The organism is Candidatus Ryanbacteria bacterium CG10_big_fil_rev_8_21_14_0_10_43_42 (assembly GCA_002793915.1).
Taxonomy (GTDB): domain Bacteria; phylum Patescibacteriota; class Minisyncoccia; order Ryanbacterales; family 2-02-FULL-48-12; genus 1-14-0-10-43-42.
Genome location: PFEF01000005.1, coordinates 78,653 through 171,092 on the forward strand (window position 1 = coordinate 78,653; position 92,440 = coordinate 171,092).

At 42.4% G+C, this 92,440-nt stretch carries 82 protein-coding genes, 1 rRNA gene and 2 pseudogenes (3 of these 85 running past the window's edge); 70 read left to right on the forward strand and 15 right to left on the reverse strand.

Going from position 1 to position 92,440, the window contains the following annotated elements; all coding sequences use genetic code 11:
• Nucleotides 1-51 (reverse strand): annotated as a pseudogene (locus tag COU90_01900) (hypothetical protein) (it extends 396 nt beyond the left edge of the window).
• Nucleotides 1-967: pseudogene (locus tag COU90_01905) on the reverse strand (hypothetical protein); it reaches 62 nt to the left of the window's first position. The pseudogenes COU90_01900 and COU90_01905 overlap by 113 nt, the downstream one beginning before the upstream one ends.
• A 1-nt stretch (nucleotide 968) precedes the next feature.
• Nucleotides 969-2,393: a hypothetical protein gene (locus COU90_01910; protein PJE64572.1), complete on the reverse strand. Its 1,425-nt coding sequence runs from the start codon at nucleotides 2,391-2,393 to the stop codon at nucleotides 969-971.
• Nucleotides 2,394-2,432: 39 nt separating this feature from the next.
• Between COU90_01910 and COU90_01915 the strand changes: the two genes are divergently transcribed.
• The 12 genes from COU90_01915 to COU90_01970 all read left to right on the forward strand — a co-directional run bounded on the left by COU90_01915 (nucleotide 2,433) and on the right by COU90_01970 (nucleotide 14,036).
• Complete coding sequence (locus COU90_01915; GenBank protein ID PJE64573.1) at nucleotides 2,433-3,476, forward strand: hypothetical protein; 1,044 nt, start codon at nucleotides 2,433-2,435, stop codon at nucleotides 3,474-3,476.
• A complete protein-coding gene (locus COU90_01920) occupies nucleotides 3,473-4,309 on the forward strand; it encodes a hypothetical protein (protein ID PJE64574.1) in 837 nt (278 codons plus the stop codon). Before COU90_01915 ends, COU90_01920 begins: the two co-directional genes overlap by 4 nt.
• Complete coding sequence (locus COU90_01925; GenBank protein ID PJE64575.1) at nucleotides 4,291-5,028, forward strand: hypothetical protein; 738 nt, start codon at nucleotides 4,291-4,293, stop codon at nucleotides 5,026-5,028. The genes COU90_01920 and COU90_01925 overlap by 19 nt, the downstream gene beginning before the upstream one ends.
• Nucleotides 5,013-5,732 carry a glycosyl transferase gene (locus COU90_01930; protein PJE64576.1) on the forward strand — a complete coding sequence of 240 codons (720 nt, stop codon included), beginning with the start codon at nucleotides 5,013-5,015 and terminating at the stop codon, nucleotides 5,730-5,732. The genes COU90_01925 and COU90_01930 overlap by 16 nt, the downstream gene beginning before the upstream one ends.
• Nucleotides 5,733-5,734: 2 nt before the next feature.
• A complete protein-coding gene (locus tag COU90_01935; GenBank protein ID PJE64577.1) occupies nucleotides 5,735-7,207 on the forward strand; it encodes a hypothetical protein in 1,473 nt (490 codons plus the stop codon).
• A complete protein-coding gene (locus tag COU90_01940) occupies nucleotides 7,207-8,595 on the forward strand; it encodes a hypothetical protein (protein ID PJE64578.1) in 1,389 nt (462 codons plus the stop codon). The genes COU90_01935 and COU90_01940 overlap by 1 nt, the downstream gene beginning before the upstream one ends.
• Nucleotides 8,595-9,680 (forward strand): hypothetical protein, encoded by a 1,086-nt coding sequence (locus COU90_01945; protein ID PJE64579.1) that lies wholly within the window; start codon nucleotides 8,595-8,597, stop codon nucleotides 9,678-9,680. The genes COU90_01940 and COU90_01945 overlap by 1 nt, the downstream gene beginning before the upstream one ends.
• Before the next feature lie 9 nt (nucleotides 9,681-9,689).
• The gene (locus COU90_01950) at nucleotides 9,690-10,772 is read left to right on the forward strand and encodes a hypothetical protein (protein PJE64580.1); all 1,083 of its coding nucleotides are present in this window, start codon (nucleotides 9,690-9,692) and stop codon (nucleotides 10,770-10,772) included.
• Nucleotide 10,773: 1 nt separating this feature from the next.
• Nucleotides 10,774-11,526 carry a hypothetical protein gene (locus COU90_01955; GenBank protein ID PJE64581.1) on the forward strand — a complete coding sequence of 251 codons (753 nt, stop codon included), beginning with the start codon at nucleotides 10,774-10,776 and terminating at the stop codon, nucleotides 11,524-11,526.
• A gap of 68 nt (nucleotides 11,527-11,594) precedes the next feature.
• Nucleotides 11,595-12,395 carry a hypothetical protein gene (locus COU90_01960; protein PJE64582.1) on the forward strand — a complete coding sequence of 267 codons (801 nt, stop codon included), beginning with the start codon at nucleotides 11,595-11,597 and terminating at the stop codon, nucleotides 12,393-12,395.
• A 9-nt stretch (nucleotides 12,396-12,404) separates the two neighbouring features.
• Nucleotides 12,405-13,328 carry a hypothetical protein gene (locus COU90_01965; GenBank protein ID PJE64583.1) on the forward strand — a complete coding sequence of 308 codons (924 nt, stop codon included), beginning with the start codon at nucleotides 12,405-12,407 and terminating at the stop codon, nucleotides 13,326-13,328.
• A 72-nt stretch (nucleotides 13,329-13,400) separates the two neighbouring features.
• A complete protein-coding gene (locus COU90_01970; GenBank protein PJE64584.1) occupies nucleotides 13,401-14,036 on the forward strand; it encodes a hypothetical protein in 636 nt (211 codons plus the stop codon).
• A 77-nt stretch (nucleotides 14,037-14,113) separates the two neighbouring features.
• Here COU90_01970 and COU90_01975 read toward each other — a convergent pair whose 3' ends face one another.
• Genes COU90_01975 through COU90_01985 form a run of 3 tightly spaced genes read right to left on the reverse strand, consistent with a single transcriptional unit; the run spans nucleotide 14,114 to nucleotide 16,430 of the window.
• Nucleotides 14,114-15,016, reverse strand: a complete 903-nt coding sequence (locus COU90_01975; GenBank protein ID PJE64585.1) for a hypothetical protein — start codon at nucleotides 15,014-15,016, stop codon at nucleotides 14,114-14,116.
• A gap of 5 nt (nucleotides 15,017-15,021) precedes the next feature.
• Entirely contained in the window at nucleotides 15,022-15,462 is a 441-nt protein-coding gene (locus tag COU90_01980) for a hypothetical protein (GenBank protein ID PJE64586.1), read from the reverse strand.
• 8 nt (nucleotides 15,463-15,470) lie between these two features.
• The gene (locus COU90_01985; protein PJE64587.1) at nucleotides 15,471-16,430 is read right to left on the reverse strand and encodes an NAD-dependent dehydratase; all 960 of its coding nucleotides are present in this window, start codon (nucleotides 16,428-16,430) and stop codon (nucleotides 15,471-15,473) included.
• 111 nt (nucleotides 16,431-16,541) lie between these two features.
• Between COU90_01985 and COU90_01990 the strand changes: the two genes are divergently transcribed.
• From COU90_01990 to COU90_02010, 5 genes are read left to right on the forward strand one after another with little or no spacing between them, the layout of a single operon-like run.
• A complete protein-coding gene (locus COU90_01990; protein PJE64588.1) occupies nucleotides 16,542-17,261 on the forward strand; it encodes a hypothetical protein in 720 nt (239 codons plus the stop codon).
• 41 nt (nucleotides 17,262-17,302) lie between these two features.
• On the forward strand, nucleotides 17,303-18,040 hold the full coding sequence (locus COU90_01995; GenBank protein PJE64589.1) for a hypothetical protein: 738 nt from the start codon (nucleotides 17,303-17,305) through the stop codon (nucleotides 18,038-18,040).
• A 9-nt stretch (nucleotides 18,041-18,049) separates the two neighbouring features.
• Complete coding sequence (locus COU90_02000) at nucleotides 18,050-18,298, forward strand: hypothetical protein (GenBank protein ID PJE64590.1); 249 nt, start codon at nucleotides 18,050-18,052, stop codon at nucleotides 18,296-18,298.
• Nucleotides 18,273-19,673 (forward strand): SAM-dependent methyltransferase, encoded by a 1,401-nt coding sequence (locus tag COU90_02005; protein ID PJE64591.1) that lies wholly within the window; start codon nucleotides 18,273-18,275, stop codon nucleotides 19,671-19,673. Before COU90_02000 ends, COU90_02005 begins: the two co-directional genes overlap by 26 nt.
• Nucleotides 19,670-21,199, forward strand: coding sequence for a hypothetical protein (locus COU90_02010; protein ID PJE64592.1), 1,530 nt, complete (start codon nucleotides 19,670-19,672; stop codon nucleotides 21,197-21,199). Before COU90_02005 ends, COU90_02010 begins: the two co-directional genes overlap by 4 nt.
• 45 nt (nucleotides 21,200-21,244) lie before the next feature.
• Here COU90_02010 and COU90_02015 read toward each other — a convergent pair whose 3' ends face one another.
• Complete coding sequence (locus tag COU90_02015) at nucleotides 21,245-22,165, reverse strand: hypothetical protein (protein ID PJE64593.1); 921 nt, start codon at nucleotides 22,163-22,165, stop codon at nucleotides 21,245-21,247.
• A gap of 2 nt (nucleotides 22,166-22,167) precedes the next feature.
• A complete protein-coding gene (locus tag COU90_02020) occupies nucleotides 22,168-23,436 on the reverse strand; it encodes a hypothetical protein (protein PJE64594.1) in 1,269 nt (422 codons plus the stop codon).
• Between the two features lie 46 nt (nucleotides 23,437-23,482).
• Between COU90_02020 and COU90_02025 the strand changes: the two genes are divergently transcribed.
• From COU90_02025 to COU90_02080, 12 genes are all read left to right on the forward strand, one after another.
• The gene (locus COU90_02025) at nucleotides 23,483-24,238 is read left to right on the forward strand and encodes a hypothetical protein (GenBank protein PJE64595.1); all 756 of its coding nucleotides are present in this window, start codon (nucleotides 23,483-23,485) and stop codon (nucleotides 24,236-24,238) included.
• Nucleotides 24,239-24,285: 47 nt separating this feature from the next.
• Nucleotides 24,286-25,284: a GDP-mannose 4,6-dehydratase gene (gene gmd / locus COU90_02030; protein PJE64596.1), complete on the forward strand. Its 999-nt coding sequence runs from the start codon at nucleotides 24,286-24,288 to the stop codon at nucleotides 25,282-25,284.
• Nucleotides 25,259-26,206, forward strand: a complete 948-nt coding sequence (locus tag COU90_02035; GenBank protein PJE64597.1) for a GDP-fucose synthetase — start codon at nucleotides 25,259-25,261, stop codon at nucleotides 26,204-26,206. The genes gmd and COU90_02035 overlap by 26 nt, the downstream gene beginning before the upstream one ends.
• Nucleotides 26,184-27,590 carry a glycosyl transferase gene (locus tag COU90_02040; GenBank protein PJE64598.1) on the forward strand — a complete coding sequence of 469 codons (1,407 nt, stop codon included), beginning with the start codon at nucleotides 26,184-26,186 and terminating at the stop codon, nucleotides 27,588-27,590. Before COU90_02035 ends, COU90_02040 begins: the two co-directional genes overlap by 23 nt.
• A complete protein-coding gene (locus tag COU90_02045) occupies nucleotides 27,590-28,939 on the forward strand; it encodes a hypothetical protein (protein ID PJE64599.1) in 1,350 nt (449 codons plus the stop codon). The genes COU90_02040 and COU90_02045 overlap by 1 nt, the downstream gene beginning before the upstream one ends.
• Before the next feature lie 29 nt (nucleotides 28,940-28,968).
• Nucleotides 28,969-29,715, forward strand: a complete 747-nt coding sequence (locus COU90_02050; GenBank protein PJE64600.1) for a hypothetical protein — start codon at nucleotides 28,969-28,971, stop codon at nucleotides 29,713-29,715.
• The gene (locus COU90_02055) at nucleotides 29,712-31,523 is read left to right on the forward strand and encodes a hypothetical protein (GenBank protein PJE64601.1); all 1,812 of its coding nucleotides are present in this window, start codon (nucleotides 29,712-29,714) and stop codon (nucleotides 31,521-31,523) included. Before COU90_02050 ends, COU90_02055 begins: the two co-directional genes overlap by 4 nt.
• A gap of 25 nt (nucleotides 31,524-31,548) precedes the next feature.
• Nucleotides 31,549-31,941, forward strand: coding sequence for a hypothetical protein (locus COU90_02060; GenBank protein ID PJE64602.1), 393 nt, complete (start codon nucleotides 31,549-31,551; stop codon nucleotides 31,939-31,941).
• Nucleotides 31,925-33,199 (forward strand): hypothetical protein, encoded by a 1,275-nt coding sequence (locus COU90_02065; GenBank protein ID PJE64603.1) that lies wholly within the window; start codon nucleotides 31,925-31,927, stop codon nucleotides 33,197-33,199. The genes COU90_02060 and COU90_02065 overlap by 17 nt, the downstream gene beginning before the upstream one ends.
• 160 nt (nucleotides 33,200-33,359) lie before the next feature.
• Complete coding sequence (locus tag COU90_02070) at nucleotides 33,360-34,064, forward strand: glycosyl transferase (GenBank protein PJE64604.1); 705 nt, start codon at nucleotides 33,360-33,362, stop codon at nucleotides 34,062-34,064.
• A gap of 100 nt (nucleotides 34,065-34,164) precedes the next feature.
• Nucleotides 34,165-35,538 (forward strand): hypothetical protein, encoded by a 1,374-nt coding sequence (locus tag COU90_02075; GenBank protein PJE64605.1) that lies wholly within the window; start codon nucleotides 34,165-34,167, stop codon nucleotides 35,536-35,538.
• Entirely contained in the window at nucleotides 35,535-36,317 is a 783-nt protein-coding gene (locus tag COU90_02080) for a glucose-1-phosphate cytidylyltransferase (protein PJE64606.1), read from the forward strand. Before COU90_02075 ends, COU90_02080 begins: the two co-directional genes overlap by 4 nt.
• Here COU90_02080 and COU90_02085 read toward each other — a convergent pair.
• Together COU90_02085 and COU90_02090 are read right to left on the reverse strand one after the other, a co-directional pair.
• Complete coding sequence (locus COU90_02085; GenBank protein PJE64607.1) at nucleotides 36,314-37,351, reverse strand: alkene reductase; 1,038 nt, start codon at nucleotides 37,349-37,351, stop codon at nucleotides 36,314-36,316. The genes COU90_02080 and COU90_02085 overlap by 4 nt on opposite strands.
• Before the next feature lie 143 nt (nucleotides 37,352-37,494).
• Nucleotides 37,495-38,397, reverse strand: a complete 903-nt coding sequence (locus COU90_02090; protein ID PJE64608.1) for a hypothetical protein — start codon at nucleotides 38,395-38,397, stop codon at nucleotides 37,495-37,497.
• Between the two features lie 319 nt (nucleotides 38,398-38,716).
• On the opposite strand from COU90_02090, the gene COU90_02095 reads away from it, so the two are divergent.
• From COU90_02095 to COU90_02160, 14 genes are all read left to right on the forward strand, one after another.
• Nucleotides 38,717-39,448, forward strand: coding sequence for a hypothetical protein (locus tag COU90_02095; protein ID PJE64609.1), 732 nt, complete (start codon nucleotides 38,717-38,719; stop codon nucleotides 39,446-39,448).
• Between the two features lie 165 nt (nucleotides 39,449-39,613).
• Complete coding sequence (locus COU90_02100; protein PJE64610.1) at nucleotides 39,614-40,219, forward strand: hypothetical protein; 606 nt, start codon at nucleotides 39,614-39,616, stop codon at nucleotides 40,217-40,219.
• 49 nt (nucleotides 40,220-40,268) lie between these two features.
• Nucleotides 40,269-41,240: a sugar dehydratase gene (locus COU90_02105; GenBank protein ID PJE64611.1), complete on the forward strand. Its 972-nt coding sequence runs from the start codon at nucleotides 40,269-40,271 to the stop codon at nucleotides 41,238-41,240.
• Nucleotides 41,241-41,254: 14 nt separating this feature from the next.
• Complete coding sequence (locus COU90_02110; GenBank protein PJE64612.1) at nucleotides 41,255-42,220, forward strand: hypothetical protein; 966 nt, start codon at nucleotides 41,255-41,257, stop codon at nucleotides 42,218-42,220.
• 1 nt (nucleotide 42,221) lies between these two features.
• Complete coding sequence (locus COU90_02115) at nucleotides 42,222-43,181, forward strand: glycosyltransferase (protein PJE64613.1); 960 nt, start codon at nucleotides 42,222-42,224, stop codon at nucleotides 43,179-43,181.
• Between the two features lie 26 nt (nucleotides 43,182-43,207).
• Entirely contained in the window at nucleotides 43,208-44,407 is a 1,200-nt protein-coding gene (locus COU90_02120) for a NarL family transcriptional regulator (protein ID PJE64614.1), read from the forward strand.
• Nucleotides 44,400-45,341, forward strand: a complete 942-nt coding sequence (locus tag COU90_02125; protein PJE64615.1) for a glycosyltransferase — start codon at nucleotides 44,400-44,402, stop codon at nucleotides 45,339-45,341. Before COU90_02120 ends, COU90_02125 begins: the two co-directional genes overlap by 8 nt.
• Nucleotides 45,342-45,520: 179 nt before the next feature.
• Entirely contained in the window at nucleotides 45,521-46,402 is an 882-nt protein-coding gene (locus COU90_02130; GenBank protein ID PJE64616.1) for an acetaldehyde dehydrogenase (acetylating), read from the forward strand.
• Entirely contained in the window at nucleotides 46,399-47,403 is a 1,005-nt protein-coding gene (gene dmpG / locus COU90_02135; GenBank protein ID PJE64617.1) for a 4-hydroxy-2-oxovalerate aldolase, read from the forward strand. Before COU90_02130 ends, dmpG begins: the two co-directional genes overlap by 4 nt.
• Nucleotides 47,400-49,193: an acetolactate synthase gene (locus tag COU90_02140; GenBank protein PJE64618.1), complete on the forward strand. Its 1,794-nt coding sequence runs from the start codon at nucleotides 47,400-47,402 to the stop codon at nucleotides 49,191-49,193. Before dmpG ends, COU90_02140 begins: the two co-directional genes overlap by 4 nt.
• Before the next feature lie 5 nt (nucleotides 49,194-49,198).
• Entirely contained in the window at nucleotides 49,199-50,077 is an 879-nt protein-coding gene (locus COU90_02145; GenBank protein PJE64619.1) for an epimerase, read from the forward strand.
• 9 nt (nucleotides 50,078-50,086) lie between these two features.
• Nucleotides 50,087-51,163: a hypothetical protein gene (locus COU90_02150; protein ID PJE64620.1), complete on the forward strand. Its 1,077-nt coding sequence runs from the start codon at nucleotides 50,087-50,089 to the stop codon at nucleotides 51,161-51,163.
• A 2-nt stretch (nucleotides 51,164-51,165) separates the two neighbouring features.
• Nucleotides 51,166-52,074 (forward strand): succinate--CoA ligase subunit alpha, encoded by a 909-nt coding sequence (locus tag COU90_02155; GenBank protein PJE64621.1) that lies wholly within the window; start codon nucleotides 51,166-51,168, stop codon nucleotides 52,072-52,074.
• Entirely contained in the window at nucleotides 52,074-52,799 is a 726-nt protein-coding gene (locus COU90_02160) for a citryl-CoA lyase (protein PJE64622.1), read from the forward strand. Before COU90_02155 ends, COU90_02160 begins: the two co-directional genes overlap by 1 nt.
• A gap of 8 nt (nucleotides 52,800-52,807) precedes the next feature.
• On the opposite strand, the gene COU90_02165 is transcribed toward COU90_02160, so the two are convergent.
• Nucleotides 52,808-54,217: a hypothetical protein gene (locus COU90_02165; protein PJE64623.1), complete on the reverse strand. Its 1,410-nt coding sequence runs from the start codon at nucleotides 54,215-54,217 to the stop codon at nucleotides 52,808-52,810.
• A gap of 94 nt (nucleotides 54,218-54,311) precedes the next feature.
• Between COU90_02165 and COU90_02170 the strand changes: the two genes are divergently transcribed.
• The 4 genes from COU90_02170 (at nucleotide 54,312) to COU90_02185 (ending at nucleotide 60,979) form a co-directional block, all read left to right on the forward strand.
• Complete coding sequence (locus COU90_02170; GenBank protein PJE64624.1) at nucleotides 54,312-56,558, forward strand: hypothetical protein; 2,247 nt, start codon at nucleotides 54,312-54,314, stop codon at nucleotides 56,556-56,558.
• 2 nt (nucleotides 56,559-56,560) lie between these two features.
• On the forward strand, nucleotides 56,561-58,759 hold the full coding sequence (locus tag COU90_02175; protein PJE64625.1) for a hypothetical protein: 2,199 nt from the start codon (nucleotides 56,561-56,563) through the stop codon (nucleotides 58,757-58,759).
• Nucleotides 58,760-59,181: 422 nt separating this feature from the next.
• Nucleotides 59,182-60,159 (forward strand): UDP-N-acetylenolpyruvoylglucosamine reductase, encoded by a 978-nt coding sequence (locus COU90_02180; protein PJE64626.1) that lies wholly within the window; start codon nucleotides 59,182-59,184, stop codon nucleotides 60,157-60,159.
• 388 nt (nucleotides 60,160-60,547) lie between these two features.
• The gene (locus COU90_02185; GenBank protein PJE64627.1) at nucleotides 60,548-60,979 is read left to right on the forward strand and encodes a hypothetical protein; all 432 of its coding nucleotides are present in this window, start codon (nucleotides 60,548-60,550) and stop codon (nucleotides 60,977-60,979) included.
• A gap of 41 nt (nucleotides 60,980-61,020) precedes the next feature.
• Here COU90_02185 and COU90_02190 read toward each other — a convergent pair whose 3' ends face one another.
• Nucleotides 61,021-61,227 carry a hypothetical protein gene (locus COU90_02190; protein PJE64628.1) on the reverse strand — a complete coding sequence of 69 codons (207 nt, stop codon included), beginning with the start codon at nucleotides 61,225-61,227 and terminating at the stop codon, nucleotides 61,021-61,023.
• 159 nt (nucleotides 61,228-61,386) lie between these two features.
• Here COU90_02190 and COU90_02195 point away from each other — a divergent pair, with 159 nt between their 5' ends.
• From COU90_02195 to COU90_02215, 5 genes are all read left to right on the forward strand, one after another.
• Nucleotides 61,387-64,095, forward strand: a complete 2,709-nt coding sequence (locus COU90_02195; GenBank protein PJE64629.1) for a preprotein translocase subunit SecA — start codon at nucleotides 61,387-61,389, stop codon at nucleotides 64,093-64,095.
• Nucleotides 64,085-64,456: a hypothetical protein gene (locus tag COU90_02200; GenBank protein PJE64630.1), complete on the forward strand. Its 372-nt coding sequence runs from the start codon at nucleotides 64,085-64,087 to the stop codon at nucleotides 64,454-64,456. Before COU90_02195 ends, COU90_02200 begins: the two co-directional genes overlap by 11 nt.
• 82 nt (nucleotides 64,457-64,538) lie before the next feature.
• Nucleotides 64,539-65,630, forward strand: a complete 1,092-nt coding sequence (locus COU90_02205; GenBank protein PJE64631.1) for a hydroxyacid dehydrogenase — start codon at nucleotides 64,539-64,541, stop codon at nucleotides 65,628-65,630.
• Entirely contained in the window at nucleotides 65,602-66,063 is a 462-nt protein-coding gene (locus tag COU90_02210) for a hypothetical protein (protein PJE64632.1), read from the forward strand. Before COU90_02205 ends, COU90_02210 begins: the two co-directional genes overlap by 29 nt.
• Nucleotides 65,987-66,889, forward strand: coding sequence for a putative folate metabolism gamma-glutamate ligase (locus COU90_02215; GenBank protein PJE64633.1), 903 nt, complete (start codon nucleotides 65,987-65,989; stop codon nucleotides 66,887-66,889). The genes COU90_02210 and COU90_02215 overlap by 77 nt, the downstream gene beginning before the upstream one ends.
• A 2-nt stretch (nucleotides 66,890-66,891) precedes the next feature.
• Here COU90_02215 and COU90_02220 read toward each other — a convergent pair whose 3' ends face one another.
• Nucleotides 66,892-67,650, reverse strand: coding sequence for a ZIP family metal transporter (locus tag COU90_02220; protein PJE64634.1), 759 nt, complete (start codon nucleotides 67,648-67,650; stop codon nucleotides 66,892-66,894).
• A gap of 105 nt (nucleotides 67,651-67,755) precedes the next feature.
• Between COU90_02220 and rsmI the strand changes: the two genes are divergently transcribed.
• From rsmI to COU90_02240, 4 genes are read left to right on the forward strand one after another with little or no spacing between them, the layout of a single operon-like run.
• Entirely contained in the window at nucleotides 67,756-68,439 is a 684-nt protein-coding gene (gene rsmI, locus COU90_02225) for a 16S rRNA (cytidine(1402)-2'-O)-methyltransferase (GenBank protein ID PJE64635.1), read from the forward strand.
• 3 nt (nucleotides 68,440-68,442) lie between these two features.
• Complete coding sequence (locus COU90_02230) at nucleotides 68,443-69,000, forward strand: non-canonical purine NTP pyrophosphatase (GenBank protein PJE64636.1); 558 nt, start codon at nucleotides 68,443-68,445, stop codon at nucleotides 68,998-69,000.
• Nucleotides 69,001-69,004: 4 nt separating this feature from the next.
• Complete coding sequence (locus COU90_02235) at nucleotides 69,005-69,238, forward strand: hypothetical protein (protein ID PJE64637.1); 234 nt, start codon at nucleotides 69,005-69,007, stop codon at nucleotides 69,236-69,238.
• A 55-nt stretch (nucleotides 69,239-69,293) separates the two neighbouring features.
• Nucleotides 69,294-69,803, forward strand: a complete 510-nt coding sequence (locus COU90_02240) for a hypothetical protein (protein PJE64638.1) — start codon at nucleotides 69,294-69,296, stop codon at nucleotides 69,801-69,803.
• Between the two features lie 370 nt (nucleotides 69,804-70,173).
• Here COU90_02240 and COU90_02245 read toward each other — a convergent pair whose 3' ends face one another.
• Entirely contained in the window at nucleotides 70,174-71,211 is a 1,038-nt protein-coding gene (locus tag COU90_02245; protein PJE64639.1) for a hypothetical protein, read from the reverse strand.
• An 84-nt stretch (nucleotides 71,212-71,295) separates the two neighbouring features.
• On the opposite strand from COU90_02245, the gene COU90_02250 reads away from it, so the two are divergent.
• The gene (locus COU90_02250; GenBank protein PJE64640.1) at nucleotides 71,296-72,039 is read left to right on the forward strand and encodes a hypothetical protein; all 744 of its coding nucleotides are present in this window, start codon (nucleotides 71,296-71,298) and stop codon (nucleotides 72,037-72,039) included.
• A gap of 106 nt (nucleotides 72,040-72,145) precedes the next feature.
• Here COU90_02250 and COU90_02255 read toward each other — a convergent pair whose 3' ends face one another.
• Complete coding sequence (locus tag COU90_02255; protein ID PJE64641.1) at nucleotides 72,146-72,373, reverse strand: hypothetical protein; 228 nt, start codon at nucleotides 72,371-72,373, stop codon at nucleotides 72,146-72,148.
• Nucleotides 72,374-72,657: 284 nt separating this feature from the next.
• Between COU90_02255 and rplJ the strand changes: the two genes are divergently transcribed.
• The 13 genes from rplJ to COU90_02320 form a co-directional block, all read left to right on the forward strand.
• Nucleotides 72,658-73,173 (forward strand): 50S ribosomal protein L10, encoded by a 516-nt coding sequence (rplJ, locus tag COU90_02260; protein ID PJE64642.1) that lies wholly within the window; start codon nucleotides 72,658-72,660, stop codon nucleotides 73,171-73,173.
• Between the two features lie 63 nt (nucleotides 73,174-73,236).
• Nucleotides 73,237-73,644 (forward strand): 50S ribosomal protein L7/L12, encoded by a 408-nt coding sequence (locus tag COU90_02265; protein PJE64643.1) that lies wholly within the window; start codon nucleotides 73,237-73,239, stop codon nucleotides 73,642-73,644.
• A 153-nt stretch (nucleotides 73,645-73,797) separates the two neighbouring features.
• Nucleotides 73,798-74,412 carry a hypothetical protein gene (locus COU90_02270; protein PJE64644.1) on the forward strand — a complete coding sequence of 205 codons (615 nt, stop codon included), beginning with the start codon at nucleotides 73,798-73,800 and terminating at the stop codon, nucleotides 74,410-74,412.
• Nucleotides 74,413-74,452: 40 nt separating this feature from the next.
• A complete protein-coding gene (locus COU90_02275; GenBank protein ID PJE64645.1) occupies nucleotides 74,453-74,821 on the forward strand; it encodes a hypothetical protein in 369 nt (122 codons plus the stop codon).
• Nucleotides 74,822-74,895: 74 nt separating this feature from the next.
• Complete coding sequence (locus COU90_02280; protein PJE64646.1) at nucleotides 74,896-75,285, forward strand: hypothetical protein; 390 nt, start codon at nucleotides 74,896-74,898, stop codon at nucleotides 75,283-75,285.
• Between the two features lie 3 nt (nucleotides 75,286-75,288).
• Nucleotides 75,289-77,829 carry a hypothetical protein gene (locus COU90_02285; protein PJE64647.1) on the forward strand — a complete coding sequence of 847 codons (2,541 nt, stop codon included), beginning with the start codon at nucleotides 75,289-75,291 and terminating at the stop codon, nucleotides 77,827-77,829.
• 14 nt (nucleotides 77,830-77,843) lie between these two features.
• A complete protein-coding gene (locus COU90_02290; protein ID PJE64648.1) occupies nucleotides 77,844-81,908 on the forward strand; it encodes a hypothetical protein in 4,065 nt (1,354 codons plus the stop codon).
• Between the two features lie 109 nt (nucleotides 81,909-82,017).
• Nucleotides 82,018-82,371: a hypothetical protein gene (locus COU90_02295; GenBank protein ID PJE64649.1), complete on the forward strand. Its 354-nt coding sequence runs from the start codon at nucleotides 82,018-82,020 to the stop codon at nucleotides 82,369-82,371.
• A complete protein-coding gene (locus tag COU90_02300) occupies nucleotides 82,371-83,315 on the forward strand; it encodes a hypothetical protein (GenBank protein PJE64650.1) in 945 nt (314 codons plus the stop codon). The genes COU90_02295 and COU90_02300 overlap by 1 nt, the downstream gene beginning before the upstream one ends.
• Nucleotides 83,316-83,363: 48 nt before the next feature.
• The gene (locus tag COU90_02305; protein ID PJE64651.1) at nucleotides 83,364-86,426 is read left to right on the forward strand and encodes a hypothetical protein; all 3,063 of its coding nucleotides are present in this window, start codon (nucleotides 83,364-83,366) and stop codon (nucleotides 86,424-86,426) included.
• A 1-nt stretch (nucleotide 86,427) separates the two neighbouring features.
• A complete protein-coding gene (locus COU90_02310) occupies nucleotides 86,428-88,107 on the forward strand; it encodes a hypothetical protein (protein PJE64652.1) in 1,680 nt (559 codons plus the stop codon).
• A 169-nt stretch (nucleotides 88,108-88,276) separates the two neighbouring features.
• The gene (locus COU90_02315) at nucleotides 88,277-88,969 is read left to right on the forward strand and encodes a hypothetical protein (GenBank protein ID PJE64653.1); all 693 of its coding nucleotides are present in this window, start codon (nucleotides 88,277-88,279) and stop codon (nucleotides 88,967-88,969) included.
• A 453-nt stretch (nucleotides 88,970-89,422) separates the two neighbouring features.
• Nucleotides 89,423-92,440, forward strand: a 23S ribosomal RNA gene (locus COU90_02320) (it continues 1,105 nt past the right edge of the window).

Here is a 92,440-nt window from a genome sequence, read left to right on the forward strand (position 1 = left end):
GGAGTGCGTCTTGAATACGGCGCAAGAGAGCGACGCGGAATCCGTAGCCATAGTTGAGAGCAATGCCTATGGATTTCATGAGACGCACACCTTCTTTGGAAGAGGCGGATATACCGGGAAATGGTTTACGGGAAAAATACATGCGCCAACGTGCGCGTATGCCTTTAATACCGTTCCATGATAAGAAATGAAAAGGTATTTTTAATATAAAGAGAATGGCTTTTTCGGTGGAAGTATTTTTAATACGATTTCCAAAGTAGCGTCCCAGATGATATGTTGCGTGTCCGCCACCGCCATGATAGTAAAATATAAGCTGATTTTTTTTGAGATTCCATTTTTGTGCCGTACCTTCATCTATAATATCCTCTACGTAATGAATTTCCAGAAAATGGTTGCGCCCAAAATTATATCCCATTTCATGCCGTCCGTTCACATAAGCAGATTTCGGCACGAGAGAATGAAGGTCTTTTTTTGTAACGGCGGCGGTTTCAACGCCTCCATATTCCATGTGTTCCAGTTCTTTTTCAGAGAGGTTGTATTTTTTTATTGCAGCGGGAGCACCTTCCGTAAGAAATGCCTCAAATTCTTCATTTGTGAGATCATATGACGTATGGCGGTTTTTGTGGAGTCCGAAACGCGCCAAAATCATTTGCATGCGTGTTCGTCGTGGATATACGCCGGCACGAAGTTTTTCAGTAAATATTTTTAAAAACTTTTCAGAAAAATCATCTTTCGTAAGGTTAGTAATATAAACGCTCATGCCGCAATTCATGGCGGGTGCGGAAAGCCAGGGGATAATTATATTTTTTGTGGCAGTAACGCATTGGGGAGGAGATTCCAGTTCCGGTCTGAAATGGATATTCGGTAGACAAACCAATGAACGTCCCAAATTACCCACATGTTTTTGAATGAGGTTAATTTTTTTCTGAATATTTTTATCAGGTAGGTTGTCGCAAGAAAAAGGCATATTATCCTTTAAAAACGGCTATCGGCTTGGTGTACGCAACCGGCTTCATAAGACCAATTTCTTCAAGTGGTTTTACGACCGCATCTAATCCTTCACGCGTTATATGAGGGACTGTTTTTTTATAGGGTTCTTTCGTGGTATAGATATTAGTCGTTCCGGGTTGTTCTTTCGAGGCACCTTTTTCATGGAGTTTCTTTATTGTTTCTCCGGCGCCATGATCTACGGAAAAAAGCTGTTCTAGGCCGCTTTCAAGTCCGATGCCAACATATGAATTTGTGGTGTTAAACCCGGGGATAATAACGGGTTTTTCTTTAAAGATGCGTGTTGCTGTGTGGCGATGCACGATAAGATTTTCCATACCGACTTTCTCCTTACGAATGGAGTTATGTATATTATCCCAAAGAAGCGTATGTGTTACGGATGTGCCAAATGTCTTATCCAGAGAATCATAAATACGTTTAACGATAGCAAGCCGGAATGCATAACTGTAATTAAGAGATGCCGTTATAGACGTCATAGTGCGTTTTCCTTCATATGAACTAGCTGGAATTTCCCTAAATTCTTTTGGAGTAAAATAATAACTCCAGCGTTCTTGTACATGCCGCAACCCATTTACGGATAAGAAATGAAAAAAGAGTTTTGCGGTAAGTTGAAACGTGCGCGACTTCCAGCTAGTGCGATCTTTTTTTCGGTTCGCAAAATAGCGTGCGAGATAATGCGATACGGCACCTCCTCCGCCGTGGTACATAATGACAATACCATCCTTATTTAGTCCCCATTTTTTTGCCGTCTCATCGTCCATAATTTCATCGACATACTGCAGTTCCAGAAAATGATTCCCTTTAAATCCGTATCCGATATCATGCCGCCCCGTTACCCATGCGGCGCGTGGAAGAATGTCTTGCAGGCGAAAGGGGGTAAGGCCTTGTCCATCGGACGCATCTCCTCCGTATTCAACATGCGCAAGCGTATCTTCGGGAAGATGATATTTTTTTACAGCCGCTTTTCCGCCATACATTACCATGTCGGACAATTCTTTTTTTGAGAAATCATATTTATGTACAGGGCGCCGTATAACGCCAAGCCATAAGAGAATATTTTTGAACGATCCATAACGTAATCCTAAATGATCTCGCATATGCCTATAAAACAATTCCAGTTTTTCAGGCGTAATATCCCTACGCGTGAGTGATGTTACTATCATGCCCATACCGCATCCCACAGAAGGAGCGGTGAAATCAGGTATTATCGTGCTATGAGTTGTGGCTACGAAGGAGCACGGAGCTTCCGTTTTTTCTTTTAGATGGGTGTCAGGGAGACAGACGAGTGACTGAACGCTTTTAATGGCGGAAATGCGATCTAAAGTATCTCGCACGCCGGGATCATTAAGCTCGCATCCCACGCTTTGTATTTTGTCAGTAGGCATAGTATCATTATTTTACAACGTTTTTTTGACTTTTTCAACATGAAATTAAGCTATATAACGCCTCTGGTATTCCCCTCAAAACGGGCAAATAGAGTTCAGGTTATGAAGATGGCGGCGGTATTTGCTGATGAGACCGATTTTACGCTCTTCATAGCAAAAACGGCCACGCCTATGAGCGATATCCAATCATCTTATAACGTACCCAGGCCGTTTTCGGTTTCAGAGGCGGGAATACCGTTTGGATGGCCGAAAAGCATGTGGCTTGCGCGTCGATACGCACGCATAATACGCACCTCCGATAACGATACTGTGTGGTACATACGGGATGTTTTATTAGCGTTTTGGCTTACATATTTTTGTAAAAAGTTTAGAAATCGATTCTTTTTTGAATTACACACTCTTACACGGTTCCCGCCGATTATGTATGGTCGCATAATACGATATGCGAAGGGTATTATTACTACCAATGAAAAAAAGAAACAGGATTTAATTGAGAGATATCATATTCCCGGTGGGAAGATACTGGTATTCGGAAACGGTATTGATCTTGAAGAAATAAATGCATTACCTTCACAGAATGAAGCACGGAGTTTATTAGGTTTACCAAAAGATAAGAAAATTATTGTATATGCCGGCACTGACGCGGAAGAGTATGGGACGAACATTCTTCGAGAGGTTGAAAAAAAACTTTCAGAGAATATAATGATTTGTCTTGTGGTAGGGAAACAGCGCAACGAAGCACTTCATTATATGGCGGCGGCGGATATACTTATTGCCCCTTATGCATCGATGAGTGATCATTTTCGGTTGTATATGTCTCCCATGAAGGTTAAGGAGTACATGGCATTGGGAAAGCCAATTATCGTTTCCAATTTGCCATCCATAAAAACATTTCTCCCTGATGACGCGGCACTTTTTGTGCCTCCCGGAGATGTGGCGGCATTAAGAAGTGTTATCCAATATAGTATTGATAATTTTGAAAAAGCAGAAAAGAAGGGGTTACGTGCCCGAGAACTAGCACAAGCGTTTACATGGGATAAGCGCGCGCATGCCATCATCTCTTTTATGGAAAAAAATATATGAAACTAATACACAGTATATTTTGGAGCACAGTATATTATAGCGGTATTAACGCGCTTTATCAGCTTTTTTTTCGTCCCCGACTTACCGTACTGGGGTATCACAGCGTTTCCGATGCCGGTAGCGGGGAGCTTTCGCATAGGGAACTTTATCATCATTTAAGCGTGCCGAGAGAGCAGTTCGAACAACAGATGGTTTATTTACAAAAAAAGAATTATTCATTTCTATCGCTAAGTGATCTCATTGCTATACAAAAAAAAGAGCAATCCATGCCGTCTCGCGCGGTATTTATATATTTCGATGACGGATATAGGGATAACCTTTTAAATGCATATCCCATACTTAAACAATATAATATTCCCGCCACCATATTTTTAATTACCGATTGTATCAACCAAAAAAAAATACTGTGGGAAAGCGACATTGATCCGTATACTGCCGGTATATTTCTCACCTGGGATGAAGTAAATCAAATGAAAGACATATGTACATTCGGAACACATACCGTTTCGCACAGAAAACTTACGAGTCTTTCCGGAGAGGACATAAAGGAAGAATATACGGCATCAAAGAGGGAAATTGAAGAAAAAACAGACAGACCCGTTTTGGCGCTTTCTTATCCAAAGAGTCGCACTACTAAAGAAGCAAAACGCATTGCCGGAGAGTTATTTCCGGTCGTTTTAGCTCATGGGCGCGGGTTTGCGCATAGCAGGGATTTGCATTACTTATGGAAAATTCCGGTTGATCCGCAGGACAGCATGATGATATTTTATTTAAAGCTTGGCATATATTATCCGTTTATGAACGCATTACGTACATGGAAAACCCGATTGTAGAGCGTAAATATATTTTTTTCTCATCTGCCCGCGTTATTTTAAATGATAATTTGTTTTTAAGCTTGGTAAAAAAGAAAGCATACTCGTATATTGTTGGAGTTTCTCATAAAAAATTACCGGTGGGTCCTGACATAAAAATAAAGCATAAAAAAACAATTAATATTTATCTTAATGGTACGTTTGATGACATATTTAAAAAGTTTAATGATACATCGCGGAACGAAATTCGAAAAACATTCAATATGAAAGAATATTTTTTTAAGCAAGGTGATGTCGATATGGACGCCGTGTATGCTTTGTATAAACCGCATCGCATAGAGAAGAAACTTGAAGTGCGCAGGAAATCATTTTTAGCGCCTTGCCTTATATTTACGGCATATTATAACAATGAACTCATTTCCGTTATAACGTGTTATGATGCAAAACCTTATCTTCGTATTCAAAATATTTTCTCAAAGCTTTCGAATGATGATAAGGAAATACGTCGTATTACGGGATATGCATCGCGACGCTTGGTATATGAACTTTGTAAATACGGAAATCAACGAGGATATATTCTTCTTGATATGGCATCGGCTAATTTTACTGATCCCGGAAAAGCCGGTATTACCCAATTCAAAAATTCGTTTGGCGGCAGAATTGAAGATGAGTATATATATACCTATCGAAATACTATACCGCGCATATTGGGTAATCTAAAAACATGGATAAAACGATGACCGTTTCTTTTGTAATTTCGGCGTATAATGAAGAGGCGACACTCGGACAAGTTTTAGATATGGTAAGAGAGGCGGTATTACCCGTGGGTATTACGCGGGAGATAATTGCCATTGATAATGGATCGCATGATGGAACAGCTGATATTATCAAAAGTTATTCTGATGTGCGCATGATTTCTCTTTCTCCTAATCGTGGTAAGGGAGGTGCCTTGAAGGTGGGGTTTGCAGAAGCGAGGGGAGATATTGTTATGATTCAGGATGCCGATATGGAATATAACGCCGCTGATTATCCGGCATTACTGGAGCCGATTCTTTCGGGACGTACGGAGATGGTGGTGGGGCGTCGGCCGCTTTCGGTGGTACCGTTTTCTGAAGGTGTCAGAAACGTACAGCATGTGCTTCCATATATCGGCAATAAGATTGTCATGAAATATTTTATTAACTGGCTTTATGGAGATTCGGCGTCCGATTATGCATGCGCTTATAAAGTGTTTACTAAAAAACTGGTGGACAGCATTACCGTAAAGGCAAATGGATTTGATTATGAGTTTGAATTGGTTTGTAGAGCAATGCGGAAGAGAGTGCCTCTTGTGGAAGTACCTGTGCGGTATTATCCGCGCACTTATGAGGAAGGAAAAAAAATCAGAACAATGGATGGACTTAAAATTTTACGAACGGCTCTAAGAAGTAGGTTTTTTAATTGATTATGAATATATCATTTCGAGATATCGGTTATATTACCGTTACTTTTCTTGTACTTCTGGGATTTGCCATATATCATCCCGATGGTAGTTTTGCTATGAACCCTACCTATTGGGCAGATGAGGCAGTTTCCGTCGAGAAGGCGCGTAGTTTACTTACCTACGGAACGCTTGATATTGCGGTTGCGCCAGGCGTACTCTCCGATAAACCGTACGCAACAGCCGCCGCGGGACCTCTTCTTACGGTGCCACTCGCCGGTTTTTTTAGCGTGTTTGGTATTAGCGTTACGGGAGTGCGCGTGTTTATGATGATTGTTCTTGGTATTCTTACGGTCTCCGTATATTTCTTTGCTCGTTCTTTGTATGGGCAGGGAGTCGGATTCGCGGCGACTCTTCTTTTCGTTACATTTTCACCACTCTATGCAAACGGAAAAACGGCAACGGGAGATATTCCCGGATTTTTAGCGCTTCTCTTTGGTTTATGGGTTTTGTTTAAAAAACGTTGGTATGTATTCTCCGGCATATTACTCGGCGTAGCCATTACCACAAAGCCGTCGCTTTATTTGCCGGTTGCGGGTATTGCCGTGTTGGAGATTTTTTTATCCGAACATACGAAAGAACGCATCATTCATGCTCTGCGTCTTATGGGAGGGTCGCTTATAGTTTGTCTTCCCTGGCTATACTCTCTTATTCCCGACATGAAGAACCCCGCTTCATGGAAAGAGACATATTTCTTTTTTCGAAATCCCTTTCCGGACGATGCCGTATCGGTGATTTACCAATTAATGCAGGGAAATATATCAGCTCTTGTGCATACAACCATTTTTCATTTTTTTATTCTTTTCATTGTAGCGGGGACGGTATATATTTTTACGCGCCACCTGGACGAAGCCCGGTATCGGTTTATACGATTCGCCGTTCTTTATAGCGCCGTTGCATTTATCTTATACTTACGAAGTCCGTCATGGCTTCGATATCTCATTGCGGGAGAATTACTTCTTTTTATTTCGTTTCTTCCATCATTAGAAACAATATGGCATGCGCGCGCGTTTCGGTATTGGGTACCAAAATGGTTTCCTGCTTTTATCGTAGGATTTCTTATTATGTTGCAAGGTATTCATATGGGATTTTTTGCATGGCGTACCGCCTCTTGGACGGTACCGGAAAAAGCGCAGGCAATTACGGCACTTTTGAATCCTGGAGACACTATTGGTGTTATCGATGACATTTCAGTAGCGTCTCTTATTAATTCCCGTCAGAAATTTCAAATAGTGCGTATCAGCGGAAATACGATACTGGGGAAGAATCCTCTCGCATATTCATCAAATGAATTGCCTACATATATCTATATACCGAGGAGTAGGTTTGGAAATATGGCGGTGCGGGATTTTGTAGATCCGTACAAAGATATTTTAGAAACATATTATAAAAGCATTCCTGTTCCAGAGGAACGGTATATGTTATATAAAAGATTATAATGCGATCATATCTGCAAACACCATTAGCCTTGCTTATTATGGCCGTCGTTCTTGTGAGCGGCGCGTATTCATTTTATTATCATGATCGTCCGCGCGTGGATGCGCAGGCATATGATAAAATTGGATGGAATTTGGCGCGCGGATTCGGATATATTGAGGATGAATCTCATGCCGGTATGCCGGAGAAAGATGATGCTGTTGTTCGTGTAGGTCCCGGGTATGAGTTTTTTCTTGCCGGCATATATTCCATTGCGGGGCATGTCATATGGGTGGTTTGGATTTTTCATGCGCTTCTTAGGGGAGCAAGTGCCCTTTTGCTTTATTTCATAGCACGTTATGTGTTTGAGAAAAAATCTGACGTAGCAGGTGTTAACGAACAATCTTCCTATACTCATGCTATTGGTATGGTTGCTGTAATTCTTTTCGGGTTTTCACCCGATCTTATAGTTATTAACGGACTCCTTCTCACAGAGACGCTCTTTATCTTTTTACTTTTGTTATCGGTGTATGCGACGTTTTGGCTTTTCCATGAAGAAGAAGTCTGCACATTACGAAAAGCTCTTTACGTAGGTTTATTCTGGGCGCTTGCTATTCTTACGCGTCCCGTTGCGTTAGTGCCTTTTTTTGTGGTGTCTGGTATTCTTTTTTGGCGGCGTAATGGTATTAAGTCTGCCGCAATATTACTGTTTCCGATACTTCTTATAGGCTCGTGGTCTTTTGTTATGACCACAAGATATAATCATTTTATTCTTACGACAACTGCCGGGTGGTATGATATGTGGGTGGGAAATAATCCGGAAGCGGAGGGAGGGTTCATAAAAACACCGGAGATTCAGGCATTTCGTGATAAAAATTACGACAGTACCATATTAGACAAGGTGGGGCGCGAAAAATATTTCGAATTCCTTACGGAACAACCCCTATCATTTTTGGAGTTGCAGTGGCGGAAGGCATCAATGTATTTTAGTTTGATGCGTCCGGGAGGGTATTGGATACATTTATATGCGCGTCCATGGGATTTACGTGTCACGCTTGGTGCATCAGCTCTATGGACAGCTTTATTGTTTGTGGGCGGTATTGCGGGAGGTTTGCTTGCGTGGATGGCACGAAAGGATTTTCATACGCGTTTATTTCTTGTGTTTGCCATTATACAGCCGCTTACGGTAATTCCTATCATTGTTGAGACGCGGTATCGATATGCCCTATTTCCCTTTTTAGCAGTTCTGGCGGCATATTGGGGAGTCTCATATGTAAAGAAGCTTGTTCCTCAAGCGCTTTTATATAAGGTTGTGGGGGTATCTTTTACCCTCATCCTAATTTTTACAGGATATGACCTTTGGTATAACGGAGAAGATATTAATAGCAAGATTAGGAAGGTAATATCATAATGCAACGCATTCTTTACATTACTAAATCTCCGCTTTCCTTTTCTCGTGCTTATGCGCGTAATATGGTAAAGACGGCAGAGTATCTCAATAGGGAAGACGACATTTCCGTTACGCTTTTTTCTTTCGGTAAAGAACAAAAAACAAAACAGGAAATTTTTTCCGAAAAGGAGGTGCAGATTCCATTTGATATGAATATTGCTTCAAAAAAACGTTTCCTCATAAAAGAACTTTTCAGGAGACGAAATCAATTTGATATATTATATTTCCGTGATCCGTTGCTGTGGCGTGCGGCATGGCTGGTAAAAAAATGGTGGGGCAAACGAATTATTTTTGAGGTTCATGGAAGCGAAGAATGGGGTACAAAAACGCCATGGAAAAAAGCAGTATGTTTCGCTGATGGCTTAGTATTTATGACGGAAAAATTACGTAGGTATTATAATCCAATAGTACCGTACTGTGTAACGCACTGTAACGGTAACGATGAAGAGCAGAAAAAAGCGGAAGGAGCGGATGTGTTTGCCATACGGGAGGCATTGCATTTTCCAAAAGAAAAAACATTAATAGGTATTACGGGAAGTTTTCAATGGGATTCCCAGGATTTACTGTTTTCCATATTAGTACTTCTTCCTTCAGCGGTAGAGTTGGTGCTTGTGGGGGTTAAAAAGGAAGCAGTGGATACCGTAAGGAAGAAGGCGCGTATATGCGGTGTGGAAAATCGCATTCATATAATAACGCGTGTTCCTATGAAAGATGTTTTTTTCTACACGCTTTCTATGGATATATTGATAAACCCGCTTGTCATTTCATATCCGGGAAGTCTTTCTTCAAAGTTGTATGAATATCTGGCGGCCGGAAAACCAATTGTAACATCTCCGGGCGGTGCCAATGATGAAATTATAGAACATGGTAAAAATGGTGTTATGGTAGATCCTCCCACGCCAGAGAATTTTGTCCATGCCATAGAGGGTATTTTACGGGACGCCGCATTCGGAGATGCGCTTTCGCATTATGCCGCTGAATCGGCAAAACGGTATACATGGGGTAGTCGTGCGCGGTGTATAGCCGATATTATCCGGCTCATATAATAAAGACATATGCATATTTCAATCGTGGGATTTTTTGAGGAAGACCATGCCACGAACTGGCGCTTTTTGAAGGGTCTTGAAGAAAGAGATATTACGTATGCGTTTTGCCATATACCCTCTAGTATGACGCGGGCATCCTGGAAAGAGACACATCGATTTCTGAAAGCAGAAAAAAAGAAAACGGATGTTATATGGATTGGTGCATTTAGTCACCGTCTTATTCCTTTTATATATGTGCTCCGTTTTCTTGTATGGGGTTTTGTGCCGCCCCCGATAGTGTATGATAGTATTATTTCTATTTATGATACGCGTGTGTTTGACCGGGGATGGGTGGGACGGTTTAGTTGGCGAGCGGTGTATTACTATATTCTTGATTGGTTTGCGTGTCGGGTGGCAAAACGTCTTGTCGTGGACACAAACGAACACGCACGTTATTTTCAGAAAACATTTTTTGTGCGTCCAAAAAAATTAAAACGATTGTTTCCGGGAGCAAATCGTGATATTTTCTACCCACGGAAAATTACTCAAGAAGAACGAGACGAACGCTTTACCGTGAGCTTTCACGGGAAGCTTATTCCCGGCATGCTTGGCACGGAGTATATTATAGAAGCGGCACGCATATTAAAAAATGAACCTATCCTTATAAAAATATTCGGGAAAGGGTCGCTCTATGAAGAATATGAGGAAATTATTAAAAAAGAAAACCTTACGAATTTAAAATTGTGCGGCTATTTGGAATATAAAGACGTTCCGCACGAAGTTTCAAAATCGGATGTTCTTCTTGGTGCCTTTGGTACAACACCAAAAGCGCTTAAAGTTATTCCACTAAAATTATTTGAAGGCATTGCCCTTGCAAAGGCGCAAATTATTGGAGACACGCCCGCCGCCCGTGAATTATTTAAAGACAACGTGCATGTCGTATATGCGCATCTTGCGGATGGGAAGAATCTTGCTGAAAAAATACTGTTCATGAAAAATAACCCCGCATTGCGGGAATCTATCGCGAAGAATGGGTACGCACTGTACGAAGGCGTATTAAGCGATAAAGAAGTGGGAGAAAAGCTGAACAATATATTTAAAGAACTTTTGTAATATGCAAAAACCCTTTTTTCATTTCTCTGTCGACGACGTGTTGGATGCGCTTCTTCAAGTTTCAGAAACAGAGCAGGAATTATTTTCACATCCATTTTTCGCATTCTTAAAAGAACTGCATGATACGCACGGTATCACAGTAGATCTCTATTGTTTTTATCAGGAAAGTAAAGACAGGAATAAAAAAACCTTGGCAGATGTAAGTGATAACTATCAATCGATATTCAAAGCAAATCCGTGGATACGCTTTGGCCCCCATGCGCTTGATTATGAGACAGCTCCCTATGCGCAAACGCCGGAAGAACAAATAGGCGTGTTTGATGCCATCTACAAAGAGATAGATCGGTTCGCCGGCGCGGAAGCGCGGAGCTTGTGGGTGCGTCTTCATTATTTTTCGGAGTCATTCGAACTTGCTGATTATTTTCATGAAAACGGCGTCACAGCATTATTTACCACCGACAAAGATGCCATGAGTCATCGTATGCCGGAAGAGGTAAAAGTTTCTCTCCGTGCTACGGGCATGGCGGAATACAAGGGGATGCAATTTATTCGAACCCATTTCCGCGCCGAGAATTTTGCCAATGAAAACGCAGATGAAAAAGTAATAAAAAAAGATCTTTCAGAAGTTTTGAAAAAACATGGATTTGTGACAATGCTCACGCATGAATACGAACTGGTACGCCCGGAAGTACGGGAAGTAATACGAACGGTCACACCTATTGTGAAGAAAAAAGGTGTGATGAAAAATATATAAGAAGGAATACACGTACTTGCTCTCAATACTGTATTGGTATAAGGTGGAGAAATATAAAACATAATTCTATGCTTATGAGTGAAGATAAACGTACATGTGCCGAGTTTGTAGACACAATAGATAAATTAGGCACGCGGCTTAATACCAATACGCAGTATGGAGATAATGAGTTAAAAACGTGGCTTCCGCCGCATTTGGAAGTAAGGGAAGGAGAGCGGATCCTTGATGTTGGGTGCGGGGACGGAACGCAAATGCGGCTCGTTGCGGAAACAATCAAGAAGGATCATATGTGTATTGGCATAGACAACGATCCGGAAATGATCGCAAAGGCAAAGCGGCTCAGCGAAGGATTTACACCGGCCGTGGATTTCATGGTGATGGATATGGATGCGATTGGAAATGACAATTCGCCATTTAAAGACGATGAGTTCGATCTTATGTATTCGGTGTACGCATTTTATTATTCACAAAATGAATTTAAGGCGCTTGACGGCATGAAGAAGAAATTAAAGCCGGAAGGGAGGATTGCTATCACAGGACCATATAAGGATAATAATATTGATTGGTTTAATTTTCTAAATCAATATATGGATATGGCGGACTCCATTATGGCATCTACCACGACGTTTATGGAGGGCATCAAGAAGTACGCGGACGAGAACTTTTCCAATGTGCGCACAAATGAATTTGTAAATAATATTACGCTCCCGTCATATGAGGCGCTTAAAGAATATTGGGTGGCGAACATTTATTATGATCCGAAATATGATGAAGGATTTGAAAAATTCGCGCGCAAGCATTTTGAAACCAATGATAAGTTTACGTATTTCAAAAAAGCACAAATGATTATCATGGAGGGCAAGAAGTAATATCTCATTATGGCAGAAGAACCCCTTGTCAGCGTTGTTCTCCCTACCTATAACCGCGCTCGCGTATTGCCAAAATCTATCGACAGTATTTTAGCTCAAACGTTTACAGACTTCGAGCTTATTATTGTGGACGACGGCTCTACGGATAATACAAAACGTCTTGTTACTGATTATAGTGCGCGCGATAGCCGTGTGCGGTATGTGAAGCACGAAGCGAACAGAGGTCTTGCCGCGGGGCGGAATACCGGCGCGCGGGAAGCGCATGGGCGATATATTGCCAATAATGATTCGGATGATGTATGGATTTCCGATAAATTGGAAAAAGACGTTGCGGCTATACAGTCAGCATCTCCGAATGTTGGGGTGGTGTATTCCCGTCTTAAAAAGACATTAGGTAATGGAACGGAAGTATATGTTCCGGCAGATAATTGGCAGTGGTTGAATGGAAATTTACACCGATCGATTCTGGAGGGAAATTTTATAACCATGCAGGTAACACTCATAAAAAAAGAGTGTTTTCAAAATGCCGGCTGGTTTGATGAAGAGTTTCCCGCGGTGCAGGAAGGTGATTTTTTGTTGCGAGTGGCAAAGAAATATGAATTTCTCTATCGGCCGGAAGTAGGAGTGATAGCCGCGGTAAGCCCAGATAGTATTACCGCAAACCAAGGGAAGCGCTTAACGGGAAAGGAAATGCTGTTCAATAAACATCTTATAGACTTTAAAAAATATCCTCATGCATTGGCGCGCTTCAGTTATAGCTTAGGGCACGCCTTTTCGTTGCGGGGAGATATGAAAAGGGGGAGGAAATATCTATTCCTTGCTTGGCGGAACCATCTTTCCCACCCTAAATATCTTCTCGCATTTTTTCTTTCTTTGTTTGGCTCACATACGCTCTATAAAAAAACTGGTACCATATACCTCAAACTGAAATAAGAGGTAGTAGAACTTGATAATAACATATATTTGTGATATTCTTTTCAAAAGAATTTTAGAGGAGGATCGTGAATGGATCAACCGGATCAAGGACATGGAAAGATCGCAGCGTACTGCATGGCTCTTTTAACCCAACCGCTTGAAAAAGCGGACGCCATAGCGGTGTTTACGGGAGATGGTCGGACGCGTGTCACGCATGCGCACGAAATTTACCAGCGCGGACTAGCGCCACTTCTGATGATAACCGGAGCTGATGACTTGCTATCGGCGAACCCGCAGGCGAATGCCGAGGATTATGCGCACTATTTGATAGAGCAAAAAAGCATGTCGCGGGATCGTATTGTCACTGACGCCACGGATGTCAATCCTGATTTCGGAAAGACCTGCCTGGGGCAGGCAGCAAGTATCGTGTACGAAAGCCGAAAAAGAGGATGGCAGACGATCATTCTCGTGGCAAGTCACTACCACATTCCACGGGCGTATATGACGCTTCTCAAAATTTGCCTGAAGGAAACATTTGACCTTCGGATCATAGCGGCCCCGTCCCGGCTTCCTTGGTTTTCCGGAACGGAAATCAAAGTACATCCGGTGGAGCCCTGGTTGCGTTTCTGGGACGAAGAATGGCCGCGCATCACTACATATCAGGATAAAGGTGATGTCGCTACCTGGGGAGAGCTGGGAGAATACCTCCTGAGGCAGAACCTGTAAAGAAATTATGTCTTTATAAAAAGGCAAAACCCACAATCATTATGATTGTGGGTTTTTATTTTTATATGAGAGGTGGATCATAACTCCTTCACCATCTCTTCAAAAGAAGGAATGGTAAGTTTCGCGTTGAGGTCGTGCACTGTCCGAAGCCGGCGGTCGATAGCGACAGAAGCTTCCGTGGGAATTATTTTTCCTCCATAGCCATACTTTTCTTTAAACACGGTCAACATATCGTATTTTGAAACATCGTTTGAAAAAATGTGATACGTACCTTCTTTTGGATACTGATCTCGGTTCTCTATTATTTTCTTAACAATATTCCCGTATTGGTACGTTGTGATGCCATTCCAGAAATGATTGGTAAAGCCATTGAGGGACGGTTCATCTTTTTTGCTTCGGAACCATTCAATGAGGGATGAAGTGGTCCCCACCTCCGGGCCTATGATGGAGGTACGGAGCACCAGAGAATGAGCCGGCTCGCCCATTACCTTTGAAATGCCGTATAAATCTACCGGTGTTTTCACGGACACTTCCGTGTAAGGAGCTTCCGTGAGGCCGTTATAAGCACAATCGGTAGTAATATGAATGAGTTTTTCTTTGTATGCACCACTTAAGGCATGGGGAAGAGCGCCATTAATAAAAAGAGTTGCGCGGGGATTCGTTAGGCTATGGGGCTTTATAACGCCGGCGCAATTTATTACGGCATCCACATTTCCAATAACATCAACCAAACGTTGTATAGTTGGACCCATGCCGGTTTCCTGGAAGCCCTCCAAATAATCCTGCTCTATATCGGCAAGGTCAAATATAATGATTTTGTGGTTTTGAACGCCGCCGTAGGCATCGTTAAGAAGATTAAGTTTTTTCTTATCGCGCGCAACAAGCACTAAATCATGCACATCTTTAAGGGCACGGTATACGCCTGATCCGAGCATGCCGCCGGGGGCAATAATTGCTATTTTTTTCTTCGAAGTTTCCATAAATATTACCGGTGTTTTGTCTGCCAGAGATCACCCCAGGTATACGGATCATATCTATGATCATCCTTAAGAGATTCTTTTGTTGTCGAGGAGGATCCGCAAAGAAGAATGGTATTATCTTCCAAAGATACCCACCCGTTCGCATAACCCGGCGGGATTACGACAAGAAGCGGCTTTCGCTCGCCACTGGTGAATTGATACATTTCCTTCGGATTATCCGGATTGATGGCGATAAATTTAGCAGAACCTTTTACGATGACAAAATATTTCCATTCTTTCTTATGAAAATGAAACCCTCGCACTACACCGCGTACTGGGTTTACAACATAATATATTCTCTTAATAGGGCGATCGGGCCCGTCCAATACGGGCGAGAAATACCCCCGATCGTCTGCAAAGAGTGGAACCTCTATAGTATGAGGAATAATATCTTTTTTCTTTGGCATAATATATTTTACAGCGAACTGGTACCAAGATGTTTCGCGTTGCTATAGGTAATATGTTTATAATCTTTCACGCGTCCGCTCCGCACGAGTTCCGCCATTTCTTTAATGCCGTACATGACATCCTTTTTTGTGTCTTGGGAAAGCACATTATCGCGTTTCGCCTTTGCGGTGCTGGCAAAATAGTGGCGATTATCTTCAAAGCGTTTTCCGGAAGAGTGAATATGGCACTTGGTATGTTTTTTCACCATTTCGGCAATTTCCACAATATTATGATTTACGGTTGATACATTATAGATGCCGGTATTCTTGGTGAAAAGATTATGCACGAACGTGCGGGCAATATTACAAACATGAATATTGGGGCGCTGTTGGTTTCCCCCAAACACGGTTATCTCTCCATTGGCAACCGCATTGGTAGTAAGCGTGTTTACCACAAGATCGGTGCGCGGCCGTGAGTAGGTATCAGAAACACCGAATGCGGTGCCAAGCCGGAAGATAATGGCGTTGGGATGTTTTAAGAGATGCTGTTCAGCGTTTACTTTTGTAGTAGCATAGAGAGATAATGGATTTGGTTTTGATTCTTCAGTTACTTCTTCCTCATTCGATCCATAAACGGAACAGGTTGATGGAAAGAGAATGCGTCCCTTGTAATTCCGTGCGAGCCATTGGATTGCTTTTTCGTTTATATCGACGGCGGCAAGAGGTTGTAAGTAGCATGCACCGTCACCCACAATGGCCGCGAGCCAGATAATATCGGTATAGTCGTTTATTATGTTTTTTAGTTTTTTTGTGTCCCGCACATCACCATAGACAAAATCACCGCCTGGTTTCAGATAACGATCCTCGTAGAAGAGAGCATCATAGACGGTGTAAGGGATTTTTTTCTGAGCAAGAATATCAGTAACTGCACCACCAATGTATCCGGCACCGCCAACCACCAATACCCGTTTTTTTGCTTTTTGCTTCATAAAGAGAATGTTATACTAACAACTACTCATAGACGCTATAATACTGAATATATGCCAAGATGGCAAGAGGCGAAGATAAGGATATAACGCCAAAGGAATTCTTTTTGTCATATGAAAATTAAGTACCTTATACCATTTCATTATTTTTTTGGAAAAATATATTTATTTTTGCGCCAGTCATTTCATCATGCATTTGTTAAAATTATTAATGGCTACTATAAAATACGCTACGGCGTTCCAAGAATTCGCGATAAGACTACCGATTTGGCGGTTTTTAAAGATATTTTTATAAAACGAGATCTAAAGATAATGAAACGTATAGAGCCGGTATATATTGTTGATGTTGGCGCGTATGTAGGATATTCATCGTGGTGGTTTCATATACAATATCCCGGTGCTCGTATTCTTGCGTTAGAACCGCATCCGGAAACGTATGCTCTCTTGAAGAAATCTTTATCGCATATGCCAGGTAGTACGTGTTGGGAAAAAGCATTATGGTCTAAGAAAACACACATACATCTCGAAGACCGTAATACCGGCGAATGGGGGTATACGGCAAAAGAAGGAGGGACGATTCAGACAGTGATACCGCTCGAGTTATTTCAAGAGAATAAAAAAATCGATATTTTAAAAATCGATATAGAAGGTGGTGAAAAATATATTTTTGAATCGGGGCATGATTGGCTTGAACGGGTACGTATTCTTATAATAGAATTACATGACAGAATTTATCCGGATGTAAGTATAATTTTTTGGAACGCTATAGATAAAAATAATTTTCAATGTACTAAAAAGGGAGAGAAAATTATTTGTTACAATATGAGTAAATAGACTAAAAATATTTTTTACCTCTTTATAAAAATTTCTAACATATTCCCGTGGATAAAAAGAAAGAAAAACAAGATATCCAAGAAGAAGAATATCAATTTCCTTATCACTGGACACTTAGAAAGGAGTCTCGAAAAGGAGTCGTTTATTATGGGTATTATAATCTGGCTCTTGCGGCAGCTGGTCCGCTAGCAGGCAAGCGTGTTCTGGATGCGGGATGCGGGGATGGATATTTTACGAGGCTTATAAAAAAACAGGGTGCTGAGCAGGTAGTAGGCACTGACTATTCCGCGCGTGCTCTTTCATTTGCTCGCCTCCTTGCTCCCGGTATTGATTTTACCGAGGCTGACCTTATGCAGTTGCCTTATGAAGATGTATCATTTGATGTTGTATTTTTAGTAGAAGTTCTTGAGCATATTCCAAGTGATGGTCAGAAACATATAGTGCGGGAGTTGGCGCGTATACTAAAGCCGGGTGGTCTCTGCATTATAACAGTGCCATCTGTTCGTATGCCGGTAATTGAAAAACATGAAGAACATTTTACCAAAGAATCACTCGCACGTCTTTTAGAGGTGTATTTTTCAGTGAAGAATACGGAGGGGCAAGATCGGGGTGATTGGGTCGCGGATCTTTTTTGGATTTTTTGGCGGTTATGGGATAATCGTTTTTGGCGCATTAAGCCGCTTGTGGGTATTGTATTGCCGGCAATATATATGCGATTTATGAACGCGGTTTCTGCGGAGACAGGGCGGCGGCTTGTCGGTACGTTTCAAAAGAAGTAGTATGAGTATATGATTTTTTTGCTTATCAGTAGTATGGTAATCATCCCATTGTCGGCGGCAGCATATTTGGATCCGGGGACGGGAAGTTATATTTTTCAACTTCTATTAGCAACTGTACTGGGAGGTATGTTTGCCGTAAAAATATTTTGGCGGCGTATCATGGTTTTTTTCAGCGGATTATTTGGCAAGAAAAAAGAAGAAGGGGTATCGTTGGTAGATAATAATACTCATCATGAAGGAGAATCAGAGGGAGCGTAATGGGCGCATACAGGGTTCTTTTCGAGACCCGGACGGGTTTCTTTTTTTACGTGATAATGTTCTTTATCGGCAAGTGAATCAGAATGGTAAAGAAAAGTATGACCTGTTTATAAAATCAGGATTATACGATGAACTTACGAAGAGCACCATGCTTATTCCACACGATGAAGTATCGATATTACCAGAAACAGAAGAAGCATATATTATTATAAAACCGGTGCGGATTCCCCTGATTACTTATCCGTATGAATGGAGTTTTAGCCAGTTAAAAGACGCTGCACTCCTGACGCTTCGTATGCAGTACGTGGCGTTTCGACATGGTATGTCTTTAAAAGATGCAAGTGCCTACAATATACAGTTTTATAAGGGACGGCCCATCGGTATTGATACGCTTTCGTTTGAACCATATGCGGTGGGGAAACCGTGGGTTGCGTATCGACAGTTTTGTCAGCATTTTTTAGCACCCTTGCTTCTCATGAGTTATACGGATATTCGGTTACAAAGTTTACTTAGAACAAACATTGACGGCATTCCGTTGGATTTGGTAAGTCGCTTGCTTCCACGGCGCACGTGGACAAAGTTTTCCATTCTTTCGCATATTCATTTGCACGCACGTTATCAGCAAAGATACGCTGATGCGGGGGAGTTAGTAGTTCAGAAAAAATCGGAACGCGAGATACAATTAGCACCTCTTCTAGAAAACCTTTCTTCCCTGATTCAAAAACTGAAACCGCACGGGCAAAAAACGGAGTGGGCTACGTACTACAAAGAAACAAATTATACAGATACCGCGTTTGTAAAGAAGAAAAAACTGGTAGAGTCGTTTGTAAGGGCAATAGCTCCGCAAGTTGTGTGGGACATAGGAGCAAATACGGGTGTGTTTAGCCGCGTGGCGGTCAAGGCGGGTGCGGAAGTGGTGTCATTTGATATTGACCCTATTGCTGTGGATGTGAATTATCGTATGGTGCAGAAAGAGAGAGAGGGACATATTCTGCCGCTTACTCTTGATCTTACCAATCCAAGTCCATCATTAGGATGGTCGCATGAAGAACGTTTATCTCTTATAGCACGAAGTGCTAATGTTGATTGTGTATTAGCACTCGCTCTTATTCATCATTTGGCTATTTCTAATAATCTTCCGTTTGAGTACATAGCGGAATTTTTTGCCCATATAGCGCCTGTGCTTATTATTGAATTTGTGCCAAAGGAAGACTCTAATGTAAAGCGCCTTTTAGTAACACGGGAAGATATTTTCCCGCACTATACGAAGGAAGGATTTGAGAAAGCATTTTCTGCATTTTTTTCTCTTGAGGAATCAAGCTTTATAGAAGGAAGTACGCGTATTCTCTATCGCATGAAGCGAAAAGATATATGAAAATAATATCACACACAATATTATTTGCGCTTTATCCCATACTGTTTCTATTTGCCGAGAATACCGACGAGGTGGTAGTGGGAGATATTATAGTTCCCGCTATGTTGTCATTGGGGCTTACAGCATTAGTGTACGGCATCTCATGGTTATTGTATCGGGATTCTGGTAAGGCAAGTATTTTTACCTCGTTTTTTTTGCTATTGTTTTTTTCCTACGGACATATATTTGAGCCCGAAAATGGATTGTATTGGATACGGCACCGATATCTTCTTACGATATGGGTGGTATTATTTGGTGCTGGTATGTATGGATTATGGCAAACAACACGGAATACAAAATCATTTTCAGCCATACTTAATATAATTGCTGTCGTATTGGTAGCAGGTTCCCTTTTTCAAATTGGGAGTTACATGTTTAGGGTACAGAATATTTCTACAAATGGCGTGTACGCTCACCTTGATACAGCTGAACACACGAACGCTATAATTACAGCAAAAGAAAACACTGGTATACGGCCCGATATTTATTATATTATCCTTGATGCCTATGCGAGCGCTGATATACTGAAGGAAGTGGGATACGATAATACGGCATTCCTTGCGTTTCTAGAAGACAGGGAATTCTATGTGGTGCCTCATAGTTTTAGCAACTATTCGGCAACGCATCTTTCATTGGCGTCATCTCTTAATATGGATCATATTGCCACATTAAGTACTGAACCGGGTTTTGTTACAAAAGAAACAATTGACCATCGAACGCTTATAGAGGCAAATCGCGTCCGGCAATTTTTGCAGGAGCAGGGATACGAATTTATTCAGTTTAATTCTCATTGGCACGCTACGTTCAAAAACCGATTTGCAGATGAAAATGTAAGCGTAGGGTATATGCCGGAATTTTTAAATATTTTATACCAGACCACAGCGGTTTATCCTATCGGTGAAAAATTTGATGCATTTAATCCGCGCAATATTCAATATAGGCGCATCAAGAGTCACCTTGATTATTTGCCTGAAATAGCAAAGCGTGATGGCCCAACATTTGTATTTGCACATCTCATTGTGCCGCATCCGCCATATGTTTTTGATAGAAATGGCAATTTTATTCAAGATGAACAGGAAACGGAAGAAGAATTACGGATGGCGTACATTGAGCAGGTAATGTTTATAAATAAACAATTAGCAAGAGTCGTTGATGAAATTCTATCAGAATCAAAAACACCTCCTATTATTATTTTACAAGGAGACCATGGATCTCGTCTGGAAGATAAAACAGCAATCAAAAAAGAATCTGAACTCACCGACTGGTTTTTAAAAGAGCGGCTTGGCGCGCTGAATGCCTACTATCTTCCTAATGGAGGACAAAAAGCATTGTACGAAGGCATGACGCCGGTTAATACTTTTCGTGTTCTTTTTAATTACTATTTCGGCACGTCGTTTGAATTGCGGCCGGATGATAGTTATCTCGCGCCTCCATGGAGCGATGGATACGACATTATTAACGTTACAGAACAAATTCGAGAAAAATAAAAAAGCTCTGCTGTCAGAGCTTTTGTGACAGGATAACTATATTTGTCAAGATTTCCATGCGGATAAGTCTTTCCCAAGAAGGGATGCCAGTTTTTCGATATCGGCAGCATAGTAAGAGGAGAGTTGGGCGCGTATATCCGGCGTAAGTGGGGTATACGCTGTTTTTTTCTCACTTTTTGTGACAACGGCGCGGCGTATCGGATTATATAACACTCGCTTTATCGCATTATTAATATGTAGAAATTTCATAATGCGAATGATTATTCGCCCTATAGGATTACGCATGGCGTGTTCGGAGGTAATGGTAAATGAGCGTTTTAAGGTTGATGCTTTGGGTGCTGATGGATTTACTTCCAACACAAGGGAGGGAGGTATAAAGGAAGGGTTAATGTTAAGGAAGGTATAGAGATTTTTTATGAATAAAGCCGGTTTTTTTCGCATTTCTTCATAGATACCTATAAAAATTTGCTCGCGCGGGAATACTGTAAGGTATCGTTTTATATATTCGTAATATAATCCCGAGGCGAGGTACGCGTCATTTTTGATAAGCTTCTCAAATGGCGGATACGTTCTTCCTTCTGCCTTATGTAGGTACTGGGAATATGTTTGGTCTACGGGATTTCTGAGAAGAAGTACTAGCTTAATATTGGGGAAGTGTTTTTTAATGAGTTCCGGTGCCTCCGAATCGTAAATGTAATCAGTGCTCCATTCGCCTTTTATGATAGCGGACGCACAGTGAGTAAAATGGTTTTTGTACCATTCCATGCCTTTAGTGTAATTCCATAGATCAGGTCTATCTTCAAATGAAAACAGCATGAACCGCCGCCTGTTAAAAAAATGAAGTTCCTTTGGTTTCGATACACATGCTTCGGGATGTTCATCTACACATGCAGCAGCCCATGAGGTACCGCATTTGGGTGCTCCTATGCCTATGAAATCAAGAGTAAATTGATCAGATGAATTCATGGTTATTCTTTGAATTTAAAAATAATGAACCCTAATAATTGATTAATGGAGCGTCCAAGGATATGTCCTATAATAGCACCCCAGATACCAAACCAGGGAATAAGAGCGAATACGGCTACTATCTTAATAACCGGAGAGAGAATTTTGAATGCATATACATTCTTTATCGTGCCCTCTGCTTTTAAGATGACACCGAATATATTAAACGGATACAGTACTAATGAAAGGGCAAAGATTTGGGAAAGAAGAACGGATTCCGTATAGCGGGGAAACAGGATGTTAAATAATAAAGGAGCTACCAGAACATAAGTGAGTACTATAAGCGTGGTAATGGTAACAGCGCGGTATGTTCGGCGGGTTATTGTTTGTTTGAATGTATCCCATTCAGCCGGATTATCCATCTTACCGACAATTTTGGGGAACGCGATGTTGGGGATAATATCAAGAAATCCGCGAAGGCGCTGTACTGGCACGATAGCAAACGCATAAACAGCAACGGCACTCGGACCTAAGTAGGTGAACAAAAGGAAAGAATCAATATGACTTGCAATGGTAGATGGTATGTCAAGAAGACTTAAGTGAAGTCCGTAGCGGAGTGATGCCGGATCATTTTCTTCTGTTACTGGAGTAGTGCGGAGCGTAAGAAGAAAAGAAATAATATTAGGAATAGCGTAACCTATGGCATAGGCACCGATGAGAAGAAATAACCCTTCGGTATGAGAAAGTTCATGTATATAAAATGTTCCCACCGCAGATGCTATGAGTATGCCGTAGAATAGGTATCCGGCTATGTTTAAAAAAGTTTTTTTACGGAATTCTTTTCTGCCGTCTAAATATGCACGCCAAGTACCCAGTCCGTCTATAAATGGCGCAGCAAGAGCAATAACAAGGAGGCTTTCCGCAAGAGGAATATTGCCTTGGAGAAAAAAATAGAGTGCTGTACTGAATCCGCCGAGTGTTATAAGAAATGTAGAGAGAAAAATAATGCGAGCACTCTCGCGAAACGTACCCGCAAAACCGCGCGCAACGCTTCGAGTGAGTGCTAAGCTAACGCCGGGAAGTGCAAAAACACCAAGCATGCCAATGATGCTTAAAATATAGCGATAATCACCGTACAAATCTTTGGTAAGATAGCGTGCAAATATGATGGACAAGCCAAGCGCTATTATAGTTTGTACAATATTAGCAACACTTAGCCATGCGCTATTTTGAAAGATGTATGACGTATCAGTGCGCAGAAATCGTTCAATTGGTTTTGTTATTCTATCCATATAAGTATTATTACTCTAGCAAAATAAAGAGGCGTCTGCTACGTTAATGTATATGAAACCAAGTTATCGTGAATCACATAAGACAGAGCGGAAGAGTCGGATGTATGAAGAACTGGTCTATAAACAAGGATCATATGATGATATGGTCTGGCAGTATGAAAAGAAGCTTCTTGATATGGAACTTGCTCGTCTCAAGGAACGTGTGCCAAGTGTACTACGGTATCTTGATTTTGGATGCGGAACAGGGCGCATTCTTGGATATCTTGAAGAGGAAGTTGGGGAAGCTACCGGTGTTGATAATGCGGCTTCCATGTTGGCATATGCTCGTAATCAGGTAAAGAAGGCGAAACTTATAGAGGCAGATCTTACGGAACATGATGTTCTCGCGGGTGAAGAGTATGATTTTATAACGGCATTCAGGATATTTTTGAATGCAGAACCAGTATTACGGAAAGAAATGATGCGTGTACTGACACCAAAGATGCGTGATGAAAATAGTATATTTATTTTTAATATGCACGGTAATATATGGAGTCATCGTTTGTTTACAAAACTCTGGCTTACGTTGCGTGGGAGACGCCTAAATACGATTTCGTATTGGCAGGCACGGCGTTTTGCCGAAGCGCATGGTCTTTTTGTGGAACGTTGGTATGGGTTTGGGGTTTTGCCAAAAGTTTTTTATCGGTGGTTTGGCAGTACGCGTATGTATCGGTTAGATAATATGTTTGCCCGCGTACCATTTATGCGCTATATGGCATATGATCTTGTATTCGTATGCAAGAAAATAAGAAATCTTAAATGATTATTGTCAAGATGCGCATATAGTACTCATATTGTATCGTAAAGTATATGAAAAAGGCTCTTATCACCGGTATTACGGGACAGGATGGCTCATATTTGGCTGAGTTATTGCTTAATGAGGGATATGAGGTGCACGGTATCATACGCCGCGCCAGTACATTTAATACCGGACGTATTGATCATCTGTACCAGGATCCGCATGAAGACGGCGTACGTTTCTTCTTGCACTACGGGGATCTCGCCGATGGCAGTTCCATTAATCGTCTTATTCGCACTATACGTCCCGATGAAATCTATCATTTAGGAGCGCAGAGTCATGTACGAGTCAGTTTTGATATGCCGGAATACACAACGGATGTTGTGGCGGTAGGAACACTTCGCTTATTAGAGGCGATTCGTGATGCCGGACTTCCCAATACAAAATTTTATCAGGCGTCCAGCTCGGAAATGTTTGGGAAAGTAATGGAAACGCCGCAAAAAGAAACAACGCCGTTTTATCCGCGCAGTCCGTACGGAGCCGCAAAGGTATGCGCGTATTGGCTTACAAAAAATTACCGTGAATCATACAATATGTTTGCGGTAAACGGTATTTTATTTAATCATGAAAGTCCGCGACGCGGGGAGACGTTTGTGACACGCAAAATTACGCGTGCCATTGCGAATATTCTTGCCGGCACGCAGGACAAATTATATCTAGGTAACTTAGACGCTCGGCGCGATTGGGGATACGCGCCTGATTATGTGCGAGCGATGCATATGATGTTGCAACATACCGAGCCGGATGATTTTTTGGTGGCAACCGGCGAGACGCATTCTGTACGCGAATTTGTGGAAGAAGCCTTTGATCTTGTGGGACTTGATTGGAAAAAATATGTCGTTATAGACGAGCGGTATTATCGGCCGACAGAAGTTGATCTCTTGTTGGGGGATGCCACAAAAATAAAGGATACGTTAGGATGGAAGCCGTCCGTTACTTTTACGGATCTGGTTCGAAGGATGGTGGAGGCTGATACGGAAAAACATTTTCATGATCACGTTACCAGATAAACATATCGTTGTTACGGGAGGCGCCGGGTTTTTGGGGAGCTTTGTGGTGGAGGAATTGAGGCGGCAGGGTATTTCTCCAAAGCAGATTACGGTGCCACGGGCGCGGGATTACGATCTCCGGAAACGTACGCAATGTGAGCAGGTAGTGCGTAACGCGGATATTGTTATTCATTTGGCAGCAAATGTGGGCGGTATTGGTTATAATAGAGAGCATCCGGCCGAGTTGTTTTATGACAACCTTATCATGGGTACGGAGCTAATGGACGCGGCATTTCAGGCGGGCGTACAGAAATTTGTAGCGATCGGCACGATTTGTTCGTATCCTAAATTTACGCCAGTGCCGTTTAAGGAAGAGGACTTTTGGAATGGATATCCGGAGGAAACAAATGCGCCGTACGGCCTTGCGAAAAAAATGCTTTCAGTTCAAGCGGCAGCGTATCGAGCGCAGTATGGCTTTAATGTGATAAGTTTATATCCCGTTAATTTATACGGCCCACGGGATAATTTTAATCCAACATCTTCACATGTTATACCGGCACTCATAAGAAAATGCCTCGAAGCGCGTGATCAAGGAAAATCTCATATAGACGTATGGGGATCGGGTCAGGCTACGCGAGAATTTCTATACGTGGAAGACGCTGCACGTGGAATTGTTCTGGCGGCAGCGCAATATGATAAGCCGGATATCGTAAATTTGGGAGCCGGCCGGGAGATTTCTATTCGTGATCTTGTGCATATAATTGCGCATTTATGCCAATTTAAAGGAGAGATCCAGTGGGATACATCAAAACCTGATGGCCAGCCACGGCGTATACTGGATGTAAACCGTGCAAAAACAGAATTTGGGTTTACTGCAGATACATCATTTGAAGAAGGGCTTATGAAAACAATTACATGGTATGAACAAACAAGAGCATATTAATTATTTCGATACCATCGCTCCTAAACGGGATGAATGGAAGAAGCGCAACTGGTACTACCATAAAGCGTTGGTTGATTTGATGCGTTTTATTATTCCCGAAGAAAGCACGGTTCTTGATATTGGGTCCGGAACGGGGGACTTACTTGCATCGGTGAAGCCAAAACGGGGCGTTGGAGTTGATATTAGTCCGCACATGATAGAAATTGCTGGAAGAAAATATCCTACGCTTGAATGGCGGCGGGATGATGCCGAAGCACTCTCTCTTAATGAGAAATTTGATTATGTTATGCTCTCGGATACGATCGGGCACGTGGAAGATATAGAACGTGTATTTCATAATCTTCCAAACGTGACACATTCGGAAACACGCATTATTATCACACATATTAATTATTTCTGGGAGCCCATGATGTGGCTGGCGGAAGTATTACATCTGAAAGCGCGCCAGCCGTTGCAGAACTGGATATCACCACATGATGTAGAAAGTATGCTCCACCTTGCCGGGTTCGAGATAGTAAAACAGGGACGTCGCATGATTATGCCGGTATGGATCCCGCTCCTGTCAGTATTTTGTAATCGCGTACTGGCGCATCTCCCGCTATTGTCACGATTAGGGATTATTCAATATGTGGTGGCGCGTCCGGCACCAAAAGATAGAAAGGAGTATTCCGTATCAATTATAATTCCGGCGCGTAATGAGAAAGGGAATATAGAGCGCGCTCTTGTGGAAATGCCTGCTTTTGGATTATCGCAGGAAATTATTTTTGTCGAAGGAGGTTCAATAGATGGTACGCTTCTGGAAATAAAGCGCGTGGCAGACGCCTATGCCGAAAAATATACGGTGCGTTATGCGGAGCAGAACGGTACCGGAAAAGGAGATGCTGTACGGAAAGGGTTTTCTATGGCCACGGGTGAGATGCTTATGATATTGGATGCTGACCTTACGGTGCGCCCGAAAGATTTGCCAAAGTTTTATGAAGCTCTCGCTACGGGGCGGGGAGAATTTATTAACGGATCGCGTTTGGTGTATCCGTTGGAGAAAGAATCAATGCGGTTTTTGAATATTTTGGGGAATAAATTTTTTAGCATAATGTTTAGCTGGCTCTTGGGACAGCGCATTAAGGATACACTTTGCGGCACAAAGGTACTTCTTAAGAAAGATTACGAACGTATAGCCGCAAACAGATCCTACTTTGGAGACTTCGATCCGTTCGGCGATTTTGATCTCATTTTTGGATCAGCGAAACTAAATTTAAAAATGGTAGAAATCCCCATACGGTATCAGGCACGTACGTATGGGAGTACTAATATTCAGCGATGGAAACACGGTCTTATTCTTCTTAGAATGGTGGTATTTGCCATGCGTAAGATTAAGTTTCTATAATGCAAAAACTTTTTCAATCGCCGCTTCGGCTGTTCATTATTATTCTTTCCCTAAAGATTCTTTTTGTGGTGGGTGTTGTATTCTTTTTTGGAGCAGATCGCCTTCTTTGGGGAGATGCGCATCTTTATATTGATATTGGTAACAATATATTTTCCGGGAACGGATTTTCTAGTACATCATCCGATGGTACGTTTTATCCTAATATATTACGCACACCGATTTATCCGGCGATAATAGGTTTCTTTAGTACTTTTTTTACGCATGGTCTTATTATTGTTGCTCTAGTGCAAGCAGTTATTGCATCCGCCGCCGCTATCCTCATCTACCTTATTGGGCGATTCTTTTTATCACCCGGCTTTGCCTTACTACCGGCACTTTTGTTTTCCTTTGAACCTCTTCTTTCCGTTCTTCATGTTCTCATTCTTCCCGGGACGTTACATCTCTTTTTTATTCTGGCCTTTACCTATTTTTTCCTATGTTTTCTGGAAGGAAATAAATGGCAGTATATTATATTTGCATCAGTTGCACTGGGGATTTCTGTGTTAGTAAAACCTATCTCCGTGTATCTCTTTGTAGTTCCTGTTGGCATAATGCTTTTCTATAAGAAGGCTTGGAAGCAGAGTTTTATTTTTCTCGGCTTATTTTTTCTTCTTCTGTCTCCATGGATAGTGCGTTACCACGCAGTAACAGGATCTTTCGGCGTGAGCGCCAATGATAGCAATAATATCTGTGGGTGGGGATTGGGCGGAGTTCTTGCTATGGAGCATCGCATTGATTCAAGTAATTGGGCGGAAATCTGGGGAACGGAAAACTATTCCTCCGTAAGCGCGCGATGCACGAGCAATAGTGAGGCGGTGTATTTGTTTCTTACAGAATATCCGACAGCGTTCATAAAAACGATGGCACTTGCGGCGTTTTCACTTCTTACCAATGAAGGATATACTGTTTTATTTGAAAAGCCATCCGATGAGCAGATAAAAATACATCATAATTATCTTACACCGGCGGTGCTTACTAATACTGATTGGCAGCAAAAAGTGATGGCGGCATGGCAGGAGTTTTCTTGGGCGGAAAAAACGATTATTATAGCGGGAAAGATTTTTTGGATGGTAATTCTTATAGCGGCAATCCTCGGTGTATTTTTTCTTCTGAAAAATCGTACCACCCGTATGACGGGATTGCTATTTTTTCTTATGGTGGGATATTTTGTTGGAACGATTGTTGTCAGTACGGCATTCGGCGTGAGTGCGCGTTTGCGGCATCCGATTGACCCCTACCTTTTGATGCTTGCTTCTTATGGTATATATTATGGAGCAGGCAGGGAAAAGAGTCAGAACAATAGCATATGAATATAATGTCATGGCTGCAATTACCGGAAATGAAAAATGCCTCACAAATAAGTGATGCCGCGTTAACGCTCTTGCATGGGCGTATCATAAAGAAAAAACCGTTTTTAAAAAAGATATACGAAGATTTTTACAAGGAACAAAAAGAAAAAATTCCCGCTATCGGAAAACAGCCGGTTATTGTAGAACTGGGAAGTGGCAGTGGGTTTATAAAAGATATTATTCCCAATACTATTACGTCGGATGTGTTAGAGCTTCCCGGAATAGATATGCAGTTTTCGGCACTCCAGATGCCATTTGCTTCATCCTCGGTGGATGTTTTCCTTATGTTGAATACGTTTCACCACATTCCGGATGCCGAAGCATTTTTACACGAGATGGAGCGCTGTCTTAAAAAAGGGGGCCGTATCATTATGATTGAACCGGCAAATACATTGTGGGCGCGTTTTATATACAAGAATTTTCATCCGGAACCATTCGATCCCTCTGCCGGATGGCGATTTCATAGTAAGGGACCGCTTCTGTCAGCGAACGGAGCACTTCCTTGGATTGTGTTCTTACGCGACCGGGCGCGCTTTGACAAAGAGTATAAATCGTTTAGAATAGTAGCGTTGCGTATGCATACGCCATTTCGGTATTTGGTGAGTGGCGGGGTCTCTATGCGTGGATTATTGCCCTTATTTCTCTACCCTGTTGTAAAGGGTGTGGAATATCTGCTGATGCCGCTTTCCGGTTATATAGGCATGTTTATTACCATTGAAGTCGAAAAGATAGAATGAATATTTTGGGTATATCAGCGTTTTACCATGATTCTGCCGCCTGTCTCCTGAGGGACGGCGCTTTTGTTGCAGCAGCTCAAGAAGAGCGATTTACCCGTAAAAAGCACGATCAGGATTTTCCCCGACGGGCCGTTGCTTATTGCTTAGAAGAGGCTGGTATTACAATCGAAGATATTGATTACATAGCTTTTTATGATAAGCCGTTTCTCAAATTTGAGCGCATCTTGGAGACATATCTTTCTTATGTTCCGCGCGGCATCCAGTCATTTCTAAAAGCGATACCCGTTTGGATGAAGCAGAAACTTTGGATTAAGGACATTATTGCAAAAGAATTAAACTATACCGGCACGATACTATTTCCGGAACATCACGAATCTCATGCGGCATCTGCTTTTTTTCCATCTCCTTTTGCGGAAGCGGCCATTATTACGGTCGATGGCGTGGGAGAATGGGCAACGGCGAGTTATGGAATAGGGGAAGGCAACACGATACGCATTATGGCTGATATACAATTTCCCCACTCGCTCGGCCTCCTCTACTCAGCGTTTACATACTATACCGGATTTAAGGTGAACGCGGGGGAATACAAGGTTATGGGTCTTGCTCCGTACGGCGATCCTGTTTACAAAGATATTATTTATAAACATCTTATAGATGTAAAAGAAGATGGATCGTTTGCTCTTGATATGAGCTATTTTAATTTTGGCGCCGGCCTTACTATGACCAATAATAAGTTCCATGATTTATTTGGCGGTCCGCCATGCGTTCCAGAATCGAATCTCACACAACGTGAAATGGACTTGGCGCGGTCCATTCAGGAGGTTACGGAGGAAATTATGCTACGTATAGCGCGTCACGTGCACGCCGTAACGGGAAAGAAAAAATTATGTCTAGCGGGAGGTGTTGCTTTAAATTGTGTAAGTAACGGAAGACTTCTCCGTGAAAGTCCTTTTGAGGACATATGGATTCAACCGGCGGCGGGGGATGCCGGCGGTTCTGTCGGGGCTGCGTATATTGCGTGGTATCACTATGCGGGTATGAATCGCCGGAGCAATGAAGAGAACGACGCCATGAACGGATCATATCTGGGACCTCTTTTTTCGTCAAAAGCTATAGAGGAATTTTTAATTGCAAATAGCATTCCATTTCATAAATTAGGTGCGCGGGAATTGTTGGAACGTGTTAGTAAGCTTCTTTCCGATGGAAATATCGTAGGATGGTTTCAAGGCCGTATGGAGTTTGGTCCCCGTGCGCTCGGCGCGCGTTCCATTTTGGGAGATGCGCGATCTCCCAAAATGCAGTCGGTAATGAATCTCAAAATAAAATTCCGCGAATCATTCCGGCCATTTGCACCATCCGTTCTTAAAGAGAGAGCAAGAGCATATTTTTCTTTGGAAAAGGAAAGTCCGTACATGCTTTTTACGGCCGTGGTAAACACTGAACGGAGAACTGAAATGTCAGAAGAGGAGCGGCAGCTGTTTGGTATTGATAAACTTCATACGGTACGATCAGACATACCGGCCGTTACGCATGTGGATTATTCGGCGCGTATTCAGACGGTAGATCAAAAAACAAATACGCTGTATCATGCTCTTCTATCTCAATTCGAAAAAGATACAGGGCACGGCCTTTTAGTAAACACATCTTTTAATGTGCGCGGTGAGCCGATTGTTTGTACGCCGGAAGATGCCTATCGATGTTTTATGCGTACGGAAATGGATTATCTAGTATTGGGACCGTACATCCTCGACAAGAAAGAACAAAAGAGGAAGACTCATTATAAGCAAGAAGAATTCGCACTGGATTAATAGTATGATTAGGGAAGAATTAAAAATGATTGAAAGCAGTGATGCGGATGTGAAAAATTTCTGCAGGGTTATCGGCATTGTCTCTGCTGTAATAGGGGGGTGGCTATTATGGCATGGCGATGAGTACGCCCTTCTTTTGCTAGGCGTGTCTTTTATTCTTATTGTAGGAGGCATTATTGCACCATGGGCATTGCGTCCTTTACAGAAGCTTTGGATGGCAGGGGCTATCATACTGGGATGGATTATAACGAGGATTATTCTCGCCATTCTTTTTTATGGCATTGTAACCCCGATAGGTGTGGGAGCGCGTTTCTTAGGCAAAAGGTTTCTTACGGGAATAAAACGGGAGGAGCAAACGAGTTATTGGGTTATGCGTACGGAAGACGTAACAAAAGAAAAATATGAACGGCAATTCTAAGCAAGCAGTTTTCTTTTTTATTTTGGGAATAATAACAATTTCTTCAGGTCTTTTTTTCAATGAATGGCTTATCGCCCATTGGATTAGTTTTAGCGGCTCTCTTAAAATATCGGATCGTATTATTATATGGGTGATTGATATTCTCTTGGTTGTCGGCGGCGCTATTTTGTTGCGGCACAGAAACACGATTCATATTGGAAAGGCGGAATTTTTTCTCTTAACGGGGACGCTTGTATTACTGCTCGTTTTCAGTGAGGGTGCGGCGCGCATAATAGACAATGCGCACGGCGGAGATTTTGCCGCTAATAAAGCGCGGGCCGAACGCCCTATCATTCCATTTCGTATGTTCGGTCCTGTTCTTTATGAAAAAACAAACGAAGGAATGGAAATTATAGGGCGGCACGGCGAGCGGTATCCGTTTGAAAAAGGAGAAGATACCTTTCGTATTGTTGCATTGGGAGGGTCAACAACGCAAAACCGTATCAGTGGTATACACTATCCGTTGGTACTGGAACAACTTCTTCAAGAACAATTTCCGGAGAAAAAGATAGAAGTTATTAATGCGGGTAATTCCGCCTATGCAACACCGCACCTTATAACACTGTTGTCGTTAGATATTATATCGTGGAACCCCGACCTTATTATTGTAAGTGAAAACATCAATGATCTCACAGTGTCTTATTTTCCGGATTTTTCTCTTGATTATTCAAATAAATATAAGAACGAAACGTTTATTCCTTACCCGTCTCGCCTGCAGGCGTTGTTTGGATGGTCGCGCTTATACTGGATTATGCGAAGTAGAAAAGAAGCGCTAACATTCCGACTATTGGAAACAAGTAATGCCGTGTATAACAGGAAATCATATGGAGATCAGGCACCGGAAGAAGGAAAAGCAGTGTTTAAACGTAATCTTGATACTATTGTTGATGTAGCAGAAGCACATGCCATACCGGTTATTCTCGCTACCCAGCCGCTCGAGCCGTCGGAAGAATATTGGGACCGTCATATGCGGTATAAGACATACAATACGATTACGGTATATCCGCTTCATAATGAATTTGTATTGCACCACAAAGATTTTAACGCTACGATCAAAGAGGTGGCAGAAGAGAAAGAAGTATTTTTTATTGATAATGATGCGGTGTTTGGCGGGGAGAGGGAACTTTTCACCGATTTTGTGCATTATACAAAGGAGGGGGTGGAGGTTTTGGCGCATTCCTATTTTGATTTTATAACAGAACGCAATATTATACGGTAATATGTCAAAATTTTCGTTAGCAAAAGAGTTTTGGGATTTTCTGAAAGTACGCAAAAAGTGGTGGCTGGTTCCCATTGCCGTATTTCTTTTTTTGGTGGGCGCTCTTTTAGTTGTAACGCAGGGATCGGTTTTAGCACCTTTTATTTATACGCTGTTTTAAATGAAGATTTCGATTATTATCCCTACATACAATGAAGAGCGTACCATACGCGAGGTTGTTCATGCCGTAAAAGAAGCATCATTTGGTTTTGAAGCGGAGCGGGAAATAATCGTGGTGGACGACGGATCTATGGACGAAACACGTAACATTTTATCTTCCCTCGAGGATATTATTGTCATACAGATGAAGTATAATCGGGGAAAGGGAGCGGCTCTTAAGAAAGGGTTTGAAAAAGCGACGGGAGACATTATTCTTATACAAGATGCAGATTTAGAATACACGCCAAAAGATTATCCAATACTCTTAAAGCCGTTCCGGGAAGGAGGAGCCGACATTGTTTATGGATCACGGTTTCGAGGAGAGTCCCAGCGTATGCTTTATTTTTGGCATTTTATGGGGAATAAGTTTCTTACGCTTCTTTCCAATATGTTCACTAATTTGAATCTTTCGGATATGGAAACAGGATTTAAGGTATTCCGAAAAGAGGTGATAATGGACATTACACCAAAATTGATGTCAAAACGTTTTGGTATTGAGCCCGAAATTACCGCCCGCATAGCACATAGTCCTAAAAAATGGCGCCTCTATGAAGTGCCCATTAATTACTACGGACGCACATATAAAGAAGGAAAAAAAATTGGTTGGCGGGATGGCATAAAAGCCATTGGTGCGATATTTTATTTTAATCTTATAAATAGAGTGTGAACAGTTATTGCTTGCAGAGACAACATGGTATTGGTATCTAATTGGGTGATTAGAAATTTTCTATCGTGATGCAGCGTGGGAGGGTATAAAATATATTGTCATGATAAATGGTGATTGGAGAATTTTTGTAGTCTTAATGATGTTTGCTGTTGCGGGAAGCATTATTATTGGGGTTACAGGAAAAACGTTAACACTTAATTCGTTTGATGAGTTGCGTGATGATGCAGAGGTTTATAATGACCAGGCGTTTGCTTTACTGGATGAGCATACGCTAGGCGAGAGTTTAGGGAACTTTAAGAAGCCACCTGGATATTCTCTTTTCCTTACCATACCGTACGGACTTTTCGGTAGGCATCTTACGGTTGCATGGGTAGCACAAGTATTATTGTTTATTGGAGCTTTATTCATGTTGTGGCGCATGAGTAATATGCTGTTTGACAGGTGGGTAGCGGTAATGCCGCTACTGGGGATATCATTTTTTTGGGGCATTACTTTTTATGTATTTAAAATGGAATCAGAAATCCTTGCCTTGTTCCTCGTAACACTGCTTATATATACTTTGTTTTGGAAATGGAACGAAGATGTATTCTGGAGGAAGACGGTTGCGTGTGGGGCAGTTTTTGCTTTTCTTGTTCTGACGAAACCGATTTTTTTATATGTGGTCCCGATTATTGTCTATTTTCTTGTGCGGGATACATGGAGGAGAGACTATAAATGTGCAACTATTCACGCAGCAGTTTTTATAACTATTATTGCATTAGCGTCTGGTGGCTGGATGATACGCAATTATTTAACAACGGGGGATTATCAAATAGAACAAAATACCGGACATATTATATGGGGGCGCGGAGGTGTTGCTGAATTATCTACCCGTGAGGTTGTCGCATATACTACAGCTTCGTTATTCGGAAATCTCGTAGCAGACTATGTATTTCCTGGCTACGCTGAATTTCCGGTGCCGTCTGCTAATCGGCGTTATATTATTGATCGTATTCATGCCATGAGAGATGACGGAGTCGCCGATCATGAAATTAATGCCTTTTTTCTTGCCGGGGGGGTAGAGAAGATACGGCAAAATCCGATTAAGTATATTGTTACTACGGTACCGGGCATTTTTGAATTAAATGCTCTTGTTAATCATCGCGGATTTTCTCTCGTACATGTATTTATAGGAACACACGAAGAAATCCCCCGAGGTGTTAAATTTGCCATCATAGGCATGCTTCGTACCGGATGGCTCTTATTTCTTGGTGTAGCGGTATATGGCATGGTACAAGCATGGAAGTCTTATGATAGGCGGTGGCATGTTTTTATCTTTCTCGTACTGTACGTAAATATTATTTATGCACTTATTATAGCGCCTGTCGAACCACGGTTTTTAGTGCCCGTTTTGCCGTTTTATTTCCTCTTTTTTGTTATGGGAATACATGCTATTATCGAAAAATTAACAAGAAGAAAAATGGTATCCATATGAAAGTAGTAATATTATGCGGGGGTACGGGAACACGCCTCAAGGAAGAAACTGAATATAAGCCGAAGCCACTTGTTATGGTGGGGGATCAGCCTATTTTGTGGCATATTATGAAGCTCTATTCCCATTATGGCTTTAATGATTTTATTCTCTGTTTGGGATACAAGGGCGATATGATAAAAGACTACTTTCTAAAATACGACGAACTCGCTCACGATTTTACGCTAAAGCTTGGTACGGGAGAAAAGCAAATTATCCATCACGAGAAAAAAACACCGAATTGGAACATAACCTTTGCAAACACGGGACTTGATTGTATGACGGGGAGTCGTATCGCTCGTATAAAGAAGTATATTGATCCTGATGAAGAGTTTTTCCTTACGTATGGAGACGCAGTCGCGAATGTAGATATAGAGAGTCTATATCAATATCACAAAGAAAAGGGGAAAGCTGTCACGGTTACGGGCATTCAGCCGCCGAATCCATTTGGTATCATTAAGGCGGAGGAAGGCATTGTAAAAACATTTGTCGAAAAGCCGCAGTCAGTGGATTGGGCGAATGGCGGATTTTTTGTCTGTAACAAAAGTATATTTAACGAGCTTTCTCCGGAAGGGTCTATGGTTTTCGAAGAAAAACCGCTCCGTACCGTAGCGGCACGGGGAGATCTCGCAATCTATCAGCATAATAATTTCTGGCACTGCGTTGATACGTTCAAGCACTTGGAAGGACTAAATGCTCTCTACAACAAGGAAAGTCGTCCATGGATGGTATGGGAAAATTAATATAACGTACTTCTCATACTGTTATCAAACGGCACCAGCGGGTCGCCGTTTTTTATTTTATGTACAAAATCGGGGTTTGCAAGAATAAAACGCCCGTACGTTACGAGATCAACTAACCCATTTTCAAGTTCTTTATGAGCATCTTCCAATGATAAACTCGCACCCGCAAGAATAGTATGAGGCCAAAGAGGGCGCACCATACGCACGATTTTTCCGGATGTTTCGTGATAATTACTGCGGGCACAGCTAATATCCAGCATGCGAAGACCAATTGTATTAAGTTGGGGTATTAAATAGGAGATCATGCCTTCCAAATTCGGCCATTCATAAAGACCTCCCATGTCGCGGGACGGGGAAATACGAAGCATGGTACGTTCCGGCCCGGCAACATCCAAAACTGCTCTCACAACTTCAAGCCCGAAGCGACTCCTGTTTTCCATGGAATCCGCACCGTACGCATCTGTTCGCTTATTAATACGTGTATCAAAAAACTCATCAATTAAGTATCCGTGTCCTCCGTGTATTTCAACGCCGTCAAAGCCCGCACGAAGCGCATTTTTGGTGGCTGTTCGAAACATATCAATGATATCGGGAACTTCTTCTTGTAAAAGTGCGCGCGGTGTGGGGAATGGCTCTTGTAACCCCGGAGCATTACCTTCCGCTTGTACGGCGGATGGCGCCACGGGAAGTTCGCCATTTAAGTAGGTCGGATGCGATATGCGCCCACAATGCCAGAGTTGACAAAATATTTTTCCGCCTGCTGTATGTACGGCATTAGTAACTTTTTTCCATTCCTCGATTTGCTTCTCGGTATAAATATGCGGCACATTGGGATAGCCGTCTCCGCTTGGGTGAATAATGGTGCCCTCCGTTAAAATAAGCCCTACATCATTAGCGGCACGGCGCTCATAATACGCGCGCATATCATCCGTGGGACTATGATCTTTATCGGCAAAGTTTCGTGTCATGGCGGACATGACGATGCGATTTTTAAGGTCAAGGCCGTTTTTGGAATAGGGGGTAAAAATATCCATAAACAAGAATTAAGAATAAAGAACTACAAAATATTGAAGGAATAAATTTTAAAATCGTAGGTTGGGGCGGCCGAATTTGCTTTGCAAATTTGGGGTTAAGCGATTTTCAAAATTTTATTCCTGAAATGTTTTGTAGTTCTAGATTAGTTAAATAAGTCTTTAAAATAATCGTGTTTCAAGTATTCTTCCAGCGCTTCCCGCCACGGCCGCATCTTATCTAATCTTTCCTGTATAAGGCGCTTATTTTCCATCTCGGCATATTGGGGACGGCGCGCGTTTTCACGTGTTTTCCTTTCTATATCGGCGGCAGAGACTTTTATTATCTCTATCTTGTTGCTAAGCCCAAAAACATCCACCATGGTCACCGCCACGTCAAAGAATGATGCCTCGCCTTTGCTTGCCATGGTATATATGCCTTCTTTGCCTTCTTCCAACAGCAAAACGGAATTACGTGCCAAGTCTTCCGTGAATGTCGGTTGCCATACACGGTCGCCCACTTCAATGGTGCGTATTTCGTTATCGATGCATTTCCGTAGGTGCTTTGCAAACTTGCCGACAAAGTTTTTATCTTTCTCATCGCCACCGAAAAATCCGGCCATGCGGACAATGAGTGCATGTGGAGCCATTGCGTATACTATTTGTTCCGCATCCCATTTCACCTCGCCATATACCGATAACGGATGCGGTACGGTAGTTTCCGTGATGGGGGATTCGGCACCGTCAAATATTAAAAACGATTGTGGATAAAAAAGTCTGGCTCCTGTTTGCTTGGCTAATAGTACGATATTTTTAGTGCCTTCCACGTGGCTTTGAAAACACGTTTTCTGATTCTCCTCACAAAAATCGGCATTCACAATGCCGGCGGTATGAATAATCCAATCAGGCGCGTGTTCTTTCTCGGCGAGTACGGCATCTCGATTAGTAACATCAAGAGCCGCATGATCCAGTGCTCGTACGGCATAATCCTTGCCCGCAAGAATATCGACGAAAGCTGATCCGAGCATACCGCTCGCTCCCGTAATAAGCACATTTTTAGGGGAATTCATACTATAATCCTATGGGAAAAAGCACTATATGTCCATGTAATTCAGTAGTATGACGTATGCGTTTTTAGTAACCAGAGCTCTTGTATTTTATAGAATATATTGTACAATTTCTTCGAGCGATTTTTAGTAATAACCTTTAACAAAGGAGGTGAGTGGTGGTACGCCACAGAACTTAATCCAGAGCTTGGAAAACCCAAAACCGCATGACACGCATTGGTTCTCTGAATGTCCGTCCAATATGGTTGATATTCAAAAGGACTATGCGCCGTACATTAATGAGGCGATCAGAACATCGGGACTCTAAGAAAGGAAAGACGGGATGTCATACAATGATCAGCCGGCAGTAACGGAACTCACGTCAGAGGAGCTTCAAACCTATTTGGCTCTTCAGAAAAAAGTAGGATGGCAACGTACCGGAACAGAAGTGTTTGAGTCATTTTTCGGAATTTTGCCAATGGTACCATTCGAATGTGCCGTTGTTCGTTATATTGACGGCGAACCTTGTGTTCTCTTGTGGCATAGGGACGATGAACACTACACGGGATGGCATATGCCGGGGAAATATCTCTTGCGGGGCGAGACGGACGAAGAGGGTGTAAGGCGTGTTCTCAAAAATGAAGCAGATTTGGAGCTTACTTCTTTTGAATTTATACGTCACTTCAATACGCGCCCCGAGTCTGGAGACGTGCCCCAGCATCAACAAGCGCTTTTCTGGCTTTGCAGGGCAGAGGGTGAGCCGACCGTTGGAAGGTTCTTTCCGCTTACGAAACTGCCGGAGGATATTCTCGGGCATCATCGGCGGTATGTTGATCATTTGCGTGCGTATTTGATGAGAGACGAGCGCTTGAAGTCAGATCATTTTTTCCGCGACCATGATTTTAAGGCACATGAAGGAAAATGGTTTGTGGCAGTGGATCGTTTCGCTGGTGAATCAAAGGAGTGGTACGTAGATTCATCAGAATACGATACACTAGATGCGGCAATAGAAAAGTATAAGTCAAACAGAGAATACTCTTCTATTTTTGATGACCTTGGTCACCAAATCTGCTAGTTGACGTGATTTTTTTACTCTAGTCGAATACTCAAACGGAACCTCGGTTCCGTTTTTTTATTACGGCACACAAACGTGTATATACGTTCTTGTATAATATTCTTGCCGTCTTTGATATTTTTGCGTATAATGCGTTCGACAAATGTTTCATAAGAGGAGGCTGTAATGGAGCAATATGCTATTTTCTGGATAGCAAATGGATTTGATCCGGGTAATGGAACAACAACTGATTCTTTCTCTCGTATTGCATTGAATCGTGCTTCAGATAGGTTTAAGAATCTGCAAAGCGATGATAATGTGGTGAAATTTGTTATTGTGCGTTCCATAGTAATGTCAGGCGAAGGGACAATTTTATGGAATGTACTTGAAGCAGAAGCAAAGGAATACGCTGACATTCCTGAAGAAAGTATTGTTGTTACCGAAACAGAAACAACGGGTTCCACCACAGATGGTCTTGCTATTACCAAGTATGCATCAGAACACCCCGACACGTTCATTGAAGTGTTTACCGCGTCTCCACAATTTCGGGATTATGTCGATGTTATGTATCGCGCTGTAGCACGATGGGTTGAGGGAAGACGAAGTAATTTACCCATGAAGGTATTTAGTGCAGTCACGATTCCCCATTGGAAGAGCCGGTTGTTGTATCGGGTACTTTGGGGCATTACGGCGTGCGTATCAAAGAGCGGATTTCTCTTTATTATATGGTACAATTTGTTAAATACTATCTACAAAAGGCGCCTTACGCATTTCGAGAGAACAATTTCATGACGCAATATAACGGTTGAAAGACCGTTATTTTTATTGTAGAGTAACTCCCATGCAAGACGGCTATTGGGCGAGGAAGAATGTGTTTATAACCGGCGCCGCCGGCTTTTTGGGTTCGTGGCTCACGAAGTTTTTGGTGGATGCGGGTGCTGATGTGACCGTTCTTTTGCGGGATGTTGTGCCGGGCTCTAATCTCTATCGGAATGGATATGTTCATAAAGTGAATATTGTGCGTGGGCAACTGGAAGATTACTTTGTTTTGGAGCGGGCTTTGGGAGAATATGATATTGATACTGTTTTTCATCTGGGTGCACAAACACAAGTGGGTATTGCGAATCGGAATCCGTTATCCACATTCGAATCAAACATTAAAGGAACATGGAATGTACTGGAAGCGGCGCGTCGAAGTCCTTTAGTAAAAAAAGTGATCGTGGCGTCATCCGATAAGGCATATGGCATCCATAAAGAACTTCCCTATACGGAAGAAGCGCCTTTAAAAGGATCGCATCCGTATGATGTTTCAAAAAGTGCGGCGGATCTTATTGCGCGCACATATTACGAATCATACGGATTACCGGTTGTCATTACCCGGTGTGGTAATTTTTATGGCGGCGGGGATACTAATTTTAACCGCCTTATTCCGCAGACAATTCGTCATATCTTAAATAACGAATCCCCTATAATTCGATCCGACGGCACATTCATTCGCGATTATTTCTATATTGAAGACGGCGCGCACGCGTACATAGAACTTGCCGAGAAAATGGACGATGAGCGCATTCATGGACATGCTTTTAACTTTAGCAACGAATCCCAAATGACGGCACTGCAAGTGGTGGAACGTATTGCGTCCCTCATGCAAACTCCGCTTAAGCCAACCATATTGGGAGAAGCAAGCAATGAAATTCCGCATCAGTATCTTTCAGCGGCAAAAGCACGCAGTATGCTTGGCTGGCAACCGCGCTTTACGTTTGATCAGGGTCTTCAAAATACGATTGCGTGGTACAAGGAATTTTTAAATTAGAGTAGAATAGAAATATGACGAAAGGAAAAAAAGAACGTGTACTTATAACGGGGGCTACCGGTTTTGTCGGTGCGAATCTAGTGCGCCGATTGGTTTCGCGTGATGCAGACGTACATATCATTGTGCGTGACGGATCAGATCTATGGCGCATCCGTTCGATTCTTCCAAGTATTACGGTGCATCGAGCAAATCTTATCGATGGGGACGCTATAATGTCTACTGTTCAGAATGCGTGCCCTCATATCGTTTATCATGCAGCGGCCCACGGACTATTTTTAAAGCAAAAAGAAGCTGATCAGATGATAATTTCGAATATATTGGGAACGGTTAATCTTTTTGAAGCCCTTAAACATGTTGGTTCAGCAAATTGTATTGTAAATATAGGGAGTATAGCGGAATATGACCCTAATGAATCACGGGTAGGAGAGAATTCGCTTCTGCAGCCGGCTAATGTGTACGGAGTTTCCAAAGCTTCTCAGAGCTTGTTTGCCCAGTATTATGCACGATATCAAAAAATGCCTATTGTTATTGTGCGTCCGTCTTTATTATACGGGCCATATGAAGAATCACGGCGATTAGTGCCGGCATCTATTCTCGCCCATTTGTGCGAGATACCTTTGAATCTGGCATCGCCAAAATCACGGAAAGATTTTCTATTTGTGGAAGATGCACTTGATGCATTTGAGCGCGTGCCGATATGTAATATTATGCCCGGAGAAATTATTAATATTGGAGCAGGAAAGGATTATTCTATTCAGGATGTTGTGCTTGCGGTGCAGAGGATAACGGGCGTACAGGTTCCGTTTCAATGGGGCATGCTTGGGGAACGATGGTGGGACTCGGTGCAGAAACATGTCTATGATGTGTCGAATGCAAAAAAATTATTAGACTGGAAAGCATCACACACGCTTGAGGAAGGGTTGTCTCAAACAATTGAATGGTTTCGAGAAAATCATATAGAATATCCGTATAAAAAATAGGATGAGCCAGTATCTTACACATAAGCGAATATCAGTTGTTATTGCGTGTTATAATGAATCAGAGAATATTCTTGCTATGCATGAACGGCTTTGTCGTGCGTTCGAGTACATAACGCCGAATCGGGAAATTATCTATGTTGATAATGCAAGTATTGATAATTCGATGGAATTATATAAAAAACTTTGCGAAAAGGATGCTATGGTATCGGTAATTCTTATGGCTCGTAATTTTGGCAATTCCGACACTTCTTATACGGCAGGTACGGAATATGCATCGGGTGATGCGGTGGTTTGGATAGACGGGGATATTCAGGATCCGCCGGAGTTAATCCCTGAATTTACAAAAAAATGGCTTGAAGGGTATGATGTTGTGTATGGGGTGCGAAGTAAGCGTAAAGTAGGGTTTTTTCTTGGTAAGGCATACAATGCATTTTACAAATTATTTAATCGATATTCCTACATAAAAATGCCATTGTATGCAGGAGATTTTTGCCTTATCGATAGAAAAATAGCCACTATATTAAATTCGTTTCCGGAACGTGACCGTTTTTTGCGCGGACTTCGCGCTTGGGTGGGATTTCGCCAGACGGGCATTGAATATATCCGGGAAGAGCGCACAGGGGGGCGTACGACGCAGAACCTAGGTAGGTATTTTTATGCAGCTAAAAAAGGCATTATTTCATTTTCTTATGCGCCTCTTACGCTTATTTCCAATATTGCATTAGTTGCTATGGCGCTTTCGCTTGTTGCCTTACTAGCATTTCCTTTGCTTGCTATATTCTATCCGGCTCCGCGCGGATTCCTGACACTTTTGGTTACCGTGTTATTTTTAGGGAGTGTGCAATTTTTTATTCTAGCTATTTTGGGTGAGTATCTTGGTCGTGTATTTGAAGAAGTAAAGCAACGTCCGAGATATATTATTCGTGAGATCCTTAATAATCGTCAAGTACAAAGTAAATAATAGATATAATTTATAAAGAATATAATATGAAAGTCCCCTATGCAAAATCGGTACATGGCAAACCAGAAATAGACGCGGTAGTATGTGTATTAAAAGGCAACACTGCTCTTGGCGCGTATACGCATGCATTTGAAGACAAGATCGCAAAACTTTTCGGGAAAAAGTACGGCATTATGGTAAATTCCGGCTCATCCGCGAATTTATTGGCGGTAGAGTTTATGGATTTACCGAAAGGTTCCGAGGTAATAACGCCGCTTCTCACGTTTGCTACCGTGGTAGCACCCCTCGTACAAAAGGGGCTCATTCCCGTATTCGTAGATGTGGAGCCGGGCACCTATCTTATTAATATCGACCAGGTAGAGCGCGCTATTACTAAAAAGACGCGCGCGTTGTTCATCCCGTCTCTTCTTGGCAATGTGCCGGATCTCCATCGTCTTCGCCGCATTGCGAATAAACATAATTTGATATTAGTGGAAGATTCATGTGATACGCTTGGCGCCACGCTCGGAAAAAAACCTACCGGCATTCATTCGCATATCACCACCACGAGTTTTTACGGATCACATATTATTAACGGTGCGGGCGGAGGCGGAATGGTTATGGTAAACGATCGTGTGTGGCGGGATCGGGCAATTGTTTTTCGCGGGTGGGGACGCAGTTCGTCTCTTTTTGGAGAAAAAAAGGAATCAGAAGATATAAGAAAACGGTTTAATGTATCGTTGGGAAATATAACATATGACACTAAGTTTATATTTGGTGAAATGGGCTATAATTTCCTTCCTTTAGAAGTAAGTGCCGCTTTTGCGCTTGAACAATTAAAACGTTTGAAAGATTTCTCCCGCTTACGTAATGATCACTATGCGCGCCTCCGAAAATTCTTTACCGGATACGAGCACTGTTTTACTTTGCCGGAAACGACTCCGGATGTGCGTACAAATTGGTTGGCGTTCCCCCTTACCATAAAAAAAGGCACCCCGTTCACTCGGCGTGATATTACAACTCACCTAGAGAAAAACGGCATACAGACACGCCCAATATTTACCGGTAATATTTTGATGCATCCGGGGTTTAAGAACATACCCCACAAAAAAGCTGAAAAGGCATATCCCGTTACGGAGCATATTATGAAGAATGCATTTTTAGTGGGATGTCATCAGGGACTTACCGATAAGGAGCTTGCATATATGGAAAAAACATTTCAAGCGTTTTTAAGGAGATATGAGTGAAAAAATCGATAAGAAAATTTCGGTAGTGATTCCTTGTTATAATGAAGAATCAAATCTTCCTGAACTTTATACGCGGGTGACGGAAGTTCTTGCTTCTCTTGCTGTACAGTATGAGATCATTTTTACCGATAATAAAAGCACTGATACTACGCGAAAGCTTTTGCGTGATTTAGCGGAGAGAGATAAGCATGTAAAGGTGCTTTTTTTTGCGCGTAATTTTGGAAACTCCCAATATGGATATTCCGCCGGTAGCGCATATGCAACGGGAGACGTTGTTATTTGGATGGAGGCTGATCTTCAGGACCCACCGGAAGTAATCAGAGAATTTATAAAGAAATGGCAAGAAGGGTTTCAGATTGTCTATGGCGTGCGGTCACAAACAGAAGGTTCATTTTTTTCACAATTATTACGACATGCATTTTATAAAGTTTTTAAAAAATTGTCATATCTTGATATTCCCGTAGACGCAGGGGATTTTTCGCTACTGGACCGCAAGGTTATAGATATATTTAATACCATGCCGGAGCGCTCGCGACTTGTGCGCGGTATGCGTGCATGGATTGGGTTTCAGTGTGCGGGTGTTGCATATAAGCGTAAAAAACGTGCGGGGGGAATGACGTCAAATCCGAATTTTATAAAAAACCTTTGGTGGGCAAAAAAATTGATATTTTCTTTTTCCGAAACGCCGCTCACTTTTATAACAAACATTACTCTCTGGCTTGTTATAATGATACCTTTTTTCATTATCTTTATGGTTTTGCTAGTATATATTGAAATTATTTCTTGGATTATGGCATTTGCGTTCATTGTAATTATGGTTATTTTGACACTACAAACTATCGCATTATCATTTTTAGGTGAATCAATGAATATTATGTTTGAAGAAGTAAAACAACGACCACTATATGTTATTGAAGAGAAAATAAACTTTTGATTAATCATGCCTCATGTAATTTTACGAAGATCTTACTTATTTTATGGAAGAGGAATAATTATTTATTTCTTGTGAATATTTCGAATGTATTCATTTGCGAATATGAGTAGAAATATGCTACCTTTTCAGTGAAAAAACAATAAAAATTAAGCAATAATATAACAAGAGTCATTAAAAACATGAGCTCGAAAAGAGTAAAATGTGGTATCATTGGAACAGGTAATATCGGTATGGATCTGTTGTTTAAGGTGCAACGATCAGAGTTTTTGGAGTGTAGTATTTTTGTAGGGCGCAATATGGAATCGAAAGGAATTCGAAAAGCGGAAGAAATGGGTATTAGAACTTCCACTGATTCTATTCGGGCAATTCTTAATGAGCCGGATATTTGCGAAGTAGTTTTCGATGCAACTTCAGCAAGAGATCATATGGTGCATGCGCCACTCCTTTCAAAACTGAGTATGTTTGTCATCGATCTAACACCATCGCGATTTGGTAAAATGTGTATTCCTGTTATGGATCTCGAAAACGGTTTGAGTTCCCAAAATATTAATATGGTAACATGTGGCGGTCAGGCCATAGCACCTATAGCAAAGGTGTTAATGGAAATACATCCGGAAATAAAGTATATAGAAGTTGTTGCAACAATTTCTTCAAAATCGGCTGGTCTTGGTACTCGAGCAAATATAGATGAATATACACAGACAACTAAAGATGCGATTGAGTATTATTCAGGGGTACCTCGCGCAAAAGCTATAATTATTTTAAATCCCGCAGAGCCACCGATTCGAATGCATAACACGATATATGTCGAAATTGATAATCCAAAACTGGAAGAAATTAAACATAGAGTTACGGAGGTTGCTTCTCGTATAAAAAAATATGTATCAGGATATGTTATTGCTTTGGAGCCGACTTATGAGAATGGACGTCTTACTATAATGATAGAAGTTGAAGGTCGGGGAGATTATTTGCCACCATATTCCGGAAATTTAGATATTATAACTTCTGCAGCGGTTCAGGTTGCTGAGGAACACGCGAGAAAGAAATATGCATGTATATGAAAAATCCACGCTTTTTTGACTCAACGTTACGGGACGGGTCGCATGCGGTGCGGCATCAAATTAGCGTTGCGACAATTAAAGATTACTGTGAAATAATTGATGGATCAGGTATATATGTGGTTATTGTAGGGCATGGTAACGGTCTGGGTGCCTCTACTTTGCAGGTTGGTCGATCTCTTCACTCTGATTCAGAGATAATTTCGACAGCTCGTGATGCTCTTCATAGCACAAAACTCGGTGTGTTTATGATTCCTGGATTTGGGACAATAAAGGATGATCTGGCTCCTGCGCTGGATGCCGGAGTCGATTTGGTCTGTATTGGCGTTCATTGCACTGAAGCCGATGTGACTCAGCAATATGTTGAATATGTGAATAGTAGAGGAAAGGAAGCCATTGGCGTACTTATGATGTATCATAGAGCGTCAAAAGAGCGGTTGCTGGAAGAAGCACAAAAGATGCAGCAATATGGTGCGCATGGCGTGCTACTGATGGATTCTGCTGGTTCGTCTACTGCCGATTTGGTAAGGCAAACAATCGAATATCTTGTTCGTAATCTACAAATTCCCGTGGGATTCCATGGGCATAATAATCTGGGTATGGCGGTGGCAAATTCGTACTATGCCTTAAAGTCGGGTGCGGCGTTTATTGATGGTACTACGCTGGGGTTTGGGGCTGGTGCGGGGAATTGTCAGCTTGATGCCTTAATTGCATTATTACAAAAGAATAAGATAGATGTCGGTGTTTCATTATATAAACTATTGGATGCGGGAGAAAAAACAATAAAACCTATTATGGTAAAACCGCAAGGAATTGATGCTACGAGTATTGTGAGCGGATTGGCGGGTGTGTTTTCCGGTTTTGCACCGCATGTTAATCGAATAGCAATGGAATTTGGTGTAGACCCAAGAGATATATTTGTGGAACTTGGTAAAAGAAATGTTGTTGCTGGTCAGGAAGATATTATTGTTGACGTTGCAGTGGAGTTATCTAATAAAAAATGAAAGTTGCTGATTACATAATTGATTTTTTTGAGAAAAAAGGCGTTACAAATGCGTTTGTGGTTGTTGGTGGTCAGGCAATGTTTCTTGATGATGCGGTGTATAGGAGTAAGAAAATTAAGCCGATTTTCACTCATCACGAACAGGCAGCTGGCATGGCTGCTGATGCATGTAGTCGGTTAAAAAACAAGCCCGCCATTGCTTTAGTTACAGCTGGTCCCGGAGCTATAAATGTAGTAAATGGTGTGATTGGTGGATGGGTTGATTCTTCACCCATGATTATTTTATCAGGACAAACAAATTTATCTTTTATCAAATATCAAGAGGAGTCTGGTATTCGGCAGTTTGGTGTGCAGGGTATCAATGTAAGGCCGTTAGTCGAACGATCAGTTAAATTTTTTGTTACCGTCGATGATCCGAAGAAAATTTTATATTATTTACAAAAGGCATATTATCTTGCCACAAGCGGCAGACCCGGACCTGTATGGTTAGATGTACCATTAAATATTCAGGGAGCGCCTGTACCCGATGGTCCTTTATTAGAATTTACGGAACAAGTAGATGACGATATCCCGCAGGATATAAACGAAAAACTGAAAGATGCAATGCATTTATTACAGTATGCTAAACGGCCACTTATTTTAGTTGGGCAGGGCGTACGACTTGGTAATGCTATAGAAGAACTTAATATGTTTATAGACCGTGTTCGTTTGCCGGTCCTTACGGCCCGTTTAGCAATAGATGTAATACAAAGCAATCATCCGTTATATGTGGGTAGACCTGGTACTTATGGAGAGCGGGCGGCAAATTTTGCCATTCAGAATGCTGATGTAATTTTATCGGTGGGATGTCGGCTCGGCACATCGTTAATTGGTCATGATGCAAAGGATTTTGGGAGAAATGCAAAAAAGATTGTCATAGATATAGATCAAAAAGAGTTAGATAAACCGGGAGTTGATATTGCCGTAAAAATACGCACTACAGCTAAAGATTTTTTTCAGAAAGCGCTTGCGGAGTGTGAGGGTTTAAAATTGCCTGATTGGAAAGAATGGATTTCCATATGTAAAGAATGGAGAAAAACATATCCTGTTGTACTGTCTTCATATAAAGATGAAAAACCCGTTAATTCTTACTATTTTATAGATAGATTATCTGCCGTTGCTGAAAAGGATGATTGGGTTTTGGTTGATACGGGATCTTGTTTTCATGTGGCATCTCAAGCATGGAGCGTAAAAGATGGTCAGCGATTTTTAACGACGGGGGGAATTTCCACTATGGGGTATTGGGTTGCAGGAATTGGTGCTTGCATGGCTCGTGATAAAAAACGGGTAATCGTAATAACAGGAGATGGAAGTTTGCAAATGAATCTTCAAGAATTTGCGACAGTCAAGCAGAATGAATTACCGTTAAAGGTGTTTATATTTAATAATAACGGCTATTTACTAATGCGGATTATGCAGACCAATTTTATGGACAAGCGATTTATGGGTGAAAGCCCGAAAACTGGTTTATGGTGCCCTGATTCATTGAAAATTGCCGAAGCATACGGTATACGGGGAATAAGAATAGATTCGACTAAGGGGATTGATGAAAAAATTAAAGAGATTCTTGATTATCCAGGTCCGGTCATTTGTGATGTGATGACACCTGATTGGCAGATTTTAGCGCCCCGCACGATGTCTGATAAGACGCCTGAAGGAAAGTTGGTGGCGCGGCCATATGAAGATATGTATCCGTTTTTAGATCGTGATGAACTGAAACGGCAGATGATTGCGGAGTTACCGGATGCATAGTAGTTATGAATATGAAGATATTACTTTTGGGTGGTTCCGGATTTATCGGAAGGAACATTATCGAATTATTGGGTGAGAAATACGATATCACAGCGCCAACACATCGGGAGTTGGATCTTTTAAATGCGGATGCTGTACAATCATTTTTGAATAAAAAAAGATACGATAGAGTAATTTATGCGGTGAACGTGGGAGGGAAGCGTAACCAAAAGGCACTTACCGGCGTGTATGATGCAAATTACCGTATGTTTTTGAATGTCGCAGAACAGGGTGAGCGGTTCGGACGCATGATTTTTTTAGGTTCTGGGGCGGAATATGGAAAACAGCGTGATATTGTTATGATAAAAGAGGAAGATTTTGGTACCATTCAGCCTCTTGATGATTATGGTAGATCAAAATATTCTATTTCGGAATATATTAATGAACATGAAAATATAATCAATTTGCGGTGTTTCGCAGTTTTTGGAAAGTACGAGGATTATAAGGTTCGCTTTATTTCGAATGCGATTTGCCGCGCTTTGTTTGGATTACCGATTACTATGCATAGGAATGTGAAATTTGACTATCTGTATATTCTTGACTTGGTAAAAATCATAGAATATTTTATTGTCAATCAACCCATGTTAATATTTTATAATGTGGGTTTTGGAAAACCTATTGAGCTTACGGAACTTGCCCAAATAGTAAAACAAGCAACATTGAACGACGCGCGAATTGAGATAGAGCAGCTAGGGTATAGTAATGAGTATACGTGTGATACAAGTCAACTGAAAGCGGAAATAGGAGATATGGCGCTCACTTCGTATGAACAAGCGATTAGTGAAATGATCGAATACTATAAGAACATTCTTCCTATTATGCAATATAAAGACTTGGAAGAATAATATTTATATATGCATTTTTATGAGTATCAGGGAAAAGAGTTATTTGATGCATATCGTATACCTGCACCGCGTGGCGTGCTGGTGCGGGATGCGGAGGACGTAATTCCATTTTCGGGTCCGTATGTAGTCAAAGCACAGGTTCTTTTTGGAAGCCGAAAAGACGCCGGCGGTATTCTTTTTGCTTCTACGGCAAGCGCGGCAAAAGAACATGTGCGTACGCTTTTGGGAAAAAACCTCCAGGGAGAATATGTTGCTAGTGTGTTGATAGAAGAAAAAGTTCAATCGCCGATTGAATATTATACCTCCTTTAGTTATGATACTGTTACGCGTGGACCCATTCTTATGCTTTCTTTGCGAGGCGGATCTCACTTAACGGAGACCGTTACATTTCCTGTTGATCCTACCTTATCAAAAGATTCAATCATACTTTTTTTAAAGAAGGCACTCTTCCGAAGCGGCTTTTCTTCTTTGGATATTGCTCCATTGACCGTCTTTATTTCGCGTCTCTGGGAATTATTTGTTAATGAGCACGCCCTCTTGGTTGAAATTAATCCTATTTTAAAAATATCTTCAAATCAATTTGTTGCAGGAGATGCAAAAATAATATTAGATAATGAAAAGGTAAAACCGAATGAGCGACCTTTTTATAATTTAAAGGGAGATATAGCCATATTGGCGTCCGGCGGAGGTGCGTCACTTCTTAATATAGATACCCTCATGGCATACGGTGGTAAGCCGGCAAATTATACCGAGTATTCAGGAAATCCTCCTGCTGACATAGTTCGGGACCTTACTGTCCGTGTTCTTTCACAAAAAAACTTAAAAGGATGTTGGGTGGTCGGCGGTACGGCAAATTTTACGGATATATATGAAACCATGCGCGGCTTTTTAGATGGTTTGCGTTGTATTAAACCGCAACCGCAATACCCTATCGTAATTAGGCGCGACGGTCCGCGATTTAACGAAGCGGCAGCGATGTTGCGTGCGGCTGCGAAAGAAAATAAGTACAATCTTCATATTTTTGGAAGTGAAACGCCTATGTCTGAATCTGCCAATATTATGGTTGATTTGGCATATAAAAAGTAAATATGGCTATTCTAGTTACAGAAAAAACGAAAGTGCTTATCCAGGGGATTACGGGGAAAGAAGGATTAAAGGCGCTGGAAGGTATGCGTAATTACGGTACGGATGTTCTTGCCGGCGTTACTCCCGGAAAAGGGGGTGGGTATATTAGTAATGTGCCCGTGTATAATACGGTGCGCGAGGCGATGCAAGATCACCCGTCTATTAACGCAACATTATTGGTAATGCCAGCTCTGGCAGTGAAAGCCGCCGCATACGAAGCAATTCAGGAAAAAATACCGCTACTGAATATATTAACGGAACATGTTTCCGTCCGTGATACTGCGCTAATTATAGCGCAAGCCAGAAAAGATGGTGTGAACGTAATTGGTCCGTCTTCAGTTGGCATCATATCTCCGGGTATTGGTAAAATGGGAAGTATTGGCGGAGAAAATCCTGGGCGTATGTTCCGGCCGGGACCTGTTGGTATAATTTCAAAAAGCGGCGGTATGACTTCTGAAATTGCCATTACCTTAAATAGGTCTGGACTTGGCCAGAGCACAGTGCTTGGCATTGGCGGAGATCAATTAATTGGATTTGACTTTATAGATGCGATGAAATTGTTCGAGAAGGATGAGAAAACGCATGCAATAGTAATTTTTGGAGAAGTTGGCGGTACGTATGAGGAGCAGCTTGCAGAATTTATACAAAAAGAAAGATTTAAAAAACCCATTATAGCTATTATAGCGGGAAGATTTACTTCCGCATTTCCTTCTGGTACCGTATTTGGTCACGCGGGGACTATTGTTATGCGTAATCGTGGAGGATATGAATCAAAAGTGAGCGCCCTTCAAAAAGCAGGTGTTATGGTAGTAAATACCTTGGAGGAAATACCGTTATTGCTCAAAAAAAAGTTCTATGAGAGGATGGGATAATGAAATGGAGAACGGCAATTAGCACACAAAAAGACAAGGAATTATACGTACGCGGATCACGTCTTACGGATCTTATTAAGAAAGCAAGTTTTATCGAATCTATTTTTCTTATATTACGCGGGCAATTTCCGAAAAAAAAAGAAGCAAAAATACTGGAAGCTGTTTTTGTCTCTATGATTGAACATGGCGTTGAGGTTCCATCTGCTTTTATTGCGCGGAGTGTTGCCTCAACAGGAAATTCACCACATACTGCGTTAGCCGCTGGTATTCTCGCAATGGGAGATTTTCATGGCGGCGCAATAGAACAAGCGGCTCGATATATTCAATCAAAAGAGACGCCGCGCGCTGTCGTTACTCAGGCACTTAAAAATAAAGAGCGCTTGCCGGGTTATGGCCATAAAGTGTATAAGGCGGGGGATCCGCGAGTCCGTGCTCTTTTAGAAAAGACGCAAGAGTTGCAATTATCCCAAACATACATAAAGCGCGCTCGTGCGATAGAGCGTGAGTTAAAGCGTGCGAGCGGCATTAGCGTACCTTTGAATATTGACGGAGCGGTTGCTGCCGTCATATCAGAACTTGGGTTTGATTGGCAGTTAGGAAAATCTTTTTTTGTTTTGGGCCGCCTGCCCGGGCTTATTGCGCACGTTGCGGAAGAACAAAAAAATGAAAAACCATATCGTCGCCTCGATTCCGATGATATTGAATATATCGGCCCGCCTTTTTAATCTCATTCTTACCGACCCTCTCTCGACAAAAGAACGGCAATTGTCTTAAGCGCAATTGTCAGGTCCAACACAAGAGATCTATTTTTTATGTAATAAAGATCGTATTGCATCTTTTGAGGAGCATCTTCCACAGAAGCATCGTTTTCCATATTTACCTGTGCCCAACCGGTAATGCCGGGGGTTACTAAGAGACGCATGTCATAAAAGGGGATTTTTTCACGAAGCTCGGCTACATAATGTGGACGCTCTGGACGAGGACCGATAAGCGACATATCACCCTTGAGAACATTCCATATTTGGGGAAGTTCGTCCAGATAAAACATACGAAGAAATGTACCGAATGGATATACGCGCGGATCATTTTGCATATCTTTTACGCCACTCATTTGTTCGGAACCAAGGCGTTGACTGCGAAATTTAAGAAAATCAAATTCTTTTCCATTTTTTCCCACGCGTCGTTGGCGAAAGAAAATACGCCCGTCTCCTTTTCGTGCCCGTCGTTTTTTGTGATGCCATATATCTTTAGGTGTTGAGAGAAGAATACCAAGTATTATAACGGGAAGCAGGGCAAGAAATACAACTCCAAGCATAATACCCAGAATGATATCAAAAAATCGCTTTGAAAATTCATATGCTCGCTTACGGATACCTACCAAGTTTTCTAAAAACCATATTTCCGAAATAAGGGACGTAGGAATTTTCCCGGTAAGCGATTCGTAAAATGTTGGGAAATCAACAACCTGTATACCTAATGGCAATGCCTCATAAAGCATAATTACAAATTCCCTGTTTGAGCGTATATCACGGGAAGCTACAATAAGAGATATCTGCTTTTCTTTTATGTGTCGCTGAACGGTTGTGTTGAATTCTATTATGGGCAGAGATGAGTCAAGAGAAGCAGTCTTTTCTCCATCATCTACAAGAAGAGAGACATAATAACCGAAATGAGGATTGTTCTTCAGAGTATGTGCAAGTCCCAGAACTTCATCGGAAATACCAAAAAAGAGAATATTTGTTTTTGATGAACGGCGAATAATATGATTTGCCCCTATGCGCCATCCGAGAATGAGGAGTACGGTAAGAATCGCCTGAATAAGAAGATTTGTTTTTGGAGTAATGCCAAATGCTTCTATGAGATAAAAAAGAATTACCGCAACGGCGGTTGATGCAATCATGGTGCGTATAAAGCGTTCGCGAAACGAACGGTCTGCCGTCCATGCGGATTGATCATAAAGTCCCGCTATAAAGAAAAATAATATCCAGATGATAAAAACAACTGTGAATGGTGTTTTATGGATGAGCCAGGGTTCTCTTAGTGCCGTTTGATAGCGTATAAGGAGAGTAATGCCAAGTGCCACATAGAGCGCCATTATATCTCCGAGAAGAAGAAAAAAGGTGATAGGTTGCTTTTGTTTCATACTGTGTATAGTAGCGCAGATATATAAAAAAGGAAGAAATAAACTCCGTAAAAACGTAATGGTAGACGGGAACTATTCGTGGTATAAGTAATCTATGCAAAATGGGTATGTGGAGCGAATATTATTATGGGGAACCAGAATAGGCATCTGGCTCCTTTTGTTTGTAACTCCTCTTGTTGTATCGGGGTCACTTTTCTTCCCTTTCATTACCGGAAAAAATTTCTTTTTTCGTATTGTGGTTGAAATCGTGTTTGGACTATGGGCGGGGCTTGTTGTTGTAAATCCGTCATTTCGTCCACGCAAAGGACCTCTTCTTTGGGCATTTTCCGGATTTGTGAGTATTCTCTTTATTGCAGGAATGCTTGGTGCCGATGCGGCACATAGTTTTTGGTCTAATTTTGAGCGCATGGAGGGTATTGTGACACACCTTCATTTACTAGCTCTTTTTATCATGACGGCGTCGGTTTTTCGGACAAAGAAAGACTGGATACTTACGTTTCATGTTTCTCTTGCCGCAAGTTTCATCGTGGCATGCATAGGATTATTGGAAAAGACGGGGTCTATAGCCATTCCGGGATCAAGTCCGGGGCGCGTATTTGCGACACTGGGAAATCCTATTTATTTGGCTCTCTATCTTCTTATCCATATGTTTTTGTTGGGCATAGTAATTCGATGGATAACGCAGTATTGGGCGCGTGTCGCATATGGTTTACTTTTCCTTTTTGAGCTCTATATCTTTTTTGCAAGCGGCACGCGGGGCGCCGTAGTGGGTCTTTTTGCGGGATTTATTGTGGGTCTTGTGGTATTCATGTTCACAACGCCGGACGCACGCATGAAACGGATATCGCTGGTTCTTCTCATAATCGGGTTCATGAGCGTAGGTGGCTTATTTATGTCCCGGGAATCCGTATTTGTGCAGTCACGTCCGCTTCTTACGCGGTTTGCCAATATTAGTTTATCATCGGCAACTGCCGAGTCACGTTTTACCATTTGGCGTATGGCATGGGAGGGGTTTAAGGAACGCCCTATTCTTGGATGGGGCCCGGGGAATTTTATTATTCCGTATGCCACATATTATGATCCCAATTTGTTTGGAAATGAGCCGTGGTTCGATAGGGTGCATAATATGCATTTTGAATGGTTAGTTACAACGGGAATTATAGGGTTTACGGCGTATGTGGGATTGTGGGGATCCGTTGTTATTCTCTTATGGCGATTATGGCGCCGGAACGTGTTTGATTCCATAACAGTCTCTCTTCTCGCGGCTCTTTTTACGGCATATCTCGTACAAAATTCATTTGTGTTTGATACGGTTATTTCATATATGCTTATTACCGTTTTGTTTGCGTTTTTACACAGCTTGTCTGTTCCTTACGGTGAAGAAAAATCGAGTATTTTATCCGCAGGTATGCGGAATAATCGCATACTTGTAGCGGGATGTTGCGTAGCGGCTGGTATTATACTTGCATCAACATTGCATACGAAGCAAATACAAGTGGCGCGTGGCATTATCACGACATTACAATCGGCATCACAAGGTACGGCACTTATATTAAATGAGCAATTTGATGCCACTATTGCAAAAGGGACATTTGGTGTTACGGAAGCACGCGAACGGTTTATGGATCTTGTACTGCAGGCATCACGCGAACCAAATGTATCGGGGCAAGACTTACTTCTTCTTGTTACCAAAAATATTGATGAAATGGAAAAACAAGTGGCAAAAAAGCCTCAATTATTACGTCATCATATTTCTCTGGGTAAGTTATACCAGTTACGCTTTGCTCTAACGGGAAATAAATCTGACAGGGATCATTCTATTGATATATATAATGTTGGTATTGCCATGGCGCCGAATTATCCGCCTACCTATATTGGTATCGCCGAGACATATCTTACGGATAATAATTTTGAGGAAGCCACTAATGCGGTCGACACTATTTATCAGAAAATGACACGGCCAAATTCGATTATCTACAGCGTTCTTTTGGTGAGCGTTTTGGCGGGGGATTTTGATCGGGCGGCAGAGCAGGTTGAACGATATGTAAGTTTAGGTAATACACCCGAATATCCGGCACCGGCATGGTTTGAGCCGCCAAAGTTAGAAGATGTTATTAGAAGATCATTTGTGCGAGGGGGAGTAGCTGAAAGAGAAGTATTTCTTCGCACTGTTTTAGCGGCTCAAGAAAATTCTATAGTATTAATGGCACTTGCGGAAACACTCGTAGAGCAGGGAAAAAACGAAGAAGCGCGTTCTTTCGCATTGCGTGCACGGGAAATTGCACCGCCGGAGGGCGTTATAGAAATCGATAAATTTATTCGCGGACTTGACGATTTTTAAGTATGGTAAAGGTATTCTCACGTACTATTCAATACATTCTCATCGCTATTCCTGTTCTTATACCTCTTGTATTTTGGCAGGAGGTATTTTTTCCTTATACATTTCCTAAAACGATACTCTTTCGGACGCTGATAGAAATTGCATTTGTGCTATGGCTACCACTTGTAATATTTATTTCGCGATACCGTCGTTTATATTCTTTTCCCGCTATATCGGTAAGCGTATTTTTCGGTGTCCTCGTTATTACGTCTCTGACCGGTGTAGATGTTTTTAAAAGTATATGGTCGGATTTTGAACGCATGCTTGGTTTATGGACATATGTACATCTTTTTGTATTTTTCCTAATGTTGGTAACTATGATGCGAAGTATAAGGGATTGGAATCGACTACTGGTAACTTCAATAACGGCGGCAAGTCTCATTAGTATTATAGGTATCGGAGAAGCGGTAATATCCGAAGGGCGTATTATTGCAACAATAGGCAATGCGGCATTTCTATCCTCTTATTTGCTCTTGCATGTTTTTTTATCCCTTATGCTTCTTCTTAACGAGGAAAGATTTAATTATAAGGCCGGATTTTTTGCCTTGAGTACCGGTATGATAGGAGTCGCTCTTTTTCTTACCGAAGCACGTGCCGGACTGATAGGATTATTTGGCGGCCTTGTGGTTCTTAGTGTATTATTTCTGATTTTTAGCGAGACTGACGGACAGACACTTTCTATTCCTCATAAAGTTGGAAAACGAATTGGTGGTATTTTGTTGGGATTGTTTACGGTTATGAGCGTATTTTTTATATTATTTCCTAAATCGATAAGTCCTTACGTTCCGAATCAATTACGACGGTTTACGGATGTAAGTTTAGCGGAGCGTACGGCAGAGGGGCGTTTTCTTACATGGCGCGTAGCATGGGAGGGCTGGCAGGAGCGTGGTATTACCGGATGGGGGATCGAAAATTTTAATATCCTTTTTAATGCGCATTATGATGAACGGTTATTCAGGCAGGAGCCATGGTTTGATCGGGCACATAACATTATTTTTGATATAGGAAGCAGTACCGGCATTCTTGGTATATTTTCATATATGATTCTTTTAGGAAGTATGTTTTTTACATTGTACCGAAAATGGCGGAATAATATGTATACGTTTTGGACATCCGCGGTTCTTGCGGCTTTGTTGGGAGGGTATGTTCTTCAAAACATGTTTACATTTGATACTATAACAACACTCATACCGCTATGGATGATATTTGCCTTTGTTGCCGTTTCTTTGCACGATGAAAAGTACGTCATAGAAGATAAACAAAAAAACAAACTAATACTGGGTGGTGTTGTATTACTGTCAGTAGTTCTTATTCCCGGTTGGTATTATGTAAACGCAGCACCAATGCATGCAAATAGGGCGGCACATATCGGTTGGGAAACCCTTCGTCTTGGAGGTGGGGATGAAGAAGCCATTCAGTTATTTAACAAAGGTCTTTCATATAAGACGCATGGAGATGTCGATATACGGCGTTTCTTTGCTGAATACGTGTTTGAGTTTTTGAAGCAGGGCGGTGTGCGTCCGGACGAATCATTATTTCGGCTTATGACGCAGGCGAATGAGTATATGGACGAAAATATTCGGGCAGATCCGCAAAATGTAAAGTGGTATATATATCAGGGGGAGTTATATAATTTGATGGCGGTGCGATTTGATAGTTCTTATGCGTTATTGGCGGAAGAGTTTTATTTAAAAGCCCGCGCATTATCTTCGGCGCGCCCGCAAATTTATCTGGGTCTTGCGGAGGCGTATAAGCGGCAGGGAAGGATAGAAGAAACATGGCAGGAACTCGATACTGTGTTAGAAAAAGTACCTGCATTTCTTGCCGCACACGAAGCGGCAGGGATTACTGCGATAGAAACGGAAAATAGAGAACGGGAAGAACAGGAAGTAGAATGGATTATCACAAACGGACATGAGGCAGGTTCTTTGCGGGACGCCTATTTTCTTGCCGAGCGTTACGGAGATGCCGCACGCATACAAGAGTATATTATTCACGATGATGACTTGCTTCGGAAAGATCGTGCAACCCTCTATGCCCAACTTGCCGCTCTCTACAATCTTGCGGGAGAGAAGGATAAGGCAAGGCAGGCAGCTTATGCTGTACTGGAGTTTGATCCAATGCGCAAAGATGAAGTGGAAGCATTTTTGAATACCCTTTAAGTTGTCCTGACTCAAAAAATCTTTATGTATTTTAGTTTTGAATTGTTACATATGACACCGGAAGATGATTCTAAAAAATGTTCTTAAAAGAGTAATGCAATAAAGCTCTTTTGGTTTATCAAAGACTTATGGTTGAGTAGATGCTAGTATAATAGGGTTATATACACAGGAATAGTTGACTTTTTTGTATAAATCTGTTACTATGGGGTTGTGGGTTATTGATAACAATAATTTCTACTACATCGCACATAATTCCGCTTCGGCGGAATTTTGTGCGTTTGGGAGAGAATGCTATTATAGACGTGGGATCATGTGGTCGAACTCACATCTGATGTATGTAGGAGGTTATTACGCCCATGATCCCACGAAAGAATCCTGTTTTTCTAGCGGGATTTTTTTGTTTTTTCTGATATACTGTTCATATGGAAATTCAGATACAAGAAAATGTCCCTCTTGCACCTTATACCTATCTCAATATAGGCGGACTCGCCCGATTTTTTGTGGAAGCAAAAAAGGAGAAGGATATTTTGAATGCCCTCATATGGGCGAAAGAGAACGATATGCCGTATTATATTATTGGTGCGGGATCAAATATATTAGTGGCAGATAAGGGATTTGCCGGTCTTGTCATTAAAATATCTCTTCATGACATATCATTTGGTGTAAATGGTATGTGTATTAATGCCGGTGTTCCCATGGCGCTTGCCGCGGCGCGATCGGTGGCAGAAGGATATATTGGATTCGAGTGGGCTATGGGAGTGCCGGGTACGGTTGGCGGTTCCGTGTATGGTAATGCCGGATGTTTTGGCGGAGAAATGAAGGATGTTGTAAAAGCAGTAAGAGTGTTGGAACAACAGGAAGAAGGTTTTAAAAAACGTATTTTTACGAATGAAGAATGCAAGTTTGGGTATCGAGAAAGTTTTTTTAAGAAACATCCTGAAATAATTATTCTTTCAGTGGACATGCAATTAAAAGAAGGAACACCTGAAGAAATAAATACCGCACGCTTACACATGCGAAGCTCCGCACAGGCACGTGTTCAAGAACAAGATATCGGCGTACGGACCGCCGGCAGTACGTTTAAAGGGATTCCTATTACGGACAGTACGGAAAAACGCATGTATACGTATGGACCAAAGTGGCAGAGGGGAGAAAACACCTGTTGGGTGCATGAAAGTAGAAGAGGTATGTTTGGCGCGGGATTCTTTATTGAACAATCCGGTTTGAAAGGTATGCGAATAGGAGGAGTTTCCGTTTCGGAAAAACACGCTAACTTTATGGTAAATACGGGAACGGCGACGGCGGAGGATGTTGTTATGCTTATTGCTGTTATAAAAGAACGTGTGCATAGTATGTGCGGCATAATGCTTGAAGAAGAAATTCGTTACGTTGGATTTTAATAGTATTATAAAATATTTTTTTTCATACATATTTTTATTTTATTTATCCACACCTTTGCACATCTTTGTATATATTTAAAAAAAAATCTCAACTAAAATAAGTGTAACGAAAACATTTTTGAAAATAGTTTTGTTTTCAAAAGTTTAGTTTTGTTACTTATTATGAAAGGTCGTTTTATTTACGTATAAATTTTTATACTACAATGCCAGCACGCAAAAAACGAAAGACAACAAAAAAAGCTGCTGCTAAGCACAAGACAACAAAGAGGAAGACAGTTAAGCGCAAAGCAGCTAAGAAGACAGCAAAACGAAAGACAACGAAACGAAAGGCAGCGAAGAAAACAACGCGCCGCCGTCGCTAATCTTCTCTTAAGTAAAGACCCCGCTCATGGCGGGGTCTTATTTTGGAACTGTCAAAAAAGAGTATATAATGGAGTACATGAGAACAATAATAAAAGTAACCAATACGGTGCTCACGCCCGCATTGGAGGCGCATATTGAAGAGAAAGTTATAAAATCATTAGAGCGACTTGTGGGTAAAACACATATGCCAAGCGCGCGGCTTACGCTTGATATCGGAAAAATAACGCGCCATCACAGGAAGGGATTAATATGGCGTGCTTCGGGTAATCTTTCTTTAAAAGGACGTGTCCTTCGAGCAAAAGCAAACGGAGAAAAGGCACAAGAAGCCGTGGATCTTTTGCGCGCAGAGTTGGAGCGGGAACTAAAAGCATATAAAGGGAAAAGAAAAACAGTAGCTCTTAAGGGAGCACGTCTTGCAAAAGAAAACGCAACCATAGCGAAAGCGGCGCGTGAATAATTTGGTTTTGCTTAAAAAATAAAAAAAGCCGCACGGGCGGCTCATTGGCGTTCTCGAACGAAAAGAGGTACCTCGTGCATTTTTTTTCGTACGAGATTATTAGCCAAAAGAAAACAAATAGCTTTTGCTGTCTGATTGGGCTCAAGATTAAGTTCATTTCCCATTTCAGATTCTGTGAAAGTTTTTTGCCGGCAAATATAACGAACAAGTGATAATACCATAGTTTCTGATATTTCCCCGTCCTTCATTTTACATAAACCCTCCCTATTTTGTAGTCTACAGGCAAATATAGTGGAAAATAGCAGTATGTCAATATGCTTGCATGTGTATAGTGATTAAAAACTTTTTTCCGGCTATTTTATACGCCCATTGATTATACGGGTACATTCCCGTATTATAGATACGCTATGCAATTTTTAGAAAAAATTTTTGGAGATCCCAGTACTTCGTTTGCTAAAAAATCACAGTTCGTTGTGGGTAAAATTGGCGCATTTGAAAAGGATATGGAAGTTCTTACGGCGGATGATTTCCCAAAAAAGACACTCGAATTCAAAGAGCGTCTGGGAAAGGGCGAGTCGCTGGATGACATTCTTCCCGAAGCATTTGCTTTGGTGCGGGAGGTATCGAAACGTACGGTTGGCATGCGTCATTTTGATGTTCAGCTGTTGGGTGGTATGGCCCTTCATAAGGGGCATATTGCCGAGATGCGTACCGGAGAAGGAAAAACGCTCGTTGCAACATTGCCCGTATATTTAAATGCGCTAATGGGCAAGGGCGTGCATGTTATTACCGTGAACGATTATTTGGCGCGACGGGATGCGGTATGGATGGGGCAGATATATGATGCGTTAGGTATGAGTGTGGGATGTGTAGCGCATGATGGGGCGTATCGGTATAATCCTCATTTTAAAAATGCTGAAGAGGAAGACGCGGTGCGGGACGCGGTGGGGAGTTTTAAAATTATCCATGAGTTTTTAGAACCGGTAAGCCGTAAAGAGGCTTATGGGGCTGACATTACATACGGTACCAATAATGAATTCGGGTTCGATTATTTGCGCGATAATATGGCGTATAAGCCGGAACAGGTTGCGCAAGAAAATCATTATTTTGCCATTATAGACGAAATGGACTCCATTTTAATTGATGAAGCGCGTACACCGCTTATTATTTCGGCTCCCGATCAGGATTCCGGTGATTTGTATCAGGTATTTGCCGAGATAGTGCCAAAGCTAAAAGCGGGAGAAGATTATAACGTTGATGAAAAACAAAAGGCAACCACTCTCACCGAGGAAGGTATTGAAAAAGCAGAGTCGCTTTTGGGAATTAAGGACATATATACGGAAAAGGGTATGCGGTATGTGCATCATTTAGAGCAGGCGTTAAGAGCTGAAGCTCTCTATAAGCTCGACAAAGATTATGTTGTAAAAGACGGCGAAATTATTATCGTAGATGAGTTTACGGGGCGTCTGATGCCGGGACGGAGATGGTCGGAAGGGCTTCATCAGGCGATAGAAGCAAAAGAAAAGGTACCTATTCAGAAAGAATCCCGCACACTTGCGTCCATAACATTTCAGAATTATTTTCGGCTATATGAAAAAATTGCGGGCATGACGGGTACCGCCAAAACATCCACGGAAGAATTTCATAAAGTATACGGCCTTAATGTGGCGACCATTCCCACAAATAAGCCGCTTGTTCGTGATGACAAGCCCGATCAGGTGTATCAGACATATGCGGGGAAAATGCGTGCGGTAATACGGACAATAAAAGAATGCCATGAACGGCGTCAGCCCATATTGGTAGGAACTATATCCATTGATAAGAATGAATATCTTTCCGCACTTCTTAAAAAAGAAGGAGTACCGCATCAGGTGCTTAATGCAAAAAACCATGAGTCGGAGGCAAGTATTATTGCTCAAGCAGGCCGTCCGGGCGCCGTAACAATTGCCACCAACATGGCGGGGCGTGGTGTTGATATTATCTTAGGTGGTAATCCGCCGGACGAACGAGAAGCAAAAGAAGTACGTAACGCGGGTGGACTCTTTATGCTTGGCACGGAACGTCATGAGGCGAGGCGTATCGATAATCAGCTTCGTGGACGTGCCGGTCGACAGGGAGATCCGGGCGTATCTCAGTTCTATGTATCTTTGGAAGATGATCTTATGCGTATTTTCGGATCTGATAGGATAAAGAATCTTATGGGAACATTCGGTATTCCGGAGGATGAGCCCATTGAAAACAGAATGGTTTCCCGCTCTTTGGAATCGGCGCAGGCAAAAATCGAAGGATTCCACTTCGATGCCCGGAAACACCTTCTTGATTATGATGATGTTATGAATCGTCAGCGTGAAGCTGTGTATCGCACCCGAAAGGAACTACTGAAAAGTACCGAAGAGGATCTTAAAGATCGTATTTCCACGATGATAGAAGAAGATATTTCTCATCTGGTGGGTATGCACACGATGCATTTGGCGGAGGATTGGAATATTACTGAGATTATTGAAAATATTCACGCAATGAATATTTCTACGGAGGGGCTTGAAAAAGAGCTTACAGATATAAAAGGGATGCAAGAATCGGATACGGTACGCCGAGGAAACATGGAAGAGGTGCTTATAGCGCGTGCTCATGATGCGTTTGCAAAAAAAGAGAAGGAATTAAAAGAAGGATTTTTAAATGTTATCCGGTTTTTTGCGCTTCAAACAATTGATTCTTTATGGACGGATCACTTGGAAGCAATGGATTACACGAGAAGTTCCGTACGTCTTCGTGCATACGGGCAACGGGATCCATTAGTGGAGTACAAAAATGAATCTGTAAAATTATTTCGGCAGTTTAATATGGCGGTAGAGCATCTCATAGCACTTAATATCTTTAAGTTTTCCGTGTCTCCACAAGCGGCACATAATCATGTGCATGCGCCGAACGAAGGCCAGCTTACCTTTTCCCGGCCGTCGCTCACCGGCGCTCCGGCTGCGGAAACCTCAAATGCCTCGGGAACACATACCGCTACCGCCAAGCAGGCATCAGTGGATCCGAAATATCAAAACATAGGCCGCAACGATCCGTGTCCGTGCGGGTCCGGCAAAAAATTTAAGAAGTGTCATGGGAAGTGAGAACGAAAAGTTTTACAGAATAGTCGTAAACGGCGTAGGGATCTACGAAGCGGTGGATCGTGACTGTCCGAAAAATGATTCAAGGCGAAAAGACAAACCCGATGGGTCATGGCTACCGAAGAAAGGCCTTGATTATCCTGAAGCGATATCATTTTGGAGCGAATACGGATTGAGGAAATATCGTGAATCAGGATTGATGAACTGGTATGTATCAGTTGTGGGAGGCGAAGTCGAAGTAGTTACAATCAATCGACCAACGGATATTCTGTACGAAGACGAATATCAGATTATTGTGAAACCAGAGGCGGCAGTTGAAATATCTAGGAAATCGCTTGAAAAATTCATACGGCTTAGTCAATAAGCAACAGAAGTGTGGCATAATAGGTGCTCCGGAGCATAAAAGATAATCGATAAAACTAGGGGATTAATGAGGTGTAGTATCTATGCCGCGTCTTTTATTTTTATATATGGCGAGGCTACGGTATACTTATCCGAGGGGAAACATGTTACTAAATAATACAATAACTATGAAAATTGCATTTTTTGGACTTGAGGAATGGGAGAAAGAATACATTAAAGAGCGTCCGATTGACGGTGCGGATTATATGTTTATATCTGATCCTATCGATCCGGACCATATGCCGGAAGATAAAAGTTTTGATGTGGCGTGCCCCTTTGTAAATGCGAAAATGGATGCGTCCGTCATTGAACAGCTGCCGAACTTGAAACTTATTGCAACGCGTTCAACAGGGTTTGATCATATTGATTTGGATGCCGCAAAAGCCCGAAATATTCAAGTGGCGAACGTGCCTTCATACGGAGAACATACGGTGGCGGAATACGCATTCGCTCTACTGCTTACGTTATCGCGAAATGTATACCAGAGCTATCACCAACTCCGAGACGCCGGTACATTTGATCGGAAAACACAACGTGGATTTGATCTTGCCGGAAAAACAATTGGCGTGGTAGGAACGGGACGCATTGGCAGGAACGTAGTGAGTATTGCAAAGGGATTCAATATGAAGGTACATGCATTTGATGTGCATCCCGATGAAACGTTTGCAAAAGAAATGGATATTACGTACATAGCGCTGGACGAGTTGTTTTCTACGAGCGACATTATCACACTTCACGTTCCGTATCTCGAATCTACGCACCATTTGGTAAACAAAGAAGCCTTCGCAAAAATGAAAGACGGCGTGTATCTTGTTAATGATTCCCGAGGTGCCGTGGTCGATACACCGGCATTGTTGGAAGCGCTTCATTCCGGAAAGGTGGCGGGTGCCGCACTTGACGTACTGGAAGAAGAAGGACCACTCTATGATGAAATGCATTTTTTAGTGGAAGGACATCCGGATCAGGAAAAAATGTACACAACACTCGCAAACCATGCGCTTATCAACATGCCGAACGTCATTGTAACGCCGCATAATGCATTTAATACCTGGGAGGGTCTTATGCGTATTCTGGATACCACCCTAGGAAACATAGAAACATATAAGAATGGATCCCCGACTAACATCGTCTCCTAACTTTCACGAGGTTAAACCTCGTGAAGAAATCCTTTTTCCTACCGGCGGGTTTCTATATAATCGCCAGAAACAGGAAATACTTCTTCATTTGCGCGATGGTAAAACGCCCTATAACCCCAACAAATGGGCGTTCTTTGGGGGTATGTCGAAGAAAGGAGAAACGCCAGCGGAATGTTTTGTGCGGGAGATGTACGAAGAGATTGGACTTCTATTTTCTGTAGAAAATGTAATACTGTTTCGGGAGTATTATCAGGAAGACTCGGGGTGGCACAAATATGAATTCTTTATCTGTTCGGATGCGGATATAACAACGATGATTTTGGGAGAAGGGGCTGGTTTTAAGTGGATACCGCTTAATGAAGTATTTGCATATAATCTTTCTCCGCGCACACGCGAGGGACTTACATATTTTGTACAGCAAGTTTTACGATAACGAGATAGATCTCGTTTTTTATTTGCAAATAAACAAAAATACGATTACTCTGGGTTTTATGCATGTGGAACCCATAAAAACACGTATTTTTAATCCGCCAAAAGATGATCTTTTTAAGATCTTTAAAAGTGCCATCCGGAGCATACCGGAAAAAAGTATTCTTGCCGTAACATCAAAAGTAGTTAGTATAGCAGAAGGGCGATGTGTTTCGGGGAACGGCATAGGGAAAGAGGATCTCATAAAAAGGGAAGCAGAATATTATCTTCCGCGTGTGCATGTGCCTGGAGAATTTGTCACACATACCATAAAAAACAACCTGGTTGTGGCATCCGCCGGCATCGATGCGAGTAATGCGGCGGGATATTATATCTTGTGGCCTAAAGATTCATACGCATCAGCACGTACCATACATGCATGGATTCAAAAAACATATGGGGTATCTGATGTGGGTGTTCTTATAACCGACTCTCACTCTATTCCATTTCGTCGCGGCGTTATTGGCAGTGCTTTGGGATATTATGGTTTTTTGCCGCTTAAGGATTATCGCGGAAAAAAAGATATTTTCGGAAGAGAACTTATTATGACGATGACAAATATTCCCGATAGTCTTGCGGTTTCAGCAGTGGTTGTTATGGGAGAGGGAAATGAAACAACGCCCGTTTCTCTTATAACGGACGTGCCATGGATTACATTCTATAATGGGCCGCAATCTTCAAAAGATCTTTATTCATCCTTTGAAGTACCAATGGAAGAGGATACTTTCGCACCCTTTTTCAAAGATGTTCCTTGGGAAAAAGGTGATGGAGGTATTGTTTTTAGTGGATAGAATTATTCAAGGAAAAGCAGTGCGTACATAGCTCCCACACCGATACTGATACCGATTATTTCATATATGATGTTCCAAATTCCCGTTTGTTTATGGAGTTCCGGTACAAGATCTGAACTTGCCGTATAGATAAATACTCCGATAGCGAGAGGTACGATCCATGCTTCGGTTGCTGATGCGATACGGTTCGCAAAAAGCGTAATAGCGCTACCGGCGACAGCAAAGGAGGCGGAGTAGAAATTCACAAGAATAGCTTGCGTTTTTGTGTATCCCGCATGAATAAGTACGCCAAAGTCGCCAATTTCTTGAGGAATTTCATGAAGAATAATGGCGCCTGTCGTGGCAATACCTACTTCAATACTAACAAGATAACTTGCCGCTATAATAACGCCGTCTATAAAATTATGTAGTCCGTCTGAGATAAGGATGATGTGCCCTAAAGATTTATTTTTGTGAGAATTTTCTTCATGTGTATCATGTCCATGATGATGGAGGTGAAGAACTTTTTCTAAAATAAAAAAAAGAAGCATGCCGCCGATGATAAGCAGTGATGATTGGACGGCATTCTTGGTATGGGTAAATGTTTCGGGGATAAGGTGAATAAATGCATCCCCCAGTAATGCTCCTACGGCAAGTGCTACCATGGGAGATATCAACATACGAAGGCGTCGTTCATTTGTTGCCAAAACAAAAATTCCAACAAGTGACATAAGACTTACAATAACAACACTGCCAATGGCATAAAATATGGGCGTGCTCATATAAACGAGTATACAGGATGAAATTCAAAAGGGGAATGTACTGGAATATGCAACATATTTTATATATACTTACGCAATATAAAATATGGTATAGAAGAAGGTGTGATGAAATATAATAACGGTATACTTTACATAGTGGCAACGCCCATCGGCAACCTCGAAGATATTACGCTTCGGGCCCTTCGTATCTTAAAGGAAGCAGACAATGTATATGCGGAAGATACGCGTGTAACTAAAAAATTACTTGCACATTATGATATTAAAACGTTTGTCAAGCGATACGACGAACACGTGGCTGATCGGATGCATAATGCCATCGGACAGGTTTTAAAGGAAGGACAAACCATCGCTCTCGTTAGCGATGCGGGAACGCCGGGTATTTCCGATCCCGGTGCGCGTCTTGTAGCATATCTACATAACCATATGCCGGATGTGGTTGTTGTGCCTATACCGGGGCCATCCGCATTAGTAACAGCTCTTTCCATTGCGGGTGTTTCCGGTGATCAGTTTACTTTTCTCGGATACCCTCCTCATAAAAAAGGACGAAAAACGTTCTTTGAAAAAATACCGATTATAGAAACGCGTCCCGTTGTATTGTATGAATCCCCGCACAGGGTGGAGCGTACGCTTGCGGCACTTTCCGAAAATTTGGGCAATGGACATCATATTGTTATTGCGCGGGAGCTTACTAAAATGTATGAAGATATATATCGGGGCACTATAGAGCGTGCGCAAGTATACATAACGGGAGAAAGGAAAAAAGGCGAATTCGTTATTATTGTTTTTTAGTATATGACACACCTTGCGTTTATAACCGGTAATGATGCCAAGGCAAAAGAGGTAGAACGATATCTTTTGGTGCCGGTAAAACGATATACATATAATTTGCCGGAAATACAGTCACTTGTTCTGGAGCATGTTGTGCGGGATAAAGCCGAACGCGCATATGCATTTATAAAAAAACCGGTTCTGGTGGAAGATGTCTCCGTAACCTTTGGCGCTTTCCAGTACATGCTTCCCGGACCCTTTATTAAATGGTTTGTGGAGGGTGTGGGAAATGAGGCATTATGTCGCATGCTTGATGGATATGATAACAGAACGGCAATAGCGGAAGTGCAGTATGGTTTTCATGACAGTGATGGTGTTCATATTTTTTCGGGAAAAACAGAAGGAATTATTGCAGATACGCCGCGTGGGGAGGATGGATTTGGATGGAATTCTATTTTTATACCATCGGGGCAGAAAAAAACGCGCGCAGAAATGACGGATGAAGAGAAAGACAGAACTTCTATGCGAAAAAAAGCGCTTGGTGCATTAAAAGAGTATTTAAAAGAAAGAAACATACCATAATCCTATGAAAGTAACCGTACGCGTAAAACCCAATGCTAAACATCCCGGTGTGGTAGAACATGATGATAAATCTCTGGATGTTTCTGTGCACGCATCTCCGCACGAAGGGGAGGCAAATAAAGAGCTTATAGAACTTCTAGCCGATTATTTTGAAGTCTCTAAAAGTTCTATTGAAATTGTGGGAGGTCATGCGTCGCGTCGAAAAGTTGTGGAAATTAGTTTGTGGCAAAAGCGTTAATATCTGTTTATAAGGGCAAACGCTGTATTATTGGATTTTCTGATGCCATACATATATGCATACATCAAAAACAATTATTCTCTTTTTTATAATTATCATAGGTGGTATTGGTGCCCTCGGGTTTAGTTCGAGTTTGCGTGGTGACGAGGAGAATAGTGGTCATGGAGCCGTCATAGATTCACTTGAAAAATTCGCTTCCTATGAAACAACAGATCTGGCATTTGAACATACTAATCTTACGGTGTGGATAGCGGATACCGCATTAAAACAGACAAATGGACTTATGCATATAACAAAACTTCCGGAAGATTATGGCATGCTTTTTGTGTTCGATGATGTGATGCCGCGCACATTCTGGAATAAGAATACCCTTATTGATCTTGATGTTATATGGATTAGTAATAATACAATAGTTGGTATTACCGCTCTTTCACATCAAACTGATGAAGAGATAACTCTTGTTTCTTCACCGAAAGCGGTAGATTATGTTTTGGAAGTGGGTGCGGGATGGACGGCAAGACATAATATACAAGTGGGAAGCACATATAACATGATGCCGCGTTAATAGTATTATGATTATGTAGTTGGTTATCCACATCTTTGTTTTCGTTCTTTGGATGGGAACTTGGTATACTTCATTCAGCAAACATTTTTTAGGAGAGTAGTTGAACTACACTCCTCTCGGGCCAGATCTCCCTGGTGCATGTGCTTTTCTGTTACAACATTTACTTAAAAAGCGTATGCATCAGGGAGGTCAAAAAAAATGGCCATTGGGGCATTACCCCATGAGAGTCGATGTTTTGCTATCTCCTAAAAATTGAGAACTTTCAACAAATTCTCTATTTTATGCCCCGGACTTCCCGGGGCTTTTTTTCGACACAAAAAACCGTTCCAATTGGAACGGTCATGCTATATGAGTAGTATTGTTTGTTAAATTATGGATTACCTGCCAGAAATTCTTTTAGGCTTTTGCCCGTTTCGGCTCGTACCGTGGCATCGATGGCAAGGGGTGTTAATGAAAAAAGATTACGTTCCGTTATGGAGGATGATTCCCCTTCATTGATGGCAAAAATAAGTCCGGCAAACGTACCGGTGAACGGATTTATAATAATACCACCCGATGACCCCTTTTGAGATCCAATACCTTGAGTTGATTCAATAATAAATGCGTCTTGCGCACGCACGATGGTTTCAGAAAACGATAAATGTAAGTGTCGTACAATGGCTTCCGATCCCAATAATTCTGCCGGATAACTGAAAGTAGAAAGAGGGCTGTTGATGGACGGTGCATAGAGCGGATTAATTTCTAAGGGAGAAAGATCCGCAAGAGTGTTATTTCCGATAAAGGTGGTTATTTTCCATATAGCTATGTCACGTACTATGTTTGCGTAGGCAAGAGATGTACCGGAAAAATCGGATGGAATAAATATTCGCTCGGCGATAGCAAAATTTTGTGCAGGAGATCCGCGTCTTATCAGGCAGGGTTTGGGGTTCTCTGCGTAGGCGACATGAGCATTGGTCAGAATATAGCCGGCATCGTTTAGGATGACGCCAGTAGCAATAGCAACTTCCCGGTCACCTAATTCGCAAAAAAGGTTAACAACATGACTGGCGCCGAAATTATATAATTCTTTTTGCGGAATACGTGCTGTCGGAACAGGTTTGGAGGGAGAGGTATCTTTTTCCGGTTCTGTATCTGTAAAGGAAGGCGTGACAGTATGATTTTCGGCAAACGAAATATCTTTTATTTCAGCAGGTTCGGGTTTAGTATCAGAAAAAGAACTTTGTTCAGCAGGTTTGGTATTGGTAATGGAAGTATCTGATTCTTCAAAGGAATTATGTATAGTTGTGGCGGTTGAGGGGGAGGGATGCTTCATGTTCACAGAAGAGAGGAAGGGTATTTCCACGCCTAAAAAAACGGCAGCTTCGGCGAATATTAATCCTCCCACGATGAACAAACCAACATACTTCATATGCGTGTAAGTATACCATTAACGGCATGGCGGTAAACAGGCAATAATTAATGGATACGAGATATACGCAAAATTTTATATCTTATGGTATTATATCCGCGTATGCATAGATTTTTTGTAACGATACCCTTAAAAGAGGGACCGCTCCTTATTCCCGATTCGGCTATTGCTCATCAGGTGAGGCACGTTCTTCGTATGAAGCCGGGGAATAAAATAGTTCTTTTTGGGGGAAGGGTGGCACGAGACGGCGGGTGGGATTTCTTATTTCGTATTGATTCTCTGAAAGACCAGGCTCTTGAGGGAGAGGTAATTGCAAAAGCTCGTAATGACAGAGAGTCTCGCGTAACACTGACGCTCTACCAGGCAACGCTGAAAAAGGACAATATGGAATGGATATTTGCAAAAGGTACGGAGGTTGGTATTGCGCGATTTGCTCCGGTTTTGGCGGAGCGTTCGGTGAAAACACGCGTACAGTATGAAAGAGCCGTAAAGATAGTTAAGGAAGCGGCTGAACAGAGTGGGCGAGCATTTTTTCCGGATGTACTGCCTATTGTTCCGTTTGCGGAGGCTGTAAAGCGTGCAAAAAAAGAAGGAGCACTTAATATTTTGGCGCATGAGCGGGAGCATAGAAAACGCATGGATGCACTTCCGCTTACCAGTATGCATATCAATTTATTTATTGGTCCGGAGGGAGGGTTTTCGCCGGCGGAGGTTGCAGAGGCGGAAGCCGCAGGATTTTTCATAACATCTCTTTCGAAGCGTGTTTTACGTGCGGAGACAGCGGCAATAGTGGGATCTTACGCTGTTCTCCATCGCTTCGGTAATTAAAAAATAACAATAAAAAATCGGAAAGTTTAGCTTTCCGATTCGATAAATTTTTGATTTTATTCCTCACTCGCATTACTTTTTGTGTTTATGCGAGTAAGGCGCAGAATCAAGTTATTTGAATTATGCCACCCAGTTCAGTTATTGTAAGGAAACTTTCAGTATGTTTTTTTGCAACAGATATCTTTATTTTTACACCGGGCCCTTTGTCTGTTTGCAATAATTCTGTTTCCCTCGTTATGAACACTGCGTTGTATATGTTCACAATAGTATAAAGTAAAGTAAGTTTCCCAATTTCTTTTTCAGAGAAAAAGAAACATAACTCTGTTGTAAGCATACATACCCCCTTTTTGTTTTATAATAATAAACTTGCCAGTATGTATAATATAATGTTTTATATATTATGTCAAGTTGACAGGGTATGAGAGGTTGTATAGTATGGGGATATTCCGCAGACAGTGGGCGTCCGATAAAATGGAAATAAGACCCGCCAAGGAAAAGTTATGCAGATGGCTGTATAACGTGGTGTTGGATTACTTTGGTGATTCTTGTCTGCGGCTTATCGGCCGTATTTTTGTTTGAGATTAATATCCAAGTTCTAGTATCTAATTTCCAAATATCATGGCAATAACACGACAAAGAAAGGAAGAGACCATACAAAAACTCAAAGAAGCATCCCATGCATCCCATTTGCTCATATTTTTACAGTTTCGCGGTCTTACGGTGGCAAGTGTAACAGAGCTTCGCAGTGCGCTCCGTGCCGTGGGAGCTAAGTATATTGTGGCAAAAAAGCGTTTTATGGGATTGGTTCTTAAGGAGGAAGGTACGGACATGCCGATGCTTGAAGGGGAGGTTGCGTTTGTATTTGGGGGGGAGGATCCCGTTAGTACCGCGAAAGAAATCCACGCATTTACAAAAAAACATCAAGAAGCAACGATAGCCGGAGGCGTGTACGAGAAAAACATAATAGACGCGGTGCTGGTAACCCGGCTTGCGAAGATTCCGTCGCGTGAGGTTTTGCTTGCACAATTGGTGGGCGTTCTAAAAGGACCACAGCGCGGACTTGTGGGTGTGTTGGGAGGTGTGCCACGTGGTTTTGTTATGGCGCTTAAGCAAATAGCGGAAAAGAAAATATAATTATTTGCCGGTCGAGTACAGTAGGATATGTAACATATTACAAGGTAATAACGTATAAATACTATGTCAGAAGAAAAAAAAGATGTTGAGGTGCCGGAAAAATTTAAGGCCCTTGTAGGTGAGATAGAAAAAATGAGTGTACTGGATCTCTCCGAGCTGGTAACGGTTTTGGAAGATAAATTTGGTGTTTCAAGTGCTATGCCTATGATGGCGGCTCCTGCGGCCGGTGCCGGCGAAGATGCAGGTGCGGTGGAAGAGAAATCATCGTTTAACGTAGAGCTTACCGGTGCCGGCGAGCAGAAGATTCAGGTTATAAAAGCAGTGCGTGAGGCTACCGGTTTGGGGCTTAAAGAAGCAAAAGATTTGGTTGACTCGGCTCCAAAGCTTATAAAAGAAGGAGTAAGCAAGGAAGAAGCTGAAGATCTCAAAAATAAAATTGAGTCCGCCGGCGGTACGGTGGAGCTTAAATAAGGTATGTAATATAAAGCAAAAAACCCGCATCGTATGCGGGTTTTTTGCGGGCGGGTATAATGTTATCACCCAAAACGCCGTATTACGTCAAGATTGTTTTTAGATCAAAAGTTCCCCATACTATATATTACATATTACCCCTATATTCATATTATGTTGGAAAAATTATTTGGATCTCATGCGCGGGTAAAATTGCTAAAGCTTTTTTATTTAAATTCGGATAGTATATTTCCGCCAAAAGATGTTGCCAGAAGGGCACATATTACCGCAACTGTGATGCGTCGGGAGTTGCGCGTACTTGAAGCGGCTGGATTTATCAAGAAAGCTACGGGATTTATAGAAATTCCGAATAAAAAAGATAAAAAGAAAATACAGAAAAAACGCATTAGCGGATATAAAATTGATACATCCTTTCAGCTTTTTGATGAATTAAGAGAATTAGTGCTTACGGTGGCACCTCTTTCTAAAAAGGATTTAACGCAAAAATTAAGGCGTGTGGGTAAGGTGAAATTGGTGGTTCTTGCAGGAATTTTTCTAAAAGAGAGCGGCGCGCGTGTTGATATGCTTATTGTGGGAGATGCATTAAAAAAAGGACAGCTTGACTGGACGCTTCGTATGATTGAGTCCGAGGTGGGAAAAGAGCTTGATTATGTTATTCTTGATACAGCCGATTTTAAGTACAGAACGGGTATGAATGATAAATTTATGCGGGATGTTTTTGATTATCCGCATGAAATAATTATCGATAAAATAGGATTTGTAAAGTAAGAAAAAAGACATATAAACATTACAGGTAAAAAGATACACAATGTCTACTGCGAAACATATTTTACTTGTGGGAGATGCGAATTCACGAAAACCATTCTTAAAGCTTTTTGAGAAAGCGGGGATTCTTATTACCGAGGGTGAAAATATGAAAATTGCCTTTGAAAAAGCGCTTGCACTCAAGCTTGACGGTATTTTATTTGTAACACCACGATATTGGGATGATGTTACGCGTTTTGTGGATGATATCCGTACGCATCCCGGTTTCGAAAATATGCCTATTATATATATAGGAGCTCTTATTGAAGGGGAGGATATGCGTATTTTGCAAATGAAGGGTGTTCATACGCTTACATTGGGTCCGGTGCCGCACGAAGAAATGGTTCGGTACGTTGTAGATAAGTTAACATAAGAGTATAAAACGGAGAAAATGTTATTCACTTTACTCTTTGTTCTTCGTCCCATGCCCTGTGCTATACTGAAATCATGAGCTTACCTCTCGTTGTTTTTGAATATTTAGCGTGGCAATACGGGGAAGGTGTGCAGGAGTTTTTACGTGTATGGCGTAATGTTCATTGGGTGGTATACCGTTTATTTTCTATTTCCATTTTACTACGCACATTTTTTTCGCCGTTTCGCCGCACAAGTGAATCATATGGGAAGGGGTTTGACCCCAAGAGATATGCAGAAACGTTTGTTATAAATATTGTAACTCGGCTTGTGGGCGTTGCGGTACGAAGCATACTCCTTTTTATAGCGTTTTTTCTTCAAGCGGCAATGTTGCTGTTCGGAGCATTTTTGTTTGGGATCTTTTTACTTACTCCCGTTATTATTCCTTTGGGGCTTGTTAGCGGTCTTATTGTTATGTTTATTTGATTTATGAAAGGGCAAGAAGATCAATTTACCATAGAGCTTCTTACGCGCAGACCACGCAATTTACGTGCGGCGCGCATTGAGACACTTGTTCCTCATGAACGCCGCAAGCATATGGCTCCCGCCTTTGTTGCGATTGCCTTTTTTGTATTTCTCTTATTTCTTTTAGCGGCGGCAGCAAGTCAGTTAGGAGGAGTGGCAGACTCCGCTACTGGTATTGTTCGGGCGCGTAATTTTCTTTTAGGACTGTTTCTTATAAGCGGTTCTCTTGCGTGGACCGTGCTTATGGTTGAATTTTACTATCGTTCAGTTTCGCGTCCGGTTCCCTTTTTTCGCATAACGAAAGGCGGGGAGGAAAAAATAATATACCTTACATTACCGGCGGCGCTTCTACTGTATCGTTTGCGTGCGCTTAAACGAGCACAGTCGGAAATTGCCATTCATGATATTCGTACGGTACTTACCACCGATCCGTATGCCACACAGCTCTTCTTTCGTTTGGGGCTTTCGGAAGAGGAGCTTGATTTTAGCGCCACGGAAGATACGGCTGTTATTTCGCGGGAGGAATTTTTCGCTTCTCTGGTAAGTAGTATACCTAAGGATTCTGATATGTTAACAGCACGCGAATGTGTCTATGTGCTGTATGAAAAAGATACGGTATTTAGGGAAGTTCTTTTTGCAAAGGAGGTTCGTGAAAAGGAACTTATCGGAGCCGCAGAATGGGTTTCATCTATAAAAACACACGAAGAGACCGCAAGCCGCTGGTGGGAACGGGGGCGTCTTTCGCGTATGCCGCATTTAGGAGCCGCTCTTCTTTTTGGCTATACGTTCGTTCTCGATAAATACGCCCACGACATTAGTCCCGGCACGCAGGGAAACATTGTGGCAAACGGCTCGGCACATGGACAGGAATTAAAAGCGTTGGAAGAAATTCTTTCCCGCTCAGGCAATACAAACGTTATCATGGTGGGAGATCCCGGTGTAGGAAAAATGGCGATATTGGAAGAGCTTGTGCGTCATGCGGCGGAAGGCACTGTTCCGGCTTCCCTTCTGGAAAAACGTTTTGTGTCTATGGACGCATCTTCCTTAACGGCAAGCACTAAAGAAAAAGGACTTTTAGAGGAGCTTATTATTAAATTGATGAACGAAGCCACATCTGCCGGTAACGTTGTCCTTGTTATGGAGAATTTACCGGTATTTGTTGAATCGGCGTCCCATATGGGAGTGGATATTCTTTCTTTGATGGAGCCCTATCTTGAAGGATCTTCCCTTCAGGTAGTGGCGTTTACGGATCCGGATGCGTATCATCGCATACTCGAGCAAAATGTCGTTGTAACAAAGGTATTTTCAAAAGTAGATGTCAGAGAGCCTTCCACAGAGGCAACTACCTATATTTTGCAGGAAGTATCGGTAGATCTTGAAAAAAAGACAGGTATACTATTTACCTACCAAGCACTTGAGGCGGCATCTGAAATGGCTGATCGATATGTTACACAGGGCGTTATGCCGGAAAAAGCAATTGATCTTCTTGATCGTGCGGCCGCCAGTGTGGCACAAACGGGCAGACGCATCGTTCGCAAGGCAGATATAGGGGAAGCCGTGGAAAAGCAGACGCACATTCCCGTTGCTAATGCGGAAGGAGGGGAAGCTGAAAAACTTCTTCATATGGAGGCATTTCTTCACCAGCGTGTTATCGGGCAAGATATCGCTGTTACTGCGGTTGCGAATGCGCTTCGGCGTGCGCGCTCCGGACTGCATGCAGGAAAGCGTCCCATTGGTTCATTTCTCTTTTTGGGTCCTACGGGAGTGGGAAAAACGGAAACCGCAAAAGCTCTAGCGGAAGTATATTTTGGGGCGGATACGGCTATGACACGATTTGATATGTCCGAGTTTCAGGGCACTGACGGCATTGATAAGTTAATTGGTTCCTTTGTTACCAAGGAACCGGGAGTTCTTTCCAATGCACTTCGTACGAAACCTTTCAGTCTTTTATTATTTGATGAGCTTGAGAAATCGTCACAGGATGTTATCAATCTTTTTTTACAGATCCTGGAAGAAGGATCATTTACGGATGCGTTTGGAAAAAAAGTTTCAGCGCGCGATACTATCATCATAACAACGTCCAATGCGGGCAGTAATGTAATCTGGGATATGGTTCAGGCAGGTAAAGATCCGGCAGATTTGCAGAGTGAGGTAGTGAATACTGTTCGTACACAAGGTATTTTTGCTCCGGAAATCTTGAACCGGTTTGATGCCATTGTTGTGTATCATCCTCTTAAGCGTGAGCATTTATTAAAAATTGCCCATCTTCTTTTAATAGGCCTTCAAAAACGTCTTAAGAAACAAGATGTCGGACTTACTATTACGGAGCCGCTTATAGAGAAGATTGTGGAAATCGGATACGATCCGGTTATGGGCGCACGCCCCATGCGTCGTGCCATTACCGACAAGGTAGAGCAGATAATTGCACGGAAGCTTTTGGAAGGCGTATTAAAACGGGGAGACACCTTTACGTTTAGCGAGGAGGATATTATGGCGCTTAAATAGAAGAGCATTAAATTATGGAAAACAGCAATGTAAGACAAAACATAATAGGAATGTTCCTTCTTTTTTTGTGCTTTAGTTTTACGTTTTTTACTTTAAGTTTTTCGTTTGCTTCTGCTCAAGATATTACATCAGGATTAGTTGGGCATTGGAAGTTTGATGAAGGATCAGGAACGGTAGCAGGAGATTCAAGCGGGTTGGGCAATAACGGGACGCTTACGAATGGTCCTGTATGGGGGGTGGGGAAGGTAGGGGGTGCGTTAAGTTTTGATGGGAGCGATGATTACATAAACCTCAACACACTCAATGTATCTGGTAGCGCGTTAACACTATCCGCATGGATTCGAGGAGATACCTTTTTACCAAGCGATGCGCGTGTTATTTCAAAATCAATAGGAACTGCAGAACAAGATCATTATTGGATGCTCTCTATTATAGATAATGGAGGAATAAAACTTCGCTTTCGGTTAAAAACAAATGGTACTACAAACACGCTTATTGCATCTTCCGGTAATCTCTCACCAAACACCTGGTATCATGTCATAGCTCGCTATGACGGCTCCACTATGAAGCTGTATCTGAATGGAGCAGAAGTGGGAAGCACATCAAAAACAGGAACTCTGGATACTAGTAATATTGTTGGTGTAAACATTGCACGCAACCCTGATGGCTATGGGAAGTGGGACGGCCTCATTGATGACGTTCGTATCTACAATCGTGCACTTGCCCAAACAGATATCACCGCACTTTATAACTACACTGGTGTCTCTGATACGGAGGCTCCTTCAATGCCAACAAATCTTACCGCAACTGCGCAATCATCCACGCAGATTAATCTTTCTTGGAATGCAAGTATAGATAACGTAGGCGTAACGGGATACAAAATTTATCGCTGTTCAGGGAGTGGCTGTACTCCCATTACACAAATAACCCTTTCGACAAGCTTAGGGCAATTTACCCAAACATATTCTGATACGGGACTTTCTGCTAACACAACCTATCGCTATATGATTGCGGCTATTGATACCACCGGTAATGAATCACCCCAATCAACGATTATCCAAGCAACAACCCTTGCGCTAGACACGCAAGCCCCATCAACACCAACCGGTTTCTCTGCAACCGCGCAATCAGCAATACAAACCTTTCTGTCATGGAACGCCTCCTTTGACACCGGCGGATCCGGTCTCTCACACTACGAACTTTATCGTTGCCAAGGCACAAGCTGTACACCAACAACACTCGTTGCCTCTCCAACCGGCACCATCCATGCCGACAACAGCCTCACTCCCGAGACAACCTACCGTTACCGCGTGCGTTCAGTAGACGGTGCCGGTAATACATCAAACTATTCAAACATGCAAACCGCAACAACTCCCGAGAGTAATGATCCGACGACGTTGCCGCTTTTACGGCTTTCAGATTTTGTCTATGAAGGCGGGTTTAAGATGCCAAGTGGGCAGTACGGATCTGATGGTAATTCACTATTCTCTTATACAGATGGCGCGATGGCCTACGATTGGGACAATAATCGATTTTTTACATTTGGACATACTTATGGCGATTATATTGCACAAGTAAACAACCCAGGTCTCGGCTTAGCAACAAATCCCGCCTTACTCCCAACAGCAACAGTCCAGCAAAATTTCGCCGATGTACTTAATGGTGTTCCTATACCGGCCGCAATTGATACCATCGTTGGCATTGAATATGTTAACGGCACACTTATTGGTAACGCAATGAATTACTATGATGCGGGGCATACTGTCCCTGAATCTCTTTTTGTTATTGCTAATCCAGATAATTTAGCCACCACTCCTGTGCAAGGGTATTACAATTCTGGCTACGGTTCTCACACTGCAAACTGGACATCGCCAATTCCTGCCGAATGGCAACCAATACTCGGCGGCCATACGCACATCGCCGGAGGGTCAAGTGGTTGGCCGATTATTGGGCGGCTTTCTGTGGGGCCATCGTTGTTTACGTTCAATCCGTCAAATTTGCAAAGCATGACACGGTGGATGGATTTTAATCTTACCAACCCGATTCATTCAGATCTCTCGAATACAAGCCTTACGAATGACTTATGGACGCATCTCACTAAAGCAAGTTACGGTTTTATTGTCCCCGGGACACGTACCTATGCCGTGCTCGGGAACTCTGGCGGCCATAACAGCGGCATATGCTATAAATGTACTAACGATCAAGGAACAACGTATGGTGGGTATGGTTCATATGAAGCCGCCGACAACTATTGGTACTACTGGCTGTTTGACATGAGCGATATCATTAATGCAATTAATCCCTGGGATCCGCGACCATACGAGAGAGGTATTTTTCCAAAACCAATTAATACATCGAGTAATGAAATGGGGAATAGTAGCTTCGACCCAACAACAAACATGGTATACGCATATCTCCCGAGGATGTTGTCCGGACCGACACCGGGCGTTATTGCGTATTCATTTACCATAGGTGGTGGTTCGGGGGACACCACAGCTCCCACTGTCTCCCTCACACAACCAATCAATAGTGCAACGGTTTCCAACACGATCACTATCTTAGCAAGTGCCTTTGATAACATCGGAATCTCTGGCGTCCAATTTCTCCTCAATGGAGCCAATCTTGGAGCAGAAGACACCACCGCACCATACTCTATCACTTGGGACACCACCACGGTAACTAACGGCTCATACGCGCTCACCGCAGAGGCAACTGATCTTGTCGGGAATACAATGCTTTCGTTAAGTATTCCGGTTACCGTCAATAATTTAGCAGTACTTCCGTCTGCCTGCACCCCACTCCCCGCACCAAATAACACAGTAGTCAACGTCTCAACCGTCGCGCAACTCCGAAACGCGGTAGCAAACCTCAACTCAAACACCACCATCATGATTGCCTCCGGCACCTACAACCTCACCGACACGCTCTTCATTCCCCAAGGTATCTCAAACATTACCTTTCGTAGCACCACCGGTAACCGAAGCGACGTCATTATAGACGGCGGTACTATGACAAGTGGTCTCAACTTCGGTTTCTGGGGAGACAACATCTCAAACATTACCTTTGCCGACTTCACTATCAGAGATTTCACCGAACACGCATTCATTATGAACGGCAGAGTCGAAGCTCCCAAATGGCATAATGTTCGTATGATAGACATTGGTGATCAATTCATTAAGAACAATCCACTTATTGTTGGTACTGAAGGCGTTGATAACGGTATTGTAGAGTGTTCAATTATGGAATACTCTACATTTGCACCTGATACGTACACCAACGGCGTTGACGTGCACTCCGGTAAGAACTGGCTCATTAGAAACAATACGTTCCGTAATATCAGAACAATCACCGGCCTTGCCGGCCCTGCAATCCTTATGTGGAATACCTCGCAAAATACCATCACTGAAAATAATGTATTCTTAAATACCCACCGCGGTATTTCTTATGGTCTTATTGATCAATCTGGTCGTGCCGATCACTCTGGTGGTATAATTCGTAATAACTTCTTTTATCGATCAAGCAGTCAGTCGGGCGATGTTGGTATTCACGTAGCTGACTCACCGAATACTAAAGTACTCAACAATACCGTGATTCTTTCTGGTACATACCCTAATGCAATTGAATATCGCTATCCACAAACAACAGGTACTGAAGTGCGGTATAATTTAACTGATGCAAATATTACTGCTTTAAACGGTGCAACCGGAATAGTCTCCGGTAATGTCACCAATGCACAATCAAACTGGTTTGTTAATCCAGCCATAGGAAACTTACATCTTACAAGCTCTGCAACACTCGCTATTAATAATGCTCTTACGCATATAAATGTACCTACCGATTATGATGGTGATACAAGGCCACAAGGAATTATGGCCGATGTTGGGGCTGATGAATATACTGGCGCACTCCAATCCCTCATAGGCGACATCAACTCTGACGGTACCGTAAACTCTTTGGATTGGAGTATTATGTCTTCCCAATGGTTTACCTCAAATACACAATCGGATCTTAATACCGATGGTATTGTAAACTCCATAGACTTTAGTCTGATGAATGGGAATTGGGGGAGGGTACGATAGGATATACGAAGTACGTAATCATTATATCCTAAGAGAATATATGCATATATATCCACAGGTACGGAAGGTTATCATTTTTTATTAGAGTAATATTATGTACTATAAACCTATGAAACGATTTATGGTGTATATATTTGCGGTAATGCTTGCGGCACCACTCTTTATGCTTGCGGAACAGCCGAAGAATTATGCTGAAATGGCGTCCCTACTGGGATCTCTGCAGGAAATTGTCTCGAATCTTACAACACAAATTCAGAATACGTTGCCGCATACTCCCATAGCGGTGGCGGCTCCAAACGAAACAGATGTAACGGGGGACGGTGAAAATAACAAGGAAGATTGGGAGTTTTTACGGGATCGGTGGTTTAGCGGAGATCCTATCGCAGATATTAATGGAGATGGAATAGTAAATTCCGTTGATTTTGGTTTGCTTAATAAAAATTGGAATAAGAAAGTTCAATAGTGCTTTTTATGGGTAATTTTTTTATAAACAACATAGTTCGGTATGTTCTCATTGCAGTGAGTATGTTTTTGCCAATGTCGGTTTTTGCCGCAACTCTTTCTCTTTCTCCCGTATCGGGAACATATACTATAGGGGATGAATTTTCGGTGAATGTGTATCTTAATACGGAAAGCATAGATATTGCAGCCGTTGATCTTGAGCTGACCTATCCGGCTGATTTACTATCCGTTGTTGATAATAACTCTTCCCAAAACGGTGTTCAAATTATGCCAGGCTCTCTCATGCCGGAAGTCCCTCTTAACATTATAGAAAATAACAAAGTTCGTTTTGCACAATTAGCATATGCAGGACAGCCGTTTTCTAACAATGAACCACAATTATTCGCTACTATATCATTTCGTGCGATTGCTTCCGGAATAGCGCCTCTTACCATTCTCCATACTCTCGGTAATACGCGTGATAGTAATGTTGCGGTAAATGGAACGGATATTCTTTCCGGAGTTACAAACGCATCGTTTTCCATTCTGACATCTGACGGACAGTTGCTTACGTCTAGCCCTTCTTACTCCTTCACACGCGATCTTACCATAGGAAGCAGGGGAGAAGACGTACTCCAACTTCAAAAATTCCTAAATACAAATGGATTTACCGTATCAGTAACCGGTCCCGGTGCGCCCGGAAGTGAAACAGATTACTTCGGCTCTCTTACTAATGCCGCCGTCGCTCGTTTCCAGGAAGCATACACGACACAAATTCTTTTGCCGGTTGGCCTTAGTAAAGGAACGGGTTACTTCGGACCATCCACCCGAAAACAAATACACGCGCTTGTAGGGAGTGGAGGAGTTCCTCAACCTCAACAATCATCCAATTCTCTTCAACAGCAAATTCAGCAACTACAAGAGCAGGTAAATGCATTGCTTCAACAGTTGGGAATGGTGCAGTAATACTAAGGAGTTATATTAAAAAAGAAGGGGAACCTAAATTAGATTGCTATGTGTCTTAAAAAGTCTTTTATCGTATCAATTATAATCTTCGCGAGTCCCTTTCTTGCGTCAGCAGCAACACTATCTGTTTCTCCCGCAACGGGTTCTTTTACGGTTGGAGGTACGGTAACGGTTCAGGTTCAGGTTAATACAGAAGGAAGTACAGCTGATGGCGTTGATATACGATATTTAAATTTTAATCCCGCACTCCTTCAGGTAATTGACGAAAATACGGGCGTTGCAGGTGTTCAGATTGCACCGGGTTCGTTGATGCCAAATACGCCTACTAATATCGCCGATAATACCGCCGGTAGGATTTCTTTTTCCCAAGTTCCATCTGGCGGGGCGGTGTTTTCAAATTCCGCAAATCAAACACTCGCCACCGTTCGTTTTACTGTGGTAGGAGCTGGTACCGGTGCGCTTACATTTAATCACGTTCCAGGGGTTACGTCGGACTCGAATGTTGCATCTGGTGGATCAGATCTTTTAACATCGGTTACAAATGGAAGTTATACGTTTACCACTACTAACAGTCCGCCGTCCGTTTCGGCTATCTCAACAAATGTCGTGGATGTAGATCCGGGGACGGCGGGAATCCAATATTATGAAGGTACTACGGTTACATATTCCGGATCGGCATCCGATTCCAATGGGGATGCATTAACGTGGACATGGTTCTACACCATTAACGGAGGTTCGGAAATTCAATTTTCTACCGGCACGGGCGCCGTACAAGATGCGGTTTTTACCTACGGCGTGGGAACAGCAGGATCAACATATAATTGGATTTTACGTGTTACGGATGGAAAATCCTCTCCGGTGGAGAGCACGCTTTCTGTTGGGATAATCTCCGCTCCGGACACAACACCTCCTACTATATCAGCTATTACATCTTCGAACATAACCACTTCAGGAGCAGGTATTGCATGGACCACAAATGAGGCCGCGGACTCCCAAGTTGAATACGGTATTACTACCTCATATGGATCAGTATCTTCTCGCGGTTCTTCTCTTGTAACATCTCATAATGTCGTATTATCGGGACTTTCTCCCTCTACAACATACAACTATCGTGTGCTTTCTCGTGACGCGGCAGGGAATTTAGCCACTTCGCTTAATCGCACATTTACCACGCAGGCACTTCCTGATACAACACCTCCCAATACTGTTTCCGATTTTTCAGCGGGAAGTATTACTACAACATCCGCAACGGTAAGTTGGTCTGCTCCATTGGATCTGCCGGGCGGTGGTGCTGTTGCCGGTTACGATATTCGCTATTCAACATCTCCCATTACGGATCTTAATTTTGGATCTGCCACCGTTGTTACGGGAGAGCCGGCGCCTGCCTCTCCTGGAACAACTCAGACATATGTTATTGCGGGGCTTAATTCTTCCACGCGCTATTATGCCGTACTGCGTTCGCAAGATGCGCAGAGTAATGTATCGCTTGTTTCTAATAATGTGAATTTCATTACACTGGCACCCGCTGACACAACTCCGCCGTCTGCTCCTGGAGCATTGACAGCCATAGCCGCTTCCGTGTCACGTATTGATCTTGCGTGGAGTGCGTCATCCGATAATGTTGGTGTGACAGGGTATCGTGTAGAACGGTGCCAAGGGAGCGGTTGTTCCAGTTTTGTACAAATAGCTACGCCAATCGTAACAAACTATTCCGATACTGGTCTTTCTGCAAATACGACATATCGGTATCGGGTGCGAGCTGTCGATGCCGCAGGTAATATATCTGCATATTCAAATAGTGCTGAAGATATAACTATCGATACCATTGTTCCTAGTATCTCCATAACATCACCGGCAAGTAATGATACTGTTGCGGGCGTAATCCCTGTTTCAGCGAATGCGGTAGATAATGTGGGCATCGTTGGTGTTCAGTTTTTATTGGACGGTTCAAATATAGGGGCGGAAGATACCGTTTCACCATATGGTATTTCTTGGGATACGACGTTGACGAGCGACGGTTCTCATATTCTTACGGCACGAGCGCGTGATGCGGCGGGAAACATGACGATAAGCGGTGGTATAACCGTTGATATTCTTAATAACCCTCCACCACCATTCGATTTCTCGTTATCCAACGGAGGAGATAAAGGAGTAACCAGGGGAGGATCTATCACAAATACTATAACGGCAAATCTTGTATCAGGTACCACAAAATCAGTTTCGTTTTCTGTTTCAGGACTTCCTGCGGATACGACGGGTACTTTTGTGCCGACAAGTTGTGACCCGGGATGTTCTTCGATACTCACTATAACAGCTCTTCCAACTACTCCGATTGGTCCTAGTACCATAACGGTAACGGGTGTGGGAGATGGTAAAACGCGCACCACTACATTTCGGCTTGATGTACTACCTCCGCCAAGTAATAAGTTTAAAACCAATGATCGTGTAGCAGTCCAGTCTTCTTCGGGTAGTGGAGCGGATGTATATGATTCGGCAAGCTTGTCCTCTTCACGACTTATTAATCAGCCGGATGGCACGTTGGGAACTGTTGTCGGCGGTCCTCTTTATGCGGATAATCTTAATTGGTGGCAGGTTAATTATGATACTGCTGGCGGTATTGGCTCTGATACTGATGGGTGGAGTGCGGAAGATAATCTTACGATTGCTATTTTTGCCTCGGGGGCAAAACTGGCTCCTAGTGTGGAGGGTAATGTTGTTTCTGCAAGAGACTTTACAGTGGATATTATTCAACGCACAAGTAGTACGACATTGTTTACAATTACTGCTCAACCGGACGTGCAAAATGAAGTTCCTCTCTCAACTCTGGTCTCCAATCTTTTGGAGGGAACATATAATCTTCTTTTAAAAACCCCCGGATACCTTAGAAGGTTTGTTAAAGATGTTGTTATTTCTTCGGATAGCACTATTACCTTACCGCAACTTCGCGGAGGAGATTTAAATAATGACGGTATTATTAACTCGTTTGACTGGTCGTTTATGAATACGCGTTGGTTTGGATCGGATCTTGCCGCCGACTTAAATAGGGACGGCGTTGTAAATTCAATCGACTTTAGTTTTATGAATAGAAACTGGGGGTTAGTAGGCAATTAATATGCAAAAGATTACATTAATGAAGCGCAATATAGGACAAATAAGTATGGCAGTCATTGCTATTGCTGTATTTCCGTTTATTGCAGGTGCCGCAACATTATCCATAACACCTAGCTCCGGATCCTATACGGTGGACGATACATTTACGGCGACAATTTATCTTGATACAAACGGTATTGGTGTAGATGGTGTTGACTTTCGTTATCTTCGGTATGATCCCGCTCTGTTGGAGCTCGTTGATATTGATATGACACAGAGTGGTACGCAAATTACGGCGGGATCTCTTATGTCTAATACGGTACAAAATATAGCAGACACGCAGGCGGGCATCATTGATTTCTCACAACTAACGGCAGGGGGGTCCAAATTTACTAGTAGCGGTGCCGAAGTTCTTGCTACGGCAAAGTTTATTGTAAAAAATGCCGGCACGGCTTCCCTGTTTTTTAATTTTACTCCGGGAGTAAGTGATGACACGAACGTGGTTTCCAATGTGGTTGATGTTCTTACATCAGCTACCGGTGCTACTTATTCATTATCTGCGAAAAGCCAAAGTGGTGGATCGTCAAATGGAGGTGGAAGCGGTGGGGGTGGAGGCGGAAGCGGTGGATTTACGCCGGTGTTGCCGCCTGCGAATTTTATAGCATATGGCGGTCCGGACCAGGTTGTACTTACATGGAAAAATCCCACGGATGTCAGCTTTGTCCGTGTGCGCGTAATTCGTAACGAAAATGCTCCTCCAAGTTCAATTGATGACGGTACTATTATTTATGAGGGAACTGATGAAGAGTTTACCGATACCAATCTCATACCGGGGACGGCATATTATTATGCCATATACTCACTTGATTATGCGCTTCGCACTTCGGACATTCGTCATTCGGGAACCGGAGCTACGCGTCTTGGAGATCTTTCCGAAGATCAAATCATTAAAAAAATAACGGAAGAAAAAACAAAAAATGTAATAGTAGCGGCGCCATCAGGAAATACTTTTCAGTTTTCGTACCGCTTTACCCTTCCTTTGCAGTTAGATTCTGTTGGTGAAGAGGTTAAACAGCTTCAAATTTTTCTCAACAAGATTGGATTTACTATTACATCAACCGGTCCTGGATCTCCTGGTAATGAAACATCTTATTTCGGCGTACTTACGCGTGATGCGGTGGCGCGCTTTCAGGAGCGGTATCTTTCCGGTATACCCTCGGGGGATAGGGGTCTTGTTGGGCCGAGTACGCGCGCTAAGTTAAATGAGCTTGTCGAAGATCAAATATTAGTACCACTTCCACCGGTAATTTCTGCAGAAGGTTACTCCTTCACACGCGATCTTACTATAGGAAGCAGGGGAGAAGACGTACTCCAACTTCAAAAATTCCTAAATACAAATGGATTTACCGTATCAGTAACCGGTCCCGGTGCGCCCGGAAGTGAAACAGATTACTTCGGCTCTCTTACTAATGCCGCCGTCGCTCGTTTCCAGGAAGCATACACGACACAAATTCTTTTGCCGGTTGGCCTTAGTAAAGGAACGGGTTACTTCGGACCATCTACCCGAAAACAAATACATGCGCTTGTAGGGAGTGGAGGAGTTCCTCAACCTCAACAATCATCCAATTCTCTTCAACAGCAAATCGATCAGCTTAGAGCACAGGCGGAAGCGCTCTTAAAGCAGTTGGGAACAATAGAATAATTAAGAAATATAGGATTTTATCCACAGCACTGACTGCAAAGAGAATAGTCCTTATGGTAGAATACTAACATATACTTTTGTCAATTATTGTGTTGTATAAAAATACGGCATCTATCTAGAATTTATAAAAGGTCAGAGTTTTCTTTATTCATAATAAAAAACATATTACATGCTAGTACAAACATGGGGGGAAGTGCTTATTAGTTCAATGCAAACATTGTGGATTGGCGTTGTCGGTTTTGTGCCACGCCTCATTGTCGCCCTTATAATTTTCATTATTGGTTGGGTTATTGCCGTTGCTTTAGGGCGTCTTGTTATGCAGGTTATACGCGCGCTTAAAGTTGATATGGCGCTTGAAGGTTTGGGTGCCAAGGAGGTGGTAACACAAGCAGGATTCAAACTTGACTCCGGTGCTTTTGTGGGAGAATTGGTAAAATGGTTTTTTATCATCGTGTTCTTAATGGCATCGGTTGATGTGCTTGGACTTACCGAAGTTACAACGTTCCTTCGAGATATCGTACTTCTTTATATTCCAAACGTTATTGTAGCTTCTATTATCTTGGTAGCCGCCGCTTTACTTGCTGATGTATTACAGCGTGTTGTGCGCGGATCAGCGCAGGCGGCAGGTCTTCCGTCAGCTGCTTTTTTAGGGGGTGTTACGCGTTGGTCTATATGGGTGTTTGCCATTTTGGCGGCTCTTTATCAGCTTGGTGTTGCCGGTCCTTTTGTGCAGACATTGTTCACCGGTTTTATTGCTATGGTGGCGATAGGGGGCGGTCTCGCGTTTGGTCTTGGAGGCAAGGATGTCGCCGCGCAATTTCTTGAGCGGCTTCGAAGTGACATTACGCACAACAAAAAATAAACATCTTAGATTGTAAATGAAAAAAATCCCGACGCTACGCCGGGATTTTTTCTTGAAAAAGCCTGTAAATACGGTCCTTTTTCAGTTTAATGCATGAAAGGCATGATAATTCACGAAATGTGCGGCGAGCGTTGACTTATCTTACATCCTTCTATATACTGGAGAAACGCATGATACGATATATTATTATCACAAAAGTCGGAAAGGGATAGCTTGGGAACTCTTGTAGTGCCTAAGATGCCTCGTTTCCGGCGGGGTGATTTTTCTGAATGGAACGAACATTAACATTGAAATAAAAGACATGAAGCAAGTAATGAATTTGTTTATGCTTTGTTTTATTCAAAGATAATTTTGCCAACGAAATTATCAGTTTAAAAGTATCGCTTTTATTTTTAAACACGAGTTAAGCAAAGTATAAATAAGGTGGACACATACAAGTTTTTTAATGATGTCCATAAGGGCGTATGGTGAATGCCTTGACTTTGAGAGACGATGAAGGACGTAGTGTGGCTGCGATAAGCCTCGGGGAGCTGCCTAGCAAGCTTTGATCCGGGGATCTCCGAATGGGGAAACCCATCTCGGGTAATGCCGAGATACTCTATGAATGTTCATAGAGAGTAAACCCAGGGAAGTGAAACATCTCAGTACCTGGAGGAAAAGAGAACAATTGTTATTCCCTTAGTAGCGGCGAGCGAAAAGGGAAAAGCCCAAACCGGTCAATTATTCGTAATTTACCGGGGTTGTAAGGGAGTATCGTTTATTCAGTTAAAGGGAGGTAAGTAAGATAGTATTTATAGTGGAAGGAGGCTGGGAAGCCCCACCATAGAGGGTAATAGTCCCGTACGCGAAATAAATACTACACTCCTTGATGCTCTTCTTGAGTACTTCGACAAAAGGTTGCGTCGGGGGAATCTGGCGGAACTAACCGCTAAGGCTAAATACTCTCAAAGATCGATAGTGAACTAGTACCGTGAGGGAAAGGTGAAAAGTAGCCCGGTGAGGGCAGTGAAATAGTACCTGAAACCATACGCTTACAAGGAATCGGAGCCTTGGTATCTTCGGATACCGGGTGACGGTGTGCCTATTGAAGAATGAGCCAACGAGTTATTGTGTATCCTTTGTCTAAGGGCTTACGGTCCGGAGGCGCAGGGAAACCAAGTGTTAATAGCGCGCATGCCCTAATGCAAATTAGGGCGAGGGTACATGATAGACCCGAAGCTAGGTGAGCTTGCCATGGCCAGGGTGAACCTTAGGTAAAACTAAGAGGAGGCCCGAACCGGTTGGTGGTGCAAAACCATCGGATGAGCTGTGGTAAGGAGTGAAAAGCTAATCGAACCTAGTAATAGCTGGTTCTCTCCGAAATAGCTTTAGGGCTAGCGCTTCATATTACGCGGGGGTAGAGCTACTGGATGGGGTGCAAAGGGCGCAAGCTCGGCTCTCCAATCAAACTCCGAATACCGCGTGTTAAAAGTATGAAGTAGTCAGACTGTGGGGGCTAAGCTCCACTGGTCGAAAGGGAAACAGCCCAGATCGCCATCTAAGGTCCCTAAGTGTATGTTAAGTGTTACAAGGAAGTAAGGCCTCATAAACAGCGAGGAGGTTGGCTTAGAAGCAGCCATCCTTTAAAGAGTGCGTAATAGCCCACTCGTCGAGAGTCCTTGCGCCGAAAATAATCGGGGCTAAACATACCACCGAAGGTGCGAACACGTGAGCTTCATGGAAGAAGTAACATAGAACTCTAATTGCGAGTAGCTCAATGGTAGAGCATCCGACCAATGTTGGTTTGGAGATTGAAGGTTTAAATCCTTCCTCGCAAGTTTTTTCAGGGAAGCATAGTAATGTTTCCCTCTTCCATGAAGCTCATGTGTGGTAGGAGAGCGTTTCGTTCGCAATGAAGCCGTATCCGTGAGGGGCGGTGGAGCGTACGGAAGTGAGAATGTTGGCACAAGTAACCACAATGGAGGTGAGATTCCTCCACACCGAAAGCCCAAGGTTTCCTTGGCAATGGAGATCAGCCAAGGGTGAGGCGGGCCTTAGGCGATGGCGAAAGCCGGAGCTGATGGACAGACGGTTAATATTCCGTCCCTTTGTATAGATGCGATGGAGTGACGGGGAGGCGTACATACTGCGTGTTATTGGATTCGCGTTCATTGCGCGGAGGTGTTCCTTAGGTAAATCCGGGGAACGTCCTGATGCAAATCGGGAAAACCAATGCGTTGTGAAAATTCTTCCTCTCGGGGAAGGAAATAGTATGGAGAGCTCCTCCAGGAAAACCTTCTAAGCTTAATCTATATAAAACCGTACCAAAACCAACACAGGTGGGCAGGGCGAGAAGCCTAAGGTGAACGGGTGATTCCTCCCTAAGGAACTCGGCAAAAAAGCGACCGTAACTTAGGAATAAGGTCTGCCGTGGATAAAACCATGGCCGCAGCTAAAGTCTTCCTGGCGACTGTTTACCAAAAACACAGCTCCCTGCGAACTCGTAAGAGGATGTATAGGGGGTGACACCTGACCAATGCGGGAAGGTTAACGGAGGATGTCATGGGGGTTCGCCCTTATGGCTGGTGCCCGAAGCCCCCGTCAATGTCGGCCGTAACTATAACGGTCCTAAGGTGAATTGCTTGCCTTAGTAAAATCTAGCCATATGCTGGGACATCTGTGGATAAAATCTTCAAGAATCCAGTGCTACTATGGCAATATACGACCATAGAATATAATGTATATGCCAAGTGAAAATGCATCTGGTGCAGACAATCAGCAGGAAAGGTTAGGAACGGCTTATTGGATAAGTGGATTTACTGACGGAGAAGGTTGCTTCTCTGTCGCGCTTATCAAAAATTCAACGACACGATATGGAAAGCAAATTTTTCCGGAATTCGTTGTTACACAAAGCAGTAAAAGCTTACAATCCTTACAGGATATTCAAAATTATTTTGGATGTGGCAGTATTATATTGAATAAACGATATGATAACCATAATGAGCATTTATATCGCTATTGCGTAAGATCAATCGTTGAATTGGATAAAGTAATTATTCCATTCTTTGAGCAATACCCATTACGAACATACAAGAAAAATGATTTCGTTATTTTTAAGGAAGTCATTAGATGTATGAGAAACAAAGAACATCTGCAAAAGGCAGGATGGGAAAAAATTGTGAAGGATATTAGTTTAATGAATCGGAAGAAAAAACGTTCCTAGAATCCTCAGAGACTATACGCTAGACTTTGCATTCTAATATGCATTGAAGATATAGTCCGACCTCTATGGCGACATAGAGAGCATGTCAGAAATGGACATGCCTCCTACTAAATAGTAGGAAGTAACAATTGTGAGCGCAATTCCTTGTCGGGTAAGTTCCGACGCGCACGAAAGGTGTAACGACTGGGAAACTGTCTCGGGGAGGAGCCCGGTGAAAATGCAATACCGGTGAAGATGCCGGTTACCTGCTGCGGGACGAAAAGACCCCA

Excerpts from the sequence above, each read along its gene's own strand:
- COU90_01910 (PJE64572.1), bottom strand. The coding sequence starts at position 2,393 with ATGCCTACTGACAAAATACAAAGCGTGGGATGCGAGCTTAATGATCCC.
- COU90_01915 (PJE64573.1), top strand. The coding sequence starts at position 2,433 with ATGAAATTAAGCTATATAACGCCTCTGGTATTCCCCTCAAAACGGGCA.
- COU90_01920 (PJE64574.1), top strand. The coding sequence starts at position 3,473 with ATGAAACTAATACACAGTATATTTTGGAGCACAGTATATTATAGCGGT.
- COU90_01925 (PJE64575.1), top strand. The coding sequence starts at position 4,291 with ATGGAAAACCCGATTGTAGAGCGTAAATATATTTTTTTCTCATCTGCC.
- COU90_01930 (PJE64576.1), top strand. The coding sequence starts at position 5,013 with ATGGATAAAACGATGACCGTTTCTTTTGTAATTTCGGCGTATAATGAA.
- COU90_01935 (PJE64577.1), top strand. The coding sequence starts at position 5,735 with ATGAATATATCATTTCGAGATATCGGTTATATTACCGTTACTTTTCTT.
- COU90_01940 (PJE64578.1), top strand. The coding sequence starts at position 7,207 with ATGCGATCATATCTGCAAACACCATTAGCCTTGCTTATTATGGCCGTC.
- COU90_01945 (PJE64579.1), top strand. The coding sequence starts at position 8,595 with ATGCAACGCATTCTTTACATTACTAAATCTCCGCTTTCCTTTTCTCGT.
- COU90_01950 (PJE64580.1), top strand. The coding sequence starts at position 9,690 with ATGCATATTTCAATCGTGGGATTTTTTGAGGAAGACCATGCCACGAAC.
- COU90_01955 (PJE64581.1), top strand. The coding sequence starts at position 10,774 with ATGCAAAAACCCTTTTTTCATTTCTCTGTCGACGACGTGTTGGATGCG.
- COU90_01960 (PJE64582.1), top strand. The coding sequence starts at position 11,595 with ATGCTTATGAGTGAAGATAAACGTACATGTGCCGAGTTTGTAGACACA.
- COU90_01965 (PJE64583.1), top strand. The coding sequence starts at position 12,405 with ATGGCAGAAGAACCCCTTGTCAGCGTTGTTCTCCCTACCTATAACCGC.
- COU90_01970 (PJE64584.1), top strand. The coding sequence starts at position 13,401 with ATGGATCAACCGGATCAAGGACATGGAAAGATCGCAGCGTACTGCATG.
- COU90_01975 (PJE64585.1), bottom strand. The coding sequence starts at position 15,016 with ATGGAAACTTCGAAGAAAAAAATAGCAATTATTGCCCCCGGCGGCATG.
- COU90_01980 (PJE64586.1), bottom strand. The coding sequence starts at position 15,462 with ATGCCAAAGAAAAAAGATATTATTCCTCATACTATAGAGGTTCCACTC.
- COU90_01985 (PJE64587.1), bottom strand. The coding sequence starts at position 16,430 with ATGAAGCAAAAAGCAAAAAAACGGGTATTGGTGGTTGGCGGTGCCGGA.
- COU90_01990 (PJE64588.1), top strand. The coding sequence starts at position 16,542 with ATGAAAATTAAGTACCTTATACCATTTCATTATTTTTTTGGAAAAATA.
- COU90_02000 (PJE64590.1), top strand. The coding sequence starts at position 18,050 with ATGATTTTTTTGCTTATCAGTAGTATGGTAATCATCCCATTGTCGGCG.
- COU90_02005 (PJE64591.1), top strand. The coding sequence starts at position 18,273 with ATGAAGGAGAATCAGAGGGAGCGTAATGGGCGCATACAGGGTTCTTTT.
- COU90_02010 (PJE64592.1), top strand. The coding sequence starts at position 19,670 with ATGAAAATAATATCACACACAATATTATTTGCGCTTTATCCCATACTG.
- COU90_02015 (PJE64593.1), bottom strand. The coding sequence starts at position 22,165 with ATGAATTCATCTGATCAATTTACTCTTGATTTCATAGGCATAGGAGCA.
- COU90_02020 (PJE64594.1), bottom strand. The coding sequence starts at position 23,436 with ATGGATAGAATAACAAAACCAATTGAACGATTTCTGCGCACTGATACG.
- COU90_02025 (PJE64595.1), top strand. The coding sequence starts at position 23,483 with ATGTATATGAAACCAAGTTATCGTGAATCACATAAGACAGAGCGGAAG.
- gmd (PJE64596.1), top strand. The coding sequence starts at position 24,286 with ATGAAAAAGGCTCTTATCACCGGTATTACGGGACAGGATGGCTCATAT.
- COU90_02040 (PJE64598.1), top strand. The coding sequence starts at position 26,184 with ATGAACAAACAAGAGCATATTAATTATTTCGATACCATCGCTCCTAAA.
- COU90_02045 (PJE64599.1), top strand. The coding sequence starts at position 27,590 with ATGCAAAAACTTTTTCAATCGCCGCTTCGGCTGTTCATTATTATTCTT.
- COU90_02050 (PJE64600.1), top strand. The coding sequence starts at position 28,969 with ATGAAAAATGCCTCACAAATAAGTGATGCCGCGTTAACGCTCTTGCAT.
- COU90_02055 (PJE64601.1), top strand. The coding sequence starts at position 29,712 with ATGAATATTTTGGGTATATCAGCGTTTTACCATGATTCTGCCGCCTGT.
- COU90_02060 (PJE64602.1), top strand. The coding sequence starts at position 31,549 with ATGATTGAAAGCAGTGATGCGGATGTGAAAAATTTCTGCAGGGTTATC.
- COU90_02065 (PJE64603.1), top strand. The coding sequence starts at position 31,925 with ATGAACGGCAATTCTAAGCAAGCAGTTTTCTTTTTTATTTTGGGAATA.
- COU90_02070 (PJE64604.1), top strand. The coding sequence starts at position 33,360 with ATGAAGATTTCGATTATTATCCCTACATACAATGAAGAGCGTACCATA.
- COU90_02075 (PJE64605.1), top strand. The coding sequence starts at position 34,165 with ATGATAAATGGTGATTGGAGAATTTTTGTAGTCTTAATGATGTTTGCT.
- COU90_02080 (PJE64606.1), top strand. The coding sequence starts at position 35,535 with ATGAAAGTAGTAATATTATGCGGGGGTACGGGAACACGCCTCAAGGAA.
- COU90_02085 (PJE64607.1), bottom strand. The coding sequence starts at position 37,351 with ATGGATATTTTTACCCCCTATTCCAAAAACGGCCTTGACCTTAAAAAT.
- COU90_02090 (PJE64608.1), bottom strand. The coding sequence starts at position 38,397 with ATGAATTCCCCTAAAAATGTGCTTATTACGGGAGCGAGCGGTATGCTC.
- COU90_02095 (PJE64609.1), top strand. The coding sequence starts at position 38,717 with ATGTCATACAATGATCAGCCGGCAGTAACGGAACTCACGTCAGAGGAG.
- COU90_02100 (PJE64610.1), top strand. The coding sequence starts at position 39,614 with ATGGAGCAATATGCTATTTTCTGGATAGCAAATGGATTTGATCCGGGT.
- COU90_02105 (PJE64611.1), top strand. The coding sequence starts at position 40,269 with ATGCAAGACGGCTATTGGGCGAGGAAGAATGTGTTTATAACCGGCGCC.
- COU90_02110 (PJE64612.1), top strand. The coding sequence starts at position 41,255 with ATGACGAAAGGAAAAAAAGAACGTGTACTTATAACGGGGGCTACCGGT.
- COU90_02115 (PJE64613.1), top strand. The coding sequence starts at position 42,222 with ATGAGCCAGTATCTTACACATAAGCGAATATCAGTTGTTATTGCGTGT.
- COU90_02120 (PJE64614.1), top strand. The coding sequence starts at position 43,208 with ATGAAAGTCCCCTATGCAAAATCGGTACATGGCAAACCAGAAATAGAC.
- COU90_02125 (PJE64615.1), top strand. The coding sequence starts at position 44,400 with ATGAGTGAAAAAATCGATAAGAAAATTTCGGTAGTGATTCCTTGTTAT.
- COU90_02130 (PJE64616.1), top strand. The coding sequence starts at position 45,521 with ATGAGCTCGAAAAGAGTAAAATGTGGTATCATTGGAACAGGTAATATC.
- dmpG (PJE64617.1), top strand. The coding sequence starts at position 46,399 with ATGAAAAATCCACGCTTTTTTGACTCAACGTTACGGGACGGGTCGCAT.
- COU90_02140 (PJE64618.1), top strand. The coding sequence starts at position 47,400 with ATGAAAGTTGCTGATTACATAATTGATTTTTTTGAGAAAAAAGGCGTT.
- COU90_02145 (PJE64619.1), top strand. The coding sequence starts at position 49,199 with ATGAATATGAAGATATTACTTTTGGGTGGTTCCGGATTTATCGGAAGG.
- COU90_02150 (PJE64620.1), top strand. The coding sequence starts at position 50,087 with ATGCATTTTTATGAGTATCAGGGAAAAGAGTTATTTGATGCATATCGT.
- COU90_02155 (PJE64621.1), top strand. The coding sequence starts at position 51,166 with ATGGCTATTCTAGTTACAGAAAAAACGAAAGTGCTTATCCAGGGGATT.
- COU90_02160 (PJE64622.1), top strand. The coding sequence starts at position 52,074 with ATGAAATGGAGAACGGCAATTAGCACACAAAAAGACAAGGAATTATAC.
- COU90_02165 (PJE64623.1), bottom strand. The coding sequence starts at position 54,217 with ATGAAACAAAAGCAACCTATCACCTTTTTTCTTCTTCTCGGAGATATA.
- COU90_02170 (PJE64624.1), top strand. The coding sequence starts at position 54,312 with ATGCAAAATGGGTATGTGGAGCGAATATTATTATGGGGAACCAGAATA.
- COU90_02175 (PJE64625.1), top strand. The coding sequence starts at position 56,561 with ATGGTAAAGGTATTCTCACGTACTATTCAATACATTCTCATCGCTATT.
- COU90_02180 (PJE64626.1), top strand. The coding sequence starts at position 59,182 with ATGGAAATTCAGATACAAGAAAATGTCCCTCTTGCACCTTATACCTAT.
- COU90_02185 (PJE64627.1), top strand. The coding sequence starts at position 60,548 with ATGGCGGGGTCTTATTTTGGAACTGTCAAAAAAGAGTATATAATGGAG.
- COU90_02190 (PJE64628.1), bottom strand. The coding sequence starts at position 61,227 with ATGAAGGACGGGGAAATATCAGAAACTATGGTATTATCACTTGTTCGT.
- COU90_02195 (PJE64629.1), top strand. The coding sequence starts at position 61,387 with ATGCAATTTTTAGAAAAAATTTTTGGAGATCCCAGTACTTCGTTTGCT.
- COU90_02200 (PJE64630.1), top strand. The coding sequence starts at position 64,085 with ATGGGAAGTGAGAACGAAAAGTTTTACAGAATAGTCGTAAACGGCGTA.
- COU90_02205 (PJE64631.1), top strand. The coding sequence starts at position 64,539 with ATGCCGCGTCTTTTATTTTTATATATGGCGAGGCTACGGTATACTTAT.
- COU90_02210 (PJE64632.1), top strand. The coding sequence starts at position 65,602 with ATGGATCCCCGACTAACATCGTCTCCTAACTTTCACGAGGTTAAACCT.
- COU90_02215 (PJE64633.1), top strand. The coding sequence starts at position 65,987 with ATGAAGTATTTGCATATAATCTTTCTCCGCGCACACGCGAGGGACTTA.
- COU90_02220 (PJE64634.1), bottom strand. The coding sequence starts at position 67,650 with ATGAGCACGCCCATATTTTATGCCATTGGCAGTGTTGTTATTGTAAGT.
- rsmI (PJE64635.1), top strand. The coding sequence starts at position 67,756 with ATGAAATATAATAACGGTATACTTTACATAGTGGCAACGCCCATCGGC.
- COU90_02230 (PJE64636.1), top strand. The coding sequence starts at position 68,443 with ATGACACACCTTGCGTTTATAACCGGTAATGATGCCAAGGCAAAAGAG.
- COU90_02235 (PJE64637.1), top strand. The coding sequence starts at position 69,005 with ATGAAAGTAACCGTACGCGTAAAACCCAATGCTAAACATCCCGGTGTG.
- COU90_02240 (PJE64638.1), top strand. The coding sequence starts at position 69,294 with ATGCATACATCAAAAACAATTATTCTCTTTTTTATAATTATCATAGGT.
- COU90_02245 (PJE64639.1), bottom strand. The coding sequence starts at position 71,211 with ATGAAGTATGTTGGTTTGTTCATCGTGGGAGGATTAATATTCGCCGAA.
- COU90_02250 (PJE64640.1), top strand. The coding sequence starts at position 71,296 with ATGGTATTATATCCGCGTATGCATAGATTTTTTGTAACGATACCCTTA.
- COU90_02255 (PJE64641.1), bottom strand. The coding sequence starts at position 72,373 with ATGCTTACAACAGAGTTATGTTTCTTTTTCTCTGAAAAAGAAATTGGG.
- rplJ (PJE64642.1), top strand. The coding sequence starts at position 72,658 with ATGGCAATAACACGACAAAGAAAGGAAGAGACCATACAAAAACTCAAA.
- COU90_02265 (PJE64643.1), top strand. The coding sequence starts at position 73,237 with ATGTCAGAAGAAAAAAAAGATGTTGAGGTGCCGGAAAAATTTAAGGCC.
- COU90_02270 (PJE64644.1), top strand. The coding sequence starts at position 73,798 with ATGTTGGAAAAATTATTTGGATCTCATGCGCGGGTAAAATTGCTAAAG.
- COU90_02275 (PJE64645.1), top strand. The coding sequence starts at position 74,453 with ATGTCTACTGCGAAACATATTTTACTTGTGGGAGATGCGAATTCACGA.
- COU90_02280 (PJE64646.1), top strand. The coding sequence starts at position 74,896 with ATGAGCTTACCTCTCGTTGTTTTTGAATATTTAGCGTGGCAATACGGG.
- COU90_02285 (PJE64647.1), top strand. The coding sequence starts at position 75,289 with ATGAAAGGGCAAGAAGATCAATTTACCATAGAGCTTCTTACGCGCAGA.
- COU90_02290 (PJE64648.1), top strand. The coding sequence starts at position 77,844 with ATGGAAAACAGCAATGTAAGACAAAACATAATAGGAATGTTCCTTCTT.
- COU90_02295 (PJE64649.1), top strand. The coding sequence starts at position 82,018 with ATGAAACGATTTATGGTGTATATATTTGCGGTAATGCTTGCGGCACCA.
- COU90_02305 (PJE64651.1), top strand. The coding sequence starts at position 83,364 with ATGTGTCTTAAAAAGTCTTTTATCGTATCAATTATAATCTTCGCGAGT.
- COU90_02310 (PJE64652.1), top strand. The coding sequence starts at position 86,428 with ATGCAAAAGATTACATTAATGAAGCGCAATATAGGACAAATAAGTATG.
- COU90_02315 (PJE64653.1), top strand. The coding sequence starts at position 88,277 with ATGCTAGTACAAACATGGGGGGAAGTGCTTATTAGTTCAATGCAAACA.